Genomic DNA, 112,778 nt, shown 5'->3' with positions numbered 1-112,778 from the left:
CCGGCTGATCGAGATGGTTCGCGGCGGCGGCGGTTCTGGAGACGGCATCGACGGGCGGATCACCGACAGCCTCGCCGATATGGGTGCCGCGCTGCGCGACGACCCGCGGTTGCAGCAACAGGTCAACCGCTTCGCCCGCCGCACCGCAGTTGGCCTGACCTCGCGCTTCGGCGGGCATATCGTCCGGCTGGTCTCGGAAACCGTACGCGGCTGGGATGCCAGCACCATCACCGACCGGGTCGAGAACGCAGTGGGGCGCGACCTCCAGTTCATCCGCATCAATGGCACGCTGGTCGGCGGGCTGGTGGGGCTGACACTGCATTTCCTTGGCGGAGTATTTTAAGCAGTTGTCCGTGGCCTAACGGCAGGTCGGCATTGGCCTCACAACCGGAAACGGATCGTCGCACGATAGAAGGATGCGATAGGCTGACCCTTGGCGCCCAAGGCCGGTTCGAAGCGCGCCCGTTGCATCAAACGTTTGCACGAGATCGTGTCGAAATCTTCCGGGCGCGTCGAGCGCTGGATGTGGCATTGGGTGGGTACGCCATCAGGACCCACCGACAGGCGCAACTGCACCAGCCCCTGTACACCCATTGCTGCCAGCCCGGACGGATAGTCGTGCGTGTTGAGCCACTGCGCCGGATCGCCCTTCGGAACGACCGGCCGCGTGAGGGCGGCATGCTGTGCGACATCGATGCCCCAGCCTTGCGCCATCTCGTCGGTGCATTTGCGCATGGCGACCATTGCGGGCCCCATTGAGCCCAGGGCCAGCCGCAAGGGAGCGCGCCCGTCGCGGGTTATATCCAGCCATTCGATGCGCGCCTCTTGCTCGGCCGCGAATTCATGTCCGAACGGCTTGGTTTTCCGGGCATATTCGACCGGGTCGTACTCGGGTAGCGAAGTTTGTCCCTCCTCGTCGTCTCCGGCGAAGCGGACACCCGTCAGGATCAGCGCGGGTTTGTACTCGCCCAGATCACCGAGCGTCGCGGTCTGCTCCTGCCCGCCCTCAAACTGGCCGAACTGCAGCCGGTATTCGTCGATACTGGTGCGCGAGGCAATTTTGCGGACCGGCCTGCCGGCTACGACCATGGCGAACCCGTCGCCGGGGCCATAGCGCTCGATGTAGAAAGCGGTCGCGTCCCTGCCCTCGCCGAAGGTGCGCATCAGCCGACAGCTTTCGTCGGCGTAGTTCAGGTTCCAGGCGGAACTCGGCTCGAGCACGGCGAAGGGCTCCGCCGCGATCGCGCTTTGCGCAGTGGCGGCGGACAGTGCGGCGATACAGACAATTGTGCGAAACATGGCGACCCTCTCGCAGACAGATTACCGCAGGAGGGTCGCATTATCCAAGCGCGAATTGTGCTTCGCTCAGAGCTTTTCGGTCAGCTCCGGAACCGCCTTGAACAGATCCGCCACCAGGCCGACGTCGGCGACCTGGAAGATCGGCGCGTCCTCGTCCTTGTTGATGGCGATGATGGTCTTGGAATCCTTCATGCCTGCAAGGTGCTGGATCGCGCCCGAGATGCCGATGGCGATATAGACTTCCGGCGCCACGATCTTGCCGGTCTGACCGACCTGGTAGTCGTTGGGGACATAGCCGGCATCGACCGCCGCGCGGCTGGCGCCGACGCCCGCGCCAAGCTTGTCGGCGAGCGGCATGATCACTTCCTCGAAGGTGGCAGCATCCTTGAGCGCGCGACCGCCGGAGACGATCACCTTGGCGCTGGTCAGTTCGGGGCGTTCGCTGGCGGCGATTTCCTCGCTGACGAAGCTGGAAATGCCCGCATCGCCGCCACCGGACACGTCCTCGATGCTGGCCGATCCGCCTTCGGTCTCGGCCTTGTCAAAGGCGGTGCCGCGCACGGTGATGACCAGCTTGGCATCGGAGGATTCGACCGTCGCGATGGCGTTGCCGGCATAGATCGGACGGGTGAAGCTCTTCTCGCCCTCGACCGAAAGAATGTCGGAAATCTGCATCACGTCGAGCAGCGCGGCGACCCGCGGGGCGATGTTCTTGCCGGTGGTGGTGGCGGGCGCGACCAGCGCGTCATAGCCTTCCATCAGCTTGGCCACCAGCGGCGCGACGTTCTCGGCGAGCTGGTTGGCGTAGGCGGGATCGTCGGCTTTGAGCACTTTGCCGACCCCGGCGATCTTCGCCGCGGCTTCGGCGGCGCCGCCGCAATTGGAGCCGGCAACCAGCGCGGTGACATCGCCCAGCTTGCCGGCGGCGGTGACCACCGCGAGCGTGGCGTCGGCGACGCTGTCATTGTCGTGTTCGACCAGAACGAGAGTGTTCATCGTTTCAAACCCTTGTTTGCGTTCGCCCTCGGTCGGTCCAAGAGCCTTGGCGTATCGGACCCGCAGCGACCCCGAGAGAACCGGGTGGCGGGAATTGTGTCAGGCGAAGCCCAGCGCCTTGATCTTGGCGACCAGCGCATCGACATCGGCGACCTTCTCGCCGGCCTGCCGCACAGGCGGCTCGGAGACGTTGGTGGTCGTGAGACGCGGCGCGGTCTCGACGCCGTAATCGGCGGGCGTCTTGTTATCGAGCGGCTTCTTCTTGGCCTTCATGATGTTGGGCAGCGAAGCATAGCGCGGCTCATTGAGGCGCAGGTCGGTGGTGACGATCGCGGGCAGGGTGAGCTTCACCGTCTGCAGACCGCCATCGACCTCGCGCTTCACGGTGACCGAATCGCCGTCGACCTCGACGGTGTTGGCGAAGGTCCCCTGCGGGCGGCCCAGCAGCGCAGCCAGCATCTGGCCGGTCTGGTTGCTGTCGTCGTCGATCGCCTGCTTGCCGAGCATGACCAGCCCGGGCTGTTCTTCGTCGACAATGGCCTTGAGGATCTTGGCGACCGCGAGCGGCTCGACCAGATCGTCGGTTTCGACCAGGATCGCGCGGTCGGCGCCCATCGCGAGCGCGGTGCGCAGCGTTTCCTGCGCCTTGGCGGGGCCGATCGAGACCACGACGATCTCCTCGGCCTTGCCGGCTTCCTTGATCCGGATGGCTTCCTCGACCGCGATCTCGTCGAAGGGGTTCATGCTCATCTTGACGTTGGCGAGGTCGACGCCCGAGCCGTCGGCCTTGACCCGCGGCTTGACGTTGTAGTCGATGACCCGCTTGACGGGGACGAGGATTTTCATGCGCGAAAGTCCTTTTCTAAAAGCTGCAAAACGGCGCGAACTGGCCGCTTGTCTAACGAATGCGTGGGCGGGACATTGCGTTCCGGGAGGCCAAGGTCAAGCCCCCGGGCGGGAGTACCGCTTTACCGTAACGTCAACCTGCGCGCCGGGAGAACGGTTGGCGGCCTGCTGGCGAACGCCGGGCCCGAATCACCGGGCAAGCGCTCGCCAGCAGCAGCCAATCCGCCCGTTCAGGCGGCCTTCTTCACTTCCGCGACGATCTTGCGCGCGGCATCGCCGAGGTCGTTGGCGCTGACGATCGGCAGGCCCGAATTCTCGAGGATTTCCTTGCCTGCGGCAACATTGGTGCCTTCCAGCCGAACCACCAGCGGAACCGACAGGTTCACGTCCTTGGCCGCCTGGATGATGCCGTTGGCAATTACGTCGCACTTCATGATACCGCCGAAGATGTTGACGAGGATGCCCTCGACCGCCGGGTCCTTGAGGATGATCTTGAACGCCGCGGTCACCTTCTCGGTGGTGGCGCCGCCGCCGACATCGAGGAAGTTGGCAGGGAAGGCGCCGTTGAGCTTGATGATGTCCATCGTCGCCATCGCGAGCCCGGCGCCGTTGACCATGCAGCCGATGGTGCCGTCGAGCTTGATATAGGCGAGGTCGTATTCGCTGGCCTCGACTTCGGCGGGATCTTCCTCGCTCTCGTCGCGCAGCGCCTGGACATCGGGGTGGCGATAGAGCGCGTTGCCATCGAAGCTCATCTTGGTGTCGAGCACCAGCAAATTGCCGTCCTTGGTCTCGACCAGCGGATTGATCTCGACCATCTCGCAATCCAGATCGATGAACGCGGTGTAGAGCTGCTTGGCGAGCTTCTGCGCCTGCTTGTTGAGATCGCCCGACAGCTCGAGCGCGAAAGCGACCGCGCGACCGTGATGCGGCATGAAGCCCTGCGCGGGGTCGATCGTGATGGTCGCGATCTTGTCGGGGGTGTTGTGCGCGACATCCTCGATGTCCATCCCGCCCTCGGTCGACACGATCATCGCGACCTGCCCGCTGGCGCGATCGACCACCATCGAGAGGTAATATTCGGATTCGATATCGACCCCGTCGGTGACGTAGAGGCGGTTGACCTGCTTGCCCTCGTCGCCGGTCTGGATCGTCACCAGCGTGTTGCCGAGCATCTCGCCCGCGTCCTTCGCGACGTCGTCGATGCTGTGTGCGAGCCGGACGCCGCCTTTGGCGTCGGCACCCAGTTCGGTGAACTTGCCCTTGCCGCGGCCGCCGGCATGGATTTGCGCCTTCACTACATAGAGCGGTCCGGGGAGTTTCTTCGCGGCCGCAACCGCTTCCTCGACGTTCATCGCGGCGTGGCCGACGGGGATCGCGATGCCGTGCTTGGCGAGAAGTTCCTTGGCCTGATATTCATGGATGTTCATTTTGGGGAATGTCCTTGTCGCGCCGCGAATTGGGGGTGGAAGTTTCGTGTCGCATAAGCATGTCTGGGCGCGCTTGAAAAGTGCCGCCTTCGGGTGCACCTGCCGCGCTTCTTCATGATCGACAGCCAGCGCCTCGAATCCATCGTCCGCGAAGCGGGCCGCATCGCCCACGATCTGTGGCCGGGGGCGGGTCATTCCGTGGCGAGCTGGGAGAAGGAGCCCGGCGCGCCGGTGTGCGAGGCCGATATCGCGGTCGATGTCTTTCTCAAGCGCGAGCTGGGCGCGCTGCTGCCCTCGGCGGGCTGGCTTTCCGAGGAGACGGTGGACGACCCCGCGCGGCTTGCCAATTCGCTGATCTGGCTGGTCGATCCGGTCGACGGGACGCGCGATTTCATCCGCGGGCGGTCGGGCTGGTGCGTCTCGGTGGCGCTGGTGAGCGCGGGGCGGCCGCTGATCGGCGCGCTTGCCGCTCCGGCGCGCAGCGAAAGCTGGAGCGCGGTGGCGGGCGCCGGCGCGCTGCGCAACGGCGTCGCGCTGCGCGCCTCGACTCGCAGCGAATTCCCCGCTGCGCGGGTCCCGGCCGATTCGCTGCCCGCCCCGGATCGCGATCTCCTACTGGTCGACAAACCCAATTCGATCGCGCTGCGGATCGCCATGGTGGCCGCGGACGAGGCGGATCTGGTGGCGACGCTGCGCTGGGGTTTCGAATGGGATATCGGCGCCGCTGCGCTGATCGCGCGCGAAGCCGGCGCCTCGACCACCGACGCCTTCGGGCGCACGCTCGAATACAACAAGCGCGATCCGCGTGCCTTCGGAGTGATCGTCTGCGCGCCGGGGATTCACGGCGCCGCGGTCGAGCGGCTGGCGGGGCGTGCGGCGCAGATCGTCCAGCGGGACGGCTAGTTGCCGCAGGCGATGAAGCCGGACGAAGGGACGAATCCCGACGAAAGGAACCCCGATGAAAGAAGGGGCCGATCCTGCGACCGACCCCTTCCCTTGATTGATCCGGAAGTCCGGAGCGGAATTACATCCCTTGCGCGGCCTGCGCCTCGCGCACGTCGTTCTCGTCAAAGGGAATGATCTTGATCTCGACCCGGCGGTTGAGTGCGCGGCCCTGCGCGGTGGCATTGTCGCCGACGAAATAGCGCGGATCCTCGCCAAAGCCCTGCGAGCGGATCCGCGACGAGGCGACGCCGCGGCTTGTCAGATAGCTGGCCACGGCTTCGGCGCGCTGCTGCGAAAGCCGCTGGTTGAACTGGTCCGAGCCGGTCGAGTCGGTATAGCCATAGACGTCGATCAGGCTGCCGGGATATTGCACCATGCTCTGCGCGACGCGGTCGAGCGTGTTCCGGAAGGTCTGGTTGATGGTGTAGCTGCCGGTCTGGAAGGTGACGCCATCGGGAAGGTTGACGAGGATCGCCTGGCCGCCATCGACCTGGGTGACATCGACCCCGGTGCCAGCGGTCGCTTCCTCGAGCTCCTTGATCTGCTGATCCATGCGATAGCCGACATAGCCGCCTGCCGCCGCGCCACCCACTGCACCGATGATGCGTCCGGTCTTGCCGCCGATCACCCCGCCGAGCAGACCGCCCAGCAGTGCGCCGCCGCCGCCGCCGAGGACGGTGCGAGAGACCTTCTGCTCGCCGGTGTTGGGATCGGTGACACAGGCCGAAACGCCGAGCAGCGAGACGGATGCCAGCGTGGCGACGAGAATTTTGGAATTTTTCATGGAAACTCAGTCCTTCTTTAGCGAGGTCGGGTCTCGTCTGTTCGAGACCGGATCGACCACGGCATTGGGATGTTTGCAAAGCGCGCCCACTCCGCGCCGTCCCCCTCCAACTCGCGAAGCCCGCAGGTGTTCCGCGATCCTCAACTGGTGGCTTGCCCGCACAATTGTGCTAGCGCTCGTCCGGTGACACCCTTTCCCTGGTCCGACCTCTTCATCATCGCGGGGCTTATCCTGCTTAACGGCGTCTTTGCGATGTCCGAACTGGCGATCGTTTCCGCCCGGACCGCGCGGCTGCGCGGGGCCGCGCAGAAGGGAACGCCCGGCGCCCGGACCGCGCTGCGGCTGGCATCCGACCCGGGCAAGTTCCTCTCCACCGTGCAGATCGGCATCACGCTGATCGGGATCATCGCCGGCGCCTATTCCGGCGCCAGCCTCGGCGGACCGGTGGGCGAGCGGCTGGCGGCGCTGGGATTGCCCGGGCAATGGGCCGCGCAGACGGGCTTCGCGCTGGTGATCGCGCTGACCACCTATTTCAGCCTCGTCATCGGCGAACTCGTGCCCAAGCAGGTCGCGCTGCGGCTGGCGGTGCCGATCGCGCTGGTGATGGCGCGCCCGATGGCGATCCTCTCGCGGGTTGCCGCGCCGGTGGTCTGGCTGCTCGATACCTCGTCGGCGATATTGCTGCGGCTGCTGGGGGTGCGCGCCTCTGGACAGCCCGCGGTGACCGCGGAAGAGCTGCAGATGATCTTTGCCGACGCGACCCGCTCGGGGGTGATCGAACACGCCCAGCACCAGATGTTGCAGGGGGTGGTCCGGCTGGCGGAACGCCCGGTGCGCGAGGTGATGACCCCGCGCAACCAGCTCGACTGGATCGACGCCGATGCCAACACCGACCAGATCCGCGCCACAATCGAGGCGAGTTCGCACTCCTGCCTGCCCGTCGCGGAAGGTTCGCCCGACCGGGTTGTGGGGCTGATCAAGGTGCGCGAGGTGCTGTCGCATATGGTGGCCGGCCGCCCGGTCGACCTGCGCAGCCTGATGAAGAAGGCCGAGGTCGTCCCCGACCAGCTCGACGCGGTCGACGCGCTGCGCGTGCTCCAGCAGGCCGATGTAGCGATGGCGATGGTCCACGACGAATACGGCCATCTCGACGGCATCGTGACCCCGGTCGACGTGCTGACCGCGCTGGTCGGTGATTTCGCCAGCGATCAGGAACATGGCGAGGCGCCCGGCGTGATCGAACGCGAGGATGGCTCGCTGCTGGTCTCGGGCTCGCTCTCGGCGGATGCGCTGAGCGACCGGCTCGGCCTCGCCTACGCCGAAGACCGCGAATTCGCGACCGCCGCGGGGTTTGTGCTCGCGGTGCTGCGCAAGCTGCCCGCGGAGGGCGAGCATTTCATCGAGCAGGGCTGGCGCTTCGAGGTCGTCGATATGGACGGCCGCCGGATCGACAAGCTGCTGGTGTCGCGCGAAGGCCCCGAGCCCGCGCCGGACGAATTCGGCGAGGACTGATCCCCGCCAGTAACCTTAGCCTGGGATGACCGCCTGCGCGCCGGCGCCATCGCCTTCGGGTGCGGCGATGATGTCGCGGGTCACGCGGCCCTTGGCGACGGTGTTGGTCTCAGCATCGCCCACCGAAGAGCGGATACCGGGAGCCGCAGCTCCGGCGCGGTCTAGCACGCTGGTTTCGACTGCGCTGCGCGCTGCCGGTCCGCCGAACAGCGCTTCGAGCGCCTGTTCCGAAGCGGTGCCTTCGGACGGGCGCGGGGCGCCCGGAGCAGGCGGCACGAGGTTGAAATCGGGCGGCACCACCAGCGGCGCCTGGCGCTGGACCGCGAATTCGTCGGGCCGGTCGCGGTTGAGGAAGCCGCCACCGCCGCATGCGGACAGCATGGTCGCCGAAACGGCGAGCAGGGCGAGGGTACGATGCTTGGTCATGAAGTCTTCTCCGCGGCGGAAGGCGCCGTTTCATCCATCAGGTCGTCGACATTGTCGCGTATGAGAAAGGCGCGGGCAAGGATAATCACCACGCCGATCGTGATCGCCGCATCGGCGACGTTGAAGATCAGGAAGGGCCGGAACTCGCCGAAATGCAGATCGGCGAAATCGACGACATAGCCCAGATCGTAGCGGTCGCGGATATTGCCCAGCGCCCCGCCGAGGATCAGCGCCAGCCCGAAGATCTCTCCGAGCAGCTTCTCGCGCAGCATCCACACCGTCACCACCAGCGCGATCAGCGCGGTCACCCCGACCAGCGCCCAGCGCGCCTCGGGGCTGGTTGCCTCGAACATGCCCAGCGAAACGCCGAAATTGCGGGTGAAACGCAGATCGAAGAACGGCAGCAGCTCCATTGCATCGCCGACCCGGTCGATCCCGAGCCGCTCGGTCACCAGCCATTTGGTCCACTGGTCGACCGCGAAGATGCCCAGTGCGATAAAGCAGCCGATCAGGCGGTTGCGCAAAGTCCGGCTCATGCCACACCATCCAGCTGGGAGACGACATCCTCGCAACGATCGCACAGCGCGCCATCCTCGGCCACGCTGGGGAGCAGCCGCCAGCAGCGGCCGCATTTGTTGTCCGAGGTGCGGGTCACTGTCACTTCGTCGCTATCGCCAGTCGTCACTGACGCGGTGATGAACAGTTCGGCCAACGCCGCCTCGTCGAAGCCCGCGGGCACGCGCGCGGCGGGCACCACGACATCGGCCTCGAGCCCAGAGCGGATCACCTTCTCGCGCCGCAGCGGCTCGATCGCCTCCATCACGTCCTCGCGAAGCTCGCGCAAGGCTTCCCAGCGGCTCTGGTCTGCAGCGACGCCGGGCACCACCGGCCATTCGAGCAAATGGACGCTGCCGCCGTCCTCGCCGGGTGCTGCCGGGTAGCGCGTCTGCCACACCTCCTCGGCGCTGAAGACCAGCACCGGCGCGGCGTAGCGCACCAGCGCGTGGAACAGCAGGTCGAGCACGGTGCGATAGGCGTTGCGCCGGGTGCTGTCCTCGCCATCGCAATAGAGGCAATCCTTGCGGATATCGAAGTAGAACGCCGAGAGATCCTCGTTGCAGAAATCGACCAGCAGGCGGGTGTAAGCGTTAAAATCGTATGCCAGCGCGGCAGTGCGCAGCTTTCCGTCGAGCTCGGCGAGCAGCGCCAGGACATAGCGTTCCAGCTCGGGCACCTCGCCCGCATCGCCCATATCGCCGACGAAGCCGTCGAGCGCGCCAAGCAGGTAACGGAAGGTGTTCCTGAGCTTGCGATACTGGTCGGCCACGCCCTTGAGGATCTCGTCGCCGATACGGTGATCCTCGGTGTAGTCGACGCTCAGCGCCCACAGCCGGATGATATCCGCGCCATATTGCTCCATCACCTTCAAGGGATCGATGGTGTTGCCAAGGCTCTTGGACATCTTCTTGCCCTGGCTGTCCATCGTGAAGCCATGGGTCAGCACCCGATCGTAGGGCGCGCGGCCGCGGGTGGCGCAGCTTTCCATCAGCGAGGACTGGAACCAGCCGCGATGCTGGTCCGAACCTTCGAGATAGAGATCGGCGGGCCATTGCAGCGCGGGCCAGCGCCCGCTTTCCAGCACGAATGCATGCGTGCAGCCTGAATCGAACCAGACATCGAGAATATCGGTGACCATGTCCCAGTCAGCGGGATCGTGATCGGCGCCGAGATATTCGGCCTTGCGGCTCTCGTCCCAGGCATCGACGCCTTCGGTGCCGATGGCGGCGACGATCCGCGCGTTGACCTCCGGGTCCTGCAGATAGCTGCCGTCGGGCTTCACGAACAACGTGATCGGCACACCCCAGGCGCGCTGGCGCGACAGCACCCAGTCGGGGCGGCCCTCGACCATCGAGCCGATGCGGCGTTCGCCCTTCTGGGGGATGAACTCGACCCGCTGGATTTCCTCCAGCGCCCGCCCGCGCAGGGTGGGGGAATCGCAGAGGCCTTCTTCGGCGGGATCGATCGCCCCGCCTTCGCTTTCCCAGCTCTTGTCGGCTTTGCTCTTGGGTTCGATCCACTCCATGGGGCGGTCCATCGGCACGAACCACTGGGGTGTGCAGCGATAGATCACCTTGGCCTTGGACCGCCACGAATGCGGGTAGGAATGCCGGTAATCGCCGCTGGCGCTGAGCAGCGCACCCGCTTCGCGCAGATCGTTGCAGATCGGTCCGTCGGGCGCGTTGAAGGGCTTGTTGATGACCGAGCGGCGGCGCTCGTCATCCCCGCCGAGCCACGGCCAGTCGTCGCGATACAGCCCGCTGTCATCGACCGCGAACACCGGGTTGAGGCCATTCGCCTTGCACAGATCGAAATCGTCCTCGCCGTGATCGGGGGACATGTGAACAAGGCCGGTTCCGCTGTCGGTGGTGACGAAATCGCCCGCGAGGAGGGGGCGGAGTGTTTCGTAGAACCCGCCGAGGTGGTGCATGGGGTGGCGAGCCTTGGTCCCTGCAAGTTTTGACCCAGTTACCGTGTGAGCATCCATCCAGTCGACCACATCGTTGGCTGAACCAATGTCTGGCTGACCCGGAGCATCGACCACCCGAAGTCCAGTCCGCTCTAGGAATTCGTCGCGAAGTTCATGGGCAACGAGATACGTATTGCCGTCGCTCGCGTTCAGAAGTTCATAGGCAACATCCGGTCCATAAGCCAAAGCCTGGTTGACCGGGATCGTCCAAGGCGTCGTCGTCCAGATCACCGCATAGGCGCCGACCAGTTCAGGCACCGCCGATTCAACAATCTCGAACGCCACGTCGATCTGCGGGCTGTCGGTCAGGTCCTCGTATTCGATCTCGGCTTCGGCCAGCGCGGTCTTTTCGACCGGCGACCACATGATCGGTTTCGACCCGCGGTAAAGATTGCCGCTCTCGGCAAACTTCATCAGCTCGGCGACGATCGTGCCTTCGGCCTGCGGGTCCATCGTCAGATAGGGATTGTCCCAATCGCCAAGGATGCCCAGCCGCTTGAGCTGTTCGCGCTGCACATCCACCCATTTTTGCGCATAGGCGCGGCATTCGGCGCGGAACTCGGCCGCGGGGACCTCGTCCTTGTTGAGCTTCTTCTTGCGATACTGCTCCTCGACCTTCCACTCGATCGGCAGGCCGTGGCAATCCCAGCCCGGAACATAGGGTGCATCCTTGCCCAGCAGCGTCTGCGTGCGGCAGACCATGTCCTTGAGCACATGGTTGAGCGCGTGGCCGACATGAATGTCGCCATTCGCGTAGGGCGGGCCATCGTGAAGGATGAATTTCTCGCGCCCCGCGCGGGCCGCGCGCAGCTCCTCGTAGAGCTTCTCCTGCTGCCAGCGCGCGAGGATACCCGGCTCCTTTTGCGGCAGCCCGGCCTTCATGGGGAAATCGGTCTTCGGCAGGAAGACGGTATCTCGGTAATCGCGCGGTTCGGTCATGGCGGCGGGCCTTAGCCGGGGCGCGCGGTTTGAGCAATTTGTTCGCGCGCGGGTTCTGCAGGGCGGTTTAGGGCGAAACCCGTGCCGAAGCGCGCAACCTACCCGAGCAATTCCCGAGCCCGCCCGCAATCGGCATCCATCTGCGTCACCAGATCATCGAGCGAATCGAATTTCGCCTCGGGCCGCAGGAAATGGTGGAATGCCACCTCGATTTCCTGCCCGTAGAGATCGCCCGAAAAATCGAAGAAATAGGGCTCGAGCAATTCCTTGGGCGGATCGAATTGCGGGCGGATCCCGACATTGGCCGCTCCCTTGAGCACTTCGCCGCTGGCGAGGATCCGCCCCGTCACCGCATAGATGCCGTAGCGCGGGCGCAGATAGCTCTCGATCGCCAGATTGGCGGTGGGATAGCCGATGGTCCGGCCGCGCTTGTCGCCATGCTCGACCACGCCGCGGATCGCGAAGGGGCGGGTGAGCAGCCGTGCGGCCTCTTGGGGGTCGCCGTCTTTCAGCGCATTGCGCACCCGGCTGGAAGAAATCGGCTCACCGCCATCCATCACCGCGCCCACGGTGCGCGTCGTCAGTCCGCGCTCGGCGCCAAAGCCGCGCAGCAGCGCGACATCGCCCTTGGCACCCTGGCCGTATTTGAAGTCCTCGCCGGTCACCACGCCATGCGCGCCGAGCCGCTCGATCAGGATCTCGGCGATGAAATCCTCGGCGGGGGTGCCCGCCAGCGCGCCGTCGAAATGGAACACCAGCATCGCGGTCGCGCCCGCGGCGAGATAGAGTTCCTGCCGCTGTTCGAGCGTGGTCAGCCGGAACGGCGGCACCTCGGGGCGGAAGAAGCGCACCGGATGCGGATCGAAAGTGGCAATGATCGCCGGGCGGCCCTCGGCGCGCGCCCATTCGATCGCCTCGCCCGCGACCTGCTGGTGGCCAAGGTGAAAGCCGTCGAAATTGCCCAACGCGATGATGGCACCGCGCAAAGGTTCAGGGACCGGCTCGCGGTGATCGAGCCACCTCATGCTTCGTCCTCCCGCAGCTTGCGATAGGTGACGAAGGAATAGGCGGGGCGCTCGCCCGCCGCCGGATGGTCCTCGCGTGCGGCGACCTCCCAGCCTGCGCCCAATTCGGGCATGAACACGTCGCCCGCGAAATCGGCGTGGATCTCGGTCACTTCGGCGCGGATGGCGATTTTGACGAAGCTGTCGAAAATCGCCGCGCCACCGATTACCGCGATCCCGCCGTCACCTGCAGCGGCGAGCGCCCCTTCGACCGAGCGGACGACTTCGGCGCCCTCGCTGTCCCAGCGCTCGCGCCGGGTCATCACGATATGGCGCCGCCCCGGCAGCAGGCCGGGCAGGCTCTCGAAGGTCTTGCGGCCCATGATCATCGGGCAGCCCATGGTCAGCGCCTTGAAATGCGCCAGATCGGCGGGGAGGTGCCACGGCAGCCGCCCCTCGCGCCCGATCGCGCCATTGGCGGCGCGGGCGTAGATCAGGAAGATGTCCCGGTTCACGATTGGCCGGAACCGGTCCGGCGGGTCAGCCGCGTGACATGCCCCATCTTGCGCCCCGCGCGCGCCTGCTTCTTGCCATAGAGGTGCAGATGCGTGTCGGGCTCGCCCAGCAGCGTCTGCGCGCTGGCGGAATCCTTGCCGATGAGATTGGTCATGGTCACGGTCTCGGCGACGGTGGCGGTGTCGCCCAGCGGCAGCCCCGCGACCGCGCGCATGTGGTTGGCAAACTGGCTGGTGACCGCGCCCTCGATCGTCCAATGCCCCGAATTGTGGACCCGCGGCGCCATCTCGTTGAAAACAGGGCCATTCGTCGTCGCGAAAAACTCCAGCGTCAGCACCCCGACATAATCCAGCGCATCAGCCACAAGCTTCGCCAGCGCATGTGTTTCCTCAACTTGCCCCGCAATCGCTTCGCCCGCGGGCAGCGAGGAAGTGGCGAGAATCCCGTCGCGATGAACGTTGCGGGCCGATTCCCAGAACCGCACATCGCCATCCTGTCCCCGCACCAGGATCACCGAAAACTCCGCGCCGAAATCGACGAAGCCCTCGTAGATCGCCGGACCGCCGGACAATTGCACCGATTCCGCGTCATGCGCAGATGCGATCCGCCACTGCCCCTTGCCATCATAGCCTTCACGCCGGGTCTTGAGGATGCCCGGTGTCCCGATCCGCTCGACCGCATCGTCCAGATCCGCGCGCGAATCGATCGCTGCATGGAGCGCTGGCCGCCCGCCGAGCCCCTCGACGAAGCGCTTCTCCGCCAGCCGGTCCTGCGCCACTTCGAGCGCCTTGCGCGGCGGGAATACCGGCTCGACCGGGAGCGTGTCGAACACGCTCAATGGCACATTCTCGAATTCATAGGTGATCGCATCGCATTGCGCGGCGAAAGCGGCCAGCGCGGCGGTGTCGTCCCAGCGGGCGACGAAGAAATCGGCGCAGACCTCGGCGGCGACATTGTCGCCCTCGGGCGCATAGCCGACGCAGCGATAGCCCAGCCGCGCGCCCTCGATCGCGAGCATACGGCCCAATTGTCCTCCGCCGAGGATCCCGATCGTGCTGCCCGGTTTCAGCATCAGTCCTGCGGCCGTTCCGCCACCGCGTCGCTGCGCGCCTGCCGCCAGGCCTTGAGCCGTTCGGTCAATGCCGCGTCGCTACCCGCCAGAATGCTCGCGGCGAGCAGCCCGGCGTTGGTCGCGCCCGCCTCGCCGATCGCCAGCGTCCCGACCGGGACCCCGGCTGGCATCTGGACGATCGAGAGCAGGCTGTCCTGACCGCTCAGCGCGCGCGACTGCACCGGTACGCCCAGCACCGGCAGATGGGTCAGCGCCGCGATCATGCCGGGCAGATGCGCCGCGCCGCCCGCACCGGCGATGATCACGCTGATGCCGTCGCCCTCGGCCTGGCGCGCGAAATCATACATCCTGTCGGGAGTGCGGTGCGCCGAGACGATCCGCACATCGGTGGCGACCTCGAGCTCCTTCAGAACCGCGGCGCAATTCTGCATCGTCGGCCAGTCGGACTGGCTGCCCATGACGATCGCCACTTTCGCATCCTGCGCCATGGTCACGCGTCCTTGAGGTAATAGCGTTCGCGCGAGGGGCGCAGATTGTCGCCGAACTCGTAGACGATCGGCTGGCCGGTGGGAATCTCCAGGCCCGTGATCGCCTCGTCGGAGATGCCCGAGAGATGCTTCACCAGCGCGCGCAGCGAATTGCCATGCGCCGAGATCAGCACCGTTTCGCCGCTCGACAGCACCGGCAGGATTTCGCTTTCCCAATAGGGCAGCACGCGTTCGATGGTGAGCGCGAGGCTTTCGGCGCGCGGCACCGGCACCCCGGCATAGCGCGGATCGTCGGAGAGATCGAACTCGCTGCCTGCTTCCATCTCGGGCGGGGGCACATCGAAGCTGCGCCGCCAGATATGCACCTGCTCGTCGCCGTATTTCTCGCGCGTCTCCTGCTTGTCGAGCCCGGTCAGCCCGCCGTAATGCCGTTCGTTGAGCCGCCAGTCCTTGGTCACCGGGATCCACAGCCGGTCGCAGGCCTCGAGCGCGAGGTTGAGCGTCTTGATCGCCCGCGACTGGTAGGAGGTGAAGGCGACGGTCGGCAGCAACTCGCGCTCGGCGAGCAGGCGGCCCGCGGCGATGGCCTCTTCGACGCCCTTTTCGGTCAGGCCGACATCCCACCAGCCGGTGAAGCGGTTGGCGAGGTTCCATTCGCTCTGGCCGTGACGAACGAGAATGAGTTTGGGCATTGAGGCTCCGGGCAAATCCTAGGAGCGGGTTTCGTTAGCCGCCCGGATCGGGTTTTGGAAGCACCACGTCCGAATCGGTCTGCTGGCGCGCCTGGGCCTTGCGGCGGCGCAGGTTCGCGCGCAATTGCGCAGCAAGCCGTTCCTCGCGCGTCGCTTTTCTGTCGGGCTTTTCCATCGTGTCTGTCTGTGACCGCGAAGCGCGCCAAGCTCAAGCATCGCTTGACATTGGGTCCGGCTCTGACAATAGCGCGCGCCTCCTGCATTCCCCGGTTTTCGGGGCAGGTTCCGTGCTGCTGTAGCTCAGTGGTAGAGCGCGTCATTGGTAATGACGAGGTCGGGAGTTCAATCCTCCCCAGCAGCACCATTATCCCAACCGATTTGGCTCGATGCCGGCGCAAGCGCGGAGGCGCTTGCGCAATGCGGCGCGCTGCGCCACCTGTCCGCCCGGACTTGAGGGAGGACACAGCCGGCATGCATTTCCAGCTTACCGAACAGCAGCGCGAGCTTCAGGACAGCGCGCGCAAATTCGCGCAGAACGAACTGCCCGAGCTGGCGCGCGAGATGGAGGCGAAGGATTTCTCGGTCCCCGCCGAGATGGTCCGCCGTTACGGCGAGATGGGGTTCCTCGGGGTCAATCTGCCCGAGCAATATGGCGGTCTGGGGCTGGGCCATTTCGAGGCGATCCTCGTGCTCGAACAATTCGCGATGATCTCCAACGCGGTCGCGTTCCCGGTGTTCGAGGCGCTGGTCGGGCCGGTGCGCACGCTCGAGCGATTCGGCTCCGAGGAACTCAAGCAACGGATCATCCCGCAGGTCACCGCAGGCGAAGCGACGGTGGCGGTGTCGATGTCCGAACCCGATGCCGGGACCGCGCTGACCGAGCTGACCACCCATGCCAGCGACCAGGGCGATCATTATCTGCTCAACGGCACCAAGCGCTGGACCAGCGGTGCGGGGCATGCGCGCTATTACGTCACCTATTGTCGGCTGTCGGACGAACCGGCTGCCAAGGGCATCGGCGCGCTGCTGGTCGACAAGGAACTGGACGGGGTCTCGTTCGGCGCGCGCGAGGAGCTGATGGGCTTTCGCGGGATCGAGACCCGCGACATCCTGTTCGACGATGTGAAGGTGCCCAAAGACAATCTGGTGATCGGCGCGGGTGGGTTCGGCCAGCTGATGCAGGCCTTCGGGCTCGAGCGCTGCGGCAATGCGACGCAGAGCCTTGGTCTAGCGCAGGCCGCGCTCGATCAGGCGATCGCCTACACGCAGGAGCGCAAGGCCTTCGGCAAGCCGATCGTCGATTTTCAGGGCGTGCAATTGAAACTCGCGGAGATGGCGATGCGGGTCGAGGCCGCGCGGCTGCTGATCTATCGCGCGGTGGTGAACTCCTCCGAGGAGGCCAACGGGCTGCCCTCGGTTTTCGAGAGCAGCGTGGCGAAATGCTATGCCAACGAGATCGTCCGCGAGGTCACCGCGCAGGGGATGCAGGTGATGGGCGGCTACGGCTATCACAAGGAATACGGCATGGAGCAGCGGCTTCGCGACGGGTTCGCCTGGGGAATCGCGGGCGGCGCGATCGATGTCCAGAAGACCAACATCACCGCCGCGATGATCGGCAGACGGTTCGACCAGCGGCGTTGATTCGCGCGAGTGTATTGCCTAGATAGGACGCCAATGGATGATAACGACCCGCTAACCCCGCTGGACCCCGCCTATAGGTCGGTGATGCGGATCGTGACCGCGGTCTGGCTGGCGATCCTGCTGGTCCCGACGATCGCCGCCGAGGTGGCGATCCCGGGCTGGAACGGTGTCGTCGTGATCCCCTATCTGCTGCTCGCTGCGGCCATCCTGCTGCGCTTGCCTCAGCGCCGCTGGCAGGCGCGCGGCTATGTCATGGTCGACGAGCGGCTGCGAGTGGTCAGGGGCATGCTGTTCCATTCGGACACGGTGGTGCCGTTCGGGCGGGTGCAGCATATCGATGTCGATCAGGGTCCGCTGGAACGCGCCTACGATATCGCCACGCTGACCGTGCACACCGCGGGCAGCCACAACGCCTCGGTCCATCTTCCCGGCCTGAAGCACGCCGATGCGCTGGCGATGCGCGACGCGATCCGAGCGGCGATCCGGCGCGACACGCTGTGATGGACGACCGGCCCCCGCCGGATAAGCGGTCTGTTACAGTGCCTGTTACGGCACCTGCCCGGTCATCTGACCCGTCACCTGACCCGTCACCTGACCCGTTGCCTGTCGCGGCCGGGCAGGAGGATGGTGCTGCCGAGGATATGGGCGACGGCCAACGCACCGACCCCAGGAGCTTCATCGTCGGCGCGATCGCCTCGCTCGGGCAGGTCGCGCTCCCGCTGGCATTCGGTGCCTATGCGGTTCTCGATGGCGAACCGACCAGACTGCTGTTCGCCATTCCCGCAGTGCTCGCCATTCTCGCGGTCAGCACCGCGCTGTCCTATCTCAACTGGTACCGCTTCACCTACCGGATCGGCGCCAGCGACATCCGCGTCGAGAGCGGGGTGATCTCGCGCGCTGCGCGTTCGGTGCCCTATGAGCGGATCCAGGATGTCAGCCTCGAACAAAAGCTGATCCCGCGCCTGTTCGGGCTGGTCGAGGTGCGGTTCGAGACCGGGGCTGGCGGCAAGGACGAGCTCAAGCTGTCCTATCTCGCCGAGGCCGAAGGCGAGCGCTTGCGCGAAGTGGTCCGCAGCCAGAAGGACGGCGCGGTCGTCATGTCCGATGAAGGCGCCCCCGCCGAGACTTGTGAAGCGCTGCCGCCGCTGTTCGCGATGGGGCCGCGCCGGGTGGTGACCTTCGGACTGTTCGAATTCTCGCTCGCGGTGGTCGCGGTGGGGGCCGGGGCCGCGCAACAATTCGATTTCCTGCTCCCCTTCGACCTGTGGGATTTCGACGCCTGGCAGGACCGGCTGGCGGGCCCGGGACGCTGGCTCGCCGGGCTGGGCGTCGCCGCGCAGATCGCCGGCGGGACCATCGCCGTGGTGACTTTCACCACGCTTGGTTTTCTCACCGGTCTGGTCCGGACCGGTTTACGCGAATGGGACTTCCGGCTCGAACGCACCGACAAGGGCCTGCGCCGCCGCCGCGGGCTGCTGACGCGCACCGATGTGGTGATGCCGATCCACCGGGTGCAGGCGCTGCGGATGGGCACCGGCGTGGTGCGGCGCTGGTTCGGCTGGCGCGAACTCAAGGTGGTCAGCCTGGCGCAGGACAGCGGTTCGGCCAATCACAGCGTCGCCCCCTTCGCGCAGGCCAAGGAAATCGCGCCGATCGTCGCGGTGACGGGCTTCCATCTGCCGGATGAAGGGCTCGACTGGCAAAGGGCGACCCGCCAGTACCGGACCGATCAGGTGGTTATGGCGGGTCTGGTCATGTTTCCGCTGGCGGTTGGTCTGGCAGTGGCGGGGCAGGGACTGCTCGCCCTGCTGCCGCTGGCCGGGTTTGCCGTCATCGCGGCGATGGAATTCGCCAACTGGCGCTTCGTCGCCACAGGCGTCGATGCCAGCCAGCTGTTCCTGCGGCGCAATTTCCTGGCGCCCAGGCTGGCGATCGCCTCGCGGGTGAAGCTGCAGTCGGTCGAGATCAGCCAGGGTCCGATCGCGCGGCGGCGTGGCTATGCGACGCTCAGCCTCGGGCTCGCCGGTGGCAAATTCGCGATTTCGGGGATATCGCTCGACCGGGCGCGCGAATTGCGCGCGGCGGTGCTCGAATCGATCGCGGGCCGCGACTTCAGCGAACTGGTCTAGGCGCGCAGATCGCTCCACTCGGGGTGCTCGTCGAATTTCGCGGCGACGTAGGAGCAGGTCGGCACGATTGTGAAGCCCTGCTCGCGGGCATCGGCGACAAGTGCCTTGACCAGCTCGGACGCGATGCCCTGGCCGCGCAACACGGCGGGAACCAGCGTGTGTTCGGCGACCCGCGCAGTGCCGCGTTTCACCCAGGTGAGTTTTCCGGTCGCGTCGGTATCGGCCACATGCGCGATGTATTCGCCGCCGCTGCCATTGTCGTGTCGTTCGATCGTCAGGGCTGTGTCGGCCATGGGGGGTGGTCCTTTCGCTGTCTTGCAAGCAACGCCGAGCCCTCTATGGGCGTTCCGATGCAGTTTCTCTCCGACAACGCCGCCGCCGTCCACCCGCTCGTATGGGAGGCGATGCGCGCCGCCGATTCGTCCGACTCGCCCTATGACGGCGATGCGCTGTCGCAGGAGCTCGATGCGCGTTTCTCGGATTTGTTCGGCCGCGATTGCGCCGCGCTGTGGGTCGCGACCGGCACCGCCGCCAATTGCCTCGCGCTGGCGACCATGGTCCAGCCGCACGGCGCGGTGGTCTGCCACGAGGAAGCGCATATCGAGATGGACGAAGGCGGCGCGCCGGGGTTCTATCTCCATGGCGCCAAGTTGCTGCTCGCGCCGGGCGAGAGCGCGAAGTTGACCCCTGCGGGCATCCGCGCCGCGATCGATCCGATCCGCGACGATGTCCACCAGGTCCAGCCGCATGCGATCTCGATCACCCAGGCGAGCGAATATGGCTGCGCCTACCGCGCGCACGAGATCGCCGCCATTGCCGCGCTGGCCAAGGAGCGCGGGCTCGGCCTGCATATGGATGGCGCGCGCTTCGCCAATGCGACCGCGTTTCTGGATTGCACAGCCGCCGAGGCAGCCGGACCGATCGATGCGCTCAGCTTCGGCTGCGTCAAGAACGGCGCGATGAGCGCCGAGGCGATCCTGTTCTTCGATCCGGCAGCGGCGGATGTGGCGCGCTATCGCCGCAAGCGCGCGGGGCACCTGCAGTCCAAGGGCCGCTTCCTCGCCGCCCAATTGCTGGCGATGCTCGACGACGATCTGTGGTTGCAGAATGCCCGCGCCGCCAACGCCGCGGCGCAGGAAATCGCCGGCGCCGGCGCCGACCGGCTGATGCATCCGGTCGAGGCCAATGAGGTCTTCGTGCGCTGCAGCGCCGCCGAACGCGAGGCTTTGCGCGCACAGGGCTTCGGCTTCTACGATTGGGGCGCAGATGCCGCGCGGTTCGTCACCGCCTGGAACACGCGCGCCGAGGATGCCGCCTCCCTCGCCCGGGCCGTTGCCGGCCTGTGAGCAGCGCCGCGACCGCAGAAGCGAACCCGGCCGATCACGCGCTGCTGCGGCCGCGGATCGTCATACCCTTCCTGCTGACCGGGATGATCTGGGGTTCGACCTGGTGGGTGATCACCGACCAGATCGACGGGGTGGCGCCAAGCTGGTCTGTGGCGATCCGCTTCGCCGTGGCGACCCCGGCGATGTTCCTGCTGGTGCTGGCGATGCGCAAGACGCTGCGCATCGGCAAGGCCGGCCAGTTGCTGGCGCTGGCGATCGGGATCACGCAGTTCTGCGGCAATTTCAACTTCGTCTACCGCGCCGAACTGCATCTCACCTCGGGGATCGTCGCGGTGCTGTTCACGATGCTGATCGTCTCCAACGCGGTGTTCGGCTGGTGGCTGCTGGGGCAAAGGATCACGCGCAATTTCGTTGCGGGGACGCTGGTCGCGCTGTGCGGGATCGCACTGCTGTTGTGGCACGAGGCGGGGCTCAACCCTCTGGGCGGCTCGATCGGGCTGGGAATCTTCTGGGCGGTGCTGGGGATCCTGTGCGCCAGCATCGCCAATGTCGTTCAGGCCAACCAGACCGGGCGATCGCTGCCGATGGTGAGCCTGCTCGCCTGGGCGATGCTTTATGGCACCGTGGCCGATTTCGCGCTCGCCTGGTGGACCGCCGGGCCGCCGGTGCTGCCCGATCGGCCAAGCTTCTGGCTGGGGATCGGCTGGCTGGCGCTGGCGGGCAGCGTGGTGACCTTCCCGCTGCATTACACGCTGGTGCGCCAGATCGGCGCGGGCCGTGCGGCCTATAACGGCATCGTTACCGTGATCGTGGCGATGGTGCTCTCGACGCTGTTCGAGGACTATCGCTGGACCGTCTGGACCGCGCTGGGTGCGGTGTTGTCGCTGTGCGGTCTCGTGATCGCGCTGCGGGCGCGGACGGTGCCGACGCCGCCATTGGACAGCCCGCCGCTAGAGAAGCCCGCGTAGCCCCTCGACATAGGTCGGGTAGCGCAGCCGCCAGCCGAGCACGCGCCTGGCCCTGCCGTTGGCGACGCGGCGGTTCTCGGCATAGAAACCGCGCGCCATCGGCGAGAGCCCGGCCTGTTCGATGGTCTGCAGCGGCGGAAATTCCACGCCCAGCAGGCGGCAGGCCTCCTCGATCACCACGTTCTGGCTGGTCGGCAAATCGTCAGCGAGATTGTAGGCGCCCGGCGGGGCGTCGCCCTGCAGCGCGGCGACTACACCCGATACGATATCCTCGACATGGACCCGGCTGAACACCTGGCCGGGCAGGTCGATACGATGCGCCTTGCCGTCGCGGACCCGCTCGAAGGCGCTGCGTCCGGGCCCGTAGATCCCCGGCAACCGGAACACATGCGCGCGAAGGTCCAGCCAGCGCGAATCGCATTCGGCCCGCGCGCTGCGGCGGCCGGTGCCGGTCGGCGAGGCCTCGTCCACCCAGGCGCCATCGGCATCGCCATAGACCCCGGTGGAAGAGAGGTAGCCCAGCCATTTGCCCGCGATGGCTGCGGCGTAAAGGTCGAGCACCGGGTCGCTTCCCTCGGCGGGCGGGACCGAGGACAGCACGTGGCTGCAATCGGCCAGCGCCCGGCCCACCGCCTCGCGGTCGGCGAAATCCACCGTGCCGTCGCTGCCGGTGGCGGTCACCACCCAGCCTTTCGCCCTCAGCGCTTGCGCGATCCGCTTGGCGGTGTAGCCGAGGCCGAAAATGAACAATCGAGACATAGGGGCGTATTAGCTCAAAGCCTCCCATATAACAGCCTCCTGCATTCACGCTCTGGCAGCAAACAACGGAAAACTCGCTCAATGGATATCGCCCGCACGCCCGCCACCCCCGATGGCAACCCCGAGATGGCCGATGCCGCGGTCGAGCCCCACGCTCCCGCGCTGATCCGGCGCAAGGATTACGCGCCTTATCCGTGGACGGTGGTGGCGACCCATCTCGATTTCGACCTTGGGCTCGACAAGACGCGGGTCGAGGCGAAGCTGACACTCGAGCGCAATCCTGCCGCCGAGCCATCCCCGACGATCCGCCTCAATGGCGAGGGCCTCGCGCCGCTCGAAGTGCGCTGCGATGGCGAGCCGAGCAACAGCCACACGATGGATGGCGACGATCTCATCGTCACCCTGCCGGGCGATGCCCACGAGCTCACCATCGTCACCGAGCTCGACCCTGCGGGCAATTCGCAGCTGATGGGGCTGTTCGCGTCCAACGGGATGCTGTGCACGCAATGCGAGGCCGAGGGCTTCCGCCGGATCACCTTCTTCCCCGACCGGCCCGATGTGCTCAGCGTCTACACCGTGCGGATGCGCGCGCCCAAGGCGCAGTTCCCGGTGCTGCTCGCCAATGGCAATTGCACCGCCGAGGGCGAAGAGGGCGAGCACCACTGGGCGGAATGGCACGATCCCTGGCCCAAGCCGTCCTATCTGTTCGCGCTGGTGGCGGGCGATCTGGTCGCGCGCAGCGACAGCTTCACCACCATGGGTGGGCGCGAAGTGGCGCTCAACATCTTCGTCCGTGACGGCGATCTCGACCGCACCGAGCACGCCATGGAGAGCCTCAAGCGGGCGATGGCCTGGGACGAGCAGATCTTCGGGCGCGAATACGATCTCGACATCTACAACATCGTCGCGGTTAGCGATTTCAACATGGGGGCGATGGAGAACAAGGGGCTCAACGTCTTCAACACGAAATACGTCCTCGCCGATATCGACACCGCCACCGATGGCGATTTCGACGCGGTCGAGGGTGTGATCGCGCATGAGTATTTCCACAATTGGTCGGGCAATCGCGTGACCTGCCGCGACTGGTTCCAGCTCAGCCTCAAGGAAGGCTTCACCGTGCTGCGCGACCAGCTGTTCAGCCAGGACATGGGCAGCGCCCCGGTCAAGCGGATCGGCGATGTCCGGGTGCTGCGCTCGGTCCAGTTCCCCGAGGATTCTGGCCCGCTGGCGCATCCGATCCGGCCCGACAGCTATCAGGAGATCTCGAACTTCTACACCTCGACGATCTACAACAAGGGCGCCGAGGTGATCCGCATGATGCGCACCATGGCGGGCGAGGAGGCGTTCCGCAAAGGCAGCGATCTCTATTTCGAGCGCCACGATGGCGAGGCGGCAACCTGCGAGGATTTCGTCAAGGCGATCGAGGACGGCGCCGGGCTCGATCTCGGGCAGTTCCGGCTGTGGTATTCGCAGGCCGGGACGCCCAAGGTGACGGTAAAGCTGTCGCATGAGGGCGAGACGGCGACGCTCACCCTGTCGCAGGAGGTTCCGCCGACCCCGGGCCAACCCGACAAGCAGCCGATGCCGATCCCGCTCAAGATCGCACTGTTCGACCGTACCAGCGGGACGCATCGCGGCGAACAGCTGGTGGTGCTGAACGGAGCCAGCGAGACGCTGACCTTCGAGGGCTTCGAGGCCCCCCCGGTGCTCTCGGTCAACCGCGGGTTCTCCGCCCCGGTGCGGATCGAGCGCGACATCCCGCGCGACGATCTGACCTTTCTCGCCGCGAAGGACGACGATCCCTTTGCGCGCTACGAGGCGATGCAGGATCTGGTGGTCGGGCATCTCGGCGATGTCATCGGCGGCGGACTCGACACCGAGGACCGCGACGTGGGACGCGAGGCGATCCGCACTGCGCTGGCGGCAGTGCTGGCCGACGGGCGGATCGACGACCAGATGCGCGGCGAGCTGATGATGCTGCCCAGCGAAACCTATCTGATGGAGCAGGCGCTGGTCGCCGATCCCGGCGCGATCCACGCCGAGCGCGAGACGCTAAAGGCCTGGCTCGGACAGGAACTGGGCGAGGAGTTGGTCGGGCTGCATCAGCGCGCCAGCGAGGGCCCCGGAACGCTCGACGCCGCAGCTCAGGGAGCCCGCAAGATCAAGACGCTGGCGCTTACCTATCTCGCCGCCGCCGATCAGCAGCGTGCGTCGGATATGGCCGCGGCGCAATATGACGGCGCCACGACCATGACCGATCGCCAGGGCGCGCTGATGGTGCTGGCAGGGCTCGAGACCGCCGAGCGAACGGCAAAGCTGCTCGATTTCTACAATCGCTATCGCGGCAATGATCTGGTGATCGACAAATGGTTCGCGCTGCAGGCCTCCTCGCTCCACCCGCAAGCGCTCGCCCATGTGAAGGCGCTGCGCGAGCATGAGGACTTCACCCTGCGCAATCCCAACCGCGCGCGTTCGCTCTACATGGCCTTCGCCGGCAATCCGCAGGCCTTCTATGCGGCCAGCGGGGAGGGCTACCGCCTGATCGCCGATCTGATTCTCGAACTCGACCCGATCAATTCCCAGACCGCTGCACGATTCGTGCCTGCGCTGGGACGCTGGCGGCGGATCGAACCCGGGCGCGCGGCGCTGATGCGCGGCGAACTGGAGCGGATCGCGGGTGCTTCGCAGCTGTCGCGCGACACTTTCGAGCAGGTAAGCCGCTCGCTTGGCTAAGCTGCTCGAAGCACGCGCGCTGGAAGGACTGCCGCACGGCTTCTCCAAACGAGAGGGGGCTGCCGCGCAGGATATTCTGGCGGGCGGTGTCCTGATCCGGGTGAAGCAGGTCCACTCGCCCGCTGTCGCCACCGTCACCGGGGCGTGGAGCGGGGTTCCCCCCGAGGCCGACGCCATGGTCACCGATCGCGCCGGGCTGGTGCTGGGGATCGTGACCGCAGATTGCGCCCCGGTGCTGTTCGCGGACTTTGACGCTGGGGTGGTGGGTGCGGCGCATGCCGGCTGGCGCGGCGCCATCCAGGGCGTGATCGCCAACACGGTCGCGGCGATGGCGGCGCTCGGCGCGCGGCCCGAAAAGATCGTCGCCGTGATTGGCCCCTGCATCGCGCCGGAGAGCTACGAGGTCGATGCGCCGTTTCGCGCGCATTTCGCGGAGACGGACGCGCAATTTTTTCGCGCTGGCCGCGCCGGTCACTGGCAGTTCGATCTGCCCGGCTATGTCGCCTCGCGGCTCGAACAGGCAGGGGTCGGATGGATCGAAAGCCTCAATCTCGACACCTATGCCGAAAAGGCCATGTTCCATTCCTACCGCCGCGCGAGTCATTCGGGGGAGACCACCGGCGGACGGCAGATCTCGCTCATTGGGTTGCGCTGAAGCGTATTCCCCTTGCCAAAATCGCGGTTGGCAAGGTGTGACATAGCGTTTAGAGGCCCCTCAATCCGGCAATGGGAGACCGCTTCGTGCGCGTTTCCCCCGACCCGATCCCCAGCGATCGCGGCAGGCCAGCCGGATTGGTAATTCTTCTGGTCCATTCCCGGACCCATCGATCGAATAGAGGCAGGTAGGGCACCGCTCTGATGGCAGACACCGCTGCAACCGCGAACACCGAACTACCCGTGGTCCCTGTGGACGACGGCGCGACCGAAGGCGTGCGTCGCCGCGATTTCATCAATATTGCCGCTCTCAGCACGGCTGGCGTCGGTGGTGCCGCGGTGCTGTTGCCGCTGATCAGCCAGATGGCGCCGTCCAAGGACGTGCTTGCCGAAAGCACCACCGAAATCGACGTTTCCGCGATCGAGACCGGCCAGGCGATCAAGGCGGTCTTCCGCAAGCAGCCGCTGTTCATCCGGCGACTGACGCCCGAGGAAATGGCCGCTGCGGATGCCGTTCCCACGGAAAGCCTGCGCGATGCCGAGAGCCTCGAGGATCGCACCAAGGAAGGGCACCGCGACCTGCTCGTTACGATGGGCGTCTGCACCCATCTGGGCTGCGTTCCGCTGGGCGCCGCCGAGGGCGAGTCGAAGGGGGAATACGACGGCTATTTCTGCCCCTGTCACGGTTCGCATTACGACACCGCGGGTCGCATTCGCAAAGGTCCGGCACCGACCAATCTCCTGGTGCCGGAATATGCTTTCACCTCCGACACCACCATCACCGTCGGCTGAGGTTGTAGAGACTAGATCATGAGCTTTCCCTGGGCACGCCAGTACGAGCCGAAGACCGGCCTCACCAAGTTTCTCGACGAGAAGCTGCCATTGCCGCGTTTCGTCTACAACGCGGTGGGTGCTGGCTATCCGGTGCCGCGCAACCTCAACTACATGTGGAATTTCGGCGTTCTCGCCGGCTTCTTCCTCATGTTCCAGATTATCACCGGCGTCGTGCTGGCAATGCATTACGCGGCCAACGCGAACGTTGCCTTCGCTTCGACCGAGCATATCATGCGCAACGTCAACTGGGGCTGGCTGATGCGCTACGCCCATGCGAACGGGGCGAGCTTTTTCTTCGTCGTGGTCTACATCCACATCTTCCGCGGCTTTTTCTACAGCTCCTACAAGGCGCCGCGCGAGATGATCTGGCTGCTGGGCGTGGTGATTTTCCTGTTGATGATGGCGACCGCTTTCATGGGCTACGTCTTGCCCTGGGGCCAGATGAGCTTCTGGGGCGCCAAGGTCATCACCGGCCTGTTCGGGGCGATCCCGCTGGTCGGCGAGCCGATCCAGATCTGGCTGCTCGGCGGCTTTGCTCCCGACAACGCCGCGCTGAACCGCTTCTTCAGCCTGCACTTCCTGCTGCCGTTCGTGATTGCCGGTGTGGTGATCCTGCACATCTGGGCGCTGCACATCCCCGGTTCGTCGAACCCGACCGGGGTCGAGATCAAGCAGGAAAGCGACACGGTTCCGTTCCACCCCTATTACACAGCAAAGGACGGCTTCGGGCTGGGCATCGCACTGCTGGCGCTGTTCACGATGGTGTTCTTCCTGCCCAACGTGCTGGGTCATGCCGACAATTACATCGAGGCCAACCCGCTCTCGACTCCGGCGCACATCGTCCCCGAATGGTATTTTTACCCATTCTACGCGATCCTGCGCGCCTTCACGATGGACTTCATCCTGCCCGCCAAGCTGTGGGGTGTGCTCGCCATGTTCTCGGCGATCCTGCTCTGGTTCTTCCTGCCATGGCTCGATCGTTCGCCGGTGCGCAGCGGCCATTATCGCCCGCTGTTCCGCAAGTTCTTCTGGTTCGGCCTGATCCCGACGATGGCTGCACTGTTCTACCTCGGCGGAGCACCGGCCGAAGAGCCTTACGTGATGCTGAGCCAGATCTTCACGGCCTACTACTTCCTGCACTTCCTGGTGATAATCCCGATCGTATCGCAGATCGAACGTCCCCAGCCGCTACCCTATTCCATCACCGAAGCGGTGCTGGGATCCGACAAGAAGGCCGTGCTCGGCGAGAACGCCGAGCCCGCGGTTTGACCGCGCTGAAAGCTACGAGAGAAGAGACCTTCGCATGATCCGGATCATTGCCATCCTCGTTGGGCTCGGCTTCGCTGTCGTTGCCCTCGTCTCCTTCGCGGTGGGTGCCTATACCTTCGCGACCGAGGAAACGACGCCTCACCTGCCCTATGAAGAGCCGATGGATGTCGATTATTCCTTCGACGGCCCGCTTGGCACCTGGGACGTCGCCCAGTTGCAGCGTGGCTACAAGGTCTACAAGGAAGTGTGTTCGGCCTGTCATGGGTTGAAGTTCGTGGCCATGCGCAGCCTGTCGGAACTCGGCTATTCCGAAGCGCAGGTGAAGGCCGAAGCGGCGACCTGGCAGGTTCCCGGTATCGACCCCAACACCGGCGAAGCGACTATGCGTGCTGGCGTTCCGACCGATCAGTTCCCCTCGCCCTATCCCAATGCAGTGGCAGCGGCTGCGGCCAACAACAACGCCATCCCGCCGGACCTGTCCTTGATGACCAAGGCACGCAACGACGGCACCAATTACGTGGCATCGCTGCTGGTGGGCTATCAGGAGCCTTCGCCCGAAGTTCTGGCCGAGCACCCCGAGGCGGCTCCGGGTCCGGGCCTCTACCACAACATCTATTTCCCCAACCTCAACCTCGCGATGGCACCGCCGCTGATGAACGCCGGTCAGGTGACCTATGACGACGGGACCGAAGCGACGCTGACGCAGATGTCGACCGACGTCGCCGCCTTCCTGACCTGGACCGCCGAACCCACGCTGGTGAAGCGCAAGCAGACCGGCTGGCCGGTGCTGATCTTCCTGCTGTTCGCCACCGTGCTGGCCTATCTGTCGAAGAAGCAGATCTGGTCGGCGATCAAGCCGAAGCAGCACCCCAAAAACGCCAAGGACTGAGCGCGATTCGCCGGTTCGTGACATTCGGCCCCTCGCATCCGCGCGATGCGGGGGGCCTTTTCGTGTCGCGGCAGGCATGAGTCCCGACGATCTCAAGGCGCTGGTCCGAACCGTGCCTGACTTTCCCGCGCCGGGTATCCAGTTTCGCGACATCACCACGCTGATCGCGCATGGCGAAGGATTCCGCGCCTGCGTCGGCCATCTCGCGGCCACCGCGCGGGCCGGTGGCGCCGAGGCGATCGCGGGAATGGAAGCGCGCGGCTTCATCTTCGGCGCGGCGGTTGCCGTCGAACTGGGCATCGGCTTCGTGCCGGTCCGCAAACCGGGCAAGCTGCCGGTCGAGACCATCGGGATCGATTATGCGCTCGAATACGGTGCCGACCGGCTCGAAATGGACCCGGGCGCGGTCACGCAGGGCCAGCGCGTGGTGCTGGTCGATGATCTCATCGCCACCGGGGGAACCGCCTGCGCGGCGGCAAGCCTGCTGCGCCAGGCCGGGGCCACGGTGGAACACGCCGCCTTCGTGATCGACCTGCCCGATCTGGGGGGTGCCGCGCGGCTTGACCAGCTCGATTTGAAGGTTGCCGCGCTGATGCGGTTCGAGGGCGAATAGGCGCTTTTGTGCATCGGCGGTTGGAAACACCCGCTCCTTCGTGCATTCATCTTGTGCGCCGCAAGCGTGACTGCGCCACATCACGTTTACCAACGGCCTTCGGGGGGCATCGGCTCAAGCCATGCAAGATCAAACGCTAGTCATCGCCCTGGTCGGCGTTCTGGGCATCGGCGCCCAGTGGGTCGCCTGGCGCAGCGGTTGGCCAGCGATCGTCCTGATGCTGTTCGCGGGCTTCATGGCCGGCCCGGTGCTGAATCTGATCGACCCGCAATTGGTGTTCGGCGATCTGCTCGAGACGATGGTTTCGATCGGGGTCGCGCTGATCCTGTTCGAAGGCGGACTCAGCCTGAATTTCCGCGAATTGCGCCATTCCGGACAGGCGGTGTGGCGGCTGGCGACGATCGGCGTGCTCGTCGGCTGGTTCCTGGGCGCGCTGGCCGCGCACGAGGTCGCCGGGCTGGTGTTGCCCGTCGCGGTTTTGTTCGGCGGCATACTGGTGGTCACCGGGCCCACGGTGGTGATCCCGCTGCTGCGCCAGAGTTCGATCCAGACCCGGCCGGCCTCGATCCTCAAATGGGAATCGATCGTCAACGACCCGACCGGGGCGCTGTGCGCGGTGATTGCCTATGAATATTTCCGTCTCTCGGCGGACGGCGCCACGGTGTTCGAAGTGGTGCCGCCGCTGCTGATTTCCGCCGCGCTGGCCGGCCTGCTGGGCTATGTCGCCGCGGCCATCATCGCTTGGGCGTTCCCGCGCGGTGCGGTGCCGGAATATCTCAAGGTGCCCGTGCTGCTGACCGCGGTCATCGGCGTCTTCGTGCTGTCCAACCTGATCGAGCACGAAGCCGGCTTGGTGGCAGTGACCGTGATGGGCATCGCGCTGGCCAATATGAATGTCCAGAGCCTGCGCAGCATCCACCCCTTCAAGGAAAACATCGCGGTTTTGCTCGTCTCGGGCATCTTCATCCTGCTCTCGGCCTCGCTCGAGTGGAGCGATCTGGAATATCTCAACTGGCGTTTCGGCGCCTTTCTGCTCGTCCTGCTGTTCGTGGTCCGCCCGCTGACCATCGCGATCACTTTGCTGGGCAGTTCAATCCCCTGGAACGAACGATTGTTTCTGGGCTGGATCGCGCCGCGCGGGATCGTGCTGGTGGCGATCTCGGGTCTGTTCGCCTTGCGGCTGACCGAGCTGGGGTATGACGATGGCAACATCCTCATCGGATTGAGTTTCGCGGTCGTCGTCACCACCATCGTCGCACATGGCTTCACCGTCGATCTCGTCGCGCGGCTGCTCAAGGTGAAGGGCGACACGAGGCCGGGTCTGCTGATCGTCGGCAGCACCCCCTGGACCATCGCGCTCGCCAAGCAGATGCTCGATCTCAAGACTCCGGTCACGGTGGTCGATTCCAGCTGGCAGCGGCTCGCGCTGGCCCGCCAGAAGGGCGTGCCGTTCTACCACGGCGAAATCCTCAACGAGGCGACCGAGCACAATCTCGATCTTGGGCCGTTCCAGGTGCTCGTCGCCGCGACCGAAAACGAGGCCTACAACACGCTGGTGTGCAATGAATTTGCCCACGAAATTGGCCGCGATTCGGTCTATCAGCTGGGCGAGGCGGGCGACGATTACGATCGCCATTCGCTGCCGGTCGCCCTGCGTGGGCGTGCCCTGTTCGAATCCGGCTGGGGGGTGACCGAGACCAACGAGCGCCAGAAGGAAGGCTGGGTCTTCCGCAAGACGAGGCTCTCGGAGGAATTCGATTACGAGGACGCGCAGGAAAAGCTACCCGAGAGCGCGCATATGCTGCTGCTGCTGCGCGAGGCTGGACGGATGCGTTTCTTTACCCACGCCGCACGCCCCGAGCCGCGCGCCGGCGACGTCATCGTAACCTTCACCCCGCCCCAGCAGCGCACCGCGGAAGAAGTCGCCGCAAGGCGCGCTCGAAAGGGCGGACCAAAGCCGGAGCCAGTATGACGAGGATCAGGATGACAAGAAGCGCCGCAGCCGTCGCCCATGGCCTCACCGGAGCCGCGCTCGCGCTTGCGCTGGCAGGATGCGAGCGAGAGCAAGCCCCGCCCGAGCCCGTTGCTAGCCAATCGGCGCCGCAACCGACCTCGATCATGCGCGACGATCTGGACGAATCGGTGCTGCCGCCGCCCGAACCGCAGCTGGCGCCGCTGGATGCGCGAATATCTTTCTCCGACGGGGGGGCGGAACTGTCCGAATCGGCGACGGCCGAGTTGGCCAGCATCCTGCGCTCGCCGCAGATCGCCGAAGGCGGCCCGATTCTGCTGCGCGCACACAGCGATTCCACGGGCAGCGACGAGGCCAATCTGCGCTCCTCGCGCCAGCGCGGCGAGGCGGTGCGCGATTATCTCGTCGAGAACGGGGTGGACGCGGAGCGGGTCACGATCATCGCCTTCGGAGAACAGAACCCGCTGCAGCCCAATGCCCGTCCTGACGGAACCCCGGACGAGCCGGGCCGCGCGGCCAATCGGCGCGTCGACCTGCTCGTGGCGCTGCCCGAAGGCGCTGACCCGGTGCCTGAAGGGTTGACCGCGAGCGACGACGAGCCCGCTCCCGCTCCCGGCTGACGCGACGCGCAAAACGGTTGACGCAACGCGCCAAGAGATGGCATCTGCGCCGTCTAAGCGGGCGGGTATAGCTTAGTGGTAAAGCTCCAGCCTTCCAAGCTGGCTATGCGGGTTCGATTCCCGCTACCCGCTCCATTATCCAGCCAAACCCGCAGAAAACCGCGATATCGGAGGCGGTTTTGCCGTATCTATACCCCTTACTGGTACACATAGCCTGTCACACAGGCTCCCCCCATGCGCAGTGCGCCTCGCTCCAGCGCGAGGGCCTTTGATAATGCGTAAGCAGACCTATTTGATCCGAAAAGGCGCCCGGTATCACTTCCGGCGCCGCTTGCCGTCGTATGGCAGCGATAACGGGGCCATAACCCTTTCCCTCAATACCGCTGATCCAGCCGAAGCGCGCCGCCTGACGCGGCGCCTCGCCGCACCGAAGCGCAAAACCGTCAGCGATGTCGAGCAGGCGATCCTGGATCGCGCCAGCCAGCCTCCACCGCCCCGGCCGGGCGATGCGGAAGACGCCACGTCGCCGATTGTCCCCGATAGCGCACCGCCAGAGGAGACCGAAACCGTACTGGTGGATGAGGCAGCGGTGATGAGTGTCGAACGGATCATCGAGGAGCTGGCGCAGCAGAACGGAGTGACCTGCCGATCGCCCGGCACCCTGTTCCGCGAATTCCTGACCTCCTGCCGCCAGCACGGCGTGACCAGCGCCAATATCGACTTGGTCGAATTTCGCCGCATGTTTGCCTTTGCTGTCTCGGGTGTAGGGCAGCTTCCGGCCCCTGCACGCAAGTCGATCGAAGGGTTGGCCGAGGAAGTGGATGAAGATGTGCTTGCGCCCTACCTCGCGATCGCGGTTGCAGCCTTTCGGGGCCGCACAAAGCCGGACGAGAACGAACTGGCGCGCGTTTACGGAAGTTCGTCACCGGGTCGCATTCGCCGACTGCTCGACCATCTCGAGCGCAGCGGTCTCATAAACGTCCGCGTGGACTTCGCCGGCGAGCGGTCGATCATGGTGCTGAGGCTGGAAGGCACCCTTGCCGATTGAATCGCAAGGGACGGCAAAGAGTTCCTCACAATTGGGGGCGAACATTCAACCAAAATCGTAGAGCGGCCCGATCTTCAGGCGACTTCCGAACGGACCGCGTGTGGACCGCTGTATTCCGGTACGAGCGCGCAGAGAATTTCCAGCGCCTTGCTGCGATCTCCACCGCCCAGAGCGGTCTCCATAACGTCAAGCTGCTCCATCAGATCATCCCATAAGAGCCGCTGTTCCAATGCCCGCATGATCCGGGGGTGGGACGTGGGCTGAGCGGAGTTGCCAATCAGCAGCTCCTCGTATAGTTTTTCGCCCTTGCGCAGTCCTACCTCGCGGATCTCGATGTCGCCATCGGGATTGTCGTTGTTGCGAACCGTCAGTCCCGAGAGATGGATCATGGTACTGGCCATGTCGTGGATGCGAATGGGCTTGCCCATATCCAGCAAAAACACGTCTCCGCCTTTGGCCATGGCACCAGCTTGAATAACGAGCTCGGCAGCTTCGGGAATTGTCATGAAATAGCGTGTGACATCTCGGTGTGTAAGCGTGACCGGGCCACCCTCCTTGATCTGACGCTGGAAGCGCGGAACCACGGAACCGCTCGAACCCAGAACATTGCCGAACCGGACCATTGCAAAGTGGGTTTTTCTTTCCCCGGCCGCCAATCCCTGGAGGACGAGTTCGCAGACGCGCTTGCTTGCTCCCATGACGTTGGTCGGCCGGACGGCCTTGTCGGTGCTGACGAGGATGAAGTGATCGACGCCTACCCGCTTGGCTTCAAGTGCGCAGCGAAGTGTTCCGAAGATATTGTTTAGCAGGCCGGCGATTACATTCTCTTCAACCAACGGTACGTGCTTGTAGGCCGCAGCGTGGAACACGGTGTCGGGGCGCCATCGGTCGAACAGCCTGCGAACAGTCAGCGGATCCGATATATTGGCAAGCTCTGCGGAGATAAGGGTAGCCGGATCGAGAGTGCCGACATGTTGGGCTTCCCTCAACTCGTTTTCGATTAAGTAAAGGGCATGCTCCGTCATCTCGACGAGAATAATCGCAGTGGGTTTCAACGCAGCGATCTGCCGACAAAGTTCGCTTCCGATTGATCCCCCGGCCCCGGTAACCATAACCCGGCGGTCGCCTATCGTCCTGTGAAGGAGCAAGTGATTGGGCGGAACGGGATCGCGCCCGAGAAGATCAATGATCTCGATTTCACGCAGATTGTCGGTTGAAACCGTGCCGTCGACAAGGTTGCTTATTGTCGGAAGCGTTAGAACGTGAACGGGTATCTCGGAAAAACTGCGGACGATCTGAGTGCGTCGTTGGCGCGACGCGCCCGGGACTGCCAGCAGGACCGTATCGATTTCAAGCCGAGTGACAAGCTGGTCCAGATCCTTGTTTTGGTAAATCTTTATCCCGTCCAGCTTCTGTCCCGCCAGGCGCACGTCATCGTCGATATAGCCCCGCAGGATCATTCCCGGCTCGTGCATGAGCGACAACGCAAGTTGCCGGCCGGCTGAGCCTGCTCCAAAAATCAGTGCATTGTTTAGGGAGCCGTTGAAATTGCGCTGGTTAAGAAGGTCGAACAACGCATAGCGAGCAAAGAGTCGGCTAATGACCAGCAATGCGGCAAAGACCATCGGCTGCAACACACTGATCGTTCGCGGCACGCCCGGAACCACGTTGATTATAAATAGGGCCGACAGAGCCAGAGACATCAGGAGGCATGCGATCACAATATCGACCATCGTGCGCGCGCCGGAAAAGCGCACGACCGAACGATAAATGCCTCTGGTCAAGAAAATAGGAAGCCAGATGGCAAGGCTGGCGAAAATTACTGTTACGGTGGCCGGGCTCCAGAGATCCCAGACGCCCAGCCGTAATGAAAAAGCAATCCATACCGAAACTACGCACAAAGTGGCGTCGCTCAAAACCAGCAAGCCGAACTTCGTGGTTCGATTGAGTCCTACGAGCCGCTTCAACATGTTGATGAGGCGTAGCTCTGCTCGGTGCAACAAATCGGTCATTGCTTGCTTCGTCCTTCCCTCGAGCCATCGAAAATTACCCATCCTCCCGATACGATCGAGTATCGCGAGGATGTCGCAAACCGCCTCATACACTCGGCTTTAGCCGCTTTGCGGAATTGCTTTTATTCAGCCAACATTGGTGGCTGAATACCAATTACGAATCATTCATAGCCGAAATCCCGCATGCTGGAGCGAACTGTTCTGGTTCCCGAAAGGCACCGGCTTTTCCGCCACAACGCGAAGGGGCGGTGCCCAACTTTGGTCGCATTCGGCGGAATGAATGCGCACAATTGCACATACGATGAACTGTCGATGCGCAGGAGTGCACTGATGCTATCACGCCCTTGAAACACGATCTTGTCGAGCTCGTTCCTCATTTATCGAGACGAGGTTATTGAGCCTCCGGTCGTCAGCGAACATTGGATGGTTCCTGTTGTGCCCGCTCAAGATCGTCGGGGCGCCCGACATCGAGCCATTGCTCGTGAAGCGGAAAAACGATCGTCCGGCGAGATTGATCGCGTAAACGCCCGAAAAGCGTCGGCATGTCGCAATGTTTGCCTTGTTCAAGACAGTCAAGTGCCGAAGGATCGATCACGTAAATCCCGGCATTAACGTGGCTACGGACGATCGGTTTCTCTTCGAACCCGGTTATATCGAGACCGTTGGTGCTGACCACGCCAAAAGGGTTTTCCAATTCATGATTGCGGACCGCCATGGTGGCGACCGCGCCATGCGCAACGTGATAATCGATCAGGTCGCCGTAGCCGACCTGCGTCATCACATCGCCATTGGTAACAAGGAAAGGGGCGGGCGGTGGGTTCTCGATCAGGCTGAGAGCGCCGCCGGTGCCCAAAGGCCGGTCTTCACGCAGATAGTCGATCTCGACCCCCCAGGCCTCGCCATCGCCGAAATGCTCTTCGATCATATGGCCGAGGTAGTGGACCGAGAACAGAAACCGCTTGATCCCTGCGAGCTTCGCTCGTTCCACTATGTGCTCGAGCATGGGTTTGCCAGCTACGGGGAGCATAGGTTTGGGACAGTTCTCGGTGAAGGGCCGGAGCCTGGTGCCTTTACCCCCGGCCATCACGACCATTAGATTGGTTCGCTCAAAATGCGCCTGCATCTCATGCCAGACATGCAGGCCGCGCAATTGCCGATTGCCATCGACAATCGGCAGCTGGTTAATTTTGTTGGCGGCCATGATCTGCAGTACGGCCTCCTGCGGCAGTTCCGGCGGAACAATCATGGGTTCGCGGTGAAGAATCTCCTCGACCGGACAGTCGAGTGTCAGGCCGCGCAGCAGGCCGCGGCGAATATCCCCATCCGTTACGGTCCCGACGAGCGCATCGTCGGCGCGCGTGACCAGAGCAATCTGCAGACCCGAGCGATCCAGCGAAGCAATCGCCTCTTTAATGCTTGCTTCGCAGTCGAGCAAGGCCTCGCGCCATTGTTGGATACCCATCAGTGTTCGATACCCATGGTCAATTCACCTCGCCGGTACTGGCGACTGCCTGGCAGTTCTCGGCTACGATATCGTGAAAGCGCTTGCGCAGGAGATTGTCGAGCGGGCAGTCGCTCAGCACGGCAAAGATCGCGTCCGTCGCTCCGCCACTGCCATAGGGGTTCGCGACGCCGGCGAGACTGCTGCGGAATTCGGCTGACAGGATGCAGGCAATCTGCGCGGCGATGGCGGTTCTTTTCGGAGCGCACCGAACGACGCTGGCTGCGGCCAGTCGACCGGCTTGCCGCTCGCCGATATCGACCGTCCCGATCCCGAAGCTGGGGGCCTCGAGCAGGCCACTGGACGAATTCCCGACCACACCATCGACATAGCGCAGCGCCGAAAGATAGCGGTGCTGCCCGAGCGAGCAATGCGCGACGGCATTGGCGCGGGTGGCGACATAATCCTCGATCCGGGCGATCAGCGCCCGCCCACCCGTGTCGGCATTGGGCAGGGTGAAAAGCAGATGCGTCTTCGGGCGCAGATCCAGCGCCGCGAGCAATTCATTCAATTGCGTGGCAGGATCGAGACCCGCGATGGTCTCGGGGTGATAGGTGACCAGCAGGCTCTCGGCGCCGAATTGCCAGCCCAGTGACCGTTCTAGCTCGGCGCGCGGCATCGCCTCAAGATCGGCGATCGCGTCGAGCCCCAGACCGCCGACCTCGAAGACCCTCGCGGGATCCTCGCCCAGCTGGACGACTCGGCGGCGATAGGGTTCGGCGGCGACGAAATGCAGATGCGCCATCTTGGTCACCGAATGACGGATCGCCTCGTCGAACGCGCCTTCGGTGGTTTCTCCGCCATGGAGATGCGCGATCGGGATCGATGCGAACAGTGCCGCTGCCGCTGCACCGAGGATCTCGAACCGGTCGCCCAGCAGCACCACGACGTCGGGATCGAGCCGGCGAAAGCTGTCGGCAAAACCGATCATGCCCAGCCCCGTCGCCTTGGTCACCCCGACCGCGCTGTCAGAACTCAGCAGCATGTCGAGCCGGTCGGCGATTGGAAAGCCGTCCGCTTCGATCTCGCTCACGGTCATGCCGAATTCGGGTGAAAGATGCGCGCCTGTGACCACCAGCTGCAACTCGGTAAGCTCGGATTCCTGCACCCGGCGGATCAGCCGCTTCAGCAGGCCGTATTCCGCCCTGGTGCCGGTGACGATGGCGATCTTCCTGGTCACAGTTCGATCTGCTCGTCGTCCTGATAGTCGCGCGTGGCCCGCGAACCGATCACCTCGTCCCACCGCATCGGCGAAATCCCGGTTCCTGGACGCTTGGTCCCCAGGTTCTCTTCGGTGAGTACATCGCCCTTTACGATGGCCTGCGCCGCGACGATCGATTTGCGCGCGATGGCGCGGTTGGGTAGCTCGCTGGGCGAAGGTGTCTTGAGTCCGTCGCCAGAAAGCGCCTTCTCGACGTTGCGGATGCCAGCGCACATCGCGCGCAATTCATCCGGCTCGAGGCTTGCGGCGTGGTCCGGCCCCGTCAGCGTCCGGTCGAGCGTGAAATGCTTCTCGATCACCGTAGCGCCCAGCGTGACGGCGGCGATCGGGATCTCGATGCCCAGCGTGTGATCCGAATAGCCGATCGGCGTCTCGAACTGTTCACCGATGGCGAGCATCGCCTTGAGGTTCACATCTTCGTAGGGCGTCGGATATTCGGTGTTGCAGTGCAGGATCGTGATGTTCGACCGCTCGATTCCGGCCGCTTCGAACACTTGCACGGCGTCCTGAATTTCGTCCATCGTGGCCATCCCGGTGGAAAGGATGACCGGCAGCGTGGTCGCGGCGAAACGGCGCAACAACGGCAGGTTGGTGAGTTCGCCCGAAGGCACCTTGATCCTGTCGAGCCCGAGTTCGAGGAGGAAATCGAGCGATCCCGGATCGAATGCCGTCGAAAAGAAGCCGATACCATGCGCTTCGCATGCTTCAATCAGCCGCACATGGGCCTCTTTTGACAATTCAAGCGCCTGGACCATCTCGAACTGGGTTTCGGCGTTGCCGGTGGAGGCGATCTGATAGGCTGCCTTCGCGGCATCGCGAGAGATGATCTTGCCCGCGTCAAAGGTCTGGAACTTAACGAGATCCGCACCGGCCTCGGCGGCAGCGGCGACCAGATCGACCGCGCGCTCGATCGAGCCGTTGTGATTGACCCCGGCTTCGGCGATGATGAGACAGCGGGTCATGCGCGCTTCCTCGCCGGAACGCCGACATAGACGCTGTCGGCGTCGCAATCCTGCACCACCACAGCGCCCGATCCGATCATCGTGTTTCGTCCTATCTGGCGGTGGGCCTCGGGGCTGCCCTGGTTGATCGCCGCGCCGGTCCCGACCCAGACACCTTCATGCAGATGCACATAGCCGGAAAGGTTCGCCCCCGGGGCGATATGGCAGAAGTCGTCCACGATCGAATCGTGGCAGATCGTTGAATTGAGATTGAAAACGCCAAATCTCCCCAGTGTGATCCTGCTCTCGAAGCGCGCTCCGGCGCAGATGATCGTCCCCTCCGATGCTTCCGCGACTTCCCGCTGTCTGTGACCGAAACTGGCCAGCGGATGGATCAGAGCCGGAAACTGGAAGGCGGGCCCAAAGGTATCGACGATCCTGCGTCGGATAGAAACGTCAGCGATGCCGATAGCGCAATCCGCCCCGGACTGGCGACTCAACTCTGGTTCCGCGATGACCCCGCCGAAATCCGAAAGATCGTCCGAACCGCCCTCGTCGCGGATGACAAACACCGGCGTGTAGCCGTTCGATATAGCCACATCGGCGGTCTCACGCGCGAAACCCGATGCGCCGAAAATGAAAATATCGGTCATCGTCCCGCTCCCGAAACCTTCGATCCGGCCTCCCGCTCGGTCATGAGCAATTCGGCAACCCGCCAATCAAGCATCGTGTCGATATCGGCCGAACTTTCTGCGTCCATGCAGAAGCCAAGCGTACCTTCGCCGACCAAGCTGCGGGTTTTGCGCAACCAGTCCGTCCGGACCCAATACATGGCTCCGTTGAGACTATAAAGACTCGCCAGATCCTGCCGTCGCGTCGCCTCCTCAAGACCAGCATAGGGAGCCAGCATTCCGTCCGAATCCTTGTGGAACATCCAGGACGGGTGCTCCTCGACCTCGCAGACCGATACTACCGAGGATGCCTCCCGCTCGGCCGCGAAGGACAGCAAGCCTTCGATCTGCGCTGCGCTACGCAAGGGCGAGGTAGGCTGGAGGAGGATGAGCGAGTCGTGCCCGGGCAAATGATTGATCGCATCGAGGACGGGGGCTATCCCCGGTGCGGTATCGGAGGCGAGTTCGGCCGGGCGCAAGAAGGGGGTTTCAGCCCCCCAATTGCGCGCCACTTCGGCGATCTCCTCGTCCTCGGTCGACACGACCACCCGCTCGACGCCCTTGGCAGCGAGAGCGGCTTGGATGGTCCAGGCAATCAGCGGCTTACCCGCGAGCTCGCGGATGTTCTTGCGCGGGATGCCCTTGGATCCCCGCGCGCGGGGATCAGCGCCAGGGTCATTGTCCGCTTCCGGGAGGGCCGACCAGGTTCGGGCTGCTGGGAATATTTATGATTCTCGCGGCAAGATCTTCCGCGCAAGCCAGATCGGCGCGCGGCGAATTGGCGAACATCGTGAGCCGGTGCATCAGCGTCCAGACCGGACGGGCCATCAGATCGGCATCATTGAGCGCTTCGAGCACCTGTTCGTGGACGACAACATCCGCCCGGTCGAGCAGCAGCGTACACAGCCAGTAATTGCTCGAGGCGTCCTGCGGCTCGCTCAGGAAGCGCAGCCCGTCGAGTTGCGCGAACGCCTCTTCATAACGCTGTGCCAACACCCTTTTGCGCGCGAGCATTTCGGGCACGCGTTCCAATTGCGCGCAGCCGAGCGCCGCATTGAGATTGGGCAGGCGATAATTGAAGCCGATTTCGTCATGGACGAAGTTCCAGCGGTGCGGGACGCGTGCCGTGGTGGTGAGGTGCTTGGCCCGCTTGGCAAGCACCGGGTCGTTGGTCAGGATCGCGCCTCCGCCGCCGGTGGTCATGACCTTGTTGCCATTGAAGCTGAGCGCGGCGATCAAGCCGAACTGGCCCGTATGCTTGCCTTTGTAGCTTGAACCGAGCGATTCCGCAGCATCTTCGACGAGGGGGATGTGCCAGCGCGCGCACAGAGCGACGAGCTCGTCGAGCTTGGCCGGGTGGCCAAAGGCATGCATCACGATCAGCGCGCCGATCCGCGCATCGCTCTGGCGATTGTAGCACTGATCCCCGCGCATTTCACAGGTCGCGGCAAGGTGCCTCTCCAAGGCAATCGGATCAACGGCGAGCGTTTCGGATTCGCTGTCGACGAAATGCGGCGTGGCGCCGGCGTAGGCGGTGGCGTTGGCAGTGGCGACGAAGGTCAGCGTTGGCATCAGGACTTCGTCGCCCGGCTTCACCCCGGCCAGCAGCAGCGCAATATGCAGCGCTGCAGTCCCATTCATCGTGGCCACGGCATGACCGACCCCAGTGAAAGCCGCCAGATCCTTCTCGAACCGGTCGACATAGGCGCCCACCGAGGAGACCCAGCCCGTCTCGATGCAATCGGCGACATAGGCCGCCTCGTTGCCGGCGAATTCGGGTTCATGCAGCGGGACAAAGCCGTCCCGGTCGCCGACGACCCGGCGAACCGTCTCGAGAATGGATTGGGCGGTGTCGCTCATGCCGGTGCCTTGAAGGCGCTTTCCATCAGATGTTGTAGGTGTCAGCTTTGTATTGCGACAGATTGCCGGGATCGGTGAACCATTCGATCGTCTCCTCGATTCCGCGGCCGAAGCCTTCGCGCGTGCCATATTCCGGCGACCATCCCGTCAGCTCGGCGGCCTTGTCGTTGGCGGCCCACAGGCGTTCGACCTCGCTCTTCTCGGGGCGCAGGCGCTGGTCGTCGCTGACGATCCGAACGTCGTGGCCCATCCGCTCGGCGATCAGCGCGGCGGTCTCTCCGATGGAGATCTCGTAGTTGCTGCCGATATTGATGACCTCACCCAGCGCGCGGTCCGACTGGGCCACCGCGCAAAAGCCGCGCACCGTATCAGAGACATAGTTGAAATCGCGGGTCGGGTGCGTCGCGCCCAAGCGAATTTCCCGCTTGCCGTTGGCGATCTGCGTGATGATCGTGGGGATCACCGCGCGCGCGGACTGGCGCGGGCCGTAGGTGTTGAACGGGCGGATGGTCGCCACCGGAGTCTCGAACGAGAGGTAGAAGCTCTGCGCGATCTGGTCCGCGCCGATCTTGCTCGCAGAATAAGGCGACTGGCCCTGCAACGGATGCTCTTCGGTGATCGGGACGAAGCGCGCGGTGCCGTAGACTTCGCTGGTGGAGGTGTGGACCACACGTTCGACGCCGAGGTCGCGCGCCGCCTGGACCACGTTGAGCGTGCCCTTGACGTTGGTGTCGACGTAGCTATCGGGCGAATGGTAGCTGAAGGGGATCGCGATCAGCGCGGCCAGATGCATCACCACGTCGCAATCTTGCATCGCGGTGCGCACGCCGTTGGGATCGCGGATGTCGCCTGCGAACACGTCGATCGCCTTCTTCACATTCTCGGGCGACTGGTCGAGCCAGCCCCAGCTGTTGAAGCTGTTGTAATAGACGAACGCGCGCACATCCGCGCCTAGCCCGACGAGGTGTTCGACCAGGTGCGATCCGATGAAGCCGTCGGCCCCGGTCACGAGAATGCGTTTGCTGGAAAGGTCCACGATTGCTCCGCCTCTTGAGGGTCAAATTGAACGCTGGGGACCCACATACCCTGCCGACCATGCCCTTAGTGTATTGCGCTCTGTCTGCAATCGCGATGCGACATTCTTTTGCCGTGAGAATCTTTCGAGCGGGGCCGACAAGCCAACGAGACCACGCCACCGGTGCTATCGTTATCCAGCTGGTGCAGACGCTCGCTCGGGAGATGTCCGGGGCTGACAAACGCGCCCTGCTTGCTGCCATTGGTGACGGTCGCTGGCCCACCGACCGGGAGCAAAGGAGGCCGAGACATGCTCAAATCGCTGGATCAGGCGCGCCTTGACCGCTAGGCCTGCGGTCCGAAAGTCTCGGGACGACCATTCCTGCCCGGGAAGCTTCTGATCGCCTCGGTGATAATTCGCCATTCCGAATGCCGCATTTCCCACCGAACCGCTCGGTTCCGGTTCACTTGAGAATCTCAAGCCGTAATGTTGAAGGTCATTGCATCAGGTTCGCTCCACTGGCTCCATTTACGGCTTCAAGAGGCCTCCGATGCGAAGAAAAGAACTTTATATGGCGCTTGATTGATCAGTAAGAAATGTACGGCCAATGCGAGACTGTCGGATTTATGAGCGTGTTGAAATGACCCCACTCTTGATCAAAGAACGCGCTCAAAGCCATGCGCGGGCAGGGCGTTCTCAAAAACGCGATCTCCCTTTATATCAGCCTGTTACCCTTGCGTGCAATTCAAAACACAATAAATGCTCGATGGCGATTCTGCATTTGCCGAGACACCTCGTTATGATGTTGAAATTCGTGGATGTTAACATCCACCCCGCGCCATGCCTGAGCTCGCAGGAGGCGAGGTCGTGATCGCTCCTGCCCTTTTCCTCAGCTTCCTCTCGCCTGAAATCTATTCGATCGCAGCACTGGCGCTCGCGAGCCTCATATTCATGCATCGAGGGTTCCGGGGCGGCCCCCCCCTCCCTGAGGGCAGCGGCTCCTTGTTGGCGGTCTTTCTGATCATGGCAATGCTCGCCGTCATCGGTCCGACATTCATCTATGGTGGATTCGGCCGAGATTTCGAGGCGTTTAAATTCTTTATTGCCGCAGCCATGTTTTTTGTAGGAATAAATTTAGGACTTGCGCCAAAGAAAGAAGCGCCAATATTAACGATATTCTTTTTGGTACTCACGGTTTATTACGCTACGCATTCCACTAATGAAAGCATTCTCAACCAGGATGCGCTTCTCTATCCTCCTGATAATAACCATACAGCTGCCATGGTGGCGGCTTTTCTTCCGCTCGTCGTGACTCGCACAAAAGGAAGGCTTCGTTTCATTTGTCTGGCCTTGCTGATTGCTCTGGCAGCTTTCGTTTCATCGCGGGCCCTGCTGGCTTTAACTGTGGTGAGTTTTGCGGTATCATTGGATGCTGTCAGAAAAAATCGCTTTATACTTGCAATATTTGTGGCGACTGCAGTCGCAATCCTCCTTGCTCGCGGCTTGAGCCTTGGCAATTTCTCCGATCAGCTCCGGCTGCAGATCATCCAAGTCAGCCTGGACTTCGCTCGAACAGGTGGAGCGCATGCGTTCAACTTCGGGGAGGCCGCCTTTACAAACTTCCTCAACGTCTACCCGATTTACCGGCGCCTCGAAATTCAGCACGCGCACAACATGCTTCTTCAGATATGGGCGGCCTATGGCGTTTTGCCTCTGTTGGCCCTCTTAGCCTTTCTTGCCAACGTGGCGCTTAAAGCACTGCGCCTTCGCAACCAATTAACGCTCCTGACTCTTGGCATCATCATAGGGATCGGGATGATTGAATCATTGATCACCGACATACGGGCATTTGGAACGATAATGTTTGCGCTCGGCTACTCTTATTCTCGTGGCCGTCCGATCGATGCCATGAATTTCAATTCACTTCGAAGAAGTGACACAGTGACAAGCCCAAAGGTTTCGCATTCATAGAGGGAACTCCAGGGCAACGGCCTTACTTCGCTTCTGTGGGCACTCCGGAAGTTTGCGATCGTGCGTGAATAAAATCACATCGTGCACCGCCTGTCCTGGAGTTGAGGTCGCAAGTCCATACAAGTCCTATCAAAGCCTTAGGGTCGATCTTCTAGGCACAGACATGGTCGGCTCATTGATTGACGCCGAGCAATCACGCCGAGCAAAGTTGCCGGTAAGCATCATCGTGAGCATCAGCCAATACGGACTGTGGAAAAAGCCGCCGACAACGTGACAGGCCCGACCGCCCAAGCTTCTTAGCCTTGTGCGGAGACCGCGCCAGGCTCAACACGGCAGCAGCGGCCTCATCGACATCGCTTGGCTCGACGATCAAGCCTGTGGATCCGCCTGAAACCACCTCCGGAATGCCACCCACCCCATAGGCTACCGCGGGCAAGCCACGGGCCTGCGCCTCCGCCAGAACGATTCCAAAAGTCTCTTCAGGCGAAAGATGGATCATTGCATGGGCACGGTCGAGAGCTGGATATACGTCGTTGAGGGCGCCGGCAAACTTGACTGTGCCGCCCAGCCCATTTCGATTGGCGAACCTCTCGAGCTCGGCGCGGCAGGCGCCCTCACCGACCAATTCTAGAGCAACGGGAGTTTCCGGAGCGATGCGGCGCAAGCGGACCATCATCTCGAGAACGGCCTTCTGCCCCTTGTCTCCGTTCATCATCCCAATGTTCACCAACCGGAAGGGGGTCAATGGCGAACGCTTGCGCCATAATTGCTCGAATGCCTGCACGTCCGAAAGAATACGCCACTCCGGAATCGTGCTGTTGTGTATCGTCCGCACCCGATCAGAATTTACGCCACTCTCCGCTAATTGTTCAGCTACAAAGTGAGAGACGGCAATAAATGGAAATGGCATAAAGCGCAGAAATCTCTCTTTACCGCTCCCAACAACCGTGTTGACATTCTTTACCTTCGATCCGCGGCCAGCAATCCAGCTCATGAGGCCAGCGTGGGCATTGAAGCTGTGAGCAACCACAAAATCCGGTTTTGCAAGCAGGCGTCTCAAGGCGCGCACGCCCGCTATCATTCGCAACGGGGTTCGATCATCGACTCTCAGGCCGGCAATCTCGTGATGGCGGAAACCATCCGCTTCAAGGCGCTCCTTCAAAGCCCCCCCGCCACTCGCGATCTCCACATGCCAGCCCTTGGCGCGCACCGCTCGAGCGATGGCATGCATGGATATACCAGGGCCCGCCAGTTTCATGTCGGAACGCACCAGCAGGACAGCTTTTCGACCCGTCATTGCAACCACAAATCGTCTTTCTTCGGTTTGGATATTGGACTCCGCAGCGTCAGTCGCGCCTTCCGCGCGCCGGCCGTGCCTGCCAGCGCTCACGGACGAACCGACTAGCATGGCTTGCGGTATTCTAATCCGTGGCCGCTGCAACCGTGCAGCAGCGAATTTGTGCTCAAACGCCTTCTGGTTTCGTCGTGCGGAGTATTGCTGCAGAGGCTGCCGAGTTCTGGCATTCGCCCGGCGACACGCTGCTGGCTTCACCGGGAGTTCCGGCTATAACGCGCCGAATGGAAAGCGAGAATTCGATCGGCGGCGGCCGGCCCCCCATGAAACCCCGACTGCTTTGCGTCGTTTACGGCGGTGGCCATTTTCGCGCTTGCGCTCCGGTGCTGGCAGAGTTGCATGATCGCGGTTGGCATGTTGACTTGCTCGCGTTGACAACCGCTTACCGCGATGCCGTTGCAGCCGACTTCGAGCCATGGCGGGTTCGCGATCTCCTGGCGGCGGGCGACGAGGAGATGCTTGCGCTCGGACGACGGCTCGCGTCCGCCTATCCATCAAACCCGCAAATTGATGTCGAAGAGACCGCTGCGTACCTGGCTTTCGGTTATGCCGACCTGGTAGCAGCACATGGTGAAGCAAGTGCCGCGGCGATCTATGCCGAACGGGGCCGCCAGGCGTTCGCGCCGCGAACCTTGGCAGCAAGGATAATCACCCGCGCAAGCCCCGACGTAATTCTGACCACGAATGCTCCGCGCGCGGAAAAGGCGACCATCGATGAAGCGCAGGCGCGTGGGATACCTGCGATCGTGCTCAACGATCTGATTGCCAGTCCGAGCAACTTCTGGCTGCACAATCCAGATTACGCCGATCGCATTCTGGTTCTCAACGACGCCGTCCGCGATCGGTTGATCGCTAGCGGACATTCGCCGGCCAAGGTGGTCGTGACCGGCAATCCAGCCTTTGCTTCCATGATCGCCTTGCGAGCAAAGCGCGGGTTGAATTCTGGAACTCGCCCAACGGCTGTGCTTTTCGCGTCGCAGGTTTTGGTGAAAGGTGAATTGCGGCTGGCCCAAGATACCCAGAATGCCCTCCATGCCTTAGCGCGCCGTCGACCCGAATGGCGCGTGCACGTCAGACTGCATCCATCGGAGTCGAACCAGACCGATTGGATCGCCGCCCCGCTCGTCCACCTGACCGGCCTTGGATTAGAGCAAGAATTGGAATTGTGTGATGTCCTTGTCACCCATGGATCAACAGTGGCGATTGAAGCGGCATTGGCCGGCATTCCGGTAGTGCAGCAATTGGGGTCGCAATTGGCAGCGGAAACGCGTTTTGACCTGCTCGGAATCGCTGTGGCATCGACCACGCCCGACGATCTGGAGCGCGCCATCCAAATCGCTTTGGGCAAACCTCCGTTAGGGGGTGTGGCTATGCCACATGACCCCACCACGCGCGTAGCCGATGAAATTTCGAGGGTGTTCGATGCCGTCTGAAAAGTCAGTCTTGCTCGTGCGTTCGGACCTGAATCTCGCAGGGCCGGCAATTCTGATTCACGCGACCGCATTGGCACTCCGGGACACAGGGTGGTCCGTCGAGTTGGCCACTGGAGGCGGGGCACTCGTCGAGCGGTTCGAGACCGATGGGTTCGTTCACCACACGGTACCGGGGCTCGCGAGAGCGGATCGCGGGCCGGCCGCAATAGTTTCCGGAATACTTGACCTGCGCGGCATCGCGGGCCGCGGACGAACACAAGTGATACATAGCTTCAACGCCCAAGCGGGCTTTGTGGCCTGGCTCGCCGTTGTTGGCCTGAAAGCCAAGGTCATCAACACCGTGCTCGGGGCAGGCAAGGAGCGGGTGCTGCCTTGGATGCCATTTGATTTTATTGCGGTATCGGGCTTCGTCCGCCGTGCGCTCGTCGATGCAGGGGTTGCCCCGCACCGGATCAATGTCATTTACAACGCGCTGTTGTCCGAAAACCAAGTGTTCGACGACGGCCAGTTCGTCGCTGCATGGGCAGCGCGCGAACCGACGCATGCGTTTCGAGTCGTGTCAGTCGCGATGATGAACGGCGACAAGGGCCACCAGGCGGTCCTCGAAGCGCTGACTTATATCCGACGCAAGGATCCCTCAACGCCGATTCGCGTCGAATTCGTTGGCGATGGCGCCCGCCGCCCCCAGCTTGAACAATTTGCTGCAGACAATGGCCTTACAGACCTCGTCTCATTCGCTGGAGCCGCCGCCGACGTCTATCCCTATCTTGATCGCGCCCACGCCATGATCCACCTGTCCCGTCAGGAAACCTTCGGAATGGTCTTGGCCGAAGCTCAGGCCCGTGGCCTCCCAGTGGTAGCATATGCCATTGGAGGAATCCCGGAAGTCGTCGTTGACGGTGCAGCGGGCATTCTCGTCCCCGACGGCGATGTCGCCGCCGCCGCAGAGAGCATGATGGCCTTGGCCGCTGATCGCAACTGGGCTCAGTCCATGGGACGTGCCGGACTGGAGCGATGCCGCGACACGTTCATGCAATGGCACCTCGCTGAAAATCTTGAGGCTGCCTATCGCCAATCTTGATCGCAATTGTCGCCAAAACCATTCTAGCGTCGGTTCGATACCGCTCCCTGCACAGTCAATGCCTTGGCGCCGGACCCGAAGCCGAGGCGCGATTACACTTTATGTCTTTTCAGACCATCCTCGAGGAAGACAATGATGAGAACCTCTTTTCAGACGACCCATCGGAGCAATGATGAGATGGCGATCGGGACACGAAACCGAATACGCATGGGAGATGCGCTGATTTCGCGCCTTATTTTCGGAACGGCCCAATTGTTTCGGGCGGGCCTTTCGCCCCATCGTCAAGTTTTGCTGGAAACGGCATACGAGCAGGGAATGACGCATTTCGACACCGCGCCTCTTTACGGTGCAGGTGTTTCGGAAAGAGAGCTGGGCCGGTTTTTAGCATCTAAACCTGAAGCGACGGTCACGACAAAAGTCGGCCTCTACTTCCCGGGCGGCGCAGACCAGATTGAGGCGCTGATTGCGCTCCGCAAGGGCCTGGGGCGAAGGTTTCGGCCTTTGTCTCGAAGTATCGAGAATATGGACCTCGAACATGCGAAGCGATCCTTCGAAGGCAGCCTGCGGCGGCTGCGCCGAGAACGCGTAGAATTGCTGATGCTCCATGAACCGATTGCCGGACAGTTCGAACGCGACGACTGGCAATCCTGGCTTGAAGCGGAAAAATCAAGCGGGCGAATTGGAGATTATGGGATCGCAGTTGCGCCAGAAAGGCTAGAAACTTTTCTTGCCTCGGGAGAGGGGCCGCTAGGTATCACGCAAGTTCATGACAGTCTCGACGGCCGAGAGGCCGAACCACTGCTCAGTCATGGCCTGCCGCTACAAATCACGTTCGGTTACATCGGAAGTGCGGTCAAAGCGGGAAGGACCGATGTGGTCGATTCACTTTGCCGTGCAATGCAGCGAAACCGCGATGGAGCCATTGTCGTCAGCACGCGTCATGTCGATCGCGTGCTCACAATGGGCCGCGCGCTCCGAAGGTTTGAAACTTCGTTGATAGATTAATGCGGCGCTGTTTGAGCGGTAGGGCCCTTCCCAAACGGAAATTGCCTTCTGCGAACCAACCTCGAACAGATTCGTGAAAAGCGACTTTCGGGTGCACCGGCAAAACAAGCGTAGAAGGCGTTTCTGTGGGCGTTCGCCAAGTGAGATTGCGACGCGGCCCCGTCGCAATCTCACCAGACCATCAACCCGAATGCAAGTCCGACCCGACCGCCGGTTGAATCGCGCGCCGTGGAACCGGCGAATCCCTCGGATAAATACAGCTTGGGCGCAACCCGCGCGGTGACGGTGCCGGCAAAACCCTGTTCGCCGCGATAAGTCGACGCGTTCATGCTGACCGAGGCCGTGCTGTCAGGCACGATCATCGTACCGCCAAACGCCATTGCCGCCGCGATACCGCCGCGTGTTACCTGGTCGAGATCGTTGAGTCGAAAGTTGACACCAGCAGCCCGCTCTCGAGCAAGCCGACCCGATCGCCCAGCGCGCCGAACTGAGCGTCGGTGACCGCGGCGATGTGGGTCATAGATAGCCGCACGCTATCGATGGCACCGGCGGTTGCGACCGCCTGCCTGCCAAGCGTCCCGTTGGCATCGACGGTCACCACATCGACCGGTCCCACCTGTGCTGCGGTGCTGCGGTGCTGGCGGCAATGTCGCCGATACGCACCGACGAACCGGTGCCCCCCAATGTGACCTGGTTGGCCGGAGTGGTGGTCGCATTGGCACCGATGGCGGTTGAACCTGCTTGCGCGGCCTGTGCCTTTGAGCAGAGCGCTGTGGGATTGGTCGCCGCGGTGTTGGCTACTGCGGTCGACAACAGCTGGGTCGCCTGAGCGAGCTGACCGACCGCCGTGGAGTTGGTCCCAGTCGCCTGCGCGGTCTGGCCGAAGGCAACCCCTTGCGGACCGGCCTGGGCGCCGGTCCCGAACGCCGCCGATTTGGCCCCGAAGGCATTGGCCGCGCGGCCCAAGGCGGTCGCGCTGGCTGAGCGACCGACCGCGGTCGCAAAATTGGCATTGGCCACCGCGCCCGCGCCGACAGCCGTCGAGTTGTTGACCAGAGCCTGGGCCGAGGCGCCGAAGGAGGAGTCGTTGATACCCTGCGCTTTGGCCGTATAGACTGGTGCTGTTGCGTTTTCCTGCGTTGCGTTCGTGAATATGCCGATCCCAATCGCATTGGCGCCACTCGCCCGCGCATCGTCCCCCAGCGCCATGGCCCGCAAACCGGTCGCCTGCGCGCCGAGAAAATCTCCATCGTCCATCCCCGCCAATCGCCAGAGAAGCACCACCGCCCGCAAGACTGACGTTGCCGATCGCCACCGCATTCGCAGCGCTGGCCTCCGACGAGCTGCCGCTCGCGATCGCATTGTTCCCCGAGGCCAACGCGTTCACCCCGACCGCCAGGGCGTTCTGGCCGGAGACATGGGCAGTGGCACCCAGCGCGGTGCCGCCGCTTGCGCTCACTTCGGCGCGCCCGCCAATGGCCGTGGCATTGCTCGTCGCGCTCACCTGGGCCCCGGGTGTGTCAAAGGCGAAGCCCGAGCCGGGCCGCGCGGTGGTGCCGATGGCCACGGTTTTCGCGCCGATCGCCACCGCGTTCGCCCCCATCGCCACCGCCGAACCGATGCCGACGTTAGCGGTGTCGCGGTGCCGCTGAAACGGGCGATGGCGGTGTTGCCGATGCCGACGGCATTGTCCGAAACAATCGTATCGACCCCTATCGCCACGGTTCCGAACAGCTTTGCGATCGTGCTGGGGCCGATTGCCTGTGCGTTCTGACCCAGCGCCACCCCGCCTGCCTGCAAGGCGATGGCATTTTCGCCACCCGCGAAGGCACCGGTTGCGCTCGATGTCGCGCTGCGACCGACCGCAACCGCTCCGATCGCCGTAGCAGAAGCCGACTGACCCTTCGCGACCGATGCGGACGCCGAAGCCGAGGCCGATTGACCCACCGCCAGAGAGTTGATGCCCGTGGCCTGGGCATTGTGGCCGACGGCGGCGGAATCGCTGCCGCTGGCCGTGGAAATCCTGCCGATGGCGATGGTGCGATCGGCCGATGCGGTGGAATTGCTGCCCAGCGCGGTAGAAAAGGCGCCGGTCGCCTGCGCGTTCACTCCGCAGGCGGTCGAGGTATCGTCGTTGTTGGAATTGGCACCGCCGTCATTGTCGGTCGCGGCATCGACCACGCCGTCATTGTCGCGGTCGAGCAAACAGTCGTCTGCAGCCGCAACATCGGGCTGTAGGGCGAGCGTCAGCGCGGAGGCGCCGGAGAGTGCGGTCAAATTCGTTGTGCGATTGAAATAGGTCGGTTTTGGCATCCTCCTGTGGCTGCACGGAGGAAAGACGAAAGCGTCGGCCGCGCAGCGTTTTAAAGCATGCTGATTGCGACTCCAGACAAAGTCGATTGCGCGACTCGCCGCCTGTTTTCTATGACAGACGGTACTGTTCGGCGAACCTTTTCCAATATCTATCTGGTCAGGCAAGAAGCCAGTTGCAGGTCGACCCGCTAGACGCACCTTTACAATCGAGGGGGATGGGCCACGCGCTAGCCCGCATTGGTGCCGGCACCGGACAAGGTCCACTGCCCGTTAGCGATGGAAGGTTGCGTTCAATCCGATGCTCGTGCAGAGCGCCGGCAACAAGCGAAAGCGCAACGCACTTTACGATGTGCGGCCGCGGTGCCCGGAGCGTCGAGCATTTTTCAAGCCGATGGCTCGGCAATCTTGGAAGGGGCTCGCGAAGCCGCCAGAGTTTCCCCATGAGCAAAAAATGGTCTGAGTTGTGGTCTTTGGGAGCAGGAGCTTGCTTATCCTCAATTGCCAACCAGTCCGATCTCGGTGTCGGATTGACGCATTGGATGCCGCTGCCGATTGCGGCGCAAGGATAGACGAATGACGGCGACGATGAAATTGGTGCTAATTACGGCAGATCCGCGGCTCGCCTCGCTCTCGGAGAGGGCTGGCGTCGGGCGAATCATGGTCGATATCGAGCGAATGGGCAAATTCGAACGACAGAAATGTCGTGACACCTGGATCAGCAAGCACGAGCTGAGCGATGTGCGCCCGGTCGCCAATGTCCTAACCTCGGCCGATTTGATGGTTCGAATCAACCCCATCCACGAGGGGTCCCAGGGTGAGATCGATGTTGCGATCGAGGGCGGAGCACAGTCTATAATGCTGCCCATGTTTACCGATCCGTCGGAAGTCGAATCGATAGGTCGAATGATCAATTCCCGATGTGGCTTTATCCCCCTGATTGAAACAGGCGCAGCACTCGACGCGATAGACGAAATCGCATCCCAGTCTACAGTCACGGAAGTGTTTATTGGTTTGAACGACCTGCACCTTTCACTTGGCCTGGAATTTATGTTCGAGCCGCTCGTGAACGGGATGCTGGAAAAGGCATGCGAGATCCTTTCGCGTACCAACAAGCCGTATGGGTTCGGAGGTATCGCCCGCGTCGGCGAGGGCGATCTCGATGCCGAGCTTATTATGCAGCGGCACGCGCACCTAGGCTCGACCCGTGTCAATTTGTCCCGAACATTCGCCCGGTCCGAGATGGCTGGGGTGGCCGACGGCGATGACACCGCGATTGGATCGGAGGTCGCTAGACTGCTCAGCGTCTATGAAGAGGCAAAGCACGACGATGCCTTGGAAAGAATGCGAATTCATGCGCTGATCGAAGACCAGCTTGCAAACATTATCGCACGTCTGCCGAACATAGCCTAAGCCGTGTTGAAACGTTCCTTTGATATTCTGATGAGTGCTGCGGGGCTGATTGCTTTGTCGCTCCCCATTCTTGTGATGGTCGTATGGGTGCGGCTTGATAGTGAGGGCCCCGGCCTTTTCGGGCAGAGTCGCGTCGGCGAAGATGGTAAGATATTCAAGATCTACAAAATGCGGACCATGGTTGCTGATGCGGAGAAATTGGGCGATTACTCGACCCAACCGTCTGACCCACGTATCACCCGAGCCGGCGCACTGCTTCGCCGCACAAGCCTGGATGAGCTGCCCCAGCTTTTTAATGTCCTGCGGGGCGACATGAGTCTTGTCGGCCCCAGGCCCGATACACCTCACCAGCAAGCGAATTACAGTGCAGGCGACTGGCAGAAACGTATCAGTGTTCGGCCCGGCATCACTGGCTTGGCGCAAGCTCGATTGCGGTCTTCCGCCACGGCCGAGGAACGGCTCGCGCTTGACCTTGCATACGTGGATAGGCCTACATTTGGGTGCGATCTCATTATCCTGTGGGAGACCGCTCGAACTTTATTTCATCGTAAGGTGACTTAGTCATGTGCGGTATCTCCGGAATATGGTCATTTACCGGTCGGTCGATTCCGATTGATCGGGCGGCAGCGATGTCGCATGCGCAGTCTCACCGAGGTCCGGACGGCAATGGGTTTTTCTGCAACGGCCAGTTGATGCTCTCCAACCAACGGCTCGCGATCATCGATCCCGACCACGGAGACCAACCCTTTCTCTCCGATGACGGAGCTGTGGCGCTGGTTCAGAACGGAGAGATATTCAACTTCATCGAACTTGCCGCAGAGCTTGCTGAAGCTGGCATCCGGTGCAGGACAAATTCGGATACTGAAGTCATCTTGCGCGCCTACCTTCACTGGGGCACCGATTTCGTATCGAAACTGAATGGAATGTTCGCGATCGCTATTTGGGACAGCCGCGACCAAACCCTGCGACTCTACCGTGATAGGATCGGCGTCAAACCACTTTTTATCCATCACGATAGTGACGGCATCATCTTTGCTTCTGAGATCAAGTCGATCCTCGCAGGAGGGGTCGTACCGCGTCTTGATTGCCAGGCCCTCGATCTCTTTCTGACCTTCAACTACGTCCCGCCGCCCAGAACGGCGTTTGCAGGTATCCACCATCTTTCGCCAGGCTGCATGGTGGAAATACGCAAGGGCGAACCCGTGCGAGAGCGGCGCTGGTGGTCGCTCATCGAGCGCGATCTGGTCCATCAGGACGAAGCGACTTGGTCAAGTGATTTTCTTGAGCTGTTCGACGATGCCGTCAAGCTCAGGCTGCGAGCCGATGTGCCGTTTGGCGCTTTTCTGTCAGGAGGTGTAGACTCTTCGAGCGTCGTGGGCTTGATGGCCCGTCACATGGACCGGCCGGTCAAGACATTCTCAATCGGATTTACTGATCCGCGCTTCGACGAATCGGCCTTCGCCCGCCAGGCCGCGAAACGATTCCATACCGATCATGTCGAACAGATCGTTGATCCCGACCTGATGAAACTCTGGCCCCAGGTCATCTGGCATCTCGATCAGCCTCACGGCGATGTCTCCTTTCTTCCTACCTATCGAGTCGCCGAACTGGCCGGCGAGCATGTCAAAATGGTCTTGACTGGTGATGGCGGAGACGAACTTTTTGCCGGCTATGATAAACACAAGAACTTCTTTGCCGAGCGCCCCCCGGAGGAGAGTGAAACGAGTTTCAGGGCCGCCTATCTGGCAAACATCTCTCTTTTCTCGCCGCAAGAGAAACGCCTTCTCTACAGGCCGGAATTTTCGCGGGCCGTTGATTCAGACGCTCCAGCCAGTATCCTGTCCACTCACTTTACTGAAACTGCGCATTGGGATCGCCTCAATCAGGCGCTGAATATCGATATGCAGTTGCTCCTTCCCGGCAACAATCTGGTGAAGCCCGATAGGATGGGCATGGCCGTGGGTGTCGAAGCCCGTACTCCCATGCTGGACTACCGGATGATGGAGTTCGCCTTTACCATGCCAGGTGCCCTTAAGCTGAAGGACGGCGAGACCAAATATGTCTTTAAGAAAGCCGTCGCACCTTTGATCGGAAAAGAACTCGCCTATCGTAAGAAGCAGATGTTTACAGTGCCGATCGGTGAGTGGTTCAGAGACCATCTCGGTGCCCAGGCGAGAAGCACACTACTGGATAGTGGATCGTTGGTTGGCGAGCTTTTCGAAACGTCGAGAATGAAGCATTATTTGGACAGCCACATTTCACGGTCCAAAGACTATACGCGCGAGATCCGCGCGTTAATGGCCATCGAGATATGGGCGCGCGCCTATCTCAATGGTGATCCACACGAAAATAATGCCTGAGAGTCCGGTAACTTGAAACGGAGTGACAGAAGGCAACTGGAGCGGTTTTCCGAGTCCGCCTGTATAAGCGGAGAGATCGCGGCCAACTTTGACTTCTCCAATTGGCCGTTGCGCACGTTCCTTGGAAGAGCAGAGCGTTTTGGATTCCCCACATCAGCCGGAGAATTCGTGCTTTGAGCATACGGTCATCGCGGCTGATGAGCTCCACCGCTTTGCTGTTGGCCATCACAATCCTTTCGAAGGCAATCGCATTCGTGCGAGAATTGATCTTGCTGGAAAACGTCGGGGTTGGCAGCCAGCTCGATGCCTTCCTTGTCATCTTCGGCTTGGTTACCATCGTGACAGGTGCTCTGGGCATTTGCATTGTGACCAGCCTAACTTCCATGGCACAGTTGCATAAAGGCCGCGAGGCGCTCACGCGCCTGATGCGGGAAGGTTTTGCAGTAGGCGGCTTAGTCGGGATCGCCGCGTTAGGCGTCGCCTTGGCATACGCCTGGATCGTGGGTGAGAATGATGCCACAGTTTGGCGTCTAGCCTTGATTCTTCCGTGGATCGCGCCTTTTGCCGTTGTTGCGGAATATCAAGTCGCCATATTCCTGTCTCGAGGACGGCGGACACCCGTAATAGCGGGCAATATTATCGTTTCCTTGCCATTAATTTTTGTTCTTTTAATTTGTGACCTCAGCATATTTGAATATTCCTTTGGTCTCGTTGCCGGTTTTATTTTGCGCGCACTTATCTTCACATTCCTTATTATCAAGAATGAGACGTGGGAGGTTTTGTCACCGATTAAAACGCATTTGTTCAGCCAACGGTTGTGGCCAACTTTGGCTGGAGGATCCTCAATGCTGGCGGTCGGGATTATCTATGTTACCGCTCAAATGTTCGCTCGTCAGCTTGGAGACGGCCAAGCTACTATAGTCGGCTATGGATTGAAGGTACCGTTGTTCATGCTGACAACGGTTTGGTTCGTCTTGGGAACTGGCTATTTTGCCGGCTTGATGACGCATGGCACGAACGATGCAACGCGGCGGATTGCAAGATTTTCGGCAGTCAATTTGGCTCTTTTTTTGATCGCGCTAGTGGGGGTCATATCCTTAAATTATTTTACCTTCGATGTTGGCAATGCAGTCCTCGCAAATTCTGAAATTACATTCGTCCTAGCCCAAAGCCTGCCATATCTCCCGATAATTGTATTCGTTCCGATTATTGAAATGGTTCAGAGACTCGCGGCGACGACGCATAATCACAGATTTGTAGTTTATGTAGCTTGTTCAATACTTTCTAGCGGTCTACTTTGTCAGATAATAGCGATTCAGACACAAATTATCATTTGGATTAAGATATCACCGGCAATTGCAGCTGGCGCAGGGTTCCTTACCGCACTTGTTGTTCTAGCAAAAATACGCGAGCCGATGGTTGGAAAAGAGCAGGCCAACTAGAGTGTTGTCCGATCACTTTGCCAGTCCTCGTTTACCTTTGAGTAAATCGTGCGATACACTTTGGCTAGGGCCGCAATCAGCCTGGTTTAACCAGCTGTGCGGCCGACTGCGTTTGTCGTCTGTCCGCCGTGCACCACACGGAGGACGACATTCATGACCCATATCCGTCGTATCCGCCCGCTTGCCGGCCTCGCCGGCGCAACCGCACTGGCGCTGAGGCTGTTCGCGCTCCAGCCGGGCAGTGCCGCCGCCGACGACTGCCTGCTCGACACCAACAACGACGGCAATGCCGACAGCAATGTCGATGCCGACTTCGGTGCGGATTCGGGCGGCGTAGACAGCCGGCTGGCGAGCGGTAGCGGGGCCGTGGCGGCCGGCTCAAACGTAGTCACCGTCGGAAGCGGCACCGGCGCCACCGGGAGCGCATCGACCGCAATCGGCACCAAACCACAGGCCAACCAATTCGTTTCAACCGCTATCGGCGCTTTTTCGAGTTCGACCGGCACCCAGTCAGCGGCTTTGGGGGGCGGAGCGGACGCTACCGCCACAGCATCGACCGCTGTCGGGATCAATGCGCAGGCAACCGGCCTGGGCTCCGTGGCGCTGGGCAGCGGCAACACCGGCGTGCTTGCCTCCGGGGTCGGATCGATCCCGATCGGCGGCGAAGAGGGATTCAACCTTGCCGCAAAAGCCACCGCGGCCCGGGCCATTGCCATCGGCACCGGCACCGTTGCCAACACAGCCGGGGCGATTGCGATTGGCGACGATGGCGACGATGGCGACGCGCTCGGGGCGCAGGCGACCGGTTTGCAGAGCACCACACTCGGGACCGACGCGCTCGCCACCGGAGAGGAATCGATCAGCTTCGGTTATGGCGCACGGGCGACCAACACCGAAACCACCTCGCTAGGCGAAAGCGCCATCGCCTCGGGCATCGGCGCGATCGCGCTGGGCAACAACGCCTCGGCAACCCGAGACCCGCGCGCACGCGCTCGGGCGCAATTCGGTGGCTTCGGCAACCACCGCGACGGCGGTCGGCGCCCTGTCGCAGGCGACCGGCATTTACTCGGTGGCGCTCGGCGGCGGTGCCAACAGCCTTGATTCCGCCAATGCCAGCGGCTCCTATTCCATCGCCATCGCCATCGCCATCGCCATCGGCGGCGGCGTCAGCGGCAAGGCCGGGGCCGAAGCCAGCGGTTCAGATTCGATTGCTGTTGGCAACGCCAGCCTTGCGTGCGGCGATGGGGATCGGCGTATTCACGAACGCAACGCAGGAGAACGCAACAGCACTGGGCTATAAGGCCGAAGCGCAAGGTATCAACGCCTCCTCCTTTGGCGCCTCGGCCCAGGCACTGGTCAACAACTCGACCGCCGTTGGCTCGGGCGCTGTGGCCAATGCCAATTTTGCGACCGCGGTCGGTCGCTCGGCTAACGCGACGGGCGACAGCGCGACCGCCCTAGGCCGCGCGGCCAATGCCTTCGGGGCCAACTCGGCTGCTTTCGGCACCGGCGCCCAAGCCGGACCGCAAGGGGTTGACTTCGGCCAGACCGCGCAGGCGACCGGGACCAACTCCACGGCGCTCGGTCAGCTCGCTCGGGCGACCCAGTTGTTGTCGACCGCAGTAGGCAACACCGCCCAGGCCACGGCGACCAATGCCACAGCGCTCGGCTCAAAGGCACAGGCCGCGCAGGCAGGTTCAACCGCCATCGGTGCCAATGCGACCACCACTGCAGCCAACCAGGTCACATTGGGGGGCACCGACTCGTCGGTGCGTATCCGCGATATTGCCGCCAGCACCGCAGCGCAGGTGGGACCGGTCGATGTGGTGACCGTCGATGCCAACGGGACGCTTGGCAGGCAGGCGGTCGCAACCGCCGGTGCCGTCGATAGCGTGCGGCTATCTATGAAACACATCGCCGCGGTCACCGACGCCCAGTTCAGCGCGCTTTCGGGTCAGGTTTCCGCGCTATCTGGACAAGCTAACACTCTATTCGACCTTGCTGGCACCACAGACCGAGATGCCCAACGGGGTATTGCCTCGATCACAGCTGGTGCGCACCCGCACTTCCCGAGCGAAGCTGGCAAAACTAGCTACGCATCAAATGTAGCGGCTTATCGTGGAGAAGTAGGCTTTTCAGCTGGCCTTATGCATCGGCTCGAAGGCGACTTCGCAATTACCGCGGGCGTAAGTTACGCGGGCGGCAATTCGACTGCCGTGCGTGCAGGCGTCGCCGGGGAGTTCTAACACTCGGCCAAGAGGGCGGTGAAATGCCGCCCTCTTGCTCCTCAAATGCTCGGCTTCAAAAACCGTTTGGCAGGGCTGCGCTAAAACCAGTCTTCCAAAGCCAACAACACTACCGGTAGGAGACAGCCTCAAGTGGCGAACCTATCGGGCAGCAGTTATGGGAAGCAAACCGGTATCGTGAGAAAAAATCAACAAAACAAGAGGCAGTTGGCGGAGACGGAGAGGGGGCCACTGACTTGGTGCGGCGGTACGGCGTGTCGGTGGCAATGATCTAAAATGAAAACCGAAGTATGGCAGGTTGGGAGGTGTCCGAGGTCCGGCGTCTGAGGGAGGACGAGAACGCGAAGCGAGGAGCTGTGGTTCATCTCCAGGACTGCATAGATGAGCGACCGGCGGGCGTGCTGGGTCATCGATGCCGATCGCAAGAGTGTACGGCTATCATTCCACCAAGAACGATAATCTCGGTCCACTTGAGAAGCTACGCGAGCTGGCGAACCAGCGTCTCTACCATGAGGATGGGGTGGTGGTCAGACGGCGACGCAGGCGCAAGCGTATTGTCGGGACCAGGGCGCCGGCTGCCGCTCTTGCCTCGCCGAACCAGCGTTCGAGCCTCAACTTCGTTTGTGATCAGATGGCCTCTGAGCGACAGCTACGCGTGCTCAACATCGTCGATGATGTGACCTAAGAGTGACTGCGAGCGGGCGCCGGACACCTCGATCTCCGGTCGCAGGGCTGTGCGCGAAATAATCGAGCTGAATCCGCGGCGTGGCGAGCCCGGCATGATCGTCAGCGACAACGGTACGGCGCTCAACAGCATTGCGGTGCTGGCATGGGAAGATCGGTGGAGATTGGCATTATTTCGCACCGGAAAAGCCAATGTAGAACGGCTTCCGCAGAAGTTTTAACGGCCGGATTCGCGATGAACTGCTGAACGAGATGCAGTTCCTCAGTCTTTCTAATGCCCACGTCGAGATCGCGGCTTGGGTCGAGGATTACAACCGGGAGAACCGTGCTCGTCTCTTGGCTACGCAACTTCAGCGGAGTTCGCCGCCAAGATGAATAAGCAATTGTGGTTCGCAACGCCCATTGCTTCAACCGCGATCATGCGCAACCAAGCCGTCCGGCTCCTAATCCCAGGTGGAGGATAGCTCGGGGTCACGTCACCGCCTCCGCCACCGACCCGCGTGATGCGACTGCAAAAACAATAAGATGTGTTCTCGTAACCGAGAGTTTACTATCACGATAGCGACCTATCCTGAACGGGAAACTTATTGGATCGAGACCTTCAGCGGCACGATCGCTGCATTGGCCACTCCTAACTCAACCTCACCCACCCTTGATCGAGCCAGATAAAGCGAGCCGACCGGGCCATGCTTGGCCCTCTACCTAAAATCAATCGTTCCTTCTGCGGGTTATCTATCAATCCGGCGTCGAGGGTGATTTCGATCCCCTGTCCCTCCACATGAACGAGAGTGAGTTCGGAACCTGTGTCAGGATGATGCCCATTGGTAGTAGCGGCCACGTCTGCAATAACACAATTGCGCCTAATACTGCCAGTCTGGTTAACTAGCTGGATTAGCCCCGATGATCCAGAATTGAATGTTACCGGAATAGTAAAGTTGTCGTCGGGGACCGAGACAGTCAGGGGAAGCAGGTAAACCCCTTTCTTAATGCCTTCACTGTTTGTCCAATCGATACTAGCATCCCGATAAATAAATGTGCCCGGAATTGCGAGAACCGGCCGCGCATGAGGCGACCGATTACCGCCAACGAACGCGCGGGAACCTGCGAGATTGTAGATTCCCCCATGCAAATTGAGCGTACAGTCGAACCCGAAGTCGCCCGTGTGCCAATTATCGCATTTAGCTATGACGGCATCTGGTTCTTTGGTGACGAAGTCAGTTCGTATCGCATGAAGTTGGGAGTTTCGCCCGTCATAACTGCCCTCAAGGCTGACCCTTGAGTTGGGCCCGCCATTTAACTCACAAATGCCTCGATTTGTCAGGCTTTGTGTGACTCTCATTCTCATAAAAATAGACGCCATCGAGCCCGGTCCGACCGCAATATGGCCTATTTCGTGACTCGAATTTGGTGCCGCCATTTGTGCAAATGAACCGAAGTACGTCTGCAGATCCACTTTACTACCGTTAGCATCAGTATCTACGCACTCAAGAAAACCTCCTGCCTCTGCAAGAAGCCCGATAGATGCACCCTTAGACCCATCAACCTGCATTTTGCGAAGGTGAACATAAGTTCCCCGGTGAGCAGTGATCAGTGTATTGCAGCGAGCGCCTGCCTCCACTTTACCGCCCCAAATGGCAATGGAACCGGAATGCCCAGTGCAGTAAATCCCATAAGCGTATCCGTTTTTCCCTGCTTGGATCACAGTATTTGGATCTAACTTCAGGACCAGCGAACCTATGAGCCCCTCTGCCTCCTGGGAAGTTCTTCTACCAGACCTCAGTTGGTCGATGTAAATGACTGCGGGCCGATCCAAGGATTGAGGCGCTCGTGAGCTCGTGGAATAAATGCCCGGTCCGATGTCAATTTGGACGCTAAGGTCGACAAGCTCGGGCAGACTATCTAGGGCGCGTTGAGGTGTCTTGAATGCTGTGGTTGGAGAAACACCGTCTCCTACCGTATCATTCCCATCGATACGGACATAAACCGTCTGCGCCTCGCTGTTTCCCATCCTCTGGGCTTCCTTGGGTTGGAACAGGTCCTCGGTCAAAAGCCGCCCGGCAAAGCCACTGACGAAAGTGCCCGCGATAACCGGCAGACCTAGGAAGTTGCGGCGAGGGATCATTGTCTATCGGCTGCGTTCAATATGATCCTGTCACTTATCTTAGTTTTTTGGGGCCGCAACCTGCGTCGCCAATTTAGCAGAGGTATGAAAGCCAGCTTCCGGTACTCAGTAGTGCGTCTCATCAGGCATTGCCGGAGGATTGCATTCCCCTGCCGCTTTGTCCTCGTATGTCTCTCGTCAGCCAGATTGCCCCAAGCGCCAACAAAGCCATAATCGTCGGCGTTCGTGCCGGATAATCAGTAACGCTTGCTCCAAGAACGAGGGCCACAATGATCGATCCTACTCTGGCGAGAGGCTTGGAACCTGCAGATCTCTGATCCGAGAACCAAGCGTTGAAACTCCGAAGAACGAACCAAACAAGCGCGGCTGCAAAAACGATGAGGCCGAGAAGGCCGCCTTCAAGGAATATTTGCAGCCAATCATTGTGCGCGAGATTGATATACTGGGATCTCAACAGATCGTCCGGTTCGCCGATGCGGAACACCGGGTCAAAGGTCCCAAAGCCCGTCCCGGCAGGAAAGTAGCGTTGCGACATATCCAACACGATGGGCCAGATTTGCAAGCGCAAATCGGCTTCGCTCTCAAGAGTTGATGCACGCTCTACCGAGACCGCACGGTCTAAGCCGATACTAAGCCAAATGGTCCCGAATACGACTGCTATCGCCACGAGAGCTATTGGTAAGGCAACCTTAAGGGCCATAGCATTGAACTGCTGCGCAGCCCGCTTGCGAAATGCAATAAAGGTCAACACGATGCCTGACAGTCCAACTACGACGCCGCTTCGCGATCCTGTCGCAAGGAGCATCAAGATAAAGATTACAATGAGTCCGAAGGCTGCGACAGCTTTCCAAGGCAGCGCCTCATCACCGAATGCCCATGCCAGTGCCAGAACGCAACCGATCGCCAGAAACAGCGCAAAATGGTTGCGGTTCGCGAAATTCCCAGACACGGAGCCGGTTACCATGTTGATCAGCGGGTTATCAAAATTGGCGCCCGAGAACTGCAGCGCCCCTAGGACTGTTCCCACCCCCACCATTGCCAGTACCAAAATTGCGATCCGCCAATGTTGCTCGCGGGTCAGGTTGGCCGCAAGCAAAATGACCACCGCGGGCACGATCAAAGAAGAAAGCGCGTTAGTGGAACCGCTCGGAGAGATTGAGAGCGGGCGCCAAGGTTGCTCTGCTCCTGTCAATACGGCCGCTTTGGCGAAGATTGCACGCCCAGGAAGTTCGGCCCAGATTTCTGGGGGCAATGGAAGTAGTTGTAAAGCCACTAGAAGCGCTGCCGCGCCGAGGATGATCGCCGGCTCCCTAAGGGCTCGCCAATCAACCCGTGGCAGCGCGAGAATGACCGTCACAATCAGTGACCAGGCGGACAAACGCACGACAGACTGACCTAGCACGTCGGCGCGCGAGGACCCCCCGGCTACCCACAGGATTGCCAGAAACGCGACGAGTAACCAAAACGAAAGGGCGGATGCGCGGTCGGGCGCGGCGGAAAAACGAGGCATGACCTAGCGAATAGCCAATTCCCACCTCTGAGCAAACCGAATAGCTGTCATAAAATTTGGATTCGACCATCACCTCGCGATGTACTGCGAATTGTGCCGGACCCAACGATCGACGGTCGCACTCTGTGCCCGGACAAGCGCAGCTTGTTGTACAATGGCAAGGGTGGGAGTGCCATTAGCGGTAACTGTACCAGGTTGACCACTGCTGCTGCTCGGAGAAACCGAAATGGGGTCGCATTAACTGCGGCGGTCACGGTCGAAATGTGTTGGTCCGATATCGTTAGCTGGAACGCGGTGTTAGTAGCGCGTGAGCGCGACGCAGCAGGAAACTCATTACCGGGCATGTCGATTTAGTCGGTTGCCGCAAATTTCTCGTTGAAAGCGAGGGCGCGTGCGTTTCTGCGATCGTGGTGGAGGACGGGGCGATCGTGATCGATCGCGGGGAAGTGCCGGTGTCGATGCCAGCCGGAGCAGGCGTGCGGTAAATAAGCAATGATCCTGTTGGATCGGACACCCGTCTCGCAACACGCAGCGTGGCCAATGTCTGGGGCCGCGCTCAACTGCCTCCATCATTCGCCCGCGTTGAACAGGAGCCAGTGGGGGAGGGATTGAACCCAGCGCGCTGATTCCGGAGATATTGGGTAAATACCTCTTCACTTACGCGAAGCTCTCAGTCTCAGTCCACCCCGCGAGGGCCAGGCGGGCGAGGGCATGCTGGGCAATGACGAATGCCGGCTAGTCCTCGATGCCGGACCCGGCGCACGACTGGCAATCAGATATGACCGAACTGTTTCGCGTGACGAAATGCTCGTCGCATCGCTAGTCGGGGCGATCAAGAGTTTGCTCGCATTGAAGAAGGTTGGGCCAAGCGCTTTTTTTCTTTTCCCGAGGGCACAATCCAGACGATCAGCTGGGGCGTATCTAGATGAAAAACAATTTAATAGGCTGAAATAGCCAAGTAAATTCTATCAATTATGCTGAAGACTTGCAAACTTATCGCCTACTATCGCGGTAATGCCGTCATCATCCAAGTTTGTCTACGCGACGAAGGGTGGTGGACGGAGGATCGACTGTCCAGAGCACATCTAATGGCCTAAAATGCCAATCTATAACCGTTTCCATCTCAGGGTCGAGCATGGCGTTTGGGAGCGCATCTTCTCGAGAATGTGAGACGAGGGCATACCTACCAAGCTGCTTATCAATAGCGCCTCAGGCAATTATTTTCACGGAAGGAAAGGCCTCACCACGCGAAAAATCGAGATGCGTAAAGGCAAGACAACTAGCACAGGCCGGAACCCAACTTGTAAGGGAGCCAAGCCCCGGGAAAATGCCATTCGCGGACCTAAGAAAAAATTCCCGTAGAAATTTCAAAGGGGTCGCAATGGGCGTGGAAAGCAGAGCATTGACCTTCCCACACAGCAGGCTACACAGTTTCTCACGCCGTCAGAAACTCACGGTTTTCTGCGGACTTTGGCGTGTGGGAAAGGCGGATCAGAATCTCGCTACCCGTTCCATCCCCTTCGATGCACTTAAGCATCCGACCGCCGGCAACCACATGTTCGGTTGATGTGCGATCCTACCGGGTCCCCGCTGGATAAAATCGCGGCCGACCTTCCCGCCGAAGCCCAGCCCGTCTAACTCCTGCGCTATGAGGGCGCAAATCGAAATAGGTCGAGATACCGAAGGGCAAAGCGTGCCAATCGATATCGAGGAGCTGCTCGGCACGCGCCTGCTCGTGCAGGGCAATTCCGGTTCGGGAAAATCGCACCTGCTGCGCCGGCTGCTGGAGCAAAGCGCCGGACTGGTGCAGCAGGTGGTGATCGATCCCGAAGGGGATTTCGCGAGCCTTGCGGACAAGTTCGATCATATCGTCATCGATGGCGCCGCCCATACGGCGGGTGAGATCGAGGCACTGGCGCGAAGGGTCCGCCAGCACCGGGCTTCGGTGGTACTGGCGCTGGAAGAGCTCGAAGTCGAGCAACAGATCCGCTGTGCGGCCCTGTTCCTCACCGCGCTGTTCGACGCTCCACGCGAGCATTGGTTTCCGGCGCTGGTGGTGGTGGACGAGGCGCAGATGTTCGCTCCCGCTGCGGCCGGCGAGATGGCCGAGGATACGCGCCGACTGACGCTATCGGCGATGACCAATCTCATGTGCCGCGGACGGAAGCGCGGGCTGGCTGGTGTCGTCGCCACCCAGCGGCTCGCCAAGCTGGCCAAGAACGTCGCCGCCGAGGCGTCGAATTTCCTCATGGGGCGGACGTTTCTCGATATCGACATGCAGCGCGCCGCCGATCTTCTCGGGATGGACCGCAGGCAGGCCGAGCGGATCCGCGATCTCCAGCGCGGCCAGTTCCTGGGGCTGGGGCCGGCGATCAGCCGCCGCCCGGTCGCTGTCCATGTCGGCGCTGCGCAGACCGGCGGCAAGAATGCCGGGGCGGGCCTGATGCCGTTGCCCGAGACCGGCGGCGACGAGATGGAAGCCCTGCTCCATGTCGAGTTGGCGCGGGAAGTGCAGGGGCCCGCGCCGCGCCACGTCGCGCCGAAGCGCAATTCGGCGACCGATTTGGAGCAGGCGATCCTCCATCGGGCCAGCCAGCCGCCACCGCCCCGAGAAGACGAAGTCAAGGACACCGCGGCGCCGAGCACCGCCCGTCCCGCCCCAGACCAGGAACCGGGCGAAATGAGCGTCGGGCAAATCATGGATGAGCTGGCGCGGCAGGACGGGGCCACTTTCCGAACCCCCGGCATATTGTTCCGTGAGTTCCTGACCTCTTGCCGCCAGCACGGCGTGGTCAGCGCCCATATCGACATGATCGAGTTTCGGCGCCGGTTCGCCTTTGCCGTAGCGGGTGTCGACCAGCTATCGTCGGCGGCCCGCGAGTCGCTCGAAGCGCTGGCCCAGGAGGTGGATGAAGATGTCCTCGCCCCATACCTTGCGATTGCGGTTGCAGCGCTTCATGGTTGCACAAAACCCGACGACGATGAATTGGCGCGCGTGTACGGGAGCTCCTCGCCGGGCCGCGTCCGTCGGCTTCTCGACCATCTGGAACGCAGCAATTTGATTGCGGTTCGTGAGGACTTTGCCGGCGAGCGGACGATCAGCGTACTGGGGCTGGAAAGTATTGCCTCCGATTGAGAATTCCGCTGCGCCGCCGCCTGGTGCCTATGGCCTAGGCAAGCCGGCCTGCGACAGGGCCATATTATCGATCAGCCGGGTTCCGCCGATCCTCGCGGCCACGAACAGCCGCGCGTTTCCGCCCGGGTGGTCGAGCCCTTCCAGCGTGTCGGCGTCGCGCAGTTCGGCGTAGTCGACGCTGTCGAAGCCGTTGGCGAGCAGGGTCGTGCGCAGGGTGTCGAGGGCTTCGCCAACCGGGGTTCCCGCCGCTATCGCCACGATCGCGTCGCGCATGGCGCGGGGCAGCGTGGCGGCGTTCTGGCGTTGCTCGGGGGTGAGATAGGCGTTGCGGCTGCTCATCGCGACGTCGTCGGCTTCGCGCACCGTCGCGATACCGTGGATCGCATCCACCGGTGGCTGCGTCAGATCGAGATCGCGCGCCATCCGGCGGATGACGGCGAGTTGCTGCCAGTCCTTCTCGCCGAACAGCGCCATATCGGGGCGGACCTGGTTGAACAGTTTGCAGACCACGGTGGCGACCCCGTCGAAATGCCCGGGCCGGTCGGCGCCGCACAGGCCCGCGCTGACACCGGAAACCGTGATATTGGTGGCATAGTCGGCGGGGTAGACCTCCTCTGGCGCGGGCGCCCACAGCAAGGCCACCCCCTCGGCCTCGAGCAGTGCCGCATCGCGCTCCATCTGTCTCGGGTACGCATCCAGATCCTCGCCGGCGCCGAACTGGCGCGGGTTGACGAAGATCGAGGCGACGACGTGATCGGCCTGCCCACGCGCGGCGCGGATCAGCGACAGATGGCCCTCGTGCAGCGCCCCCATGGTCGGTACCAGCGCCACGCTCGCGCCCGTACCCGCGCCCGACCCCGCACCGCCGCGGCGCAGTGCGGCAATTTCGCTTCTCAACATGTCGAGCCGAGTGATGGTTTGCACGCGCTATGCCCCTCCCGTAAGGCGTTTGGCCAGTAAGGCGATCGGGCTGGTGCCCTAGCCGCTAAGCCCGCACCGATAAACCGCTCAAAATGCCGACCACCATGCAAGGATTCCTGCAAGTGCCCTCGACCCGCCCGCACCGTATTACCTTCGCCAACGAGAAGGGCGGCACGGGCAAGTCGACCACCGCGGTCCATATCGCGGTCGCGCTGGCCTATTCGGGCAAGCAGGTGGTGGCCTTCGATCTCGATCACCGCCAGCGCACCATGGACCGCTATTTCGAGAATCGTGCGGAGACCGCAAAGAAGCGCGGGATTGAGCTTCCCGGCGCGCAATGCCATGTGGTCGGCGATTGCGCTGCCGAGGAATTCGAGGCGCTGGTCGCCGAAAAGGCGCAGGGTGCCGATTTCATCCTCGTCGATACGCCGGGCCGCGACGATCCGCTGGCGCGCCACAGCGCCGGCCAGGCCGATACGCTGGTCACCCCGATGAACGACAGCTTCGTCGATTTCGATCTCATCGGCCAGGTCGAGGGCGACAGCTTCAAGGTCAAGAAACTGTCCTTCTATGCCGAGCTGATCTGGGAAGCGCGGATCAAGCGCGGGCGGGTCCAGATCGAGGAGAGCCGTCCGCCGATGGACTGGGTCGTGGTCCGCAACCGCACCGGCTACACCGAGGCGCGCAACATGGCGCGGCTCGAGAAGGCGCTCGATGAGATGGCGAAGCGGGTCGGCTTCCGCGTCACCAGGGGGTTGTCGGAACGTGTGGTTTACCGCGAGCTGTTCCCCTCGGGGCTGACGCTGCTCGACAAGGGCCACCTCGGGGATCTGGGCACCAGCCATCTGGTCGCGCGGCAGGAATTGCGCGGGCTGGTCGCCAGCCTGCGGCTTCCCGGGCTGGCCGGGACCGAGGCGGCTGCGGCATGATGCGCATACTGTTCATCGCCCTGGTGGTCGCTGTCGGCTGCCGCCTGCTGCTGGGCAAATGGCCGTGGGAATATCTCCAGACCCGCTCCCGCGGGGGCAAGGAGATCGACCGGGCGCGGCGGCTGCTCGGGGTCAGCCCCAAAGCGAGCGAGCGCGAGATACGCGAGGCGCACCGTCGCATGGCTGCCATATTGCATCCGGATAGAGGGGGCAGCACCGCCAAGCTCGCCGAGGTCAACGCCGCGCGCGACCTGCTGCTCGCTCTGTTGCCCCAGAACACCATCGACCAAGAACCGCCGGAGCCGCCGCAATGAGCCATGAATTCCACCCCACCGTTCTGCGCGAATACGACATTCGCGGGATCATCGGCGAGACGCTCGGTGCCGACGATGCGCGCGCGATCGGGCGCGTGTTCGGCTCGATGCTGCGCGAAGCGGGCGGCAGCCGGGTCGCGGTCGGCTATGACGGAAGGGTCAGCTCGCCGATCCTCGAGCACGCGCTGGTCGAGGGGCTCAACGCGTCGGGGTGCGATGTGGTCCGGATCGGCATGGCCGCGACCCCGATGCTCTATTACGCCGAGGCCTCAGACGATGAGATAGATGGCGGCATTGAGATAACCGGCAGCCATAACCCCGCCAATTACAACGGCTTCAAGCTGGTATTCCAGGGGCGTCCGTTCTTCGGCGCCGATATCACAAGGCTGGGGGAACGCGCCGCCGCCGGCGAATGGATCGATGGCACCGGCACCTCCAAGACCCGCGAGGTGATGCCCGCCTATATCGACCGTCTGCTGGCGGGGCTCGATGGGGTCGACCCCGAGGCGCTGGCCGGGATGCGGATCGGCTGGGACGCGGGCAATGGCGCTGCCGGGCCCGCGCTCGAACAGCTCGCCGCCCGGCTCCCGGGGGAACATCACCTGCTCTACACCGAGGTCGACGGCAATTTCCCCAACCATCATCCCGACCCCACGGTCGAGGCCAATCTCGAGGATCTGCGAGCGCTGGTTGCCGAGAAAGGGCTCGATTTCGGGATCGCCTTCGATGGCGATGGCGACCGGATCGGCGCAATCGACGGCGAGGGCCGGGTGATCTGGGGCGACCAGCTCTTGATGATCTACGCCGAGGATGCTCTTTCGCGTCATAAGGGCGCCACCGTGATTGCCGATGTGAAGGCCAGCCGTGCGCTGTTCGACCGCGTCACGCAATGTGGCGGCAAGCCGCTGATGTGGAAGACCGGCCATTCGCTGATCAAGGCCAAGATGAAGGAAACCGGTTCCCCGCTGGCGGGCGAGATGAGCGGCCATGTGTTCTTCGCCGATGATTATTACGGCTATGACGACGCGCTCTATGCCGGGGTCCGGCTGATGGCCGCCAGTGCGCGGCTGGGCCGTTCGGTGACCCAATTGCGCGGCGCGATGCCGGCGATGGTCAATACGCCCGAGATGCGCTTCCAGGTCGACGAGAGCCGCAAGTTTGCTGCCATCGACGAGGTCAAGACGCGGCTCGCGAACAGCCCCGCCGAGGTCAATTCCACCGATGGCGTGCGGGTGACCAGCGCCGATGGCTGGTGGCTGCTGCGGGCCTCCAACACGCAGGACGTTCTTGTGGCTCGCGCCGAAAGCGACAGCCAGGAAGGGCTCGACCGTCTGCTGGCGCAGATCGACGAGCAATTGATGCTCTCGGGGCTCGAGCGCGGGGCCAGCGTGGGGCACTGAAGGGGGCAGGGTCAATTCGGGAGGGGGAGCGAATGAAGGCAATTCTGACAATCGCAGCATCACTGGTGGCGCTGGCTCCGGTCGGAGCCGCTGCGCAGGATCCCGAACCCGCAGGAGCCGAGATCGAGCTCGGCATCCCGATGGAAAAAATGCGGGCCGAGCTGACCAGGGAACTGGATGAGCTGGGCGCGCTGTTTGCCGATGTCTTCGCGGTCGAACCGCTCAGCCCCCGAGAGGAAGCCAGGCTGCCGCTTGCTACGCGGATGGCCGACCATGTCTTCCCGGTCGGATCCTTTGCGATGGTGATGGAAGAGACGATGGGCCCGATGATGGAGGCGATGATGCGCCCCACTCTGGACGATCCGGCGATGGCGGTTTCCGGATTCACCGGTCTGCCTTATGACGAGCTGGCCGCGCTCGACGAAGACGCCGTGGAAGAGGCGCTCGACCTGTTCGACCCGAACCATCGCGCTCGCAACGAGCGGATCAACCAGGCAGGGATCACCATGATGGGCGATCTCTTGGACGCCATCGAGCCCGCGTATCGCGAAGGCCTGTCGCGCGCCTATGCCACCCGCTTCGAAGCCCGCGAGATGGAGGAGCTGATCGCCTTCTTCCAGACCCCGGTCGGCGGCAAGTTCGCGGGCCAGTCGCTGCTCGTGCAGTACGATCCGCAGATGATGGCGATGATGGAGCAGCTCGGCCCCGCGATGGGCGAGGTCATGCCGGGCATGATCGAGAATATCTGGGCGATCGCCGAAGCCTATCCCGATGGCCGCGGTTTCGGCGATCTGGGAGCATCCGAGAAGGCGCGCGCGGCGCGATTGCTGGGGCGCAGCCAGTCCGAGCTCGAGGCGCTGCAATCCGGAGCGCAAGCCGACGACGAGCTCGACGAGATGGGGCCAAGCACCTGACGCCAGCCGGTCAGGAACGCAGTGCATCCTCCGGCGCTGTGCCAAAGTGACCGCGCGCCCGCTCCCTCCCGAAATCGCCGCATGGTTCACGGCACGCGGCTGGCGGGTGCGCGACCACCAGACCGCGATGCTCGCCGCGAGCGATGCCGGGCAGCACGCCATGCTGGTGGCGGACACCGGCGCGGGCAAGACGCTGGCGGGCTTCCTGCCGACGCTGGCCGATTTCGCGCCCTCGCGGCTGGACGGCGCCGCGCCGCCCGATGGGCTGCACACGCTCTACATCTCGCCGCTCAAGGCGCTGGCGCATGATGTGCAGCGCAATCTGCTCACCCCGATCGAGGAGATCGGGCTGCCGATCCGGGTCGAGACCCGCAGCGGCGATACCCCCTCGGACCGCAAGAAGCGCCAGCGCACCCGCCCGCCGCATATCCTGCTGACCACGCCCGAGAGCCTCTCGCTGCTGCTGTCGTTTCCCGACAGTATCGAGCTGTTCGCCGGTCTGAAGCGCGTGGTGATCGACGAGGTCCACGCCTTCGCCACCGGCAAGCGCGGCGATCTGCTGGCGCTGGCGCTGGCGCGGCTGCAGGCGCTCGCGCCCGGCATGCGTCGCTCCGCGCTGTCGGCGACGGTGGCCGATCCAGAGGCGTTCCGCGAATGGCTGGCGCCCTGGGGCGATATCGACAGCGTCGCTTTGGTGGAGGGCGAGGCGGGGGCTCCCGCTGAGGTCGAGATCCTGTTGCCGCGCGAAGAGCGCGTGCCGTGGGGCGGGCATGCCGCGACCTGGGCGATCCCGCAGCTCTACGAGCAGATCCGCGCCAATCGCACCACGCTGGTCTTTACCAACACGCGGTTTCTCGCCGAATACATCTTCCAGAACCTGTGGGACGTGAACGAGGACACGCTGCCGATCGGGATCCACCACGGCTCGCTCTCGAAGGAGGCGCGACGCAAGGTCGAGGGGGCGATGGCGCGCGGCGAGCTGCGCGCGCTGGTCTGCACCGCCAGCCTCGATCTCGGGGTCGACTGGGGCGATATCGACCTCGTGGTGCAGATGGGGGCGCCCAAGGGCTCCTCGCGCCTGCTGCAAAGGATCGGCCGCGCCAACCATCGGCTCGACCAGCCCAGCCGCGCGCTGCTGGTCCCGGGCAATCGCTTCGAATTCCTCGAGGCGACCGCGGCCAAGGAAGCGGTCGACGAGGGCCAGCGCGATGGCGAGGAGTTCCGCCCCGGCGGGCTCGACGTGCTGGCGCAGCACGTCATGGCCTGCGCCTGCGCCGCGCCGTTTCACGAGGGGGCGCTGCTCGCCGAAGTGCGCTCGAGCCTGTCCTATGCCTGGATCGACGAAGCGGTGTGGCAGCGGGTGCTCAATTTCGTCGCCACCGGCGGCTACGCGCTCAAGGCCTACGACAGGTTCAAGCGCATCACCCGCGCGCCCGACGGCGTCTGGCGGCTGACCCATCCCGAACAGGCGGCGCGGCATCGGATGAACGCCGGGATCATCATCGACTCCGAGATGCTCGAGGTGCGGATCAGCGCGCGCGGCGGGCGCGGCGGGCGTTCGCTGGGCAGGGTCGAGGAACGCTTCGCCGCCTCGCTCTCGCCGGGCGACACCTTCGCCTTTGCTGGGATGAGCCTCGAGGTGGTCAAGCTGCAGGACATGGAGGTGCTGGTGAAGGCCTCCAAAGCATCGGCCATGATCCCCAGCTATGGCGGGCAGCGATTGCCGCTGACGACCCATCTCGCCGAGCGGGTGCGCGCAATGCTGGTCGATCGCGCGGGCTGGGCGCGCTTCCCCGACGATGTCCGCGAATGGCTCGAGGTGCAGGACTGGCGCTCGCAGATGCCCGGGCCCGGGCAATTGCTGGTCGAGAGCTTCCCGCATGGCCGACGGTTCTACAGTGTCTATTACACTTTCGAAGGCTGGAACGCGAACCAGTCGCTCGGCATGCTGATTACGCGGCGGATGGAGGACCGCGGGCTGCTGCCCGGCGGCTTCGTCGCCAACGACTATTCGCTCGCGGTCTGGGGGCTGAAACCGGTCGGCGATCCCGTGCCGCTGCTGTCGCCCGACATCCTCCAGGACGAATTCATCGACTGGGTGCAGAATTCGCACCTGCTGCGGCGTGCCTTTCGCGAAGTGGCGGTGATCGGCGGGCTGGTCGAGCGCCAGCACCCCGGCAAGCGAAAGACCGGCAAGCAGGTCACTTTCTCGACCGATCTCATCTACGATGTGCTGCGCAAATACGAGCCCGACCATTTGCTGCTCGAAGCTGCCTGGGCCGATGCCCGGACGCGGATGACCGATGTCGGTCGGCTGGGCAATCTGCTCGACCGCGCCGCCGAGCAGCTGGTCCATGTGGAGCTCGACCGGGTCAGTCCGCTGGCGGTGCCGGTGATGGTGATGATCGGGCGCGAGGCGACGCCTCAGGGCGCGGTGGACGACGAATTGCTGCTCGAGGCGGAAAGCCTCGCGGGCGCAGCGATGCGGATCGAGGACCCGGCCAACCCCGGCTTGTGAGTATCCCGCGCGGTGCTGGCCCGCGCGCAGCAGGCCGAGCGTGGTCTGCGGGCAAAGAAAAGGGCGGCATAAGCCGCCCTTTTCGGTGTGTTCGTACAATCGAGACGCGTTACTGCGTCACCGTGCCCTCGGCACCGAAGGTGCGGTAGCGTTCGTTGCCGACGAAGCCGAACTTCGTCACGCCGCTGGCCTTGATCACGTTCAGCACGCGGGCCGAAAGCTCGTAGCTCGCGGTGCCTTCGGGCTCGAACTGGAGTTCGGGCTCAGGCGTCATGTTGCGCGTGAGGTTGAGATTCCGGACCAGCTCGCTCTCGTCGAGCACTTCGCCGTTCCAGAGAATCTCGTCGGTCGTGGTGAGCACGATCTTGTTCTGGATCGGATCGATCGGTTGATCCGGTGGATTGGGATTGGGTTGCGGCAGGTCGATGTCGACCGAATGCGTCGCAACCGGGATGGTGATGATGAACATGATGAGCAACACGAGCAGGACGTCGATCAACGGCGTCATGTTCATCGCGATCATCGGGGCGCCATCATCCTGGCCACCTGACATTGCCATGGTTGGTTTCTCCTGAAGTCTCTACGCGAGCGACGGCTTAGCCGTTCGGATCGACCGGGTTTGAAATGAAGCCGACGGTCGGATAACCGGCTGCCTGAACGTTGTAGATCGCACCTGCGACACAGGACCACGGAGCGTTGACGTCACCGCGGATGTGAACCTGCGGGATCAGATCGGGATCCTCCATGATCGCTTCGGGTCCGCCTGCGCGCTGCACGATGCTGTCGAGCCGCCCGAACGCCTGATCGTAGAGTTCCTGGGACGACACCGGGGTGATGTTGTTGAAATACACCCGGCACTGGCCGTCGCGCGAGGCACCGGCAAAACCGGGTTCGCCCGCGCTCAACCCGTTCTCGTCGGTTGTGCTGACTGTCAGCAACAGGTTTTCAACCTTGTCGCTCGATTCCACTGATTCGAAGACCGGGATGCGCAGTTTCTCGATCGTCTGGATCGCGACGGGAACCGCGATGAGAAAGATGATGAGGAGAACCAGCATCACGTCCACCAGCGGGGTGGTATTAATTTCCGACATCGGCGCATTGCCGCCGCCGCCTATCTCAACCGCCATGGCCTATCCTGTCCGTAGCTTGATTTGCGTGATGATGAAGGGGAGGGGCGGGCCGGGCACACCAGGTGCCCGGCCCGTTCCCGCCTTACTTCTTGGTCGTGGTCGTCGTGGTCGACGTCGTGCCGCCGAGCGGCTTCGCAGTCGTTGTCGTCGCGGTGGTGCCGGGGCGGGCCGCGGCGGGTGCCGTGGTCGATGCCTTGGCAGCGGCGGTGGTCGAACCAGTCGCCGTCATCGTGGCGGGCTTAACCGTGCCGTTCGAGTTCACATAGGCCAGCAGATCGGTCGAGAATGCCGAGAGCATTTCAGCGATGCGCTTGTTGCGGCTCTGCAGCCAGTTGTAGGCGAGCACCGCGGGAACCGCGACCAGCAGGCCGATGGCGGTCATGATGAGCGCTTCACCGACCGGGCCGGCAACCTTGTCGATCGAGGCCGAACCGGCGAGGCCGATGTTGATCAGCGCGCGATAGATGCCGATAACGGTACCGAGCAGGCCGATAAACGGCGAGGTGGCGCCGACCGAAGCGAGGAACGGCAGACCGCCGGCCAGCTTGGAGTTCACATAGGCTTCCGAGCGCGCCAGCGAACCGTGCATCCAGTCATGGGCTTCCAAGCTGTCGCCCATCTTGCCGTGCTGGCCTTCGGCCTGGATCGTGTCGTCGACCAATTGACGCCAAGCGCTGTTCTTGTCGAGCTTGGTGGCACCTTCCTTGAGGCTGTTGGTCTTCCAGAACGGGCCCTGCACGTCCTTGTACTGACGCATGACCTTGTTCTGCTCGAACAGCTTGGTGAACAGGATGTAGAACGAGCCGACCGACATGATCACGAGCACGCCGAAGATGGTCCAGGCGATAATACCGCCCTGTTCCATCGCTTCCATGAAGCCGAACTGGTTCTGCGGTGCCGCTTCCCCGGCGACAGCAAGAATTTGAGTAATCATAGCGAATGGTCCTTTTCGATAAAGGTCGAATTAATGTGGTGCGCCGGTCAGTCCGGCAAAACGTAGCGGATCGACTGTGTCGTCGTCGACGAGATCTCATTCCCGGCCGCGTTGAGTGCAGGGTTGTACCGCGCATAACGCTGCATCCCCCGGCAAGCGGCCTCGTCGAGCGCACTGGAGCCCGAACTACCCGACACCGAGCATGCTTCGACGCGGCCATCCGAGCCGATCGTAATGCGCATGGTCACGGTTCCCGATTCTTCCTGGCGAAGCGCGCGTGACGGGTAGTCGCCCTGAATTCGTGCAGCCCAGCTGCCTTGGTTGCGGGGCGATGCTCCACGTGCCTGAGAGGGAGGAGCCGGCGGCGGCGGCGCCGGTGGGCGCGGTGCTGCTACCGGAGCGGGGGGCGGAATCCGCACGGCCGGCGGAGCGGGCGGCGGAATCGTCACCTGAGTCCGGATATCCGGCGGCCGCGTCGAGATATTCATCGGCGGCGGCGGCGCTACCGGCGGCGGCGGAGCCGCGGCCTCGGGCTGGGGCTCGGGGGGCGGCGGCTCTTCCTCCGGCTCAGGGGGCGGCGGTTCGTCCACATCGATCGTCGTCACACGCTCAAGCACCTTGGTCGCCGCCTCATAGGCAAGACCGGTGATCAGCGCGTAACCGAGAGCAATATGAATCAGAGCAACGATGATAATCGCGATAACGCGATTGCCACTCATCTGTTGGTCAGCATAAGCCATTCGGTCGCATCACTCCATCGTCCACGCCGGATTGCTCCGGCGATTAAAGCGCCCCGCTACGGCGAGCGTAGCAAGGTGCCAAAAAAAACATCCGTCAGCATTCCTTCGGCGATCCAATGGACCAGGGGTCCATAAGGTTTCCGAAATGTCCCACCGCGAACCCGCCAAAGCAATTTTATATCATGCGCTTCGGTCTGGTCGGTCCTTTACCCATCATGCCAATGCACCGCAAACCCTTTATCGGTTAACCCCGGATTCAGTCCGCTTCGGCTTGGAACGGGGACAGCGCATAGCCATTTCAATTCTCAACAGGCAACCAAGTGTCGCTATTCCTATTGGAAACCTCCCGATGAACAACACTTCCCGCTCAGTTCTGTTGCCGCTGGTTGCCTGCCTGGCGATGGTGTCCGGCCCGCTGTCCGCGCAGGATCGCCCGAGCGTTGCGGCTCCGGCTTTGGCCACCGGACCGACCTACGCCGCTCTGGTCGATCTCGCCGAGCGGGCACCGCTCGTTGTCCGCGCGCGAATCAAGCAGCAGGCCCAGGTTTCCGCCGAGCGGGCGCCCGGCCTCGCTCCGGGGTTCGCGCGGCTCTATATCGAGGCCGAGACGCTGGCGTTGCTCTCGGGCGATATGCCGATCGGTGAGTCGCTGCGCTATCTCGTCGATGTCCCGCTCGACTCCAGGGGCAAACCGCCGAAGCTGAGGAAGCAGGAGGTGCTATTGTTCGCCCGCCCGGTGCCCAACCGCCCGCGCGAGGTACAGCTCGTCTATCCGCGCGCGCAACTGGTTGCCACGCCCGAGCTCGAGACCCGGCTGCGCCCGGTTCTGACGCAATTGGCGAGCGCCGATCGCCCTCCGGTGGTGACCGGAGTGCGCGATGTTCTGTCGATCGCCGGGACGCTGACAGGCGAATCTGAAACCCAGCTGTTTCTCGACACCGCCAATGATGGCCCGGTTTCTGTCACCGTGGTCCGCCGGCCCGGGATGGAGCCGCGCTGGGGGGTTTCGTGGACCGAGATCGTCGATCAGGCAGCGCGTCCGCCCGAGGCGGGGACGCTGGCCTGGTACCGGCTCGCCTGCGCTCTGCCCGAGCGGCTTCCCGCCGAAGCCAATCTGGCGCGCGACGAGAAGAGCCGGGCCCGTGCCGTCGAGGATTATGCGCTGGTGATGGCCAGCCTCGGCCCATGCGAGCGCAACCGCAGCTAGCCCCGAGGCAAGACAAACTGGTTCACGCGGGCCTCGGCCTTGCGCTAGGCGCGCTGGCATGGACAAGCTCTTCTGCCACCGTTTCCGCGTGCGCTATGCCGAGGTCGACCCGCAGGCGGTCGTCTTCAACTCGCGCTATCTCGAATATGCCGATATTCTGGTGAGCGAGTTTTTTCGCGACCGGCGCGCGCGCGGTCTGCCTGCCGATCTGGAATTTCATATTCGCCGTGCCGAGGTGGATTACATCCGTCCGATTCGGGCCGAGGAACTGGTCGAGGGCCGGCTGACCGTCGAGCGGATCGGCAATACCAGCATGGCGATGCGGATCGCGCTGCACGGTGTCGGGGATGAGGCCGAGGCTTCGGCTCCGGACGATTTGCGCGCCGAGATCGAGCTGGTCCAGGTGCATGTCGATCTCGCCACCGGTCGCCCGCAACCGATCCCCGATTCGCTGCGCGAGGCGTTCGGCTTCCCGGTCGGGGAACCGGCGCATGGCTGAGCCGCTGCGGATCGCGCTCGCCGGGCTGGGCACCGTCGGGGTCGGCGTGTTGCGGCTGCTCGCGGTCAATGGCGAGATGCTTGCCAAGCGCGCGGGCCGCCCGATCGAGGTGGTCGCGGTATCGGCCCGCGAACGGGCGCGCGACCGCGGCGTCGACCTCGCCGCCTATGATTGGGCGGACGACATGACCACGCTGTCCATGCGCGATGATGTCGATGTTGTGGTCGAACTCGTCGGCGGTTCCGACGGCCCGGCACTGACGCTGGCCCGAAACGCGCTCTCCAACGGGCGCCATTTCGTTACCGCCAACAAGGCGATGGTCGCGCTTCACGGCATGGAACTGGCCGAAATCGCCGAAGCCAATGCCGCCGCATTCAAATTCGAAGCCGCGGTTGCGGGTGGCATCCCGGTGGTGAAGGGCCTGCGCGAAGGCGCTGCTGCCAACCGGATCGAACGCATCTCGGGCATCCTCAACGGCACCTGCAATTTCATCCTTTCGGAAATGGAGCGCAGCGGTGCCGATTTCTCAGATGTGCTGACCCAGGCGCAGGCCAGGGGTTTTGCCGAGGCCGATCCCGGTTTCGATATCGAAGGCGTCGATGCGGCGCACAAGCTCGCCATCCTCGCCGCGATCGGGTTCGGGGCGCGGATCGATTTCGATGCGGTCGCGATCAGCGGGATCACCGAGGTCGGCGCTGCCGATATCGCGCGGGCCGAAACGCTGGGCTTCGTCATCCGGCTGGTGGGGGTCGCGGATTGCGACACGCAGGGCAATGGCGCGCCCCGGCTGCTGCAGCGGGTGCGCCCCTGCCTCGTACCCAAGAACCATCCGCTGGCGCATGTCACCGGGCCGACCAACGCGGTGGTGGTCGAGGGCAATTTCTCCGGCCGCCTGCTGTTTCAGGGCGCCGGTGCCGGCGACGGGCCGACTGCGAGCTCGGTGGTTGCCGATCTGGTCGACATCGCGCGCGGCGATACCGGGTTGCCGTTCTCGGTCCCGGTTGCGCAGCTCGAGCCGCTCGAGGCGGCCGATCCGGGGCACCGGGTCGGGCGCGACTATCTGCGCTTCACGGTCGCCGATCGCCCCGGCGTGCTGGCCGAAATCACCGCTGCGATGCGCGACGCGGACCTGTCGATCGAAAGCCTGATCCAGCAGGGGCGTTCGGCCAATGGGGGCGAGGTGCTGGTGGCGATGGTCACCCACGAAGGACCCGAGCGCTGCGTGACCAAGGCGCTCGAGCTGCTCGAAGGCTCGGCCAGCCTTACCGCTCCGCCCCTGGTTCTGCCGATTCTGCGGGACTGACTTCTTCGTCGAAATCGGGGAGCGGAGGCAAGCCGAGCTTTTCCTCTGAGACCGGCGATATCGGTCCGCGCCCGGCATCGCCGCCGCTTCCGAGCGGGGCCAGTCCGCGCGCGATCCGGTCGGCATCCGAGCCCGGCGGCGCTTCGGGCAGGGCTGCAAAGTCGATCATGATCGCCGGCGGCGGCGGGCATTTTTGCAAGCCCGGAATGCAAAGTCCGCCGATGGTGGGTTTGCCCGTGAAGATGCCGCAATTGGGTCCGCATGGATCGACTGGCGCGGGATTGTTTCTGTTCATCGTTTCGGCAGCATAACGGCGCTCCCAGGCCTCCTGATTCCAGACCCCGTCGGTGTTTTCTCCGCTCTGGCCGCAAACCACGATCTCGCCCGAAATGACTGTGGCGTAATCGTCCTCGACGCAAGGCACGGCGCCGCCGTCTTCCTCCTCCTCGACCGCCTGCGTTACCAGCAGATCGATTCGCTGTGGCGGCCTGCTGTCCTGCGCGCTTGCCGGCTGGCCGATGCCAAGCATCAGCAGGGCGCCGAGTGCCCCGGCGTGTCTCGACATTGCCATGCTCCCTGTCTATCCGGCACCAAACTCGCTCTGGGGACTGAACCGACTATGAACCTGCCCGCCGACAACCCGCTCGACCGTATTCTCGTCCTCGAAATGGTCCGCGTCACCGAGGCCGCTGCGGTCGCCGCGTCGAAGCTTGTCGGGCGCGGCGATGAGAAGGCCGCCGATGCTGCGGCGGTCGAGGCCATGCGCAAGGCCTTCGACGAGCTCTATATGGATGGCACCGTCGTGATTGGCGAGGGCGAGCGCGACGAGGCGCCGATGCTCTATATCGGCGAAAAGGTTGGCGGCGCTCCGGGCAAGGGACCCAAGATCGATATCGCGCTCGACCCGCTCGAAGGCACCACGATCACCGCCAAGGCCGGCGCCAATGCCCTCGCGGTGCTGGCGGCCGCCAAGGAAGGCGACCTGCTCAACGCGCCCGATACCTATATGGACAAGCTGGCGGTTGGCCCCGGCTATCCCGAAGGCATCATCGATCTCGCCAAATCGCCCAGCGACAATGTTCGCGCGGTGGCCAAGGCCAAGGGCGTCGAACCGTCCGAGATCATCGTCTGCGTTCTCGACCGGCCGCGCCACACCGATCTCATCGCCGAATTGCGCGCGCTGGGCTGCGGCGTGGTGCTGATCGACGATGGCGATGTCGCGGCGGTTATCGCGGTCACCGACGAGGACACCACCATCGACATGTATATGGGGCAGGGCGGCGCCCCGGAAGGCGTGCTCGCGGCAGCCGCGCTGCGCTGTGTCGGCGGCCAGTTCAACGGCCGGCTCGTGTTCCGTAACGAGGAAGAGAAGGGCCGCGCGCGCAAGCTGGGCATCCCCGACGAGGAGTTCGACCGCATCTACAAGCTCGAGGAGCTCGCGCGCGGCGACTGCATCTTCGCCGCGACGGGCGTGACCGACGGGTCGCTGCTCGCCGGGGTCAAGCGCCGCCGTGGCGGGCTGATGACGACCGAGAGCGTCGTGATGCGCGCCAGCAGCGGCACCGTGCGCTGGATCAAGGGCGAGCACAAGGTGCGCTAACCAGGGCCTGGGCGCGTAGTTCTTCCGCTCATAACCCTCGGAACTTGCCGGAAACCGGACTGCGGCGTGTTGCAATCGCGTGACGCTCGGCTAGGCCGTTGCGCGACGCGCTGACAGGGATTCGTTCGCATGAAAATCATGGCCGCCAATTCGAACCTGCCGCTCGCCCGGGCGATCGCGGCCTATCTCGAAATGCCGCTGGTCGATGCCGGTGTCCGCCGTTTCGCCGACGAGGAAATCTTCGTCGAGATTCACGAGAACGTGCGCGGCGAGGATGTCTTCGTGGTCCAGTCGACCAGCTATCCCGCCAACGACAATCTGATGGAATTGCTGATCTGCATCGATGCGCTGCGCCGCGCCTCGGCCAAGCGGATCACCGCTGTGGTGCCCTATTTCGGTTACGCCCGTCAGGACCGCAAGCCCGGTCCGCGGACCCCGATCTCGGCCAAGCTGGTCGCCAATCTGATTACCGAGGCCGGCGCCAGCCGCGTGCTGGCGGTCGATCTGCACGCCGCGCAGATCCAGGGCTTCTTCGATATTCCGACCGACAATCTCTATGCTGCGCCGGTGATGGCAGCGGATATCCAGGCGCGCTACGGCGATGAGGACCTGATGGTGGTGAGCCCCGATGTCGGCGGCGTGGTCCGTGCTCGCGCGCTGGCCAAACGGCTCGACAACGCGCCGCTCGCGATCGTCGACAAGCGCCGCGATCGCCCGGGCGAGAGCGAGGTGATGAACATCATCGGCGATGTGAAGGGGCGGCACTGCATCATGATCGACGATATCGTCGATTCGGGTGGAACGCTCTGCAATGCGGCCGAAGCCTTGCTCGCGCAGGGCGCCGCGAGCGTCGCCGCCTATATCAGCCATGGCGTTCTTTCGGGCGGGGCGGTGGCGCGGATCAACAAATCGGCGCTCAAGGAACTGGTCATCACCGACACGATCCGTCCGACCGACGATGTGCTCGATTCCGATCGCGTGCGCATTCTCACCATCGCTCCGCTGGTCGGCGAGGCGGTGCGCCGCATCGCCGACGAAAGCAGCGTTTCCAGCCTGTTCGACTGAGATGGCGAGCAGCGCCGATCTCGCGCTCGCCAATCGGCTTGCCGATGCCGCGGGCGAAGCGATCCGGCCGCTGTTCCGCGGATCCTGGACCGACGAACGCAAGGGCGATTCCTCGCCGGTGACCGAGGTCGATCGCGCCGCCGAAGCCGCGATGCGCGCGATCCTCGAGGTCGAACGGCCCGATGACGGCATCATCGGCGAAGAATACGGAACCCGCAACGAAGGCGCGGTGCGCCAATGGGTGCTCGACCCGATCGACGGAACCATCAGCTTCATGGCCGGGCGCCCGATCTTCGGCACGTTGATTTCGCTGATGGAGGGCGGCTTTCCGGTGCTGGGCGTAATCGACCAGCCGATCGCGAGGGAGCGCTGGGTCGGGCGGATCGGCCACGATACGACCTTCAATGGCAAGGTCGCCCGCACCCGCGGCTGCCGCAGCCTGGCCGATGCGGTGCTCGCCACCAGCAGCCCGCATTATTTCTCCAGCGAGGAAGCCGATGACTACATGGCGCTCGCGCAGGCGGTGGCGCAGGACAAGCGGCAGGGCATGATCGTCTATGGCGGCGATTGCTACAATTACGGGCTGCTCGCCTCGGGCCATCTCGATGTGATCTGCGAGGCCGGTCTCCAGCTGTTCGATTTCGCCGCGCTGGTCCCGATCGTCGAGGGCGCGGGCGGAGTGATGTGCGACTGGTCGGGCGAACCGCTCCACGCCGCCAGCGACGGCCGCGTGCTGGCGCTGGGCGAACCGGCACGGCTCGAGGATGTGCTCGAGGCGATGGGGCGGGCCAACGCGCAAGGCCACGACCACGGGCACTGAGCGCGCTGCGGTTCGTTTGCGCGGCATGACCACCATCCTCGTCACCGGCGCAGGCAACGGCATCGGCCGTGCCACTCTCCTCCATTTTCACGGCCTCGGCTGGCGCGTTGCCGGGCTGGACAAGGATGCCGAAGCGCTCGCCGAATTGCGCGCGGCACTCCCCGCTTCCGAAGCGCTGCTGCTCACCTGCGATGTCGGCAAAGAAGGCGAGGTCGCCCGCGCCTTCGCCCGCATCGAGGAATGGCTGGACGAGGACGCGCTCGATTGCCTCGTCAACAATTCCGGCATCGCCGACCCCTATTGCGGGCCGCTCGCCGACCTCTCGCTCTCGGATTGGCAGCGATGGATCGATGCCAGCCTGACCGCGGCTTTTCTGTGCAGCCGCGCGGCAGTGCCGCTACTCGAACGCAGCCGGAAGGCGAGCATCGTCAACATCTCTTCGACCCGCGCCGTGATGAGCGAGCCCGAAAGCTTCGCCTATGCCGCTGCGAAGGGCGGGCTCGACACGCTGACCCATGCCATGGCGGTCTCGCTAGGCCCGGCCATCCGGGTCAACGCCATCCGTCCGGGGTGGATCGAGACCGGCCCATGGCAGAAGACCGGCCAGAGCAGCGTGCCCGATCATCGCCCGCGCGACCGCGATCAGCACCCGGTCGGCCGGATCGGGCGCTGCGAGGATATCGCCGAGGCGGTCGCCTATCTGCATCATGCGGGCTTCGTGACCGGCCAGCACCTCAACATCGACGGTGGCATGACAAAGAAGATGATCTACGAGCACTGACATGACCCTGGCCGCACCTCTGGACAATCGCACCGCGCTGGTGACCGGAGCGGCGCGGGGCCTCGGTTTCGCGATCGCGCGCGGGCTCGCAGAGAGCGGGGCGAGCGTCTGGCTCAACGGCCGCGACGAGGATGCGCTGGCGGCGGCGGCGCGGGACATCGGCCCCAACGCGCGAATCCTGCCATTCGACATCGGCGCCGATTCGGCGTGCGAATCGGCTTTCGCGCGGATTGCGGACGAGGGCGGTCTCGATATTCTGGTCAACAATGTCGGCCAGCGCGACCGGCGCCCGCTGGCGCAGCTTGGCCGCAGCGACATGAGCGCGCTGCTCGACACCAATCTGGTCGCCCCCTTCGACCTGGCGCGCCGCGCCGCGCCGCTGATGCAGGCGCGCGGCTATGGGCGGATCGTCAACATCACCTCGATCGCCGCCGATATCGCGCGCGGCGATCCGCTTTACACCGCCAGCAAGGGCGGGCTCGCCGCGCTGACCCGCGCGCTGGCGGCGGAACTGGGCGGTAGCGGGATCACCGTCAACGCGGTCGCGCCGGGCTATTTCGCGACCGAGGCGAACGCTGCGATGGTCGCGGATCCCGAGGTGGCGGCGCATCTCGCGCGGCGGACATCGCTGGGGCGCTGGGGCCAGCCCGAGGAGATCGCCGGCGCGGTCGTCTTCCTTGCCTCGCCCGCCGCCAGCTACGTCACCGGACAGACGCTGGCGGTCGACGGCGGCTACCTCAGCCACTTCTGATGCTTGCCTTTGCGGGCAAAAAGGGTATGTGCGCGGGCTTCAACGACACGTGATTCATGTGCCGGCCTGGCGACAAGGGCTGCCAGGGCTGGTTCGACGTGTCTCTGCACAGGAGATGAAAATGCCCAAGCTGAAGACCAAGAGCGGTGTGAAGAAACGCTTCAAAATCACCGCCACCGGCAAGGTCAAGCACGGTGTCGCGGGCAAGCGCCACCGGCTGATGAGCCACAATGCGAAGTATATCCGCCAACAGCGCGGGACCAAGCTTCTTTCCAAGGCCGATTGGGCTGCGGTGAAGAAATGGGCCCCCTACGGGCTCGGCTGAGCCCCCGCTTTAAGGAGAAAGAGATATGCCTCGCATCAAACGCGGCGTGACCACACGCCAGAAGCACAAGCGGCTCCTCGACCAGGCCAAGGGCTATCGCGGTCGTCGCAAGAACACCATTCGCATTGCGCGTCAGGCGGTCGAAAAGGCCGGCCAATACGCCTATCGCGACCGCAAGGTTAAGAAGCGCAACTTCCGCGCCCTGTGGATCCAGCGCATCAACGCGGCGGTCCGCGCCGAAGGCCTGACCTATTCGCAGTTCATGCACGGCGTTAAGCTTGCCGGCATTGAATTGGATCGCAAGGTCATGGCCGACCTCGCCATGAAAGAAAGCGCCGCCTTCGGTGCGATCATCAAGCAGGCCAAGGGCGCGCTTCCCGCCTGAATCGTTGCAACCGCATAAAGAAAGAGCGCCGCCCCTCCCGGGGTTGGCGCTTTTTCTTTGTCCGCCTTTCGGCTAGCGAGCCCCCGATATGACCAGCGACAACGAGCAAAAAATCGCCGCCACGCTTGAGCGGCTTCACGGCACCCAGGATCTGGCCGGGATCGAGGCGATCCGGGTCGAGGCGCTGGGCAAGCAGGGCTGGCTCAACCAGCTGATGAAGACGCTGGGCAAGATGAGCCCCGAGGAGCGCCAGGTCGAAGGGCCGCGGCTGCAGGGCATGCGCACGCGCATCTCCGAAGCGCTCGACGAGCGCAAGGCGACGATCGAGGCGGCGGAGCTCGAGCGGCGGCTGGCGACCGAGGTGCTGGATTTGACGCTGCCCGCGCCCGAGGCCCCCGCCGGTTCGGTCCACCCGGTCAGCCAGGTGATGGACGAGCTCGCCGAGATCTTCGCCGATCTGGGCTTCTCGGTCGCCACCGGCCCCGAGATCGAGGACGACTGGCACAATTTCACCGCGCTCAACATGGCCGAAACCCATCCCGCGCGCGCGATGCACGATACTTTCTACTTCCCGGAATCGGATGCGGTGACGATTCCCGCCTCAAGTAGCGAAGCGGTAGGCGAGAAAAGGCGCATGCTGCTGCGAACCCACACCTCGCCGGTGCAGATCCGCGCGATGGTGGAGCAGGGCGCGCCGATCCGGCTGATTGCGCCGGGCCGGGTCTATCGCTCCGACAGCGATGCGACCCACACCCCGATGTTCCACCAGATCGAGGGGCTGGTGATCGATCGCGACATCCATCTCGGCCATCTCAAATGGACGCTCGAGACCTTCCTCAAGGCGTTCTTCGAGCGCGAGGATATCGTGCTGCGGCTGCGCCCGAGCTACTTTCCCTTCACCGAACCCAGCGTCGAGGTCGATGTCGGCTGGCGCGATGTCGACGGTCGCCGCGCGCTCGGCGGCGATGGCGATGCGCCCGGCCATGGCTGGATGGAACTGCTCGGCAGCGGGATGGTCAACGCCCGCGTCATCGAATTCGCCGGGCTCGATCCGCAAGAATGGCAGGGCTTCGCCTTCGGGGTCGGGGTCGATCGGCTGGCGATGCTCAAATACGGGATGGACGATTTGCGCGCCTTTTTCGACGGCGACCAGCGCTGGCTGGCGCATTACGGCTTCTCGCCCTTCGACCAGCCGACCCTCTCCGGCGGTGTGGGAGCGCGCGCATGAAATTCTCGCTCGAATGGCTCAGCCACTTCCTCGAAACCGAGGCCTCGACCGCCGAGATCGCCGCCGCGCTCAACGCTGTCGGTCACGAGGTCGAGGGGATCGAGGATCCGGCGCAACGGCTGGCGGGCTTCCGCGTGGCCGAGGTGCTGACCGCCGCGCCGCATCCCGATGCCGACAAGCTGCAGGTGCTCACCGTCGACAGCGGGGACGGCCAGCCGCTCCAGGTCGTCTGCGGCGCGCCCAATGCGCGCGCGGGCATGAAGGGCGTGCTCGGCCTGCCGGGCGCGGTGGTCCCGTCCAACGGGATGGAACTGCGCAAGAGCGCGATCCGCGGGCAGGAATCCAACGGCATGATGTGCTCGGTGCGCGAGCTCGAACTGGGCGACGCGCACGAAGGCATCATCGAGCTGCCCGAGGATGCGCCCGTGGGCGCGAGCTTTGCCGACTACCACGCCGCCTCGCCGGTGTTCGATGTCGCGATCACCCCCAACCGCCCCGATTGCATGGGTGTGATGGGGATTGCGCGCGATCTCGCCGCCGCCGGGCTTGGGACCTTCAAGCCGGTCGAGGTGCCCGCGATCGAGGGCGGTTACGACTGCCCGATCGAGATCCGCACCGAGGATCCCGAGGGCTGCCCGGCCTTCTACGGCCGCGTCATTCGCGGGGTCGCCAATGGCAGTTCGCCCGATTGGATGCAGCGCCGCCTGCTGGCCGCCGGACAGCGCCCGATCAGCGCGCTGGTCGATTGCACCAATTACCTGATGCTCGCTTGCGGGCGACCTGCGCATGTCTACGACCTCGCCACGCTCTCGGGCGCGATGGTCGCGCGCCGCGCCCGCAACGGCGAACAGGTCGAGGCGCTCAACGAGAAGACCTATATGCTGGGCGACACCATGACGGTGATCGCGGACGACAGCCGGGTCCACGACATCGCGGGGATCATGGGCGGTGCGCATTCGGGCGCAAGCGAGGGCACCACCGATGTCCTGCTCGAGATCGCCTATTTCGACCCCGAGCGGATCGGGGTGACCGGGCGCCGGCTGGGTCTTGCCAGCGATGCCCGGACGCGGTTCGAGCGCGGGGTCGACCCGGCCTTTCTCGACGACGGGCTGGCGCTGCTGACCGATCTGATTGTGACCTGCTGCGGCGGCGAGCCCAGCAATGTGGTCCGCGCCGGAGCGCCGCCCGCCAAGACGAAGCGTGTCGCTTTCGATCCCGCGCTCACCGCACGGCTGGGCGGCGTCGAGGTGGCGCCGGACGAGCAGCGCCGCATTCTCGAAGCGCTAGATTTCGCCGTGGCGGAGGACTGGCAGGTCACGGAGCCGCTGCGCCGCCACGATATCGAGGGGCCTGCCGATCTGGTCGAGGAAGTGGTCCGCATCCACGGGCTCGACAAGGTGGCGAGCGTGCCGCTGCCGCGTCCGGCCAATGAAAACGGATGGGGCGTTGCGCGACCGACCGCTACACCCACCCAGCAGCTCGAGCGCAAGCTGCGCCGCGCAGCCGCCGCACGCGGGCTCAACGAGGCGGTGACCTGGTCCTTCCTCCCCACCGCGCAGGCCGAGCATTTCGCGGATGGTGAGCGCTTGTGGGTGCTCGACAACCCGATCAGCGAGGACATGAAGGCGATGCGCCCCTCGCTGTTGCCCGGATTGCTCGCCGCTGCCGCGCGCAATGCCGATCGCGGCCTCAGCGGATCGCGGCTGTTCGAGATCGGTCGCCGCTACTTCCGCGGCAAGGACGGCGCCAGCGACGAGCGGGCGACGCTGGGTGTGGTGCTGGCGGGCGCCAAAGCGCCGCGCGGCTGGTCCAGCGGCAAGGCGGCACCGTTCGATGCCTACGACGCCAAGGCCGAAGCGCTCGCGCTGCTCGAAGCCGCCGGCGCTCCCATAGCCAATCTGATGGTGATGGGGGAAGCCGGTGACCAGTTCCACCCCGGACAATCCGCCACGCTGCGGCTCGGCCCCAAGAATGTGCTGGCCCGCTTCGGCGCGCTGCATCCCGCGACGCTCAAGGCCTTCGATCTCGAGGGGGCGGTGATGGCGGTCGAAATCTTCCTCGACGCGATTCCCGCGAAGAAGGGCAAGCCGGCATTTGCGCGCCGTGCCTATGCCCCGCCTGCGCTTCAGGCGGTGACGCGCGACTTCGCCTTTCTCGTTCCGACCGCGCTCGCGGCGGGCGATCTGCTGCGCGCGGTCGGCGGTGCGGACAAGCAGGCCATCGTCGGCGCGCGGGTGTTCGATGTCTTCACCGGGCAGGGCGTCCCAGAAGGCCATAAATCGCTGGCACTCGAGGTGACCCTTCAGCCGGGCGACAAAAGCTTCACCGATGAGGAGATCAAGGCGATTTGCGACAAGGTGATCGCCGCTGCCGCCAAACTCGGCGCGGAGTTGCGGGCATGAGCCGGATCGCCCTCGTCACCGGTGCCACCGCCGGAATCGGCGAAGCCACAGTGCGCGCGCTGGTCGCCGGCGGCTGGCGCTGCATCGCCACGGGGCGGCGCGCAGAGCGGCTGCAGGCGCTGGTCGACGAGCTGGGCGCGGACAAGGTCCACCCGGCAGCGTTCGACGTCACCGACGAAGCCGCGCGCGATGCGGCGCTCGATGCACTGCCCGAAGCGTTTGCCGGGATCGAACTGCTGGTGAACAACGCCGGGCTCGCGCTCGGCACCTCGCCCGCGCAGGAGAGCGATCTGGCGCAATGGAAGACCATGATAGCGACCAATGTCACCGCGCTGGTCTCGCTCACGCACAAGCTGCTGCCGGGGCTGATCGCGCGCAAGGGTGCGGTGATCAACCTCTCCTCGGTCGCGGCGAATTACCCCTATCCCGGCGGCAACGTCTATGGCGGGACCAAGGCCTTCGTCAGCCAGTTCACGCTGGGCCTGCGCTCGGACCTGCATGGCACCGGGGTGCGCGTCACCGCAATCGAGCCGGGCATGGTCGAGACCGAATTCACGCTGGTGCGCACCGGAGGCAATCAGGATGCGCACGAAAAGCTCTACGGCGGCGCGCAGCCGATGACCGCTGCGGATATCGCCGAGACCGTCCGCTGGGTTGCCGAACTGCCGCCGCATCTCAACATCAACACGCTCGAACTGATGCCGGTGAGCCAGAGCTACGCCGGCTTCCGCATCGCCCGCGAGCCCTAGCGCTTCACCGTTCGCCTCTCAGCACGAATGGGTAATCGCCCACAACGCCAACGGTAAGACAGATCATGACCTCCAACCGCCGCACCTTCGCCATCATCTCGCACCCCGATGCGGGCAAGACCACGCTGACCGAAAAGCTGCTGCTGCAGGGCGGCGCGATCCATCTGGCGGGCGAGGTCAAGGCGCGCGGGCAGGCGCGGCGCGCGCGCTCGGACTGGATGAAGATCGAGCAGCAGCGCGGAATCTCGGTCACCTCGAGCGTGATGACCTTCGAGCGCGACGGGATCACCTTCAACCTGCTCGATACGCCCGGCCATGAGGATTTCTCGGAGGATACCTATCGCACGCTGACCGCGGTCGATTCGGCGATCATGGTGATCGACGCCGCCAAGGGCATCGAACCGCAGACCCGCAAGCTGTTCGAGGTCTGCCGCCTGCGCAGCGTACCGATCATCACCTTCGTCAACAAGGTCGACCGCGAGGGCCGTCCGGTGTTCGAGCTGCTCGACGAGATCGCCGACATGCTGGCGCTCGATGTCTCGCCGCAGATGTATCCGGTGGGGATGGGCGGCCAGTTCGAGGGCGTACTCGATTTCGCCACCGGTTGCGTCGCCCGGCCCGAGGGGCCGTCGAAGGAATTCCAGGGCAAGCGCGACAGCGACCCGGAAATCCCCGCTCTATTCGCCGAGGAGATCGAGCTCGCGCGGATCGGCTATCCGGAATTCGACCTCGAAGCCTATCGCAACGGCGATCTCACCCCGGTGTTGTTCGGCTCGGCGCTCAAGAATTTCGGCGTCACCGAACTGATCGACGCGATCGCCAAAATCGCTCCGCCGCCGCGCCCGCAGCCCGCGGGCGACGAACAGGTCAGCCCCGATCGCGACGAGGTGACCGGCTTCATCTTCAAGGTCCAGGCCAATATGGACCCCAATCACCGCGACCGGATCGCTTTCATGCGGCAGGTGTCGGGCACCTTCAAACGCGGCATGAAGTTGACGCCCTCGGGGCTGGGCAAGCCGATCGCGATCCATTCGCCGATCCTGTTCTTCGCGCAGGATCGCGAGATCGCCGACACCGCAGAGGCCGGCGACATCATCGGCATACCCAACCACGGCACGCTGCGCGTGGGCGATACGCTGTCCGAGAAGAACGAGCTGCGTTTCACCGGCCTGCCCAATTTCGCGCCGGAGATCCTGCGTCGCGTCCAGCTCAGGGACCCGACCAAGACCAAGCAGCTCAGGAAGGCGCTCGACGATCTTTCCGAGGAAGGCGTGATCCAGGTGTTCTACCCCGAGATCGGCGGGCAGTGGATCGTCGGCGTGGTCGGCCAGCTCCAGCTCGAGGTGCTCGTCTCGCGGCTCTCGGCCGAATACAAGGTCGAGGCGGGGCTGGAGATGGCGCCGTTCTCGACCGCGCGCTGGCTCAAGGGCGAGCAGGCGGCGCTCGACGATTTCGAGAAGTTCAACCGCCCGCTCCTGGCGCGCGATCGCGATGGCGATCTGGTGTTCATGGCCAAGAGCCCGTGGGATGTGAGCTACCAGGAAGAAAAGAACCCGGGCCTCGCCTTTTCGGCGACCAAGGAGCGTTGACTTGCAGGCCGGTCGGCTTCGCGGCATGGGGTCGCCCATGACGCACACCGGACCCACTTCGCAAACGTTCATCTCGCAGCGGCTGCGGCTGCATTATGTCGACTGGGGCAACCAAAGCGAGAAGGGGCGCGGCAAGCCGCCGCTGGTGCTGGTCCATGGCGGGCGCGACCATGCACGCAGCTGGGACTGGGTGGCCGAAAAGCTGCGCGACGACTGGCACGTCATCGCGATGGACCACCGCGGCCATGGCGATTCGGATTGGGTCAACGATGGCAATTACCAGACCAGCGATATGGTCTACGATCTGGCCCAGCTGATCCATCAGCTGGGTGTCGGACCGGTCACCATCGTCAGCCATTCGATGGGCGGCAACGTCTCGCTGCGCTATGCCGGCACTTTCCCGGACATGGTCTCGAAGATCGTCGCGATCGAAGGCCTCGGGCCCAGCCCCAAGCGCCAGGCGGAGATGCGCGAGACCCCCTATCCCGAGCGCCAGCGCGAGTGGATCGGCAAGAAGCGCGCCGCCTCAGCGCGCAGCCCGCGCAAATACGAGAGCATCGAGACCGCGTTCCAGCGGATGATCGAGGAAAACTCCTACCTCACCGAGGAGCAGGCCCGGCATCTGACCATCCACGGCGTCAACCGCAACGAGGATGGCACCTACACCTGGAAGTTCGACCCGCATCTCAACGTCTGGCCGGTCGAGGACATCGCCGACGAATTCCTTCACCAGACCTGGGCGGCGATCGCTGCGCCCACCCTGCTGCTCTATGGTGCCGATAGCTGGGCCTCCAACCCCGAAGGCGACGGCCGGCTCGACAATTTCAAAACCGCGCGCGTCATCGAATTCGAAAAGGCCGGGCACTGGCTGCACCACGACCAGTTCGACCGTTTCATGGCGACGCTGGCGGATTTTCTCTGAGGCCCGATGCGGCTTACCTTCGCCAGCTACAACATCCACAAGGCCATCGGCCGCGATCGCAAATGTGACCCCGAACGGATCATGGCGGTGCTGCGCGAGATTGATGCCGATGTGATCGTGCTGCAGGAGGCGGATCAGCGCTTCGGCGACCGGGCGAGCGTCCTGCCGCGCGCGCTGCTCGACGACTACCCCTGGAAGGTCGTGGATGTCGCCCGGCGTCCGCGCAGTATCGGCTGGCACGGCAACGCCATTCTGGTGCGGCGCGAATGCGAGGTGCAGGATGCCGAAGCGCTCCATCTGCCCACGCTCGAACCGCGCGGGGCCGCCAATGCGGTGATCCGGATCGCGGGGCGCAATATCCGCATCATCGGCACGCATCTCGACCTCTCGGGCCTGCGCCGCCGCGACCAGGTGCGCGCGCTGCTCGATTTCGTCGCCAAGACCAACGAGGATTGCCCGACCATCATCGGCGGCGATTTCAACCAGTGGGGCCGGTTCAACGGCGCGATGCGCGAATTCGGCGACGACTGGCAGGCGATCTCGCCGGGGCCGAGCTTCCCCAGCCGCGGCCCGATCGCCCGGCTCGACCGCATCGTCACTTCGCCCAGCTGGGTCTGCCACGATGCCCACGTCCACCGCAGCCCGCTCGCGAGCGTCGCTTCGGATCACTTGCCCATCTACGCGGAACTGGACCTGCCCAATAATTGAGCAGCCGCCTGCCAGATGTGCAGCGCCTGAACTAAAGTTACCGGCCGGTTAGTCCATTCGGCGCCATATTGCGTCGATTTCGGTTTTGGCACAGCTTTTGCAAACCTCCTTTCGCCGGGAACGGGCCCGGCAGCGATAGCTCAGGGGGGCCGCGTGAAATATATCATCGCCGTCATCAAACCGTTCAAGCTCGACGAGGTGCGCGAAGCCCTCGGATCGATCGGGGTCGCGGGAATGACCGTGTCCGAAGTCAAGGGCTTCGGACGCCAGAAGGGTCAGACCGAGATTTACCGCGGGGCCGAATATTCGACCAACATGCTGCCCAAGGTGAAGCTCGAGATCGCTGCCAGCGACGATCTCACGCCGCAGGTGATCGAAACGATCCAGCAGACCGCGAGCACCGAGGCGATCGGGGACGGGAAGATCTTCGTCTTCGATCTTGCCAGCGCCACCCGCATCCGCACCGGCGAGACCGGCGACACCGCGCTATGATCCGAGGGGACACCATCATGAAACGCACACTTTCACGCTCCGCCGCCCCGGCGCTGGCGGCCTTTGCGCTGGCCGGGGTCGGAATGACCGCACCCGCCCTGGCGCAGGATGTCGCCGATCCCGTTGCGCTCGCCGCAGCCGAGGCCGTTTCGGGGGGAACGGCCTACATTCTCAATACGCTGCTGTTCCTGATCGGCGGCTTTCTCGTCATGTGGATGGCGGCGGGCTTCGCGATGCTCGAGGCAGGCCTGGTCCGGTCGAAGAACGTTTCGGTCCAGTGCCTCAAGAACATCGGTCTCTATTCGATCGCCGGCCTGATGTTCTGGGTCGTCGGCTATTCGATCGCCTATCCCGGCTTCGAAGGCGGATTTATCGGCATCGCCGACTTCCCCTATGCGATGCAGGCCGTCGGCGAGGCGGATACCGAAACCGGCTATTCGATTGCCTCCGACTGGTTCTTCCAGATGGTGTTCTGCGCCACCACCGCCTCGATCGTCTCGGGCGCGGTTGCCGAGCGGGTCAAGCTGGTGCCCTTCTTCATCTTCGTCACCGTGCTGACCGGCTTCATCTATCCGGTGATCGTCAGCTGGGAATGGGGCGCGGGCTGGCTCGATGCGATGGGCTTCTCCGATTTCGCCGGTTCCACCCTGGTCCACTCGACCGGCGGCTGGGCGGCGCTGATGGGCGTGCTGATCATCGGCCCGCGGCTGGGCCGCTACGGCAAGGATGGCAAAGTCGCTGTGTTCCCGGGTTCGAGCATCCCGCTCGCCACGTTGGGTACCTTCATCCTGTGGCTTGGCTGGTTCGGCTTCAACGGCGCCTCGCAGCTCGCGATGGGTACGATCGGCGATGTCTCCGATGTGTCGAAGATCTTCGTCAACACCAACATGGCCGCTGCTGCCGGTGTGGTCGTCGCCATCATCGCCACCCAATTGCGCTACAAGAAGGCCGACACCACCATGGCGCTCAACGGCGCGCTGGCAGGGCTCGTGGCGATCACTGCCGAACCGCTGACACCCAGTGTCGGGATGGCGATCGTCATCGGCGGGATCGGCGGGCTGCTCCCGGTGATCTTCGTGCCGATCCTCGACAAGCTCAAGATCGATGACGTCGTCGGCGCCATTCCGGTCCACCTTGTGGCCGGCATCTGGGGCACGCTCGCGGTGCCGCTGACCAACACCGAGGTGCCTTTCCTGGCACAGCTCACCGGCGTGGTCGCAACCGGCGTCTTCGTCAGCGCGCTCTCCGCCATCGTCTGGTTCGCGATCAAGGTCACCGTCGGGGTGCGCCCAAGCGAAGAAGAAGAGCTGGCGGGCCTCGATATCGGCGAGACCGGCATCGAAGCCTATCCGGAGTTCACTCGCACCTCAGGGTAATCAAGTTTGGCGGGGGCGCTTCTCTCTCTCCTCTCGGCGCCCCCGCCCTAAAGTGTTCCTCCTGCGAACACCGACTACGAAGGGCCGGAACCTTGCAGAAGGTTCCGGCCCCTTTTTTCATTTCGTGAGGAAGGCACCGGGTCAGGCCGGTGCGGGCAGCTAGGCCAGTTCTGCCTGGACGAAATCGGCGCAGCGTTCGCCGATCATGATGCTGGGGGCATTGGTGTTGCCCCCGATCAGCCGTGGCATGATGCTGGCATCGGCCACCCACAACCCTTCGATCCCGCGCACCTTGAGCTGGGGATCGACCACGCTGTCAGCGTCGCCGCCCATCCGGCAGGTGCCGACCGGGTGATAGACGGTGTCGGCACGATCGCGGATCAACTTGTCGAGCGCGGCATCGTCGTCGAGATCGACCGGATAGCGATCCTCGGGCGCATATTGCGCCAGCGCCGGCGCCTCGACGATGCGATGCGACAGCCGCACGCCCTTGCGCAGCACCTCCATGTCGCGGTCGTCGTCGAGGAAATTGGGATCGATCACCGGGGCGTCGGCGGCATTGCGCGAACCCAGCCGCACCGTTCCCCGGCTCTCGGGGCGCAGCACGCAGGCATGGAGCGAAAAGCCGTGGCCCTTCACTTTGGTCCGGCCGTGGTCCTCGAGCATGGCGGGCACGAAATGCCACTGCACATCGGGCGCGGGCGCATCGTCCATCACCTTCCAGAACCCGCCGGCCTCGGCATAGGGCGTGGTCATGATCCCGGTCCGCTTGCGGCGGTGCTCGATGATGGCCTTGGCCATCCGTACCGTGCCCGCGAAACTGTCGCCGATGAAATCGGTGCTTTCGGTCTGCCAGCTCGAGACGTAGTCGACATGATCCTGCAGGTCGGAGCCGACGGCGCCGCAATCGCGCTTCACCGTGATGCCATGCTCCGACAGGTGCGCGCCGGGACCGACGCCGGAGAGCATCAGCACCTGCGGCGAATTGAATGCGCCCGCCGAGAGCACCACGCCGCCGCGCGCGCGCACCGTGCGCTGCTTGTCGCCGACCGAATAGGTGACCCCGGTCACCCTTCCGTCGTCGATTTCGATCTTCTGGACCGTCACCCCGATCCGGACGTCGAGATTGCGGTTGCCGCGCTTGGGCTCGATATAGGCGCGCGCCGCGGACCAGCGTTCGCCGTCCTTCTGCGTGACCTGATAGATGCCGAAGCCTTCCTGCCGCGCCCCGTTGAAATCGCGATTGTGTGGCAATTGCAGCTGGGTCGCCGCCTCGACGAAAGCCTGACTGCCCGGGTTTGGCCAATGCTGATCCGACACATGCAGCGGCCCGTCGCCACCGTGGAAGGCATCCGCGCCCTGCTCGTTGCTCTCGGCGCGTTTGAAATAGGGCAGCACATCGTCATAGGCCCAGCCGCTGCAGCCGAGCTCGGCCCAATGGTCGTAGTCCCAGCTATGGCCGCGGATATAGATCATCGCGTTGATCGCCGAGGAGCCGCCGAGGCCGCGACCGCGCGGCTGGTAGCCGACCCGCCCGTTCAGCCCCTTCTGGGGCACCGTCTCGTAGCGATAGTTCGAGCCTTGGCGCAGGAACGGCATAAGGCCCGGTGTCTTGACCAGCATGGTGTTGTTGCGCGGCCCCGCTTCGAGCAGGCATACGCTCTTGCCCGCTTCGGCCAGCCGTCCGGCAGCCGCGCTGCCGCCGCTGCCCCCGCCGATCACGATTACATCGAATTCGTCCATGATTTCTCCTCTTCCGCAGGAGAGGTTACGCAGCCTCGCCCGATCCGGCAATCGGGTTTTCGTCTGCAACCGGTTTGCCGGTCGCTCCGCCGCGGCGCGCTTCCCAGCGGGCGCGGATCGTGGCGCTGGTTTCGCGGCTGCCATCGTGGCTCCAGCCGGGCTCGCGCAGCAGGTAGGACAATTTGTGCTGCCACGGCGCGCGCCACACGTCCTGCGCGATCCCGACCCATTCGTGGAACACCGCCCACACCAGGTTGAAACTGCCCAGCTGCTTGACGATGCCGTAGCGAATCGCCTCCTCCTCGGGGCGTTCCTGCTCGAAGGTGCCGAACATCCGGTCCCAGACGATGAAGACGCCAGCGTAATTGCGGTCGAGATAGCGTGGGTTGGTGGCGTGGTGGACGCGGTGGTGGCTGGGGGTGTTCATTACCGCCTCGAACCAGCGCGGCATCTGGCCGATCGCCTCGGTGTGAATCCAGAACTGGTAGATCAGGTTGAACCCCGAAACGATCGCGATCATCGCCGGGTGGAAGCCGAGCAGGATCAGCGGCAGGCTGAAGGCGAAGGACAGCGCGAAGAAACCCGTCCAGGTCTGCCGCAGCGCGGTGCTGAGATTGTAGTGCTGGCTGGAATGGTGGTTGACGTGGCTCGCCCAGAACCAGCGCACCCGGTGCGCCATGCGGTGGAACACGTAATAGAGCAGGTCGTCGAGCACGAAGGCAAGCGGCCAGGCCCACCACACCGCCCACCAGCTGTCGCCGAAATCGAACAACCGGTAATCATACAGCCACAGCGCCGCGGCCAGGATCGCCCCGCCGAAGACGACGCCCGCAACCGTGCTGCCCAGCCCGAAGGCGAGGCTGGTGAGCGTGTCGCGCGGTTCGTAGGCATCGGGGCGCTGGCGCCGCGCCCAGACCATCTCCGCCAGCACGAGCAGGACGAAGACCGGGACGGCGTAGGTGACGGGATCGAATTCGGGCATGTCAGTGGGTCTTCAAACTCTCGATATGCTGCAGCCAGACCGATGGATCGTCGAGCTCGAGCCGGACCCCGCCATAGCGCTTTTCCGCAGTATCGACCACCAGCGCGCCGGTGTCGATCCGCGCGCTCGCGGCCGGGGTCAGCACTCGCCCGGCGAAATGAGTCCCGTGCTGGCGCAGCAGCAAGATCTGCCCTCCGGCATCGCGCAACAGCCCGGCGCGACCTTCGCGGTCGATTGCGATCTCGACCGGCTCGAAGCCATCGACCGCCTCACTCGCTTCGCGGCGCGCGTCGGCGTCGTTCTCCAGCCGCCTGGCCGGACCCAGCTTGAGCCACCAGGCCAGCGCCGCCAGAGCGACGATCGCGGCAAGCGATCCGACGAACTGCAGCAGGGCCGGGGGAATTTCCATCGCCGCACGGATTGGCATGGCGCGCCGATTGCGGCAAGCAGGGGCGATATCAGGGGGAAACCGAACCATGAAACCATCCGTCAGTCTCGCAGGTCTTGCCCTGTTCGCCGTCCAGCCCATGCTGGCCCTGCCGGTTTATGCGCAGGCCGCCGACCCGGTCGCGATCGTCGATGGCGAAGCCGAACGCACTGCCCGCGTCGCGCAGCAAATATGGGACTGGGCGGAGCTGGGTTATCTCGAGACCCGCTCGACCCGGCTGCTGCAGGACGAGCTGGCGGCGGAAGGCTTCAGCATCACCCCGGGTGTCGCCGAAATCCCCACCGCCTTCATCGGCGAGTGGGGCGAGGGCGGTCCGGTGATCGCGATCCTCGCCGAATTCGATGCGCTGCCGGGGATCTCGCAATCCGCCTCGCCAACGCGCGACCCGGTTGCGGACAAGCACGCGGGCCACGCCTGCGGTCACAATTTGTTCGGCGCCGGCTCGCTGACCGCGGCGATCGCGGTGAAGCGCTGGCTCGAGGCGACCGGCACACCCGGTCGTATCCGGCTCTACGGTACACCTGCGGAAGAAGGTGGCTCGGGCAAGGTCTATATGGCGCGCGCCGGGCTGTTCGACGATGTCGACACTGCGATCCACTGGCACGCCGCCGACGAGAACAGCGCCGCTGCTCGAACCGGCCTCGCCAATCGTTCGGCCAAGTTCCGCTTCAAGGGCGTCTCGGCCCATGCTGCTGCTGCCCCAGAACGCGGGCGCTCGGCGCTCGACGGGGTCGAGGCGATGAACATGATGGTCAACATGATGCGCGAGCACACCAGCATGAACACCCGTATCCACTACGTCATCACCGAGGGCGGCTCGGCGCCCAATGTCATCCCCGACAGCGCCGAAGTGTTCTCTTACGTCCGCCATTCGGAGGCCGACGAGGTGCGCGCGCTGTGGGAGCGGCTCGAAGCCGCAGCCGAGGGCGCGGCGCTGGGCACAGGAACCGAGGTGAGCTGGGAGATCATCCACGGCAACAATCCGCTGCTGGTCAACCAGTCGCTGGCGCGGATGATGGATGCCAAGCTGCGCGAGGTCGGCGGTGTCAGCTACACGGCCGAAGAACGCGCTTGGGCGGAAGAGATCGCGGTGAGCTTCGGCGATCGGGCCCGGCCGCTGGAAAGCGCCAGCCAGATCCAGCCCTACGAGACGACGCTGGGCTATGGCTCGACCGATGTCGGCGATGTCTCATGGGCAACCCCCACCGTGGGGGTCACCGCGGCAGGCTGGGTGCCCGGCACCAGCGCACACAGCTGGCAGGCGGTCGCGGCAAGCGGCCATTCGATCGGCGCCAAGGGCGCGCAGGTCGCGGCGAAATCGATGGCGCTGATGGCGGTCGAGCTGTTCCAGAACGAGGAGCTGCGTGAGGCGGCGCGGGCCGAATTCGATGCCTCGCGCGGGCCGGGCTACGTCTACCGCTCGTTGCTGGGGGATCGCGACCCGCCGCTGGATTTTCGCCGCTAGGCGCGGCGTTGCCAGCCTATTTCTGCGCCTGCTCGGCGAGTTCGATCAGCGCGGTGTGGATCGGCGCGAGATCGTAGCCCGCTCCGGCGGCGGCGCGCTCGATACTCGCCGGGTCGCGTCCTCCGCGGGCTTCGGCCAGCGCCCACAGCAGCGTCGAACGGGTACCCGTGCGGCAATAGGCGAGCACCTTGCCCTCCGCATTGTCGAGCGCCGCCTGCATTGCCGCGATGCGACCCTGGTCGAAACCCGACGAATCGACGGGAATCGCGACATAGTCGATCCCGGCGGCTCGCGCCGCGGCCTCGATCGATTCGCCGTCCGGCTGACCGGGGGCCTCGCCATCGGGCCGGTTGTTGACGATCAGCGTCACACCCTGCGTCTCGGCGCGGGCGATATCTTCGGGCGCGATCTGGCCTGCGGCAAAGACCGTGTCCGAAAGTGTCCTGAATTCGCTCATGCGCTTGCCTCCATGGCTTCGCGTTTTTTTTGCCGACGGTTGCGCTGGACGATGTTCAGGATTTCCACCCCGACCGAGAAGCCCATCGCCGCGTAGATATAGCCCTTGGGTACGTGGAAGCCGAAGCCGTCGGCAATCAGCACCACCCCGATCATCACCAGGAAGGCCAGCGCCAGCATCACCAGCGTCGGATTGTGCTCGATGAAGCGCGACAGCGGATCGGCCGCCACCAGCATGATGCCGACGGTGATAACCACCGCCGTGACCATGATCGGGATGTGGTCGGTCATGCCCACCGCGGTGAGAATCGAATCGACCGAGAACACCATGTCGATCACCACGATCTGTGCGATCACCGCGCCGAAGGTGGCGGTCGCTGCCTTGGCAACGCCGGGGGTCTTGTCGAGCAGATGGCCCGAATCGTCTTCGGGCTCCATCGAATGGTGGATTTCCTTGGTCGCCTTCCACAGCAGGAACAGCCCGCCGGTCAGCAGAATCAGGTCGCGCCCGGAAAAGGCGGTATCGAAGCTGGGCTCGCCGTATGCGCCGGGCTGGCCCTGAATGCCGAGGTCGAACAGCGGGGTCTGCAGCGTTACCAGCCAGCCGATCAGCATCAGCAGGCCGATGCGCATAACCAGCGCCAGAATCAGCCCGATCCGCCGCGCGCGCTGCTGCTGGTGCACTGGCAGCTTGTTCGACAGGATCGCGATGAAGATCAAATTGTCGATCCCCAGCACTACCTCGAGCGCGATCAGGGTGAGCAGTGCCAGCCAGGCGGCCGGATCGGAGAGCAGAGCGAGTATGTCCATCCCGCGCCTTTGCCGCGCCACGAAGCATTTCGCAATATGAACGTGATGCGAATACGCGTCTGAAACAGCATGCGAAAATGTCATATCTGCAGGGCAAACCACCCCCTATCGTTAAATCATTCGCTTGGCCGCCGATTTGTGGCTATGTAGGATGTTGTAATAGGCGGCACTTTCCGACGAATCATGATCGGATTCCGCTTGCGCCGGGATTGCCATGCGGCCCGCGATCCGGCGTTTCACCTGCGGGGCGGCGCGATAAGGTACGATTTGAATCATGGGTTACGATAGAGGCCGCCGTCGGGGACGGGACAAGCGCGACGGATTTGGAGAAGACGGTTTCGAGCCCATGGGCGGCCCGTCGGAAGGATTCGGATCGTCAGGTGGTTTTGGAGGCGGCTTCGGTGGTGACCGGGGCGGCTTCAACAATGACCGCGGCGGTTCGGGCGGCGCCGGCGGCGGTTACCGCGGCGGCGGTGGCGGCGGCCCTCCCAGCCGCGGCGGACCGGGCGGCGGCGCTGGCGCCGGCGGTGCGGGCGGCTTCAGCCGCATGCCTGCCCAGGTCGTCGGTACCGGCAAGGGCAAGGTCAAATTCTTCAACGCGGCGAAGGGCTTCGGCTTCATCCAGCAGGATAGCGGCGGTGAGGACGTGTTCGTCCACATCAGCGCGGTCGAACGTGCCGGGCTGGAAAGCCTTGGCGAAGGCCAGGAGCTGGAATTCAACCTCGTCGATCGCGGGGGCAAGGTGTCCGCGCAGGATCTCCAGATACTCGGCGATGTCGTCGAAGCCCCGGTCGACGCCGGCCCGCCCAAGCGCGAGCTGACCGGCGACAAGGCGAGCGGGACGGTCAAGTTCTTCAACTCGATGAAGGGCTTCGGCTTCATCACCCGCGACGACGGACAGCCAGACGCCTTCGTTCACATCAGCGCGGTCGAACGCTCGGGCCTTTCGGGGATCGACGAAGGCCAGCGTTACGAGTTCGACCTCGAGGTCGATCGACGAGGCAAGTATTCGGCGGTAAACCTCGTTCCGGCCCCGGAATGAGGCGAGCCGCGCCGCCACGGTTTGACCGGGCGCGCGCGACTCAATAGACGCCGAAGGACACGTGAATGGCGGTTCCCTCACGGGGCCGCCATTTGCATTTGCCCGCCCTTCCTTTCGCCCCATTTTCCCAGTTCAACGCGCCCGCTTGCTCCGGAGGTCCCATGTCGATTACACCGCTGATGCCCGTCTATCCCCGCTGCGGTGTCCGCCCCGTGCGCGGCGAGCATTGCCATCTGATCGACGAGGACGGCACGCGCTATCTCGATTTCGCCAGCGGCATTGCAGTCAATCTGCTGGGGCACAGCCACGCAGGCCTGATCGGCGCCATCCAGCACCAGGCCGAGACGCTGATGCATGTCTCCAACCTCTACGGCAGCCCTCAGGGCGAGGCGCTGGCGCAGCGGCTGGTGGACTTCACCTTCGCCGATACGGTGTTCTTCACCAATTCGGGCGCCGAGGCGGTCGAGACCGCGATCAAGACCGCGCGCGCCTATCACCAGCACGAAGATGGCGATGCCAACCGCACCGAGTTGATCACCTTCACCAACGCCTTCCACGGGCGCACCATGGCGACGATCAGCGCCTCCAATCAGGAGAAGATGCACAAGGGCTTCAAGCCGCTGCTGCCCGGCTTCGTCTATTGCGAATTCGACGATCTCGAGGCCGTGCGCGCGCTGGTCGGGCCCAGGACTGCGGGCTTCCTGGTCGAGCCGATCCAGGGCGAGGGCGGCATCCGCCCCGCCAGCCAGGCCTTCATGCAGGGTCTGCGCGATCTCGCCGACGAGCACGATCTGATGCTGGTGCTGGACGAGGTCCAGTGCGGCGTCGCGCGCACCGGCAAATTCTACGCGCATGAACATTACGGCGTCGATCCCGATGTCCTCGCCACCGCCAAGGGGATCGGCGGCGGCTTCCCGCTCGGCGCCTGCCTCGCGACCGAAAAGGCCGCACGCGGGATGACCTTCGGCACCCATGGCTCGACCTATGGCGGCAACCCGCTCGGCATGGCGGCGGGCACCGCGGTGATGGATGCCGTGGCCAACGAGGCGTTCCTCGCCGAGGTTACCGAAAAGGGCGACCGGCTGCGCGCCCGGCTCGAACAGTTCATCGGCAATTACCCTGAACTGTTCGACTGCGTGCGCGGGATGGGGCTGATGCTCGGCCTGCGGATGAAGATCGAAAGCCGCCCCTTCTTCGTCCACCTGCGCGACAATCACCATTTGATGACCGTGGCCGCGGGCGACCAGACGCTGCGCATCCTGCCGCCGCTGGTGGCGGGCGATGCCGAATTCGATGAATTCTTCGACAAGCTGTCCGCCGGCGCGGCCAGCTTCACCATGCCCGAGCCCGCTTGATGGCGGGCGGGGACACCTCTGGCGCAGCCTCGCCGGTGCGGAGCTTCCTCGACCTGTCCGATGCGGGCGGGGATGCGATCGCCGCGATGATCGGCGATGCGCAGGACCGCAAGGCGGCGCGGGCGGGCTGGCCCAAGGGTCGGGCCGATGCCGATGCGCCGCTGGCGGGGCATGTGCTGGGGATGATCTTCGAGAAGAATTCGACCCGCACCCGCGTCAGCTTCGATATCGCCATGCGCCAGCTCGGCGGTTCGGCGCTGATCCTCGATGCCGCGACCACGCAGCTCGGCCGGGGCGAGAGCATCGCCGACACCGCGCGCGTGCTCAGCCGGATGGTCGATGCGATCATGATCCGCACCGACGATCACGCCAAGGCGCAGGCGCTGGCCGAGCACGCGAGTGTGCCGGTGATCAATGGGCTCACCGATCGCTCGCACCCCTGCCAGATCGTCGCCGATCTGCTGACCGTGATCGAACACGGCAAGCCGCTCCCCGGGCTCGAGCTCGCCTGGCTGGGCGATGGCAACAATGTCCTCCATTCGCTGATCGAGGCGGCCGCGCTGATGAAATTCAACATCCGTGTCGGCGCCCCCGAAGGCTACGATCCCGAAGACGAATTCCTCGCCATGGCGCGGGCTGCCGGCTGCCGGGTCACGGTGACGCGCGATGCAGCCGAAGCCGCGCGCGGGGCGGATGTGGTGGTCACCGATACCTGGGTCTCGATGGGTCAGGACCACGCCGATGCCAAGCTCGCGGCGATGGCGCCGTTCCAGGTCGATGCGGCGCTGATGGCGCTGGCCAAGCCCGATGCGCGTTTCCTGCATTGCCTGCCCGCCCATGTCGGCGAGGAGGTCTCGCAGGAGGTCTTCGAAGGCGCGCAATCGCTCGTCTTCGACGAGGCCGAGAACCGCATCCACGCGCAGAAATCGATCCTGCTGTGGTGCCACGGGAAGCTCGCGACCGGCTGAGACAGGTCGGGCGCGACAGGGCCTTAAAAGCGCAGCATCCGCGCCCCATATGGCGCGGATGATCGACCCCGAAGAAACCTATGCCGAGCGCACGCTTGGCTTCAGCATTCCCTCGCGCGACGCGCGCGGCCGGCTGGTGCGGCTCGACAGCACCGTCGATGAAATCCTCTCGGCCCACGCCTATCCGCCGCCGATCGCCAATCTGCTCGCCGAAGCGCTGGTGCTGACCGCGCTGATCGGCAGCCTGCTCAAGGATGACGGCTCGCAGGTCACCATGCAGGCGCAGACCGAGACCGGCGCGGTGAACCTGTTCGTGTGCGATTATCGCGCCGGTGCGCTGCGCGGCTATGTCGATTTCGACGCCGAGGCGTTGGCCGAACTCGGTGCCAATCCGACCCTGTTTGCGCTGTTCGGCAAGGCCTATCTCGCGCTGACTTTCGACATGACCGATGGTCGGGGCCGCTATCAGGGGATCGTCCCGCTCGAGGGCGACAGCCTGGCGCGCGCCTGCGAGGGTTATTTCGTCCAGTCGGAACAGCTGCCGACGCTGATCCGCACCTCGGTGACCAGCGGACCGCAGGGTTCGCGCGCCGCCGGAATGCTCGTCCAGCATCTCGCCGATGGCGAGGAAGGCCGCGAGCGGCTGCATGTCCGGCTCGACCATCCCGAATGGGAGCATATCGCGGTCATGGCGGGATCGCTGCGCCATGATGAATTGCTCGATCCCGAACTCTCGCTCGAGGCCATCGTCTGGCGGCTGTTCCACGAGGAAGAGGAGGTTCGTGTGGACAGGGGGGCGGAGATATCGCGCGGCTGCCGCTGCACTGCGGAACACTACCAGTCCGTACTGACGCGGTTTCCGGAAACCGAGCGCCAGGAGATGCGCGACGAGGATGGCATGATCGTGGTCGATTGCGCCTTCTGTTCGCGCAAGTTTCCGATCGCGGCTTGATCGTTTCATCGATGGCAAAGCACGGTCTATCTATGGTAAGCAAGGTGACAGCGGCATCGCTGCTAGTCTCGGCACGCAATCGAGGTGTGATATGCGCAAATTTATCCTGACGGCATTGGCAGGCTTCGCCACCATCGGCGCGTTGACGATGGCTGTGGCGCCTTCGGCCGCGCAGAACGCCAAGCTCGCCTTGTTCGGCGAGCTCGATCGCGGCCAATGGGAATTGCGGTTTCGCGATGGCGAACCCAGCCAGCGGATATGCCTCCGCGATGGCACCGAGCTGATCCAGCTGCGTCACCGCGGCGCCAATTGCAATCGCTTGGTGGTTGAGAATAGCGCGAACCAGGTGACGGTGCAGTACACATGCCGCGGCAATGGCTACGGCCGCACCAGCGTACGCCGCGAAAGCGCGACGCTTGCCCAGGTCGAGAGCCAAGGCATATCCGGGGGCAGGCCGTTCCAGTTCTCCGCCGAGGCGCGCCGCGTGGGCGTCTGCCGCTGAAGCTTGCGTCGCTGCGGCCGTCGTCCTAGCGCGGCGCGGATGAGCGATCCTGCAAAGAACAACCTCGGCCCTGCGGTAGTCCTGCTGTCGGGCGGGCTCGATTCGATGGTCACCGCTGCGCTGGCACTCGAAGCCGGTCACGCACTTTACGCGCTGACGATCGACTACGGGCAACGCCATGTCCGCGAGATCGAATCGGCGCGGGCCATCGCCAAGCGGCTCGGTGCGGCCCGCCATGTCGAACTGCCGCTCGATCTGCGCCGTTTCGGCGGGTCGGCGCTGACCGACGATATCGACGTTCCCAAGACCGGTGTCGAGGACGGGATCCCCGTCACCTATGTCCCGGCGCGCAATCTGGTTTTCCTCGCGCTGACCACGGCCTTTGCCGAGACAGTCGAGTCTCGCGACATCTTCATCGGGGTCAACGCGCTCGACTATTCGGGCTATCCCGACTGCCGCCCCGAATTCATCGCCAGCTTCGCCGAGACCGCCCGGTTGGGTACGAAGCAGGGCGTCGAGGGCGGTGCCTTCACCATCCATGCGCCGCTCCAGCACATGACCAAGGCCGACATCGCCCGCGAATGCGCGCGGCTGGGTCTCGACCCCGCATGGAGCTGGTCCTGCTATGATCCGACGCCCGCCGGTCTCGCCTGCGGCACCTGCGATTCCTGCCGGTTGCGGCGAAAAGGCTTTTCCGAAGCGGGGCTTGCCGATACCACCCGCTACGACCGGGACATAACCCGGGAATAGGGAGCTGACATTGACCGAGCATACGAAGACCGCGCCAGCGGAGAATCCTTCAGCGATCGACCCCGACGCGAAGGTCCCCGCGTACAGCTGGTATGCGCTGAGCGTGCTCGTGCTGGTCTATATGCTCAACTTCATCGACCGGCAGATCCTCTCGATCCTTGCCAACGATATCAAGGCCGATCTGGGCGTCGACGACGCCTATCTGGGGTTCCTCTACGGCACCGCATTCGCGATTTTCTACGCATTGTTCGGCATCCCGCTTGGCAAGCTGGCCGATAGCTGGAAGCGCGTCCGGTTGATGACGATCGGATTGACATTCTGGTCGGCAATGACAGCCGTTTCGGGCTTTGCGCAGAATACGGCCACGCTGACTGCCGCGCGCATTGGCGTCGGCGTCGGCGAAGCAACCGCCAGCCCTTCCGCCTATTCGCTGATTTCCGACTGGTTTCCGGCCCGCCTGCGCGCCACCGCGCTCGCGATCTACTCATCCGGCATCTATATCGGCGGCGGTATCTCGCTCGCCATTGGCGGCCTGGTCGTCGACCAGTGGAACGAATCGTTTCCCGATGGCGGTACGTTTGGGTTGGCTGGATGGCAGGCGGCTTTCATCGCCGTGGGGCTGCCAGGCTTGCTGCTGGCGATCTGGGTCGCGACGCTGAAAGAGCCTGTGCGCGGGGCGATCGACGGCCTTCCGACGAAGGAGGATCCCCACCCATTCCGCGGTTTCGTTGCCGAACTCTACACGGTAATTCCACCCTTTACCTTTTTGGGTGCTGCCAAGCGCGGGATGAGGGCGTTGGTGATCAATATCGCCGTATTTATCGCTGCATTCGTTGTCGCCTACGGTCTGACGAACCTGCTCGAATCCGGCGAAGGCGTGATCTTCACGGCAATCACGGATCAGTGGACCCTCCTCGCAATCGGCTATTATTCGGTATTCTGCTGGGCCAGCGCATTGCGCCAGCGCGATCCACCGACCTTCCGCCTGACCTGGGGATCGCCCGCATTCCTGTGCACGATCCTCGGTTATGGGACGGTGGCCTTCATGGCGTATTCGGCGTCCTATTGGGGCGCGCCATATGCCGAGCGGGTGTTCGACCTGACCAAGAGCGAGCTTGGCTTCTGGCTGGGCGGCGGCGGTGCCGCAGGCGGTTTCCTCGGAGTCATTCTCGGCGGGCGTTTGGCCGACGCGCTCTACACTCGCCATCTTTCTGGTCGGGTCTGGGTGATCCTGTTCGGTCTGCTTTCACCGGTACCGTTCGCTATTGTCCAGTACACGACCGAAAGCGTTCCGCTGTTCATGATCCTGAACGTGGTGGTCAGCGCCTTGGCGGCCAGCGCCCTCGGTGCCGCAGCGGCAACCAGTCAGGCGCTTGTCCTACCCCGCATGCGAGGGTTGGCGACTGCCACCTTCTTCCTCGCCACAACCTTGGTCGGCTTGGCCCTCGGGCCCTATATGGCAGGCTATGTTTCGGCCACGAATGGCGGCGATCTTAGCGCCGGAGTGCTTTCCACGCTGTGGATCGTACCACTAGGCCTGGTCCTGCTGATCGCTGCGATCAAGCTGGTTCCACCAGCGATGGTGAACCTGCTTGATCGCGCACGCGATGCCGGCGAGCCGGTCGACTAGCTGCTGGCGCGCAGGACACCGCAGGCAATGCGCGAGCCTGCATCGCCAGCGGGATCGGAGCGATAGTCGTCGGCTCCGGCGTGCACCACTACGGCGGTCCCGTCGGTGTCGAAGATTTCCTCGAGCGCGGATGTCGGGTTATCGCTGACATCGACCGTGGCCGTGGCGCTGCCAGAAGCGTTGACCTGCAGATTTGGCAAGTCCCCCAGATGGCTGCCGCCGGGCGACTGCGTGCCGTGGGTGCGGTCGTAGGGGTTGAGGTGACCGCCGGCGCTGGTGAAGTCGGGGGCGCGGCATGCGCCGGTGGTGTGCAGGTGGAAGCCTGTCGGACCCGCTTCCATGCCGTTGACGGTCACTGCCACCGATAGTTGATCGCCGTTGGACAGCAGCCGGGCGGTGCCCGCAGGCTGGCCATTCGCAAAATTCAGCGATGCCGTGCCGACCTCTTGGGTGGTCAGTTCATTGGCGACGTTCTGCGCCAGATCGTCGACGGTGGCGCAGGCTGAAAGCGCGGTTGCGCCCAGAAGGATGATCGGAAAGCGGATGGACATCGTTGTCTCCCATTGTGTTTGAAGGGTCGGCACTCGATCATCCAACGAAAAAGGGGCCGGATTGCTCCGGCCCCTCTAACTTATTGACGCTTGGCGTCAGACTTACATGCCCGAACCCGGACCGTAGGTCACTTCGACGCGACGGTTCTGCAGTTCGCGAACACCATCGGCAGTCGGGACGCGCGGCTGCGTTTCGCCGAATGCCTGGCTGTTGATCCGAGTGTTCGGGATGCCACGTGCACCCAGGTAATCGCGGACCGAAGAGTTGCGACGCTCGGCGAGACCCATGTTGTACTGGGCGGTACCCGAAAGGTCGGTGTGACCGGCCAGCATGACCGAAGCCGTGCCGCAGTTGGCATAGGCCGTGACCGCGTTGTCCAGAATGGTCGCTGCTTCCGGAGTGATGTCCGATTTGTCCCAGTTGAAGAAGACAATGTACGGACCCGTCTCGCAAACCTGAGCCGGAGGCGGCGGAGGCGGCGGAGGCGGCGGGGGCGGGGGCGGCGGGGGCGGCGGCGGAGCCACCGGAACGACCGCAGCGGGAGCGCCGAAGTTGTAGCTCAGCGTGCCGAGGATCGAGTGCGTACGCACATCGCCCTGCAGCGTGCGACCGAGCGCATCGGTGAGTTCGACATTGTCCGAGTTGAACATGCGATACTTGAGGCCGACATCGACATTGTCGCTCAGCGGAGCGCGAACGCCCGCAAGAACCTGCCAGGCGAAACCGCTGTCCGAATCGTCGAACGAAGCCGGCTGGCTCTGGCTGACGAAGCCTTCCATGCCGGTGCGGGCAACGCCGACACCGCCACCGACGAAGCCCTGAAGGCCATCATCGGGACCGAAGTCGAACATGCCGTTGAGCATGAAGCTCAGGACATCGAGATTGCCGGCTGCCGGGTAGACACCGGGAGCTGCGACGAACGGACCAAAGCCAAGGCCGGTGGTACCGACCGTGATCGACTCGAGGTCGGCATCGCGATAGCTGGCTTCGGCTTCGAGACGGAACGCCCCGAAATCGTAACCGACGAAACCGCCGACGTCGTAGCCCTTGTCGGCCTCTACAACGAGTGTGTCACCGGTCGCACCGATATCGAAATCCGTGTCTTCGACAATCATGGCACCGCCTTCGACGCCGACGTACCATTGTCCGTCGCGTGCGAGAGCCGGCGAGGCCAGAGCCGTCGAAGCCATCGCCATTCCTATGACGAGTTTCCGCATTATAAATTCCCCTTATTGCGTAATTAAAGCCACCGAGTGGCGCGATATCTAACTTTTACCCGGTGAGGTGGCAAGCGGACATTGTCCGGAACTGTTGCAAGAATGCCGCGATAAGGCTTGTCTCGTAAACATTGCGATGGATTCCGTCCGTCCGGCGATTGGAACGCTGATGTCCGGTGGTGGTTCCCGCTAATCTGGAGGAAAAATTCCTGAATGTAGCAAAGCGCTTATCAGAGCAGTGATCGGCGCGTGCTTCGGTGTCGACAGTCGTTCCGCCGCTTGGCTCGACGGGTTCCACCGCCCTGCTCCAGCCGCTCGAATAGTTGCAGATTTGCCCAGTGTCGAGCCGGCGCACGGCCGCGCCCTCCACAGGCGAATGAAATAGGCTATTATGTCTCTTACAGGCCCAAGGCCATAAGCCGCAGAGATGGGTGAGTTAGCTTGGCGATTATGTCTCTTACAAACCCAGGGGTGGTTTGATATGAGAGGGTCATGGAGAATCTGCTTACCTCACTTAGAGATAACGGCGAAGTTATCGCCGATGCTTCGTTTGCCGCGCTAACTTGGGCCATCCTTATCGGTGCGCTGATGTTCGCGCTGGTGCGCGCTTTGAAGGCTAACCAGATCGGTGACCTTCAATCTCGCTTGTCGCTGCGCGATGATGAAATTTCTGATTACAGGCGGAAGTCAGAGGCTGCTTCACCAGTTGAAGCAGCGGCACGGATCGAAGCCCTAGAATCCGAGATAGCACTGTTGCGACCGAGAAGTCTTACCGCCGCACAAGCTCAGAAGATCACCGAGCCCGTGCAGAACTCAACCGGCCAAGCAAGCGTTGCTGCCAACATGGCGTCTCCAGATGCGTCAGCATTTGCGGCCGCAATCGGTCGGGCGTTTCAAAAGGCCGGTTGGATTGTCTCCACTCCTGCCGTTTTGGGTATGAGCAATTCACCTGCTAGGGGCTGGGTGTGATCGTAAACGGCGGCCCCGCCTTCAAGCCGCGAGAAGATGCGGTTATCAGCGCGCTGCGAGCGGCGCGCAATTCGGGATGGACCATTCGGCGCACGCCTCGACCCTCATATTGAGCCTATGCCCCAGCGGGCGTCAGAGCGCGTCGAGGTAGTGGTTGGCTCGCCGCTTTAGTTTAGGTTGTTAGAGATAACAGCGTTTTCACAATCCAAGACCCCGCTGGCACCGCCAGCACGAATGCGATGATACCGGACTCCAGCTTCGCTTTGCGCCCGTCGCCCTTTCCGATAAGCTAGTCGAAGAGGCGGTCCTCGCGCTCGCCGGAACTCAAGCGTTCTTCGATGGCGTCCAGTCGCGCGATGATGCGATTGGTCTGGTGGTCGAGCGCTCTTCGACCAAGCCGCGCGTCGGCAGCAATTTGAAACATGAATAGGCAGAACATCAGCACAAGGCCGAGAAAAACCAGATCATTCCGACTGTCCTTTCGTTCCGGCCTTTGGCTTCACCAGCTTCCCCAACCGCTCCTTAAAACGCTGCTCGTTGTCGTCGCATTCAAGCTCGCGTGCGGCTTCCTTGAACTTGTCGATCTGCGGCTGATTATCCGTGGGGGTCGATTTGATCTTCGTCATCGTCCAAAATTGCCTTTTGCGCTTCGAGCAGTTTGATTAGCTTTCCGATATCTTTGCTGTCCATTTTCCCGGTGGCAAGGACGCGAATGGATTTACCGCGACCTAGCGGATTACGCATCCACTCCTGCCCCTGTGGCTATCTGCGACTCGAAAGGAGGTGCGCAATGTGTCATTCGGTGATGGCCAGAAGGGCCGCTCATGCCGTTCGCACGCTCGCGGTGACGGTAGGGGCTAAATGAGAGAGGCCACCAATCGCGGGAAGGGGACGGTGGCCTCAAGTGAGCCAGATCGATCTGTACAACCGGGCGGTGGTGTTCATAGCACCACCGCCTTTCTTTGTGAATCCTTGAATTGCGGGGCTACACACGCTAGCGAGAGCGCCGCTTTAGCGGCGTGTCCTTAGGCTTCGGCGTTGAGGTCAAGCCTGTGTAGGTGATTCGCTTACCAATGATGCCCTTCACCGCTTCAACCGAACGGGCCTTGTCATCAAAGCCGTTCGCAGCGCGCGCGTTGTAGCGGAATTCGAACTCCGCAAGGTAGCGGTGCAAATGCTGTTCCGCGCAATGCTGGTACACACCGCGCATACCGCGCATGAAGATCGAGAACGCGCCTTCGACCGTGTTGGTGTACATGGTGCGATCGATGGGGTCCACATACTGCAAACGGGCGTGGGCGGTGGTGCCATGCTCGGCAAAGTCGCGACCAATCTTGCAGTAAATCTTGGCTTCGTCAGTCATGAGACGCGCTTCACGGCTAATGTTCGTGGCAACAATCGGGTGAATGTCAGCGGCGCGGCTGTTGTCGATGTGGAACCACCGGCTCTTGCCGCTGTCGCGATCAACGAGTGCCAGAACGGCATTCTTGTGGCCCCAGCCACGGCGAGTGGAGACGGCCCTTCTTGAAGCCGAGATAGGTTTCATCGACCTCGACCGCGCCACCTTCGCTACCGAAAGGCTGAGCCAGATCGCCGGAGCGCATGGCTTCACGGATGCGGTGCAGCAGGAACCACGCGCTCTTGTAGGTGATTTCGAGAACGCGGTGCAGCTGGTGGGGGCTGATGCCCTTCTTGCTCGACACCATGAGGTGCACAGCCTTGAGCATCTTGTGCAGGGGAATGCGCGCGTGTTCGAACACGGTGCCAACCTTAACGGTGAACTGCTTGCGGCACTCACCACACTTTTTCAGGCCGTGGCGAAGCTGGCCTTGCGGGGCCTTCTTGCTCGGCTTGCTGCGAACACCAGCCAGATCGTACACTCGGCCATCGACAACGCCGCAATGCGGGCAGACAACTCCACCGGCCCACACGATGCTTTCGAGATATTTGAAGGCCTTGGCTTCATCGTGGAAATGGGGGCTTGAAAGTACCGACATGGTTCGCTTACTCCTAACACCCCATTATCTAGATTATCTAGCGGATTCTCGTGGGTGTGTAAAGTATGCAATCACCCTGAATTAACCAGACACTGTCGCAATGTCAAGCATTAAAAACCATATGGGTTCGTAAGCTGCGCTCGCCCTTACCGGCGATCCTGCTTGCCAGTCTCCCGCACAAGCCCTAACCGGCGCGCGCAAGCCGGGGGATGAGAGGTCGGGTAAGATGCTGCGCAGTCTCTACAATTGGACGCTCGAAAAGGCCGCTCATCCGCATGCGCTGTGGTGGCTCGCCGCCTTCAGCTTCATCGAATCGAGCTTCTTCCCGATCCCGCCGCACCCGCTGCTCGGGCTGATGTGTCTGGCCGATCCGAAAAAGGCGATCCGTTTCGCCGCGGTCTGCACCGGGGCTTCGGTGCTGGGCGGATTGTTCGGCTATCTCATCGGCTGGGGACTTTACGATACGATCGGCGCCTGGCTGATCGGTGCGCTCGGGCTGACCGAGGCCTTCCCGGTGGCCGCCTGCCACCTGCGCGAATATGATTTCGAGGCGATCCTGATCGCCGGCGCCACTCCGGTGCCGTTCAAGCTGCTGACCATCACCGCGGGCTTCATCGGGATGAATCTGGTCACCTTCACGCTCGCCAGCATCGTCGGCCGCGGGCTGATTTTCATGACCGTGGGGGTGTTGTTCCGCC

108 protein-coding genes, 2 tRNA genes and 3 pseudogenes (2 of these 113 running past the window's edge) are annotated in these 112,778 nt (G+C 63.4%); 65 read left to right on the top strand and 48 right to left on the bottom strand.

Features of this window, described 5'->3' with window-relative positions; genetic code table 11:
• Nucleotides 1-343 carry the 3' portion of a DUF445 domain-containing protein gene (locus A9995_RS05155; protein ID WP_067610347.1) on the top strand. It extends 875 nt beyond the left edge of the window, so the window shows 343 of its 1,218 coding nt (coding positions 876-1,218); its start codon lies beyond the left edge, outside the window; its stop codon occupies nucleotides 341-343.
• Nucleotides 344-381: 38 nt separating this feature from the next.
• Here A9995_RS05155 and A9995_RS05150 read toward each other — a convergent pair whose 3' ends face one another.
• From A9995_RS05150 to sucC, 4 genes are all read right to left on the bottom strand, one after another.
• Complete coding sequence (locus A9995_RS05150) at nucleotides 382-1,299, bottom strand: energy transducer TonB (RefSeq protein WP_067610001.1); 918 nt, start codon at nucleotides 1,297-1,299, stop codon at nucleotides 382-384.
• Between the two features lie 66 nt (nucleotides 1,300-1,365).
• Nucleotides 1,366-2,295 (bottom strand): electron transfer flavoprotein subunit alpha/FixB family protein, encoded by a 930-nt coding sequence (locus tag A9995_RS05145; RefSeq protein ID WP_067609999.1) that lies wholly within the window; start codon nucleotides 2,293-2,295, stop codon nucleotides 1,366-1,368.
• Nucleotides 2,296-2,394: 99 nt separating this feature from the next.
• The gene (locus A9995_RS05140) at nucleotides 2,395-3,141 is read right to left on the bottom strand and encodes an electron transfer flavoprotein subunit beta/FixA family protein (protein WP_067609997.1); all 747 of its coding nucleotides are present in this window, start codon (nucleotides 3,139-3,141) and stop codon (nucleotides 2,395-2,397) included.
• 230 nt (nucleotides 3,142-3,371) lie between these two features.
• A complete protein-coding gene (gene sucC / locus A9995_RS05135; protein ID WP_067609995.1) occupies nucleotides 3,372-4,571 on the bottom strand; it encodes an ADP-forming succinate--CoA ligase subunit beta in 1,200 nt (399 codons plus the stop codon).
• Between the two features lie 114 nt (nucleotides 4,572-4,685).
• On the opposite strand from sucC, the gene A9995_RS05130 reads away from it, so the two are divergent.
• A complete protein-coding gene (locus tag A9995_RS05130) occupies nucleotides 4,686-5,474 on the top strand; it encodes a 3'(2'),5'-bisphosphate nucleotidase CysQ (protein WP_067610346.1) in 789 nt (262 codons plus the stop codon).
• A 121-nt stretch (nucleotides 5,475-5,595) separates the two neighbouring features.
• Here the strand turns inward: A9995_RS05130 and A9995_RS05125 are convergent, their stop codons facing one another.
• The gene (locus A9995_RS05125) at nucleotides 5,596-6,300 is read right to left on the bottom strand and encodes an OmpA family protein (RefSeq protein WP_067609993.1); all 705 of its coding nucleotides are present in this window, start codon (nucleotides 6,298-6,300) and stop codon (nucleotides 5,596-5,598) included.
• A 183-nt stretch (nucleotides 6,301-6,483) separates the two neighbouring features.
• Here A9995_RS05125 and A9995_RS05120 point away from each other — a divergent pair, with 183 nt between their 5' ends.
• Nucleotides 6,484-7,812 carry a hemolysin family protein gene (locus tag A9995_RS05120; protein WP_067609991.1) on the top strand — a complete coding sequence of 443 codons (1,329 nt, stop codon included), beginning with the start codon at nucleotides 6,484-6,486 and terminating at the stop codon, nucleotides 7,810-7,812.
• Nucleotides 7,813-7,827: 15 nt separating this feature from the next.
• On the opposite strand, the gene A9995_RS05115 is transcribed toward A9995_RS05120, so the two are convergent.
• The 9 genes from A9995_RS05115 to A9995_RS16980 all read right to left on the bottom strand — a co-directional run bounded on the left by A9995_RS05115 (nucleotide 7,828) and on the right by A9995_RS16980 (nucleotide 15,651).
• The gene (locus tag A9995_RS05115) at nucleotides 7,828-8,238 is read right to left on the bottom strand and encodes a DUF3035 domain-containing protein (RefSeq protein WP_067609989.1); all 411 of its coding nucleotides are present in this window, start codon (nucleotides 8,236-8,238) and stop codon (nucleotides 7,828-7,830) included.
• A complete protein-coding gene (gene lspA, locus A9995_RS05110) occupies nucleotides 8,235-8,774 on the bottom strand; it encodes a signal peptidase II (RefSeq protein WP_199797215.1) in 540 nt (179 codons plus the stop codon). Before lspA ends, A9995_RS05115 begins: the two co-directional genes overlap by 4 nt.
• Nucleotides 8,771-11,704 carry an isoleucine--tRNA ligase gene (gene ileS, locus A9995_RS05105; protein ID WP_067609986.1) on the bottom strand — a complete coding sequence of 978 codons (2,934 nt, stop codon included), beginning with the start codon at nucleotides 11,702-11,704 and terminating at the stop codon, nucleotides 8,771-8,773. The genes lspA and ileS overlap by 4 nt, the downstream gene beginning before the upstream one ends.
• Before the next feature lie 98 nt (nucleotides 11,705-11,802).
• Nucleotides 11,803-12,729 carry a bifunctional riboflavin kinase/FAD synthetase gene (locus tag A9995_RS05100; RefSeq protein WP_067609984.1) on the bottom strand — a complete coding sequence of 309 codons (927 nt, stop codon included), beginning with the start codon at nucleotides 12,727-12,729 and terminating at the stop codon, nucleotides 11,803-11,805.
• Nucleotides 12,726-13,223, bottom strand: a complete 498-nt coding sequence (locus A9995_RS05095) for a dihydrofolate reductase (protein WP_067609982.1) — start codon at nucleotides 13,221-13,223, stop codon at nucleotides 12,726-12,728. Before A9995_RS05095 ends, A9995_RS05100 begins: the two co-directional genes overlap by 4 nt.
• Nucleotides 13,220-14,296: a 5-(carboxyamino)imidazole ribonucleotide synthase gene (locus A9995_RS05090; protein ID WP_067609980.1), complete on the bottom strand. Its 1,077-nt coding sequence runs from the start codon at nucleotides 14,294-14,296 to the stop codon at nucleotides 13,220-13,222. Before A9995_RS05090 ends, A9995_RS05095 begins: the two co-directional genes overlap by 4 nt.
• A complete protein-coding gene (purE, locus tag A9995_RS05085; protein ID WP_067609977.1) occupies nucleotides 14,296-14,784 on the bottom strand; it encodes a 5-(carboxyamino)imidazole ribonucleotide mutase in 489 nt (162 codons plus the stop codon). Before purE ends, A9995_RS05090 begins: the two co-directional genes overlap by 1 nt.
• Before the next feature lie 2 nt (nucleotides 14,785-14,786).
• The gene (gene gpmA / locus A9995_RS05080) at nucleotides 14,787-15,476 is read right to left on the bottom strand and encodes a 2,3-diphosphoglycerate-dependent phosphoglycerate mutase (RefSeq protein WP_067609975.1); all 690 of its coding nucleotides are present in this window, start codon (nucleotides 15,474-15,476) and stop codon (nucleotides 14,787-14,789) included.
• Between the two features lie 34 nt (nucleotides 15,477-15,510).
• Nucleotides 15,511-15,651 carry a hypothetical protein gene (locus A9995_RS16980; RefSeq protein WP_168157337.1) on the bottom strand — a complete coding sequence of 47 codons (141 nt, stop codon included), beginning with the start codon at nucleotides 15,649-15,651 and terminating at the stop codon, nucleotides 15,511-15,513.
• Between the two features lie 114 nt (nucleotides 15,652-15,765).
• On the opposite strand from A9995_RS16980, the gene A9995_RS05075 reads away from it, so the two are divergent.
• The 4 genes from A9995_RS05075 (at nucleotide 15,766) to A9995_RS05060 (ending at nucleotide 19,246) form a co-directional block, all read left to right on the top strand.
• Nucleotides 15,766-15,840 (top strand) — tRNA-Thr (locus tag A9995_RS05075).
• 107 nt (nucleotides 15,841-15,947) lie between these two features.
• The gene (locus A9995_RS05070; protein ID WP_067609973.1) at nucleotides 15,948-17,117 is read left to right on the top strand and encodes an acyl-CoA dehydrogenase family protein; all 1,170 of its coding nucleotides are present in this window, start codon (nucleotides 15,948-15,950) and stop codon (nucleotides 17,115-17,117) included.
• A 33-nt stretch (nucleotides 17,118-17,150) separates the two neighbouring features.
• Nucleotides 17,151-17,618 (top strand): PH domain-containing protein, encoded by a 468-nt coding sequence (locus A9995_RS05065; protein WP_067609971.1) that lies wholly within the window; start codon nucleotides 17,151-17,153, stop codon nucleotides 17,616-17,618.
• Nucleotides 17,619-17,716: 98 nt separating this feature from the next.
• The gene (locus tag A9995_RS05060) at nucleotides 17,717-19,246 is read left to right on the top strand and encodes a PH domain-containing protein (RefSeq protein ID WP_233998086.1); all 1,530 of its coding nucleotides are present in this window, start codon (nucleotides 17,717-17,719) and stop codon (nucleotides 19,244-19,246) included.
• Here A9995_RS05060 and A9995_RS05055 read toward each other — a convergent pair.
• A complete protein-coding gene (locus A9995_RS05055) occupies nucleotides 19,243-19,539 on the bottom strand; it encodes a GNAT family N-acetyltransferase (protein WP_067609969.1) in 297 nt (98 codons plus the stop codon). The two genes, A9995_RS05060 and A9995_RS05055, sit on opposite strands and share 4 nt — an antisense overlap.
• Nucleotides 19,540-19,596: 57 nt before the next feature.
• On the opposite strand from A9995_RS05055, the gene A9995_RS05050 reads away from it, so the two are divergent.
• Both A9995_RS05050 and A9995_RS05045 read left to right on the top strand, forming a co-directional pair.
• Entirely contained in the window at nucleotides 19,597-20,592 is a 996-nt protein-coding gene (locus A9995_RS05050) for a low specificity L-threonine aldolase (RefSeq protein WP_067610340.1), read from the top strand.
• Nucleotides 20,589-21,560: a DMT family transporter gene (locus tag A9995_RS05045; protein ID WP_233998085.1), complete on the top strand. Its 972-nt coding sequence runs from the start codon at nucleotides 20,589-20,591 to the stop codon at nucleotides 21,558-21,560. The genes A9995_RS05050 and A9995_RS05045 overlap by 4 nt, the downstream gene beginning before the upstream one ends.
• On the opposite strand, the gene A9995_RS05040 is transcribed toward A9995_RS05045, so the two are convergent.
• Nucleotides 21,543-22,319 (bottom strand): SDR family oxidoreductase, encoded by a 777-nt coding sequence (locus A9995_RS05040; protein WP_067609966.1) that lies wholly within the window; start codon nucleotides 22,317-22,319, stop codon nucleotides 21,543-21,545. The genes A9995_RS05045 and A9995_RS05040 overlap by 18 nt on opposite strands.
• Nucleotides 22,320-22,400: 81 nt before the next feature.
• Between A9995_RS05040 and pepN the strand changes: the two genes are divergently transcribed.
• The 10 genes from pepN (at nucleotide 22,401) to A9995_RS04990 (ending at nucleotide 32,951) form a co-directional block, all read left to right on the top strand.
• Complete coding sequence (gene pepN, locus A9995_RS05035) at nucleotides 22,401-25,052, top strand: aminopeptidase N (protein WP_067609964.1); 2,652 nt, start codon at nucleotides 22,401-22,403, stop codon at nucleotides 25,050-25,052.
• Complete coding sequence (gene pgeF / locus A9995_RS05030) at nucleotides 25,045-25,707, top strand: peptidoglycan editing factor PgeF (RefSeq protein ID WP_067609962.1); 663 nt, start codon at nucleotides 25,045-25,047, stop codon at nucleotides 25,705-25,707. The genes pepN and pgeF overlap by 8 nt, the downstream gene beginning before the upstream one ends.
• A 203-nt stretch (nucleotides 25,708-25,910) precedes the next feature.
• Nucleotides 25,911-26,498, top strand: a complete 588-nt coding sequence (gene petA / locus A9995_RS05025) for a ubiquinol-cytochrome c reductase iron-sulfur subunit (RefSeq protein ID WP_067609960.1) — start codon at nucleotides 25,911-25,913, stop codon at nucleotides 26,496-26,498.
• Between the two features lie 18 nt (nucleotides 26,499-26,516).
• Nucleotides 26,517-27,809 carry a cytochrome b/b6 gene (locus A9995_RS05020; protein WP_067609958.1) on the top strand — a complete coding sequence of 431 codons (1,293 nt, stop codon included), beginning with the start codon at nucleotides 26,517-26,519 and terminating at the stop codon, nucleotides 27,807-27,809.
• 34 nt (nucleotides 27,810-27,843) lie between these two features.
• Complete coding sequence (locus tag A9995_RS05015; protein WP_067609955.1) at nucleotides 27,844-28,698, top strand: cytochrome c1; 855 nt, start codon at nucleotides 27,844-27,846, stop codon at nucleotides 28,696-28,698.
• 76 nt (nucleotides 28,699-28,774) lie between these two features.
• A complete protein-coding gene (locus A9995_RS05010; protein ID WP_067609953.1) occupies nucleotides 28,775-29,311 on the top strand; it encodes an adenine phosphoribosyltransferase in 537 nt (178 codons plus the stop codon).
• A gap of 121 nt (nucleotides 29,312-29,432) precedes the next feature.
• Nucleotides 29,433-31,283, top strand: a complete 1,851-nt coding sequence (locus A9995_RS05005; RefSeq protein WP_067609951.1) for a sodium:proton antiporter — start codon at nucleotides 29,433-29,435, stop codon at nucleotides 31,281-31,283.
• A gap of 146 nt (nucleotides 31,284-31,429) precedes the next feature.
• Nucleotides 31,430-31,903 (top strand): OmpA family protein, encoded by a 474-nt coding sequence (locus A9995_RS05000; protein WP_067609950.1) that lies wholly within the window; start codon nucleotides 31,430-31,432, stop codon nucleotides 31,901-31,903.
• A gap of 61 nt (nucleotides 31,904-31,964) precedes the next feature.
• Nucleotides 31,965-32,038: transfer RNA gene (locus A9995_RS04995), tRNA-Gly, on the top strand.
• Nucleotides 32,039-32,177: 139 nt separating this feature from the next.
• Nucleotides 32,178-32,951 carry a DUF6538 domain-containing protein gene (locus tag A9995_RS04990; RefSeq protein ID WP_067609948.1) on the top strand — a complete coding sequence of 258 codons (774 nt, stop codon included), beginning with the start codon at nucleotides 32,178-32,180 and terminating at the stop codon, nucleotides 32,949-32,951.
• A 74-nt stretch (nucleotides 32,952-33,025) separates the two neighbouring features.
• Here A9995_RS04990 and A9995_RS04985 read toward each other — a convergent pair whose 3' ends face one another.
• From A9995_RS04985 to A9995_RS04950, 8 genes are all read right to left on the bottom strand, one after another.
• Complete coding sequence (locus tag A9995_RS04985; protein ID WP_067610336.1) at nucleotides 33,026-34,963, bottom strand: nucleoside-diphosphate sugar epimerase/dehydratase; 1,938 nt, start codon at nucleotides 34,961-34,963, stop codon at nucleotides 33,026-33,028.
• A 409-nt stretch (nucleotides 34,964-35,372) separates the two neighbouring features.
• Nucleotides 35,373-36,425 (bottom strand): nucleotidyltransferase family protein, encoded by a 1,053-nt coding sequence (locus A9995_RS04980; protein ID WP_067609946.1) that lies wholly within the window; start codon nucleotides 36,423-36,425, stop codon nucleotides 35,373-35,375.
• Between the two features lie 19 nt (nucleotides 36,426-36,444).
• Nucleotides 36,445-37,644 carry a UDP-N-acetylglucosamine 2-epimerase gene (neuC, locus tag A9995_RS04975; RefSeq protein WP_067609944.1) on the bottom strand — a complete coding sequence of 400 codons (1,200 nt, stop codon included), beginning with the start codon at nucleotides 37,642-37,644 and terminating at the stop codon, nucleotides 36,445-36,447.
• Nucleotides 37,641-38,648, bottom strand: coding sequence for an N-acetylneuraminate synthase (gene neuB, locus A9995_RS04970; RefSeq protein ID WP_067609942.1), 1,008 nt, complete (start codon nucleotides 38,646-38,648; stop codon nucleotides 37,641-37,643). The genes neuC and neuB overlap by 4 nt, the downstream gene beginning before the upstream one ends.
• Nucleotides 38,645-39,280 carry a hypothetical protein gene (locus A9995_RS04965; protein ID WP_067609939.1) on the bottom strand — a complete coding sequence of 212 codons (636 nt, stop codon included), beginning with the start codon at nucleotides 39,278-39,280 and terminating at the stop codon, nucleotides 38,645-38,647. Before A9995_RS04965 ends, neuB begins: the two co-directional genes overlap by 4 nt.
• Complete coding sequence (locus tag A9995_RS04960) at nucleotides 39,277-39,936, bottom strand: cytidylyltransferase domain-containing protein (RefSeq protein ID WP_067609937.1); 660 nt, start codon at nucleotides 39,934-39,936, stop codon at nucleotides 39,277-39,279. Before A9995_RS04960 ends, A9995_RS04965 begins: the two co-directional genes overlap by 4 nt.
• 37 nt (nucleotides 39,937-39,973) lie before the next feature.
• Nucleotides 39,974-41,158, bottom strand: coding sequence for a LegC family aminotransferase (locus tag A9995_RS04955; protein ID WP_067609935.1), 1,185 nt, complete (start codon nucleotides 41,156-41,158; stop codon nucleotides 39,974-39,976).
• A 25-nt stretch (nucleotides 41,159-41,183) separates the two neighbouring features.
• Nucleotides 41,184-42,194 (bottom strand): NAD-dependent 4,6-dehydratase LegB, encoded by a 1,011-nt coding sequence (locus tag A9995_RS04950; RefSeq protein ID WP_067609933.1) that lies wholly within the window; start codon nucleotides 42,192-42,194, stop codon nucleotides 41,184-41,186.
• An 846-nt stretch (nucleotides 42,195-43,040) separates the two neighbouring features.
• Between A9995_RS04950 and A9995_RS04945 the strand changes: the two genes are divergently transcribed.
• Nucleotides 43,041-44,144, top strand: a complete 1,104-nt coding sequence (locus A9995_RS04945) for a hypothetical protein (RefSeq protein WP_168157336.1) — start codon at nucleotides 43,041-43,043, stop codon at nucleotides 44,142-44,144.
• A gap of 193 nt (nucleotides 44,145-44,337) precedes the next feature.
• Here A9995_RS04945 and A9995_RS04940 read toward each other — a convergent pair whose 3' ends face one another.
• Complete coding sequence (locus A9995_RS04940; RefSeq protein ID WP_168157335.1) at nucleotides 44,338-45,534, bottom strand: glycosyltransferase family 4 protein; 1,197 nt, start codon at nucleotides 45,532-45,534, stop codon at nucleotides 44,338-44,340.
• A gap of 38 nt (nucleotides 45,535-45,572) precedes the next feature.
• Between A9995_RS04940 and A9995_RS04935 the strand changes: the two genes are divergently transcribed.
• From A9995_RS04935 to A9995_RS04925, 3 genes are all read left to right on the top strand, one after another.
• On the top strand, nucleotides 45,573-46,931 hold the full coding sequence (locus A9995_RS04935; RefSeq protein ID WP_145916813.1) for a hypothetical protein: 1,359 nt from the start codon (nucleotides 45,573-45,575) through the stop codon (nucleotides 46,929-46,931).
• The gene (locus tag A9995_RS04930) at nucleotides 46,900-48,012 is read left to right on the top strand and encodes a glycosyltransferase family 4 protein (RefSeq protein ID WP_082992491.1); all 1,113 of its coding nucleotides are present in this window, start codon (nucleotides 46,900-46,902) and stop codon (nucleotides 48,010-48,012) included. Before A9995_RS04935 ends, A9995_RS04930 begins: the two co-directional genes overlap by 32 nt.
• A gap of 207 nt (nucleotides 48,013-48,219) precedes the next feature.
• Nucleotides 48,220-49,017, top strand: coding sequence for an aldo/keto reductase (locus A9995_RS04925; RefSeq protein WP_168157334.1), 798 nt, complete (start codon nucleotides 48,220-48,222; stop codon nucleotides 49,015-49,017).
• Between the two features lie 170 nt (nucleotides 49,018-49,187).
• Here A9995_RS04925 and A9995_RS04920 read toward each other — a convergent pair whose 3' ends face one another.
• From A9995_RS04920 to A9995_RS04905, 5 genes and pseudogenes are all read right to left on the bottom strand, one after another.
• Nucleotides 49,188-49,397, bottom strand: coding sequence for a YadA-like family protein (locus A9995_RS04920; protein WP_067609921.1), 210 nt, complete (start codon nucleotides 49,395-49,397; stop codon nucleotides 49,188-49,190).
• 23 nt (nucleotides 49,398-49,420) lie between these two features.
• Nucleotides 49,421-49,615, bottom strand: coding sequence for a hypothetical protein (locus A9995_RS04915; protein ID WP_145916812.1), 195 nt, complete (start codon nucleotides 49,613-49,615; stop codon nucleotides 49,421-49,423).
• Nucleotides 49,612-50,274: a hypothetical protein gene (locus A9995_RS04910; protein WP_067609917.1), complete on the bottom strand. Its 663-nt coding sequence runs from the start codon at nucleotides 50,272-50,274 to the stop codon at nucleotides 49,612-49,614. Before A9995_RS04910 ends, A9995_RS04915 begins: the two co-directional genes overlap by 4 nt.
• 52 nt (nucleotides 50,275-50,326) lie before the next feature.
• Nucleotides 50,327-50,620 (bottom strand): annotated as a pseudogene (locus A9995_RS17615) (hypothetical protein); the annotation flags it as partial.
• Nucleotides 50,518-51,294, bottom strand: a complete 777-nt coding sequence (locus tag A9995_RS04905) for a hypothetical protein (RefSeq protein ID WP_168157332.1) — start codon at nucleotides 51,292-51,294, stop codon at nucleotides 50,518-50,520. The pseudogene A9995_RS17615 and the gene A9995_RS04905, both read right to left, overlap by 103 nt.
• 609 nt (nucleotides 51,295-51,903) lie before the next feature.
• Between A9995_RS04905 and A9995_RS04900 the strand changes: the two genes are divergently transcribed.
• From A9995_RS04900 to A9995_RS17320, 8 genes and pseudogenes are all read left to right on the top strand, one after another.
• Nucleotides 51,904-52,740 carry an aldolase/citrate lyase family protein gene (locus A9995_RS04900; protein WP_082992489.1) on the top strand — a complete coding sequence of 279 codons (837 nt, stop codon included), beginning with the start codon at nucleotides 51,904-51,906 and terminating at the stop codon, nucleotides 52,738-52,740.
• A gap of 6 nt (nucleotides 52,741-52,746) precedes the next feature.
• Nucleotides 52,747-53,301 carry a sugar transferase gene (locus A9995_RS04895; RefSeq protein ID WP_067610332.1) on the top strand — a complete coding sequence of 185 codons (555 nt, stop codon included), beginning with the start codon at nucleotides 52,747-52,749 and terminating at the stop codon, nucleotides 53,299-53,301.
• 2 nt (nucleotides 53,302-53,303) lie between these two features.
• The gene (gene asnB, locus A9995_RS04890) at nucleotides 53,304-55,100 is read left to right on the top strand and encodes an asparagine synthase (glutamine-hydrolyzing) (RefSeq protein ID WP_067609913.1); all 1,797 of its coding nucleotides are present in this window, start codon (nucleotides 53,304-53,306) and stop codon (nucleotides 55,098-55,100) included.
• A gap of 197 nt (nucleotides 55,101-55,297) precedes the next feature.
• Nucleotides 55,298-56,542: a hypothetical protein gene (locus tag A9995_RS04885; RefSeq protein ID WP_067609911.1), complete on the top strand. Its 1,245-nt coding sequence runs from the start codon at nucleotides 55,298-55,300 to the stop codon at nucleotides 56,540-56,542.
• Nucleotides 56,543-56,695: 153 nt separating this feature from the next.
• Nucleotides 56,696-57,643: a hypothetical protein gene (locus A9995_RS04880; protein ID WP_067609909.1), complete on the top strand. Its 948-nt coding sequence runs from the start codon at nucleotides 56,696-56,698 to the stop codon at nucleotides 57,641-57,643.
• Nucleotides 57,549-57,842, top strand: coding sequence for a hypothetical protein (locus tag A9995_RS04875; protein WP_145916811.1), 294 nt, complete (start codon nucleotides 57,549-57,551; stop codon nucleotides 57,840-57,842). Before A9995_RS04880 ends, A9995_RS04875 begins: the two co-directional genes overlap by 95 nt.
• On the top strand, nucleotides 57,784-58,788 hold the full coding sequence (locus tag A9995_RS16975) for a hypothetical protein (RefSeq protein WP_067609905.1): 1,005 nt from the start codon (nucleotides 57,784-57,786) through the stop codon (nucleotides 58,786-58,788). Before A9995_RS04875 ends, A9995_RS16975 begins: the two co-directional genes overlap by 59 nt.
• A 143-nt stretch (nucleotides 58,789-58,931) precedes the next feature.
• Nucleotides 58,932-59,936 (top strand): annotated as a pseudogene (locus A9995_RS17320) (integrase core domain-containing protein).
• A 167-nt stretch (nucleotides 59,937-60,103) separates the two neighbouring features.
• Here the strand turns inward: A9995_RS17320 and A9995_RS16540 are convergent.
• The gene (locus A9995_RS16540) at nucleotides 60,104-61,594 is read right to left on the bottom strand and encodes a hypothetical protein (RefSeq protein WP_145916808.1); all 1,491 of its coding nucleotides are present in this window, start codon (nucleotides 61,592-61,594) and stop codon (nucleotides 60,104-60,106) included.
• 121 nt (nucleotides 61,595-61,715) lie between these two features.
• Nucleotides 61,716-63,104, bottom strand: coding sequence for an O-antigen ligase (locus A9995_RS04855; protein WP_067609901.1), 1,389 nt, complete (start codon nucleotides 63,102-63,104; stop codon nucleotides 61,716-61,718).
• A 1,648-nt stretch (nucleotides 63,105-64,752) separates the two neighbouring features.
• Between A9995_RS04855 and A9995_RS04850 the strand changes: the two genes are divergently transcribed.
• Nucleotides 64,753-66,240 (top strand): ATP-binding protein, encoded by a 1,488-nt coding sequence (locus A9995_RS04850; protein WP_067609899.1) that lies wholly within the window; start codon nucleotides 64,753-64,755, stop codon nucleotides 66,238-66,240.
• A 27-nt stretch (nucleotides 66,241-66,267) separates the two neighbouring features.
• On the opposite strand, the gene panC is transcribed toward A9995_RS04850, so the two are convergent.
• Complete coding sequence (panC, locus tag A9995_RS04845) at nucleotides 66,268-67,164, bottom strand: pantoate--beta-alanine ligase (protein ID WP_067609897.1); 897 nt, start codon at nucleotides 67,162-67,164, stop codon at nucleotides 66,268-66,270.
• Between the two features lie 89 nt (nucleotides 67,165-67,253).
• Here panC and A9995_RS04840 point away from each other — a divergent pair, with 89 nt between their 5' ends.
• The 5 genes from A9995_RS04840 to A9995_RS04820 are packed head-to-tail and all read left to right on the top strand — an operon-like array spanning nucleotide 67,254 to nucleotide 73,236.
• Complete coding sequence (locus A9995_RS04840) at nucleotides 67,254-68,090, top strand: division plane positioning ATPase MipZ (RefSeq protein WP_304456020.1); 837 nt, start codon at nucleotides 67,254-67,256, stop codon at nucleotides 68,088-68,090.
• Entirely contained in the window at nucleotides 68,087-68,404 is a 318-nt protein-coding gene (locus A9995_RS04835; protein WP_067609895.1) for a J domain-containing protein, read from the top strand. Before A9995_RS04840 ends, A9995_RS04835 begins: the two co-directional genes overlap by 4 nt.
• The gene (gene pgmG, locus A9995_RS04830; protein ID WP_067609893.1) at nucleotides 68,401-69,804 is read left to right on the top strand and encodes a phosphoglucomutase/phosphomannomutase PgmG; all 1,404 of its coding nucleotides are present in this window, start codon (nucleotides 68,401-68,403) and stop codon (nucleotides 69,802-69,804) included. The genes A9995_RS04835 and pgmG overlap by 4 nt, the downstream gene beginning before the upstream one ends.
• 32 nt (nucleotides 69,805-69,836) lie before the next feature.
• A complete protein-coding gene (locus A9995_RS04825; RefSeq protein WP_067609891.1) occupies nucleotides 69,837-70,718 on the top strand; it encodes a DUF2059 domain-containing protein in 882 nt (293 codons plus the stop codon).
• A gap of 46 nt (nucleotides 70,719-70,764) precedes the next feature.
• The gene (locus tag A9995_RS04820; protein WP_067609889.1) at nucleotides 70,765-73,236 is read left to right on the top strand and encodes a ligase-associated DNA damage response DEXH box helicase; all 2,472 of its coding nucleotides are present in this window, start codon (nucleotides 70,765-70,767) and stop codon (nucleotides 73,234-73,236) included.
• A gap of 109 nt (nucleotides 73,237-73,345) precedes the next feature.
• Here the strand turns inward: A9995_RS04820 and A9995_RS04815 are convergent, their stop codons facing one another.
• From A9995_RS04815 to A9995_RS04800, 4 genes are all read right to left on the bottom strand, one after another.
• Entirely contained in the window at nucleotides 73,346-73,795 is a 450-nt protein-coding gene (locus A9995_RS04815) for a biopolymer transporter ExbD (protein WP_067609887.1), read from the bottom strand.
• Nucleotides 73,796-73,832: 37 nt separating this feature from the next.
• Entirely contained in the window at nucleotides 73,833-74,363 is a 531-nt protein-coding gene (locus A9995_RS04810) for a biopolymer transporter ExbD (protein ID WP_199797214.1), read from the bottom strand.
• An 85-nt stretch (nucleotides 74,364-74,448) separates the two neighbouring features.
• Nucleotides 74,449-75,300, bottom strand: a complete 852-nt coding sequence (locus A9995_RS04805; RefSeq protein WP_067609885.1) for a MotA/TolQ/ExbB proton channel family protein — start codon at nucleotides 75,298-75,300, stop codon at nucleotides 74,449-74,451.
• 47 nt (nucleotides 75,301-75,347) lie between these two features.
• Entirely contained in the window at nucleotides 75,348-76,040 is a 693-nt protein-coding gene (locus tag A9995_RS04800; protein ID WP_067609882.1) for an energy transducer TonB, read from the bottom strand.
• A gap of 349 nt (nucleotides 76,041-76,389) precedes the next feature.
• On the opposite strand from A9995_RS04800, the gene A9995_RS04795 reads away from it, so the two are divergent.
• Genes A9995_RS04795 through A9995_RS04785 form a run of 3 tightly spaced genes read left to right on the top strand, consistent with a single transcriptional unit; the run spans nucleotide 76,390 to nucleotide 79,049 of the window.
• Nucleotides 76,390-77,247, top strand: coding sequence for a hypothetical protein (locus tag A9995_RS04795; protein ID WP_067609880.1), 858 nt, complete (start codon nucleotides 76,390-76,392; stop codon nucleotides 77,245-77,247).
• A gap of 58 nt (nucleotides 77,248-77,305) precedes the next feature.
• A complete protein-coding gene (locus A9995_RS04790; protein ID WP_067609878.1) occupies nucleotides 77,306-77,746 on the top strand; it encodes a thioesterase family protein in 441 nt (146 codons plus the stop codon).
• Nucleotides 77,739-79,049: a homoserine dehydrogenase gene (locus A9995_RS04785; protein WP_067609877.1), complete on the top strand. Its 1,311-nt coding sequence runs from the start codon at nucleotides 77,739-77,741 to the stop codon at nucleotides 79,047-79,049. The genes A9995_RS04790 and A9995_RS04785 overlap by 8 nt, the downstream gene beginning before the upstream one ends.
• Here A9995_RS04785 and A9995_RS17200 read toward each other — a convergent pair.
• Nucleotides 79,009-79,614, bottom strand: coding sequence for a hypothetical protein (locus tag A9995_RS17200; protein WP_067609875.1), 606 nt, complete (start codon nucleotides 79,612-79,614; stop codon nucleotides 79,009-79,011). The two genes, A9995_RS04785 and A9995_RS17200, sit on opposite strands and share 41 nt — an antisense overlap.
• Nucleotides 79,615-79,668: 54 nt before the next feature.
• Here A9995_RS17200 and glpX point away from each other — a divergent pair, with 54 nt between their 5' ends.
• The 15 genes from glpX to A9995_RS04705 all read left to right on the top strand — a co-directional run bounded on the left by glpX (nucleotide 79,669) and on the right by A9995_RS04705 (nucleotide 94,242).
• Nucleotides 79,669-80,649: a class II fructose-bisphosphatase gene (gene glpX, locus A9995_RS04775; protein WP_067609873.1), complete on the top strand. Its 981-nt coding sequence runs from the start codon at nucleotides 79,669-79,671 to the stop codon at nucleotides 80,647-80,649.
• 129 nt (nucleotides 80,650-80,778) lie between these two features.
• Nucleotides 80,779-81,714 (top strand): ribose-phosphate pyrophosphokinase, encoded by a 936-nt coding sequence (locus tag A9995_RS04770; RefSeq protein ID WP_067609870.1) that lies wholly within the window; start codon nucleotides 80,779-80,781, stop codon nucleotides 81,712-81,714.
• A 1-nt stretch (nucleotide 81,715) separates the two neighbouring features.
• The gene (locus A9995_RS04765) at nucleotides 81,716-82,534 is read left to right on the top strand and encodes an inositol monophosphatase family protein (RefSeq protein WP_067609869.1); all 819 of its coding nucleotides are present in this window, start codon (nucleotides 81,716-81,718) and stop codon (nucleotides 82,532-82,534) included.
• A 25-nt stretch (nucleotides 82,535-82,559) separates the two neighbouring features.
• A complete protein-coding gene (locus A9995_RS04760; protein ID WP_067609867.1) occupies nucleotides 82,560-83,315 on the top strand; it encodes an SDR family NAD(P)-dependent oxidoreductase in 756 nt (251 codons plus the stop codon).
• Between the two features lies 1 nt (nucleotide 83,316).
• On the top strand, nucleotides 83,317-84,066 hold the full coding sequence (locus A9995_RS04755; RefSeq protein ID WP_067609865.1) for an SDR family oxidoreductase: 750 nt from the start codon (nucleotides 83,317-83,319) through the stop codon (nucleotides 84,064-84,066).
• Between the two features lie 121 nt (nucleotides 84,067-84,187).
• Nucleotides 84,188-84,391 (top strand): 50S ribosomal protein L35, encoded by a 204-nt coding sequence (gene rpmI / locus A9995_RS04750; protein WP_067610326.1) that lies wholly within the window; start codon nucleotides 84,188-84,190, stop codon nucleotides 84,389-84,391.
• Between the two features lie 25 nt (nucleotides 84,392-84,416).
• Nucleotides 84,417-84,776: a 50S ribosomal protein L20 gene (gene rplT / locus A9995_RS04745; protein ID WP_067609863.1), complete on the top strand. Its 360-nt coding sequence runs from the start codon at nucleotides 84,417-84,419 to the stop codon at nucleotides 84,774-84,776.
• A gap of 88 nt (nucleotides 84,777-84,864) precedes the next feature.
• Nucleotides 84,865-86,004 (top strand): phenylalanine--tRNA ligase subunit alpha, encoded by a 1,140-nt coding sequence (gene pheS / locus A9995_RS04740; protein WP_067609861.1) that lies wholly within the window; start codon nucleotides 84,865-84,867, stop codon nucleotides 86,002-86,004.
• Nucleotides 86,001-88,406 (top strand): phenylalanine--tRNA ligase subunit beta, encoded by a 2,406-nt coding sequence (gene pheT, locus A9995_RS04735; protein ID WP_067609859.1) that lies wholly within the window; start codon nucleotides 86,001-86,003, stop codon nucleotides 88,404-88,406. Before pheS ends, pheT begins: the two co-directional genes overlap by 4 nt.
• Nucleotides 88,403-89,155, top strand: coding sequence for an SDR family NAD(P)-dependent oxidoreductase (locus tag A9995_RS04730; protein ID WP_067609857.1), 753 nt, complete (start codon nucleotides 88,403-88,405; stop codon nucleotides 89,153-89,155). The genes pheT and A9995_RS04730 overlap by 4 nt, the downstream gene beginning before the upstream one ends.
• 65 nt (nucleotides 89,156-89,220) lie before the next feature.
• Nucleotides 89,221-90,744, top strand: a complete 1,524-nt coding sequence (locus A9995_RS04725) for a peptide chain release factor 3 (RefSeq protein WP_067609855.1) — start codon at nucleotides 89,221-89,223, stop codon at nucleotides 90,742-90,744.
• 37 nt (nucleotides 90,745-90,781) lie between these two features.
• Nucleotides 90,782-91,666 (top strand): alpha/beta fold hydrolase, encoded by an 885-nt coding sequence (locus A9995_RS04720; protein WP_067609853.1) that lies wholly within the window; start codon nucleotides 90,782-90,784, stop codon nucleotides 91,664-91,666.
• A gap of 6 nt (nucleotides 91,667-91,672) precedes the next feature.
• Nucleotides 91,673-92,374 (top strand): endonuclease/exonuclease/phosphatase family protein, encoded by a 702-nt coding sequence (locus A9995_RS04715; RefSeq protein WP_067609852.1) that lies wholly within the window; start codon nucleotides 91,673-91,675, stop codon nucleotides 92,372-92,374.
• 153 nt (nucleotides 92,375-92,527) lie between these two features.
• A complete protein-coding gene (locus A9995_RS04710; RefSeq protein WP_067609850.1) occupies nucleotides 92,528-92,866 on the top strand; it encodes a P-II family nitrogen regulator in 339 nt (112 codons plus the stop codon).
• 17 nt (nucleotides 92,867-92,883) lie between these two features.
• On the top strand, nucleotides 92,884-94,242 hold the full coding sequence (locus A9995_RS04705; protein WP_067609849.1) for an ammonium transporter: 1,359 nt from the start codon (nucleotides 92,884-92,886) through the stop codon (nucleotides 94,240-94,242).
• Nucleotides 94,243-94,401: 159 nt separating this feature from the next.
• Here the strand turns inward: A9995_RS04705 and A9995_RS04700 are convergent, their stop codons facing one another.
• From A9995_RS04700 to A9995_RS04690, 3 genes are read right to left on the bottom strand one after another with little or no spacing between them, the layout of a single operon-like run.
• The gene (locus A9995_RS04700; RefSeq protein WP_067609848.1) at nucleotides 94,402-95,985 is read right to left on the bottom strand and encodes a GMC family oxidoreductase; all 1,584 of its coding nucleotides are present in this window, start codon (nucleotides 95,983-95,985) and stop codon (nucleotides 94,402-94,404) included.
• 25 nt (nucleotides 95,986-96,010) lie between these two features.
• Complete coding sequence (locus tag A9995_RS04695) at nucleotides 96,011-96,967, bottom strand: sterol desaturase family protein (protein ID WP_067609847.1); 957 nt, start codon at nucleotides 96,965-96,967, stop codon at nucleotides 96,011-96,013.
• A 1-nt stretch (nucleotide 96,968) separates the two neighbouring features.
• Nucleotides 96,969-97,394, bottom strand: coding sequence for a hypothetical protein (locus A9995_RS04690; RefSeq protein ID WP_233998084.1), 426 nt, complete (start codon nucleotides 97,392-97,394; stop codon nucleotides 96,969-96,971).
• A gap of 49 nt (nucleotides 97,395-97,443) precedes the next feature.
• Between A9995_RS04690 and A9995_RS04685 the strand changes: the two genes are divergently transcribed.
• Nucleotides 97,444-98,880: an amidohydrolase gene (locus tag A9995_RS04685; RefSeq protein ID WP_067609845.1), complete on the top strand. Its 1,437-nt coding sequence runs from the start codon at nucleotides 97,444-97,446 to the stop codon at nucleotides 98,878-98,880.
• 16 nt (nucleotides 98,881-98,896) lie between these two features.
• Here A9995_RS04685 and A9995_RS04680 read toward each other — a convergent pair whose 3' ends face one another.
• Both A9995_RS04680 and A9995_RS04675 read right to left on the bottom strand, forming a co-directional pair.
• Entirely contained in the window at nucleotides 98,897-99,337 is a 441-nt protein-coding gene (locus tag A9995_RS04680; protein WP_067609844.1) for a TIGR01244 family sulfur transferase, read from the bottom strand.
• Complete coding sequence (locus A9995_RS04675; RefSeq protein WP_067609842.1) at nucleotides 99,334-100,146, bottom strand: TerC family protein; 813 nt, start codon at nucleotides 100,144-100,146, stop codon at nucleotides 99,334-99,336. The genes A9995_RS04680 and A9995_RS04675 overlap by 4 nt, the downstream gene beginning before the upstream one ends.
• Nucleotides 100,147-100,420: 274 nt before the next feature.
• Here A9995_RS04675 and A9995_RS17580 point away from each other — a divergent pair, with 274 nt between their 5' ends.
• From A9995_RS17580 to A9995_RS04640, 7 genes are all read left to right on the top strand, one after another.
• On the top strand, nucleotides 100,421-101,188 hold the full coding sequence (locus A9995_RS17580) for a cold-shock protein (protein WP_067609841.1): 768 nt from the start codon (nucleotides 100,421-100,423) through the stop codon (nucleotides 101,186-101,188).
• Nucleotides 101,189-101,349: 161 nt separating this feature from the next.
• Complete coding sequence (locus A9995_RS04665) at nucleotides 101,350-102,543, top strand: aspartate aminotransferase family protein (protein WP_067609839.1); 1,194 nt, start codon at nucleotides 101,350-101,352, stop codon at nucleotides 102,541-102,543.
• Nucleotides 102,543-103,511, top strand: a complete 969-nt coding sequence (gene argF, locus A9995_RS04660; RefSeq protein WP_067609837.1) for an ornithine carbamoyltransferase — start codon at nucleotides 102,543-102,545, stop codon at nucleotides 103,509-103,511. The genes A9995_RS04665 and argF overlap by 1 nt, the downstream gene beginning before the upstream one ends.
• A gap of 58 nt (nucleotides 103,512-103,569) precedes the next feature.
• Nucleotides 103,570-104,463: an Hsp33 family molecular chaperone HslO gene (locus A9995_RS04655; protein WP_067610324.1), complete on the top strand. Its 894-nt coding sequence runs from the start codon at nucleotides 103,570-103,572 to the stop codon at nucleotides 104,461-104,463.
• 91 nt (nucleotides 104,464-104,554) lie between these two features.
• Complete coding sequence (locus A9995_RS04650) at nucleotides 104,555-104,965, top strand: DUF3617 family protein (RefSeq protein ID WP_145916807.1); 411 nt, start codon at nucleotides 104,555-104,557, stop codon at nucleotides 104,963-104,965.
• A gap of 39 nt (nucleotides 104,966-105,004) precedes the next feature.
• The gene (gene queC, locus A9995_RS04645) at nucleotides 105,005-105,715 is read left to right on the top strand and encodes a 7-cyano-7-deazaguanine synthase QueC (protein WP_067609835.1); all 711 of its coding nucleotides are present in this window, start codon (nucleotides 105,005-105,007) and stop codon (nucleotides 105,713-105,715) included.
• Nucleotides 105,716-105,725: 10 nt separating this feature from the next.
• Nucleotides 105,726-107,345 (top strand): MFS transporter, encoded by a 1,620-nt coding sequence (locus A9995_RS04640; RefSeq protein ID WP_067609832.1) that lies wholly within the window; start codon nucleotides 105,726-105,728, stop codon nucleotides 107,343-107,345.
• Here the strand turns inward: A9995_RS04640 and A9995_RS04635 are convergent.
• Both A9995_RS04635 and A9995_RS04630 read right to left on the bottom strand, forming a co-directional pair.
• The gene (locus A9995_RS04635; RefSeq protein WP_082992485.1) at nucleotides 107,342-107,896 is read right to left on the bottom strand and encodes a superoxide dismutase family protein; all 555 of its coding nucleotides are present in this window, start codon (nucleotides 107,894-107,896) and stop codon (nucleotides 107,342-107,344) included. The genes A9995_RS04640 and A9995_RS04635 overlap by 4 nt on opposite strands.
• A 102-nt stretch (nucleotides 107,897-107,998) precedes the next feature.
• Nucleotides 107,999-109,114 (bottom strand): OmpA family protein, encoded by a 1,116-nt coding sequence (locus A9995_RS04630; protein WP_067609830.1) that lies wholly within the window; start codon nucleotides 109,112-109,114, stop codon nucleotides 107,999-108,001.
• 492 nt (nucleotides 109,115-109,606) lie between these two features.
• On the opposite strand from A9995_RS04630, the gene A9995_RS16535 reads away from it, so the two are divergent.
• Entirely contained in the window at nucleotides 109,607-110,083 is a 477-nt protein-coding gene (locus A9995_RS16535; RefSeq protein ID WP_145916806.1) for a hypothetical protein, read from the top strand.
• A gap of 289 nt (nucleotides 110,084-110,372) precedes the next feature.
• On the opposite strand, the gene A9995_RS17505 is transcribed toward A9995_RS16535, so the two are convergent.
• From A9995_RS17505 to A9995_RS04625, 3 genes and pseudogenes are all read right to left on the bottom strand, one after another.
• Nucleotides 110,373-110,507 (bottom strand): hypothetical protein, encoded by a 135-nt coding sequence (locus A9995_RS17505; protein ID WP_255360150.1) that lies wholly within the window; start codon nucleotides 110,505-110,507, stop codon nucleotides 110,373-110,375.
• 40 nt (nucleotides 110,508-110,547) lie between these two features.
• Nucleotides 110,548-110,709: a hypothetical protein gene (locus tag A9995_RS16970; protein WP_168157331.1), complete on the bottom strand. Its 162-nt coding sequence runs from the start codon at nucleotides 110,707-110,709 to the stop codon at nucleotides 110,548-110,550.
• A 368-nt stretch (nucleotides 110,710-111,077) separates the two neighbouring features.
• A pseudogene (locus tag A9995_RS04625) lies at nucleotides 111,078-112,080 on the bottom strand (IS1595 family transposase).
• Nucleotides 112,081-112,306: 226 nt separating this feature from the next.
• Here A9995_RS04625 and A9995_RS04620 point away from each other — a divergent pair.
• On the top strand, nucleotides 112,307-112,778 hold the 5' portion of the coding sequence (locus tag A9995_RS04620; RefSeq protein WP_067609828.1) for a YqaA family protein. 173 nt of this gene lie beyond the right edge of the window; the window shows 472 of its 645 coding nt (coding positions 1-472); the start codon lies at nucleotides 112,307-112,309; its stop codon lies beyond the right edge, outside the window.

The sequence above is a fragment of the Erythrobacter sp. QSSC1-22B genome (assembly GCF_001678665.1).
Classification (GTDB): Bacteria; Pseudomonadota; Alphaproteobacteria; order Sphingomonadales; family Sphingomonadaceae; genus Qipengyuania.
The sequence above is the reverse complement of the archived record's forward strand: the minus strand, read 5'-3'. Positions and strand labels throughout refer to the sequence as shown.

Excerpts from the sequence above, each read along its gene's own strand:
- A9995_RS04920 (WP_067609921.1), bottom strand. The coding sequence starts at position 49,397 with ATGGCGTTTGGCGGTACGATGATCGTGCCTGACAGCACGGCCTCGGTC.
- gpmA (WP_067609975.1), bottom strand. The coding sequence starts at position 15,476 with ATGCCCAAACTCATTCTCGTTCGTCACGGCCAGAGCGAATGGAACCTC.
- A9995_RS05010 (WP_067609953.1), top strand. The coding sequence starts at position 28,775 with ATGAGTCCCGACGATCTCAAGGCGCTGGTCCGAACCGTGCCTGACTTT.
- A9995_RS04695 (WP_067609847.1), bottom strand. The coding sequence starts at position 96,967 with ATGCCCGAATTCGATCCCGTCACCTACGCCGTCCCGGTCTTCGTCCTG.
- A9995_RS17580 (WP_067609841.1), top strand. The coding sequence starts at position 100,421 with ATGGGTTACGATAGAGGCCGCCGTCGGGGACGGGACAAGCGCGACGGA.
- A9995_RS04955 (WP_067609935.1), bottom strand. The coding sequence starts at position 41,158 with ATGAGCGACACCGCCCAATCCATTCTCGAGACGGTTCGCCGGGTCGTC.
- A9995_RS04965 (WP_067609939.1), bottom strand. The coding sequence starts at position 39,280 with ATGACCGATATTTTCATTTTCGGCGCATCGGGTTTCGCGCGTGAGACC.
- pheS (WP_067609861.1), top strand. The coding sequence starts at position 84,865 with ATGACCAGCGACAACGAGCAAAAAATCGCCGCCACGCTTGAGCGGCTT.
- A9995_RS04720 (WP_067609853.1), top strand. The coding sequence starts at position 90,782 with ATGACGCACACCGGACCCACTTCGCAAACGTTCATCTCGCAGCGGCTG.
- A9995_RS04810 (WP_199797214.1), bottom strand. The coding sequence starts at position 74,363 with ATGGCGGTTGAGATAGGCGGCGGCGGCAATGCGCCGATGTCGGAAATT.
- A9995_RS04755 (WP_067609865.1), top strand. The coding sequence starts at position 83,317 with ATGACCCTGGCCGCACCTCTGGACAATCGCACCGCGCTGGTGACCGGA.
- A9995_RS04795 (WP_067609880.1), top strand. The coding sequence starts at position 76,390 with ATGAACAACACTTCCCGCTCAGTTCTGTTGCCGCTGGTTGCCTGCCTG.
- purE (WP_067609977.1), bottom strand. The coding sequence starts at position 14,784 with ATGGCGCAGGATGCGAAAGTGGCGATCGTCATGGGCAGCCAGTCCGAC.
- A9995_RS04790 (WP_067609878.1), top strand. The coding sequence starts at position 77,306 with ATGGACAAGCTCTTCTGCCACCGTTTCCGCGTGCGCTATGCCGAGGTC.
- A9995_RS16970 (WP_168157331.1), bottom strand. The coding sequence starts at position 110,709 with ATGACGAAGATCAAATCGACCCCCACGGATAATCAGCCGCAGATCGAC.
- A9995_RS04690 (WP_233998084.1), bottom strand. The coding sequence starts at position 97,394 with ATGCCAATCCGTGCGGCGATGGAAATTCCCCCGGCCCTGCTGCAGTTC.
- A9995_RS04840 (WP_304456020.1), top strand. The coding sequence starts at position 67,254 with ATGCCGACCACCATGCAAGGATTCCTGCAAGTGCCCTCGACCCGCCCG.
- argF (WP_067609837.1), top strand. The coding sequence starts at position 102,543 with ATGGCGGGCGGGGACACCTCTGGCGCAGCCTCGCCGGTGCGGAGCTTC.
- lspA (WP_199797215.1), bottom strand. The coding sequence starts at position 8,774 with ATGAGCCGGACTTTGCGCAACCGCCTGATCGGCTGCTTTATCGCACTG.
- A9995_RS04985 (WP_067610336.1), bottom strand. The coding sequence starts at position 34,963 with ATGACCGATTTGTTGCACCGAGCAGAGCTACGCCTCATCAACATGTTG.
- A9995_RS04925 (WP_168157334.1), top strand. The coding sequence starts at position 48,220 with ATGGGAGATGCGCTGATTTCGCGCCTTATTTTCGGAACGGCCCAATTG.
- A9995_RS04675 (WP_067609842.1), bottom strand. The coding sequence starts at position 100,146 with ATGGACATACTCGCTCTGCTCTCCGATCCGGCCGCCTGGCTGGCACTG.
- pheT (WP_067609859.1), top strand. The coding sequence starts at position 86,001 with ATGAAATTCTCGCTCGAATGGCTCAGCCACTTCCTCGAAACCGAGGCC.
- A9995_RS04900 (WP_082992489.1), top strand. The coding sequence starts at position 51,904 with ATGACGGCGACGATGAAATTGGTGCTAATTACGGCAGATCCGCGGCTC.
- A9995_RS16540 (WP_145916808.1), bottom strand. The coding sequence starts at position 61,594 with ATGATCCCTCGCCGCAACTTCCTAGGTCTGCCGGTTATCGCGGGCACT.
- A9995_RS16535 (WP_145916806.1), top strand. The coding sequence starts at position 109,607 with ATGGAGAATCTGCTTACCTCACTTAGAGATAACGGCGAAGTTATCGCC.
- A9995_RS04725 (WP_067609855.1), top strand. The coding sequence starts at position 89,221 with ATGACCTCCAACCGCCGCACCTTCGCCATCATCTCGCACCCCGATGCG.
- A9995_RS04730 (WP_067609857.1), top strand. The coding sequence starts at position 88,403 with ATGAGCCGGATCGCCCTCGTCACCGGTGCCACCGCCGGAATCGGCGAA.
- A9995_RS04715 (WP_067609852.1), top strand. The coding sequence starts at position 91,673 with ATGCGGCTTACCTTCGCCAGCTACAACATCCACAAGGCCATCGGCCGC.
- A9995_RS05015 (WP_067609955.1), top strand. The coding sequence starts at position 27,844 with ATGATCCGGATCATTGCCATCCTCGTTGGGCTCGGCTTCGCTGTCGTT.
- glpX (WP_067609873.1), top strand. The coding sequence starts at position 79,669 with ATGAACCTGCCCGCCGACAACCCGCTCGACCGTATTCTCGTCCTCGAA.
- ileS (WP_067609986.1), bottom strand. The coding sequence starts at position 11,704 with ATGACCGAACCGCGCGATTACCGAGATACCGTCTTCCTGCCGAAGACC.
- neuB (WP_067609942.1), bottom strand. The coding sequence starts at position 38,648 with ATGACCCGCTGTCTCATCATCGCCGAAGCCGGGGTCAATCACAACGGC.
- A9995_RS04930 (WP_082992491.1), top strand. The coding sequence starts at position 46,900 with ATGAAATTTCGAGGGTGTTCGATGCCGTCTGAAAAGTCAGTCTTGCTC.
- A9995_RS04705 (WP_067609849.1), top strand. The coding sequence starts at position 92,884 with ATGAAACGCACACTTTCACGCTCCGCCGCCCCGGCGCTGGCGGCCTTT.
- A9995_RS16980 (WP_168157337.1), bottom strand. The coding sequence starts at position 15,651 with ATGGAAAAGCCCGACAGAAAAGCGACGCGCGAGGAACGGCTTGCTGCG.
- A9995_RS05150 (WP_067610001.1), bottom strand. The coding sequence starts at position 1,299 with ATGTTTCGCACAATTGTCTGTATCGCCGCACTGTCCGCCGCCACTGCG.
- A9995_RS04635 (WP_082992485.1), bottom strand. The coding sequence starts at position 107,896 with ATGTCCATCCGCTTTCCGATCATCCTTCTGGGCGCAACCGCGCTTTCA.
- A9995_RS04685 (WP_067609845.1), top strand. The coding sequence starts at position 97,444 with ATGAAACCATCCGTCAGTCTCGCAGGTCTTGCCCTGTTCGCCGTCCAG.
- A9995_RS05020 (WP_067609958.1), top strand. The coding sequence starts at position 26,517 with ATGAGCTTTCCCTGGGCACGCCAGTACGAGCCGAAGACCGGCCTCACC.
- A9995_RS05005 (WP_067609951.1), top strand. The coding sequence starts at position 29,433 with ATGCAAGATCAAACGCTAGTCATCGCCCTGGTCGGCGTTCTGGGCATC.
- A9995_RS05065 (WP_067609971.1), top strand. The coding sequence starts at position 17,151 with ATGGATGATAACGACCCGCTAACCCCGCTGGACCCCGCCTATAGGTCG.
- A9995_RS04760 (WP_067609867.1), top strand. The coding sequence starts at position 82,560 with ATGACCACCATCCTCGTCACCGGCGCAGGCAACGGCATCGGCCGTGCC.
- A9995_RS04655 (WP_067610324.1), top strand. The coding sequence starts at position 103,570 with ATGATCGACCCCGAAGAAACCTATGCCGAGCGCACGCTTGGCTTCAGC.
- A9995_RS04885 (WP_067609911.1), top strand. The coding sequence starts at position 55,298 with ATGAGCTCCACCGCTTTGCTGTTGGCCATCACAATCCTTTCGAAGGCA.
- A9995_RS16975 (WP_067609905.1), top strand. The coding sequence starts at position 57,784 with ATGGGGATCGGCGTATTCACGAACGCAACGCAGGAGAACGCAACAGCA.
- A9995_RS05145 (WP_067609999.1), bottom strand. The coding sequence starts at position 2,295 with ATGAACACTCTCGTTCTGGTCGAACACGACAATGACAGCGTCGCCGAC.
- asnB (WP_067609913.1), top strand. The coding sequence starts at position 53,304 with ATGTGCGGTATCTCCGGAATATGGTCATTTACCGGTCGGTCGATTCCG.
- A9995_RS04805 (WP_067609885.1), bottom strand. The coding sequence starts at position 75,300 with ATGATTACTCAAATTCTTGCTGTCGCCGGGGAAGCGGCACCGCAGAAC.
- A9995_RS04630 (WP_067609830.1), bottom strand. The coding sequence starts at position 109,114 with ATGCGGAAACTCGTCATAGGAATGGCGATGGCTTCGACGGCTCTGGCC.
- A9995_RS04650 (WP_145916807.1), top strand. The coding sequence starts at position 104,555 with ATGCGCAAATTTATCCTGACGGCATTGGCAGGCTTCGCCACCATCGGC.
- queC (WP_067609835.1), top strand. The coding sequence starts at position 105,005 with ATGAGCGATCCTGCAAAGAACAACCTCGGCCCTGCGGTAGTCCTGCTG.
- A9995_RS04770 (WP_067609870.1), top strand. The coding sequence starts at position 80,779 with ATGAAAATCATGGCCGCCAATTCGAACCTGCCGCTCGCCCGGGCGATC.
- A9995_RS05090 (WP_067609980.1), bottom strand. The coding sequence starts at position 14,296 with ATGCTGAAACCGGGCAGCACGATCGGGATCCTCGGCGGAGGACAATTG.
- A9995_RS04800 (WP_067609882.1), bottom strand. The coding sequence starts at position 76,040 with ATGGCTTATGCTGACCAACAGATGAGTGGCAATCGCGTTATCGCGATT.
- rplT (WP_067609863.1), top strand. The coding sequence starts at position 84,417 with ATGCCTCGCATCAAACGCGGCGTGACCACACGCCAGAAGCACAAGCGG.
- A9995_RS04835 (WP_067609895.1), top strand. The coding sequence starts at position 68,087 with ATGATGCGCATACTGTTCATCGCCCTGGTGGTCGCTGTCGGCTGCCGC.
- A9995_RS17200 (WP_067609875.1), bottom strand. The coding sequence starts at position 79,614 with ATGTCGAGACACGCCGGGGCACTCGGCGCCCTGCTGATGCTTGGCATC.
- A9995_RS04850 (WP_067609899.1), top strand. The coding sequence starts at position 64,753 with ATGAGGGCGCAAATCGAAATAGGTCGAGATACCGAAGGGCAAAGCGTG.
- A9995_RS04815 (WP_067609887.1), bottom strand. The coding sequence starts at position 73,795 with ATGGCAATGTCAGGTGGCCAGGATGATGGCGCCCCGATGATCGCGATG.
- A9995_RS05055 (WP_067609969.1), bottom strand. The coding sequence starts at position 19,539 with ATGGCCGACACAGCCCTGACGATCGAACGACACGACAATGGCAGCGGC.
- A9995_RS04880 (WP_067609909.1), top strand. The coding sequence starts at position 56,696 with ATGACCCATATCCGTCGTATCCGCCCGCTTGCCGGCCTCGCCGGCGCA.
- A9995_RS04910 (WP_067609917.1), bottom strand. The coding sequence starts at position 50,274 with ATGGACGATGGAGATTTTCTCGGCGCGCAGGCGACCGGTTTGCGGGCC.
- A9995_RS05130 (WP_067610346.1), top strand. The coding sequence starts at position 4,686 with ATGATCGACAGCCAGCGCCTCGAATCCATCGTCCGCGAAGCGGGCCGC.
- A9995_RS05125 (WP_067609993.1), bottom strand. The coding sequence starts at position 6,300 with ATGAAAAATTCCAAAATTCTCGTCGCCACGCTGGCATCCGTCTCGCTG.
- A9995_RS04665 (WP_067609839.1), top strand. The coding sequence starts at position 101,350 with ATGTCGATTACACCGCTGATGCCCGTCTATCCCCGCTGCGGTGTCCGC.
- A9995_RS05070 (WP_067609973.1), top strand. The coding sequence starts at position 15,948 with ATGCATTTCCAGCTTACCGAACAGCAGCGCGAGCTTCAGGACAGCGCG.
- pgmG (WP_067609893.1), top strand. The coding sequence starts at position 68,401 with ATGAGCCATGAATTCCACCCCACCGTTCTGCGCGAATACGACATTCGC.
- sucC (WP_067609995.1), bottom strand. The coding sequence starts at position 4,571 with ATGAACATCCATGAATATCAGGCCAAGGAACTTCTCGCCAAGCACGGC.
- A9995_RS04825 (WP_067609891.1), top strand. The coding sequence starts at position 69,837 with ATGAAGGCAATTCTGACAATCGCAGCATCACTGGTGGCGCTGGCTCCG.
- A9995_RS05040 (WP_067609966.1), bottom strand. The coding sequence starts at position 22,319 with ATGTCTCGATTGTTCATTTTCGGCCTCGGCTACACCGCCAAGCGGATC.
- A9995_RS05050 (WP_067610340.1), top strand. The coding sequence starts at position 19,597 with ATGCAGTTTCTCTCCGACAACGCCGCCGCCGTCCACCCGCTCGTATGG.
- A9995_RS04855 (WP_067609901.1), bottom strand. The coding sequence starts at position 63,104 with ATGCCTCGTTTTTCCGCCGCGCCCGACCGCGCATCCGCCCTTTCGTTT.
- A9995_RS05140 (WP_067609997.1), bottom strand. The coding sequence starts at position 3,141 with ATGAAAATCCTCGTCCCCGTCAAGCGGGTCATCGACTACAACGTCAAG.
- A9995_RS04785 (WP_067609877.1), top strand. The coding sequence starts at position 77,739 with ATGGCTGAGCCGCTGCGGATCGCGCTCGCCGGGCTGGGCACCGTCGGG.
- petA (WP_067609960.1), top strand. The coding sequence starts at position 25,911 with ATGGCAGACACCGCTGCAACCGCGAACACCGAACTACCCGTGGTCCCT.
- A9995_RS04990 (WP_067609948.1), top strand. The coding sequence starts at position 32,178 with ATGCGTAAGCAGACCTATTTGATCCGAAAAGGCGCCCGGTATCACTTC.
- A9995_RS04765 (WP_067609869.1), top strand. The coding sequence starts at position 81,716 with ATGGCGAGCAGCGCCGATCTCGCGCTCGCCAATCGGCTTGCCGATGCC.
- A9995_RS05100 (WP_067609984.1), bottom strand. The coding sequence starts at position 12,729 with ATGAGGTGGCTCGATCACCGCGAGCCGGTCCCTGAACCTTTGCGCGGT.
- A9995_RS04680 (WP_067609844.1), bottom strand. The coding sequence starts at position 99,337 with ATGAGCGAATTCAGGACACTTTCGGACACGGTCTTTGCCGCAGGCCAG.
- A9995_RS05000 (WP_067609950.1), top strand. The coding sequence starts at position 31,430 with ATGCGCGACGATCTGGACGAATCGGTGCTGCCGCCGCCCGAACCGCAG.
- A9995_RS04700 (WP_067609848.1), bottom strand. The coding sequence starts at position 95,985 with ATGGACGAATTCGATGTAATCGTGATCGGCGGGGGCAGCGGCGGCAGC.
- A9995_RS04980 (WP_067609946.1), bottom strand. The coding sequence starts at position 36,425 with ATGGGTATCCAACAATGGCGCGAGGCCTTGCTCGACTGCGAAGCAAGC.
- pepN (WP_067609964.1), top strand. The coding sequence starts at position 22,401 with ATGGATATCGCCCGCACGCCCGCCACCCCCGATGGCAACCCCGAGATG.
- A9995_RS17505 (WP_255360150.1), bottom strand. The coding sequence starts at position 110,507 with ATGTTTCAAATTGCTGCCGACGCGCGGCTTGGTCGAAGAGCGCTCGAC.
- A9995_RS05115 (WP_067609989.1), bottom strand. The coding sequence starts at position 8,238 with ATGACCAAGCATCGTACCCTCGCCCTGCTCGCCGTTTCGGCGACCATG.
- rpmI (WP_067610326.1), top strand. The coding sequence starts at position 84,188 with ATGCCCAAGCTGAAGACCAAGAGCGGTGTGAAGAAACGCTTCAAAATC.